Source organism: Stenotrophomonas sp. YJH_SMC_127, from assembly GCF_059372445.1.
Genome location: NZ_JCAFVO010000009.1, coordinates 1 through 112,007, shown reverse-complemented (window position 1 = coordinate 112,007; position 112,007 = coordinate 1). Strand labels below are relative to the sequence as shown.

Annotated in this window: 104 protein-coding genes and 1 tRNA gene (1 of these 105 running past the window's edge); 66 read left to right on the top strand and 39 right to left on the bottom strand. The window is 67.9% G+C overall.

The genetic code is table 11. From position 1 onward, the window contains the following. On the top strand, positions 1-1,276 hold the 3' portion of the coding sequence (locus AC5QAB_RS17795; protein ID WP_075075845.1) for a DUF885 domain-containing protein. It extends 497 nt beyond the left edge of the window; only the last 1,276 of its 1,773 coding nucleotides appear in the window; the start codon falls outside the window, past its left edge; it ends in the stop codon at positions 1,274-1,276. A 95-nt stretch (positions 1,277-1,371) separates the two neighbouring features. Here the strand turns inward: AC5QAB_RS17795 and AC5QAB_RS17790 are convergent, their stop codons facing one another. The 5 genes from AC5QAB_RS17790 to AC5QAB_RS17770 all read right to left on the bottom strand — a co-directional run bounded on the left by AC5QAB_RS17790 (position 1,372) and on the right by AC5QAB_RS17770 (position 8,067). After that, on the bottom strand, positions 1,372-4,581 hold the full coding sequence (locus tag AC5QAB_RS17790) for an efflux RND transporter permease subunit (protein WP_049442091.1): 3,210 nt from the start codon (positions 4,579-4,581) through the stop codon (positions 1,372-1,374). Positions 4,582-4,591: 10 nt separating this feature from the next. Then, complete coding sequence (locus AC5QAB_RS17785; protein WP_049407166.1) at positions 4,592-5,797, bottom strand: efflux RND transporter periplasmic adaptor subunit; 1,206 nt, start codon at positions 5,795-5,797, stop codon at positions 4,592-4,594. Continuing rightward, entirely contained in the window at positions 5,794-7,047 is a 1,254-nt protein-coding gene (locus tag AC5QAB_RS17780) for a TolC family protein (protein ID WP_049407169.1), read from the bottom strand. Before AC5QAB_RS17780 ends, AC5QAB_RS17785 begins: the two co-directional genes overlap by 4 nt. Before the next feature lie 56 nt (positions 7,048-7,103). Beyond that, a complete protein-coding gene (locus tag AC5QAB_RS17775; RefSeq protein ID WP_014648874.1) occupies positions 7,104-7,436 on the bottom strand; it encodes a hypothetical protein in 333 nt (110 codons plus the stop codon). 241 nt (positions 7,437-7,677) lie between these two features. Next, positions 7,678-8,067 (bottom strand): RidA family protein, encoded by a 390-nt coding sequence (locus tag AC5QAB_RS17770; protein WP_014648873.1) that lies wholly within the window; start codon positions 8,065-8,067, stop codon positions 7,678-7,680. 108 nt (positions 8,068-8,175) lie between these two features. On the opposite strand from AC5QAB_RS17770, the gene AC5QAB_RS17765 reads away from it, so the two are divergent. Both AC5QAB_RS17765 and dnaQ read left to right on the top strand, forming a co-directional pair. Then, positions 8,176-9,069 (top strand): LysR family transcriptional regulator, encoded by an 894-nt coding sequence (locus AC5QAB_RS17765; protein ID WP_100450805.1) that lies wholly within the window; start codon positions 8,176-8,178, stop codon positions 9,067-9,069. Positions 9,070-9,215: 146 nt separating this feature from the next. Continuing rightward, entirely contained in the window at positions 9,216-9,725 is a 510-nt protein-coding gene (gene dnaQ, locus AC5QAB_RS17760) for a DNA polymerase III subunit epsilon (protein ID WP_197561278.1), read from the top strand. 13 nt (positions 9,726-9,738) lie between these two features. Here dnaQ and AC5QAB_RS17755 read toward each other — a convergent pair whose 3' ends face one another. Further along, positions 9,739-10,953: a glycosyltransferase gene (locus AC5QAB_RS17755; protein ID WP_069117640.1), complete on the bottom strand. Its 1,215-nt coding sequence runs from the start codon at positions 10,951-10,953 to the stop codon at positions 9,739-9,741. A gap of 281 nt (positions 10,954-11,234) precedes the next feature. Here AC5QAB_RS17755 and rpmB point away from each other — a divergent pair, with 281 nt between their 5' ends. The 11 genes from rpmB to AC5QAB_RS17700 all read left to right on the top strand — a co-directional run bounded on the left by rpmB (position 11,235) and on the right by AC5QAB_RS17700 (position 21,336). Then, positions 11,235-11,471, top strand: a complete 237-nt coding sequence (gene rpmB / locus AC5QAB_RS17750) for a 50S ribosomal protein L28 (RefSeq protein ID WP_005411638.1) — start codon at positions 11,235-11,237, stop codon at positions 11,469-11,471. A 10-nt stretch (positions 11,472-11,481) separates the two neighbouring features. Further along, positions 11,482-11,649 carry a 50S ribosomal protein L33 gene (gene rpmG, locus AC5QAB_RS17745; protein ID WP_169411268.1) on the top strand — a complete coding sequence of 56 codons (168 nt, stop codon included), beginning with the start codon at positions 11,482-11,484 and terminating at the stop codon, positions 11,647-11,649. A 239-nt stretch (positions 11,650-11,888) separates the two neighbouring features. Then, positions 11,889-12,539: a type II toxin-antitoxin system toxin DNA ADP-ribosyl transferase DarT gene (darT, locus tag AC5QAB_RS17740; protein ID WP_495233529.1), complete on the top strand. Its 651-nt coding sequence runs from the start codon at positions 11,889-11,891 to the stop codon at positions 12,537-12,539. Further along, complete coding sequence (darG, locus tag AC5QAB_RS17735; protein ID WP_197561279.1) at positions 12,539-13,603, top strand: type II toxin-antitoxin system antitoxin DNA ADP-ribosyl glycohydrolase DarG; 1,065 nt, start codon at positions 12,539-12,541, stop codon at positions 13,601-13,603. Before darT ends, darG begins: the two co-directional genes overlap by 1 nt. A gap of 473 nt (positions 13,604-14,076) precedes the next feature. Next, positions 14,077-14,430: a hypothetical protein gene (locus AC5QAB_RS17730; protein ID WP_262216726.1), complete on the top strand. Its 354-nt coding sequence runs from the start codon at positions 14,077-14,079 to the stop codon at positions 14,428-14,430. Then, complete coding sequence (gene cls, locus AC5QAB_RS17725; protein ID WP_014648869.1) at positions 14,391-15,809, top strand: cardiolipin synthase; 1,419 nt, start codon at positions 14,391-14,393, stop codon at positions 15,807-15,809. The genes AC5QAB_RS17730 and cls overlap by 40 nt, the downstream gene beginning before the upstream one ends. A 45-nt stretch (positions 15,810-15,854) precedes the next feature. Then, positions 15,855-17,276 (top strand): FAD/NAD(P)-binding protein, encoded by a 1,422-nt coding sequence (locus AC5QAB_RS17720; RefSeq protein WP_197561280.1) that lies wholly within the window; start codon positions 15,855-15,857, stop codon positions 17,274-17,276. 9 nt (positions 17,277-17,285) lie between these two features. Further along, positions 17,286-19,478 (top strand): DNA helicase II, encoded by a 2,193-nt coding sequence (gene uvrD, locus AC5QAB_RS17715; protein ID WP_014648867.1) that lies wholly within the window; start codon positions 17,286-17,288, stop codon positions 19,476-19,478. 122 nt (positions 19,479-19,600) lie between these two features. Then, positions 19,601-19,927 (top strand): low molecular weight protein tyrosine phosphatase family protein, encoded by a 327-nt coding sequence (locus AC5QAB_RS17710; protein ID WP_197561281.1) that lies wholly within the window; start codon positions 19,601-19,603, stop codon positions 19,925-19,927. Positions 19,928-20,033: 106 nt separating this feature from the next. After that, the gene (locus tag AC5QAB_RS17705) at positions 20,034-20,588 is read left to right on the top strand and encodes a hypothetical protein (protein WP_197561282.1); all 555 of its coding nucleotides are present in this window, start codon (positions 20,034-20,036) and stop codon (positions 20,586-20,588) included. Positions 20,589-20,889: 301 nt separating this feature from the next. Next, positions 20,890-21,336, top strand: a complete 447-nt coding sequence (locus AC5QAB_RS17700) for a universal stress protein (protein WP_005411629.1) — start codon at positions 20,890-20,892, stop codon at positions 21,334-21,336. A gap of 170 nt (positions 21,337-21,506) precedes the next feature. Here AC5QAB_RS17700 and AC5QAB_RS17695 read toward each other — a convergent pair whose 3' ends face one another. After that, positions 21,507-21,791: a DUF2782 domain-containing protein gene (locus AC5QAB_RS17695; protein WP_014038952.1), complete on the bottom strand. Its 285-nt coding sequence runs from the start codon at positions 21,789-21,791 to the stop codon at positions 21,507-21,509. A gap of 97 nt (positions 21,792-21,888) precedes the next feature. On the opposite strand from AC5QAB_RS17695, the gene polA reads away from it, so the two are divergent. Further along, complete coding sequence (gene polA, locus AC5QAB_RS17690; protein ID WP_197556641.1) at positions 21,889-24,663, top strand: DNA polymerase I; 2,775 nt, start codon at positions 21,889-21,891, stop codon at positions 24,661-24,663. 366 nt (positions 24,664-25,029) lie between these two features. Next, a complete protein-coding gene (locus AC5QAB_RS17685) occupies positions 25,030-25,509 on the top strand; it encodes a DUF421 domain-containing protein (RefSeq protein ID WP_014648862.1) in 480 nt (159 codons plus the stop codon). 44 nt (positions 25,510-25,553) lie between these two features. Here AC5QAB_RS17685 and AC5QAB_RS17680 read toward each other — a convergent pair whose 3' ends face one another. From AC5QAB_RS17680 to AC5QAB_RS17650, 7 genes are all read right to left on the bottom strand, one after another. Continuing rightward, positions 25,554-27,074 carry a hypothetical protein gene (locus AC5QAB_RS17680; protein ID WP_197561283.1) on the bottom strand — a complete coding sequence of 507 codons (1,521 nt, stop codon included), beginning with the start codon at positions 27,072-27,074 and terminating at the stop codon, positions 25,554-25,556. A gap of 96 nt (positions 27,075-27,170) precedes the next feature. Next, complete coding sequence (gene hemF / locus AC5QAB_RS17675; protein WP_032960638.1) at positions 27,171-28,067, bottom strand: oxygen-dependent coproporphyrinogen oxidase; 897 nt, start codon at positions 28,065-28,067, stop codon at positions 27,171-27,173. A 53-nt stretch (positions 28,068-28,120) separates the two neighbouring features. Then, complete coding sequence (locus tag AC5QAB_RS17670) at positions 28,121-29,734, bottom strand: hypothetical protein (protein ID WP_197561284.1); 1,614 nt, start codon at positions 29,732-29,734, stop codon at positions 28,121-28,123. A 37-nt stretch (positions 29,735-29,771) separates the two neighbouring features. Then, a complete protein-coding gene (locus tag AC5QAB_RS17665; protein ID WP_197561285.1) occupies positions 29,772-30,884 on the bottom strand; it encodes a hypothetical protein in 1,113 nt (370 codons plus the stop codon). A 34-nt stretch (positions 30,885-30,918) separates the two neighbouring features. Continuing rightward, positions 30,919-31,479: a hypothetical protein gene (locus tag AC5QAB_RS17660; protein WP_197561286.1), complete on the bottom strand. Its 561-nt coding sequence runs from the start codon at positions 31,477-31,479 to the stop codon at positions 30,919-30,921. Between the two features lie 30 nt (positions 31,480-31,509). After that, positions 31,510-31,929 carry an NUDIX hydrolase gene (locus AC5QAB_RS17655; RefSeq protein WP_014648856.1) on the bottom strand — a complete coding sequence of 140 codons (420 nt, stop codon included), beginning with the start codon at positions 31,927-31,929 and terminating at the stop codon, positions 31,510-31,512. Then, entirely contained in the window at positions 31,926-34,295 is a 2,370-nt protein-coding gene (locus AC5QAB_RS17650; protein WP_495233528.1) for a S9 family peptidase, read from the bottom strand. The genes AC5QAB_RS17655 and AC5QAB_RS17650 overlap by 4 nt, the downstream gene beginning before the upstream one ends. A gap of 161 nt (positions 34,296-34,456) precedes the next feature. Between AC5QAB_RS17650 and AC5QAB_RS17645 the strand changes: the two genes are divergently transcribed. The 27 genes from AC5QAB_RS17645 (at position 34,457) to AC5QAB_RS17515 (ending at position 59,695) form a co-directional block, all read left to right on the top strand. Next, complete coding sequence (locus tag AC5QAB_RS17645) at positions 34,457-34,909, top strand: hypothetical protein (RefSeq protein ID WP_014648854.1); 453 nt, start codon at positions 34,457-34,459, stop codon at positions 34,907-34,909. 70 nt (positions 34,910-34,979) lie between these two features. Next, positions 34,980-35,309: a hypothetical protein gene (locus tag AC5QAB_RS17640; RefSeq protein WP_005414880.1), complete on the top strand. Its 330-nt coding sequence runs from the start codon at positions 34,980-34,982 to the stop codon at positions 35,307-35,309. A gap of 37 nt (positions 35,310-35,346) precedes the next feature. Beyond that, the gene (locus AC5QAB_RS17635; RefSeq protein ID WP_495233527.1) at positions 35,347-36,000 is read left to right on the top strand and encodes an RNA polymerase sigma factor; all 654 of its coding nucleotides are present in this window, start codon (positions 35,347-35,349) and stop codon (positions 35,998-36,000) included. Further along, positions 35,997-36,212, top strand: a complete 216-nt coding sequence (locus AC5QAB_RS17630; RefSeq protein WP_197561712.1) for a hypothetical protein — start codon at positions 35,997-35,999, stop codon at positions 36,210-36,212. Before AC5QAB_RS17635 ends, AC5QAB_RS17630 begins: the two co-directional genes overlap by 4 nt. 213 nt (positions 36,213-36,425) lie before the next feature. After that, positions 36,426-37,823 (top strand): cytochrome ubiquinol oxidase subunit I, encoded by a 1,398-nt coding sequence (locus AC5QAB_RS17625; RefSeq protein ID WP_049404030.1) that lies wholly within the window; start codon positions 36,426-36,428, stop codon positions 37,821-37,823. Between the two features lies 1 nt (position 37,824). Then, positions 37,825-38,838, top strand: a complete 1,014-nt coding sequence (cydB, locus tag AC5QAB_RS17620) for a cytochrome d ubiquinol oxidase subunit II (protein WP_032960627.1) — start codon at positions 37,825-37,827, stop codon at positions 38,836-38,838. Positions 38,839-39,055: 217 nt separating this feature from the next. After that, positions 39,056-39,799 (top strand): beta-ketoacyl synthase chain length factor, encoded by a 744-nt coding sequence (locus tag AC5QAB_RS17615; RefSeq protein ID WP_164167070.1) that lies wholly within the window; start codon positions 39,056-39,058, stop codon positions 39,797-39,799. Beyond that, a complete protein-coding gene (locus tag AC5QAB_RS17610; protein WP_495233526.1) occupies positions 39,792-40,589 on the top strand; it encodes a lysophospholipid acyltransferase family protein in 798 nt (265 codons plus the stop codon). Before AC5QAB_RS17615 ends, AC5QAB_RS17610 begins: the two co-directional genes overlap by 8 nt. Then, the gene (locus AC5QAB_RS17605) at positions 40,576-40,833 is read left to right on the top strand and encodes a phosphopantetheine-binding protein (RefSeq protein WP_005411610.1); all 258 of its coding nucleotides are present in this window, start codon (positions 40,576-40,578) and stop codon (positions 40,831-40,833) included. The genes AC5QAB_RS17610 and AC5QAB_RS17605 overlap by 14 nt, the downstream gene beginning before the upstream one ends. 17 nt (positions 40,834-40,850) lie before the next feature. Beyond that, complete coding sequence (locus AC5QAB_RS17600; protein ID WP_005411609.1) at positions 40,851-41,108, top strand: acyl carrier protein; 258 nt, start codon at positions 40,851-40,853, stop codon at positions 41,106-41,108. Positions 41,109-41,130: 22 nt separating this feature from the next. Next, positions 41,131-41,682 carry a COG4648 family protein gene (locus AC5QAB_RS17595; protein WP_046433259.1) on the top strand — a complete coding sequence of 184 codons (552 nt, stop codon included), beginning with the start codon at positions 41,131-41,133 and terminating at the stop codon, positions 41,680-41,682. Beyond that, positions 41,675-43,360, top strand: coding sequence for an ApeI family dehydratase (locus tag AC5QAB_RS17590; RefSeq protein ID WP_049404025.1), 1,686 nt, complete (start codon positions 41,675-41,677; stop codon positions 43,358-43,360). Before AC5QAB_RS17595 ends, AC5QAB_RS17590 begins: the two co-directional genes overlap by 8 nt. After that, positions 43,350-44,120: a glycosyltransferase gene (locus tag AC5QAB_RS17585; RefSeq protein ID WP_197561713.1), complete on the top strand. Its 771-nt coding sequence runs from the start codon at positions 43,350-43,352 to the stop codon at positions 44,118-44,120. Before AC5QAB_RS17590 ends, AC5QAB_RS17585 begins: the two co-directional genes overlap by 11 nt. A 1-nt stretch (position 44,121) precedes the next feature. Next, positions 44,122-45,063: a lysophospholipid acyltransferase family protein gene (locus tag AC5QAB_RS17580; RefSeq protein WP_014648845.1), complete on the top strand. Its 942-nt coding sequence runs from the start codon at positions 44,122-44,124 to the stop codon at positions 45,061-45,063. Next, the gene (locus AC5QAB_RS17575) at positions 45,053-46,603 is read left to right on the top strand and encodes an aromatic amino acid lyase (RefSeq protein WP_197561714.1); all 1,551 of its coding nucleotides are present in this window, start codon (positions 45,053-45,055) and stop codon (positions 46,601-46,603) included. Before AC5QAB_RS17580 ends, AC5QAB_RS17575 begins: the two co-directional genes overlap by 11 nt. Continuing rightward, a complete protein-coding gene (locus AC5QAB_RS17570) occupies positions 46,590-47,021 on the top strand; it encodes an acyl-CoA thioesterase (RefSeq protein WP_032960618.1) in 432 nt (143 codons plus the stop codon). The genes AC5QAB_RS17575 and AC5QAB_RS17570 overlap by 14 nt, the downstream gene beginning before the upstream one ends. After that, on the top strand, positions 47,018-47,647 hold the full coding sequence (locus AC5QAB_RS17565) for a LolA family protein (RefSeq protein WP_041863962.1): 630 nt from the start codon (positions 47,018-47,020) through the stop codon (positions 47,645-47,647). Before AC5QAB_RS17570 ends, AC5QAB_RS17565 begins: the two co-directional genes overlap by 4 nt. Then, on the top strand, positions 47,640-49,994 hold the full coding sequence (locus AC5QAB_RS17560) for an MMPL family transporter (protein WP_032960614.1): 2,355 nt from the start codon (positions 47,640-47,642) through the stop codon (positions 49,992-49,994). The genes AC5QAB_RS17565 and AC5QAB_RS17560 overlap by 8 nt, the downstream gene beginning before the upstream one ends. Positions 49,995-50,046: 52 nt before the next feature. After that, positions 50,047-51,297: an NAD(P)/FAD-dependent oxidoreductase gene (locus tag AC5QAB_RS17555; RefSeq protein WP_014648840.1), complete on the top strand. Its 1,251-nt coding sequence runs from the start codon at positions 50,047-50,049 to the stop codon at positions 51,295-51,297. Beyond that, positions 51,285-51,842 (top strand): DUF3261 domain-containing protein, encoded by a 558-nt coding sequence (locus tag AC5QAB_RS17550; protein ID WP_032960612.1) that lies wholly within the window; start codon positions 51,285-51,287, stop codon positions 51,840-51,842. Before AC5QAB_RS17555 ends, AC5QAB_RS17550 begins: the two co-directional genes overlap by 13 nt. Next, entirely contained in the window at positions 51,839-53,023 is a 1,185-nt protein-coding gene (locus AC5QAB_RS17545; protein WP_014648838.1) for a beta-ketoacyl-[acyl-carrier-protein] synthase family protein, read from the top strand. Before AC5QAB_RS17550 ends, AC5QAB_RS17545 begins: the two co-directional genes overlap by 4 nt. Next, on the top strand, positions 53,020-53,475 hold the full coding sequence (locus AC5QAB_RS17540; protein ID WP_032960608.1) for a hotdog family protein: 456 nt from the start codon (positions 53,020-53,022) through the stop codon (positions 53,473-53,475). The genes AC5QAB_RS17545 and AC5QAB_RS17540 overlap by 4 nt, the downstream gene beginning before the upstream one ends. After that, the gene (locus AC5QAB_RS17535) at positions 53,472-54,203 is read left to right on the top strand and encodes a 3-ketoacyl-ACP reductase FabG2 (RefSeq protein WP_032960607.1); all 732 of its coding nucleotides are present in this window, start codon (positions 53,472-53,474) and stop codon (positions 54,201-54,203) included. The genes AC5QAB_RS17540 and AC5QAB_RS17535 overlap by 4 nt, the downstream gene beginning before the upstream one ends. Further along, entirely contained in the window at positions 54,203-55,441 is a 1,239-nt protein-coding gene (locus tag AC5QAB_RS17530) for a beta-ketoacyl-ACP synthase (RefSeq protein WP_014648835.1), read from the top strand. The genes AC5QAB_RS17535 and AC5QAB_RS17530 overlap by 1 nt, the downstream gene beginning before the upstream one ends. A gap of 61 nt (positions 55,442-55,502) precedes the next feature. Next, positions 55,503-55,943, top strand: a complete 441-nt coding sequence (locus AC5QAB_RS17525; protein WP_032960605.1) for a hypothetical protein — start codon at positions 55,503-55,505, stop codon at positions 55,941-55,943. 160 nt (positions 55,944-56,103) lie between these two features. Then, a complete protein-coding gene (locus tag AC5QAB_RS17520; protein WP_032960603.1) occupies positions 56,104-56,364 on the top strand; it encodes a YcgL domain-containing protein in 261 nt (86 codons plus the stop codon). Next, positions 56,357-59,695: an ankyrin repeat domain-containing protein gene (locus AC5QAB_RS17515; RefSeq protein WP_032960601.1), complete on the top strand. Its 3,339-nt coding sequence runs from the start codon at positions 56,357-56,359 to the stop codon at positions 59,693-59,695. The genes AC5QAB_RS17520 and AC5QAB_RS17515 overlap by 8 nt, the downstream gene beginning before the upstream one ends. A gap of 177 nt (positions 59,696-59,872) precedes the next feature. Here AC5QAB_RS17515 and AC5QAB_RS17510 read toward each other — a convergent pair whose 3' ends face one another. Next, positions 59,873-61,660: a monovalent cation:proton antiporter-2 (CPA2) family protein gene (locus tag AC5QAB_RS17510; protein WP_495233525.1), complete on the bottom strand. Its 1,788-nt coding sequence runs from the start codon at positions 61,658-61,660 to the stop codon at positions 59,873-59,875. Positions 61,661-62,006: 346 nt separating this feature from the next. Between AC5QAB_RS17510 and mgtE the strand changes: the two genes are divergently transcribed. Both mgtE and AC5QAB_RS17500 read left to right on the top strand, forming a co-directional pair. After that, on the top strand, positions 62,007-63,377 hold the full coding sequence (gene mgtE / locus AC5QAB_RS17505) for a magnesium transporter (protein ID WP_495233524.1): 1,371 nt from the start codon (positions 62,007-62,009) through the stop codon (positions 63,375-63,377). Positions 63,378-63,527: 150 nt separating this feature from the next. After that, positions 63,528-66,254, top strand: a complete 2,727-nt coding sequence (locus AC5QAB_RS17500; RefSeq protein ID WP_495233523.1) for a bifunctional acetate--CoA ligase family protein/GNAT family N-acetyltransferase — start codon at positions 63,528-63,530, stop codon at positions 66,252-66,254. A gap of 82 nt (positions 66,255-66,336) precedes the next feature. On the opposite strand, the gene AC5QAB_RS17495 is transcribed toward AC5QAB_RS17500, so the two are convergent. Next, on the bottom strand, positions 66,337-66,717 hold the full coding sequence (locus AC5QAB_RS17495) for a YbjQ family protein (protein ID WP_049442059.1): 381 nt from the start codon (positions 66,715-66,717) through the stop codon (positions 66,337-66,339). 139 nt (positions 66,718-66,856) lie between these two features. Here AC5QAB_RS17495 and AC5QAB_RS17490 point away from each other — a divergent pair, with 139 nt between their 5' ends. Then, positions 66,857-67,564, top strand: coding sequence for an alpha/beta fold hydrolase (locus AC5QAB_RS17490; protein ID WP_046433177.1), 708 nt, complete (start codon positions 66,857-66,859; stop codon positions 67,562-67,564). Here the strand turns inward: AC5QAB_RS17490 and AC5QAB_RS17485 are convergent. Then, positions 67,521-68,300 (bottom strand): ElyC/SanA/YdcF family protein, encoded by a 780-nt coding sequence (locus tag AC5QAB_RS17485; RefSeq protein WP_197562023.1) that lies wholly within the window; start codon positions 68,298-68,300, stop codon positions 67,521-67,523. The two genes, AC5QAB_RS17490 and AC5QAB_RS17485, sit on opposite strands and share 44 nt — an antisense overlap. A 310-nt stretch (positions 68,301-68,610) precedes the next feature. Here AC5QAB_RS17485 and AC5QAB_RS17480 point away from each other — a divergent pair, with 310 nt between their 5' ends. Together AC5QAB_RS17480 and AC5QAB_RS17475 are read left to right on the top strand one after the other, a co-directional pair. Next, on the top strand, positions 68,611-69,015 hold the full coding sequence (locus tag AC5QAB_RS17480) for a hypothetical protein (protein WP_495233522.1): 405 nt from the start codon (positions 68,611-68,613) through the stop codon (positions 69,013-69,015). A 1-nt stretch (position 69,016) separates the two neighbouring features. Beyond that, positions 69,017-70,750 (top strand): ATP-binding response regulator, encoded by a 1,734-nt coding sequence (locus AC5QAB_RS17475; RefSeq protein WP_049406828.1) that lies wholly within the window; start codon positions 69,017-69,019, stop codon positions 70,748-70,750. Between the two features lie 109 nt (positions 70,751-70,859). Here the strand turns inward: AC5QAB_RS17475 and dkgB are convergent, their stop codons facing one another. Together dkgB and AC5QAB_RS17465 are read right to left on the bottom strand one after the other, a co-directional pair. Continuing rightward, on the bottom strand, positions 70,860-71,669 hold the full coding sequence (gene dkgB / locus AC5QAB_RS17470) for a 2,5-didehydrogluconate reductase DkgB (RefSeq protein ID WP_014648825.1): 810 nt from the start codon (positions 71,667-71,669) through the stop codon (positions 70,860-70,862). 245 nt (positions 71,670-71,914) lie between these two features. Further along, positions 71,915-74,035 (bottom strand): methyl-accepting chemotaxis protein, encoded by a 2,121-nt coding sequence (locus AC5QAB_RS17465; protein ID WP_495233521.1) that lies wholly within the window; start codon positions 74,033-74,035, stop codon positions 71,915-71,917. 183 nt (positions 74,036-74,218) lie between these two features. On the opposite strand from AC5QAB_RS17465, the gene AC5QAB_RS17460 reads away from it, so the two are divergent. Both AC5QAB_RS17460 and AC5QAB_RS17455 read left to right on the top strand, forming a co-directional pair. Next, a complete protein-coding gene (locus tag AC5QAB_RS17460; RefSeq protein WP_032961489.1) occupies positions 74,219-74,674 on the top strand; it encodes an Rrf2 family transcriptional regulator in 456 nt (151 codons plus the stop codon). Continuing rightward, a complete protein-coding gene (locus tag AC5QAB_RS17455) occupies positions 74,664-75,569 on the top strand; it encodes an NAD(P)/FAD-dependent oxidoreductase (protein ID WP_495233520.1) in 906 nt (301 codons plus the stop codon). The genes AC5QAB_RS17460 and AC5QAB_RS17455 overlap by 11 nt, the downstream gene beginning before the upstream one ends. Before the next feature lie 95 nt (positions 75,570-75,664). Here AC5QAB_RS17455 and AC5QAB_RS17450 read toward each other — a convergent pair whose 3' ends face one another. The 4 genes from AC5QAB_RS17450 to AC5QAB_RS17435 form a co-directional block, all read right to left on the bottom strand. Next, complete coding sequence (locus tag AC5QAB_RS17450; protein WP_495233519.1) at positions 75,665-76,885, bottom strand: RtcB family protein; 1,221 nt, start codon at positions 76,883-76,885, stop codon at positions 75,665-75,667. Between the two features lie 56 nt (positions 76,886-76,941). After that, positions 76,942-78,066, bottom strand: coding sequence for a slipin family protein (locus tag AC5QAB_RS17445; protein ID WP_046433154.1), 1,125 nt, complete (start codon positions 78,064-78,066; stop codon positions 76,942-76,944). 357 nt (positions 78,067-78,423) lie between these two features. After that, positions 78,424-78,496: transfer RNA gene (locus tag AC5QAB_RS17440), tRNA-Gln, on the bottom strand. Positions 78,497-79,145: 649 nt separating this feature from the next. Further along, a complete protein-coding gene (locus tag AC5QAB_RS17435; protein ID WP_329856815.1) occupies positions 79,146-80,102 on the bottom strand; it encodes an aldo/keto reductase in 957 nt (318 codons plus the stop codon). 169 nt (positions 80,103-80,271) lie between these two features. Between AC5QAB_RS17435 and AC5QAB_RS17430 the strand changes: the two genes are divergently transcribed. Beyond that, on the top strand, positions 80,272-81,129 hold the full coding sequence (locus AC5QAB_RS17430) for a class I SAM-dependent methyltransferase (protein WP_495233518.1): 858 nt from the start codon (positions 80,272-80,274) through the stop codon (positions 81,127-81,129). 171 nt (positions 81,130-81,300) lie between these two features. Then, on the top strand, positions 81,301-81,840 hold the full coding sequence (locus AC5QAB_RS17425; protein WP_014648817.1) for a pseudouridine synthase: 540 nt from the start codon (positions 81,301-81,303) through the stop codon (positions 81,838-81,840). A gap of 93 nt (positions 81,841-81,933) precedes the next feature. Here AC5QAB_RS17425 and AC5QAB_RS17420 read toward each other — a convergent pair whose 3' ends face one another. Together AC5QAB_RS17420 and hrpB are read right to left on the bottom strand one after the other, a co-directional pair. Then, positions 81,934-82,308 (bottom strand): hypothetical protein, encoded by a 375-nt coding sequence (locus tag AC5QAB_RS17420; protein WP_005411574.1) that lies wholly within the window; start codon positions 82,306-82,308, stop codon positions 81,934-81,936. Between the two features lie 199 nt (positions 82,309-82,507). Continuing rightward, positions 82,508-85,012 (bottom strand): ATP-dependent helicase HrpB, encoded by a 2,505-nt coding sequence (hrpB, locus tag AC5QAB_RS17415; protein ID WP_046433145.1) that lies wholly within the window; start codon positions 85,010-85,012, stop codon positions 82,508-82,510. Between the two features lie 67 nt (positions 85,013-85,079). Here hrpB and AC5QAB_RS17410 point away from each other — a divergent pair, with 67 nt between their 5' ends. Further along, on the top strand, positions 85,080-85,877 hold the full coding sequence (locus AC5QAB_RS17410; RefSeq protein WP_197561344.1) for a TatD family hydrolase: 798 nt from the start codon (positions 85,080-85,082) through the stop codon (positions 85,875-85,877). Positions 85,878-85,902: 25 nt separating this feature from the next. On the opposite strand, the gene AC5QAB_RS17405 is transcribed toward AC5QAB_RS17410, so the two are convergent. From AC5QAB_RS17405 to AC5QAB_RS17385, 5 genes are all read right to left on the bottom strand, one after another. Beyond that, positions 85,903-86,787, bottom strand: a complete 885-nt coding sequence (locus AC5QAB_RS17405) for a Rossmann-fold NAD(P)-binding domain-containing protein (protein ID WP_032961506.1) — start codon at positions 86,785-86,787, stop codon at positions 85,903-85,905. Beyond that, positions 86,784-87,722 carry a 2-dehydropantoate 2-reductase gene (gene panE, locus AC5QAB_RS17400; RefSeq protein ID WP_134966458.1) on the bottom strand — a complete coding sequence of 313 codons (939 nt, stop codon included), beginning with the start codon at positions 87,720-87,722 and terminating at the stop codon, positions 86,784-86,786. Before panE ends, AC5QAB_RS17405 begins: the two co-directional genes overlap by 4 nt. A gap of 187 nt (positions 87,723-87,909) precedes the next feature. Further along, positions 87,910-88,677: a hypothetical protein gene (locus AC5QAB_RS17395; protein ID WP_197561345.1), complete on the bottom strand. Its 768-nt coding sequence runs from the start codon at positions 88,675-88,677 to the stop codon at positions 87,910-87,912. A gap of 354 nt (positions 88,678-89,031) precedes the next feature. Beyond that, positions 89,032-89,823 carry an ABC transporter permease gene (locus AC5QAB_RS17390; protein WP_014038898.1) on the bottom strand — a complete coding sequence of 264 codons (792 nt, stop codon included), beginning with the start codon at positions 89,821-89,823 and terminating at the stop codon, positions 89,032-89,034. After that, a complete protein-coding gene (locus AC5QAB_RS17385) occupies positions 89,820-90,788 on the bottom strand; it encodes an ABC transporter ATP-binding protein (protein ID WP_005411567.1) in 969 nt (322 codons plus the stop codon). The genes AC5QAB_RS17390 and AC5QAB_RS17385 overlap by 4 nt, the downstream gene beginning before the upstream one ends. A gap of 84 nt (positions 90,789-90,872) precedes the next feature. Here AC5QAB_RS17385 and AC5QAB_RS17380 point away from each other — a divergent pair, with 84 nt between their 5' ends. Further along, positions 90,873-91,622: a ferredoxin--NADP reductase gene (locus AC5QAB_RS17380; protein WP_014648809.1), complete on the top strand. Its 750-nt coding sequence runs from the start codon at positions 90,873-90,875 to the stop codon at positions 91,620-91,622. A gap of 228 nt (positions 91,623-91,850) precedes the next feature. Here AC5QAB_RS17380 and AC5QAB_RS17375 read toward each other — a convergent pair whose 3' ends face one another. The 3 genes from AC5QAB_RS17375 to AC5QAB_RS17365 all read right to left on the bottom strand — a co-directional run bounded on the left by AC5QAB_RS17375 (position 91,851) and on the right by AC5QAB_RS17365 (position 95,090). Continuing rightward, positions 91,851-93,020 carry a lytic polysaccharide monooxygenase gene (locus AC5QAB_RS17375; protein ID WP_142235043.1) on the bottom strand — a complete coding sequence of 390 codons (1,170 nt, stop codon included), beginning with the start codon at positions 93,018-93,020 and terminating at the stop codon, positions 91,851-91,853. A 181-nt stretch (positions 93,021-93,201) separates the two neighbouring features. Next, positions 93,202-94,371, bottom strand: a complete 1,170-nt coding sequence (locus tag AC5QAB_RS17370) for a lytic polysaccharide monooxygenase (protein WP_495233517.1) — start codon at positions 94,369-94,371, stop codon at positions 93,202-93,204. Between the two features lie 191 nt (positions 94,372-94,562). Beyond that, complete coding sequence (locus tag AC5QAB_RS17365) at positions 94,563-95,090, bottom strand: DUF1203 domain-containing protein (protein ID WP_197557183.1); 528 nt, start codon at positions 95,088-95,090, stop codon at positions 94,563-94,565. 296 nt (positions 95,091-95,386) lie between these two features. Between AC5QAB_RS17365 and AC5QAB_RS17360 the strand changes: the two genes are divergently transcribed. Genes AC5QAB_RS17360 through AC5QAB_RS17350 form a run of 3 tightly spaced genes read left to right on the top strand, consistent with a single transcriptional unit; the run spans position 95,387 to position 98,834 of the window. Then, complete coding sequence (locus AC5QAB_RS17360; RefSeq protein ID WP_197561346.1) at positions 95,387-96,910, top strand: alpha/beta fold hydrolase; 1,524 nt, start codon at positions 95,387-95,389, stop codon at positions 96,908-96,910. Then, a complete protein-coding gene (locus AC5QAB_RS17355; RefSeq protein ID WP_046433110.1) occupies positions 96,907-97,653 on the top strand; it encodes an ABC transporter ATP-binding protein in 747 nt (248 codons plus the stop codon). The genes AC5QAB_RS17360 and AC5QAB_RS17355 overlap by 4 nt, the downstream gene beginning before the upstream one ends. Beyond that, entirely contained in the window at positions 97,650-98,834 is a 1,185-nt protein-coding gene (locus AC5QAB_RS17350; RefSeq protein WP_049404907.1) for an ABC transporter permease, read from the top strand. The genes AC5QAB_RS17355 and AC5QAB_RS17350 overlap by 4 nt, the downstream gene beginning before the upstream one ends. Positions 98,835-98,857: 23 nt before the next feature. Here AC5QAB_RS17350 and AC5QAB_RS17345 read toward each other — a convergent pair whose 3' ends face one another. Further along, entirely contained in the window at positions 98,858-99,568 is a 711-nt protein-coding gene (locus tag AC5QAB_RS17345) for a transposase (protein ID WP_197561347.1), read from the bottom strand. A 99-nt stretch (positions 99,569-99,667) separates the two neighbouring features. Then, positions 99,668-100,465 (bottom strand): AraC family transcriptional regulator, encoded by a 798-nt coding sequence (locus AC5QAB_RS17340; RefSeq protein WP_032959054.1) that lies wholly within the window; start codon positions 100,463-100,465, stop codon positions 99,668-99,670. A gap of 77 nt (positions 100,466-100,542) precedes the next feature. Here AC5QAB_RS17340 and AC5QAB_RS17335 point away from each other — a divergent pair, with 77 nt between their 5' ends. After that, the gene (locus AC5QAB_RS17335) at positions 100,543-100,797 is read left to right on the top strand and encodes a hypothetical protein (protein ID WP_032959056.1); all 255 of its coding nucleotides are present in this window, start codon (positions 100,543-100,545) and stop codon (positions 100,795-100,797) included. Positions 100,798-100,880: 83 nt separating this feature from the next. Here the strand turns inward: AC5QAB_RS17335 and AC5QAB_RS17330 are convergent, their stop codons facing one another. Both AC5QAB_RS17330 and AC5QAB_RS17325 read right to left on the bottom strand, forming a co-directional pair. Then, positions 100,881-101,894: an energy transducer TonB gene (locus tag AC5QAB_RS17330; protein ID WP_014648799.1), complete on the bottom strand. Its 1,014-nt coding sequence runs from the start codon at positions 101,892-101,894 to the stop codon at positions 100,881-100,883. A gap of 201 nt (positions 101,895-102,095) precedes the next feature. Then, positions 102,096-102,716: a TIGR00645 family protein gene (locus AC5QAB_RS17325; protein WP_041863948.1), complete on the bottom strand. Its 621-nt coding sequence runs from the start codon at positions 102,714-102,716 to the stop codon at positions 102,096-102,098. A gap of 112 nt (positions 102,717-102,828) precedes the next feature. On the opposite strand from AC5QAB_RS17325, the gene AC5QAB_RS17320 reads away from it, so the two are divergent. From AC5QAB_RS17320 to AC5QAB_RS17305, 4 genes are all read left to right on the top strand, one after another. Next, positions 102,829-103,518: a glutathione binding-like protein gene (locus AC5QAB_RS17320; RefSeq protein ID WP_046433096.1), complete on the top strand. Its 690-nt coding sequence runs from the start codon at positions 102,829-102,831 to the stop codon at positions 103,516-103,518. A gap of 163 nt (positions 103,519-103,681) precedes the next feature. After that, positions 103,682-105,907 (top strand): S9 family peptidase, encoded by a 2,226-nt coding sequence (locus AC5QAB_RS17315; protein WP_495233516.1) that lies wholly within the window; start codon positions 103,682-103,684, stop codon positions 105,905-105,907. 25 nt (positions 105,908-105,932) lie between these two features. Next, positions 105,933-106,448: a cytochrome c oxidase assembly factor Coa1 family protein gene (locus AC5QAB_RS17310; RefSeq protein WP_014648795.1), complete on the top strand. Its 516-nt coding sequence runs from the start codon at positions 105,933-105,935 to the stop codon at positions 106,446-106,448. Between the two features lie 67 nt (positions 106,449-106,515). Further along, positions 106,516-108,315 (top strand): DUF885 domain-containing protein, encoded by a 1,800-nt coding sequence (locus AC5QAB_RS17305; RefSeq protein WP_053495951.1) that lies wholly within the window; start codon positions 106,516-106,518, stop codon positions 108,313-108,315. 154 nt (positions 108,316-108,469) lie between these two features. Here the strand turns inward: AC5QAB_RS17305 and AC5QAB_RS17300 are convergent, their stop codons facing one another. Further along, positions 108,470-108,928 carry a hypothetical protein gene (locus tag AC5QAB_RS17300; RefSeq protein ID WP_495233515.1) on the bottom strand — a complete coding sequence of 153 codons (459 nt, stop codon included), beginning with the start codon at positions 108,926-108,928 and terminating at the stop codon, positions 108,470-108,472. A gap of 186 nt (positions 108,929-109,114) precedes the next feature. On the opposite strand from AC5QAB_RS17300, the gene AC5QAB_RS17295 reads away from it, so the two are divergent. From AC5QAB_RS17295 to AC5QAB_RS17280, 4 genes are all read left to right on the top strand, one after another. Then, positions 109,115-109,363, top strand: coding sequence for a hypothetical protein (locus AC5QAB_RS17295; protein WP_005420185.1), 249 nt, complete (start codon positions 109,115-109,117; stop codon positions 109,361-109,363). 123 nt (positions 109,364-109,486) lie between these two features. Next, positions 109,487-110,404 carry a bestrophin family protein gene (locus tag AC5QAB_RS17290; protein WP_014038878.1) on the top strand — a complete coding sequence of 306 codons (918 nt, stop codon included), beginning with the start codon at positions 109,487-109,489 and terminating at the stop codon, positions 110,402-110,404. A 19-nt stretch (positions 110,405-110,423) separates the two neighbouring features. Continuing rightward, positions 110,424-111,413: a porphobilinogen synthase gene (gene hemB, locus AC5QAB_RS17285; protein ID WP_014648793.1), complete on the top strand. Its 990-nt coding sequence runs from the start codon at positions 110,424-110,426 to the stop codon at positions 111,411-111,413. A 32-nt stretch (positions 111,414-111,445) separates the two neighbouring features. Beyond that, positions 111,446-111,715, top strand: a complete 270-nt coding sequence (locus AC5QAB_RS17280) for a gas vesicle protein GvpG (RefSeq protein WP_014648792.1) — start codon at positions 111,446-111,448, stop codon at positions 111,713-111,715. 63 nt (positions 111,716-111,778) lie between these two features. On the opposite strand, the gene AC5QAB_RS17275 is transcribed toward AC5QAB_RS17280, so the two are convergent. Next, positions 111,779-112,007 (bottom strand): hypothetical protein (locus AC5QAB_RS17275; RefSeq protein WP_495233514.1); only part of this gene is annotated, 229 nt, incomplete at its 5' end.

Below are 112,007 nucleotides of genomic sequence, written 5' to 3'. Positions count from 1 at the left end.
TGATGTACCGCGCTACTTCGGCCAGCAGACCGAGAACATGCGCGCCGGCCTGAAGCGTGGTTTCAGCGTGCCGCGCGCGGTGCTCGATGGCCGCGAAGTGTCCATCGCCACCGTCGCCGAGCTGAAGGACCCGACCGAGTCGCCGCTGTACGCGCCGTTCAAGAAGCTGCCCACCACCATCCCGGCCGCCGAGCAGGCCAGACTGCAGGCGCAGGCGCGCGCGGCGATCAGCGGCAAGGTGGTGCCGGCGTTCCAGCAGCTGCGCACCTTCTTCGTCAACGAGTACGTGCCACAGGCGCGCACCACCCTGGCCGCCGAAGCGATGCCCGATGGCAAGGCGTACTACCGGCAGCAGATCCACGAATACACCACGCTGGACCTGTCGCCGGACGAGATCCACCGCATCGGCCTGGGCGAGGTCGAGCGCATCCAGAAGGAAATGAACGACATCATCAAGCAGGTGAAGTTCAAAGGCAGCTTCGCCGAGTTCCTGACCTTCCTGCGTACCGATCCGCAGTTCTATGCAAAGACGCCGGAAGAGCTGCTGTCGCGTGCCGCGTGGATCTCCAAGCGGGCGGACGGCCAGCTGGGCAAGTACATGACGTTGCCGCGCGCGCGCTTCACCATCGTGCCGGTGCCGCCGGACATCGCACCGTTCTGGACGGCCGGCCGCGGTGGCATGGGCACCTACTGGCTCAACACCTACAACCTGCCGTCGCGCCCGCTGTACAACCTGCCGGCGCTGACCCTGCATGAATCCGATCCGGGCCACTCGCTGCAGGGCGCGATCGCCGCCGAGCAGAAGAACCTGCCGGAGTTCCGCCGCAACGCCTACATCTCCGCCTATGGCGAAGGCTGGGCGCTGTACTGCGAGAAACTGGGCGTGGAGATGGGCATCTACGAAACCCCATACGAGGATTTCGGCCGCCTGACCTACGAGATGTGGCGCGCGGCGCGCCTGGTGATCGACACCGGCGTGCACAGCAAGGGCTGGACCCGCGAGCAGGCGTTGGCCTACCTGCGTGACCACACCGCGCTGAGCGAGCATGAAGTGACCACCGAGGTGGACCGCTACATCTCCTGGCCTGGCCAGGCGCTGAGCTACAAGCTGGGCGAGATCGCCATCGTGCGCCTGCGTGCGCAGGCCGAGAAGGAGCTGGGCGACAAGTTCGACATCAAGGGCTTCCACGACACCCTGCTCAAGCAGGGCTCGGTGCCGCTGCCGGTGTTGGAACAGCAGATCCAGGCCTACATCGCCGAGCGCAAGAAGGCCTGACCGTGCGAGGGTAGTGCCGGCCGCTGGCCGGCAACCCGACCCGGTCACGGGGTCGGATCCCTTTCCTGTGGAAAGGGCTCCGACCCCCTCTCGCCTCACCCCACCGGCCGCGGCTTGGCCACCCGTGCTGCGAAGGTCGGCAGCACCAGCAGGGTCAGCACGGTGGCGGTGATCAGGCCACCGATCACCACCGTGGCCAGCGGCTTCTGCACCTCCGCACCGGAACCGCTGGCAATCGCCATCGGGATGAAGCCGACGATCGCCACCAGCGCCGTGGTCAGCACCGCGCGGATGCGGCTCGAGGCACCGTTGATCGCCGCCTGCAGCGGCAGGTCGCCGGCATCCAGGCGTTCGCGGATCGCCTGCATCAGCACCAGGCCGTTCAACGTGGCCACGCCGGAGACGGCGATGAAGCCAACTGCCGCCGATACCGAGAATGGCATGCCTCGCAGCAGCAGCGCGAGGATGCCACCGACCAGCGCCAACGGCACGCAGCTGAACACCAGAATGGCTTCCTTGCCGCTGCGCAGGGCCATGAACAGCAGGCTGCCGATCAGCAGGAACACCACCGGCACCACGGTTGCCAACCGCTTCTCCGCGCGCTGCAGGTTCTCGAACTGACCGCCCCAGGTCAGGTAGGCACCCGGCGGCAGCGCCACGTCGGCCACCGCAGCCTGCGCCTCGCCGACGAAGCCGCCCAGATCGCGACCGCGCACGTTGGCCTGCACCACCACGCGGCGGCTGCCGTTGTTGCGGCTGATCTGGTTCGGCCCTTCGCTCACGGTAATGCGCGCCACCGACGACAACGGAATCACCAGCCCCGATGGCGTGGCGATCGGCAGCGAGGCCAGCTGGTCCGGATCGTTGCGCGAGGCATCGTCCAGGCGCACCACCACGTTGAAGCGGCGGTCGCCTTCGAAGATCTTGCCGGCCGTGGTACCGCCGATGCCGGTGGACAGCGCATCACTCACATCTGCAGCGCTCAACCCGTACTGTGCCGCCGCCACGTGGTCGATCGCCACGTTGAGCGTGGGCAGGCCGGAGATCTGTTCTACCCGCACGTCGGCCGCGCCATCCACCGCACGCAGCTTCAACGCCACCTGGTCGGCCACCTTCTGCAGCTGGCTGAAGTCATCACCGAAGATCATTACGGCCAGGTCGGTACGCACGCCGGAAATCAGTTCGTTGAAGCGCAGCTCGATCGGCTGGCTGAACTCGAAGCTGTTGCCCAGCTGCTGCCCGGCCAGTTTCTCGAAGCGCGCCACCAGTGCGTCCTTGGCCAGCGTCGGATCGGGCCAGTCCTTGCGTGGCTTCAACACGATCACGCTGTCGGAAATGTTGGTCGGCATCGGGTCGATCGCCGCCTCGGCGGTACCGGTGCGCGAGAACACGGTTTCCACTTCCGGCTGCTTGGCAATCGCCTTTTCCAGCGCCAGCTGCATTGCCAGTGACTGCTCCAGCGAGGTCGATGGCACGCGCAGGGCCTGCATCGCCACGTTGCCTTCATCCAGGGTCGGCATGAACTCGCGGCCCAGCAGCGAGAACGCGCCGATGCCCACCACCACCATCATCACCGCACCGGCCAGCACCGTGCGCGGGTGCGCCACGGCCTTGCGCACCACCGGTTCGATGCGCGCACGCAGCACGCGGATCAGCCTGGTTTCGTGCTCGCCGTCGTCCGCGTGCGCATCGCCGTCCTTCACCTTGGGCTCGCGCACCAGCAGCGCGGCCATCGCCGGCACGAAGGTGAAGGAAAACAGGAAGGCACCGACCAGGGCCAGCATGAACGTGGCCGCCATCGGGTGGAACGTCTTGCCCTCCACGCCCTCCAGCGTGAGGATCGGCGCGAACACCAGCAGGATGATCAGCTGGCCGAAGGCCGCAGGGCGCGCCATCTTAATGGCCGAATCGGCGGCTACGCGCAGGCGTTCCATCGCGGTCAGCGCACGGCCCAGTTCGGCGCGGCGCTGGCCCAGCATCAGCAGTGTCGACTCGACCACGATCACCGCACCGTCCACCAGGATGCCGAAGTCCAGCGCACCCAGGCTCATCAGGTTGCCACTGATGCCGAAGCGGTTCATGCCGATCACTGCGAACAGGAACGACAGCGGAATCACCAGCGCGGTGATCGTTGCCGCACGCAGGTTGCCCAGCAGCAGGAACAGCACCACCACCACCAGCAGCGCGCCCTCGGTGAGGTTCCTGGCGACGGTCTTGATGGTGGAATTGACCAGCACGCTGCGGTCCAGCACCGGTGCCGCCACGATGTCGGCCGGCAGTGACTTGTTTACCTGTTCCAGGCGCGCGGCCGCTGCCTGGGCCACGGTGCGGCTGTTGCCACCGGCAATCATCAGCGCGGTGCCCAGCACGGCTTCATGGCCGTTGCGGCTGGCCGCACCCAGCCGCGGCGCGCGGCTCAGTTCCACCGTGGCCACATCGGCTACGCGTACCACCACGCCATTGCGGGTCGCCACCGGGGCCTGTGCCAGGTCGTCGGTGGTCAGCGCCAGGCCGTCGGCACGTACCACCAGGCCCTCGCCGGCACGCTGTACGAAGCCGGCACCGGCCTGCACGTTGGAACGCTGCAGGGCAGTGACCAGGTCGGCCAGGCCGAGGCCATGCGCGGCCAGTCTGGCGCTGTCCGGATGCACGCCGTATTCCTTGACGTAGCCGCCAACCGTATCGACGCCGGCCAGCCCCGGGCTGGAACGCATCTGCGGCGCGATGATCCAGTCCTGCACGGTGCGCAGGTAGGTCGCACGTTCTTCGGGCGTACGCAGCAGGTTGCCTTCCGGTGTGCGGTAGACCTCGCCGGCCTGCCAGCCCGCTTCATCGGGTTTGGCCAGTTTGGCCGGATCGAACGCGGTGAAGTCCACCGTCCACATCAGCACCTCGCCAAGGCCGGTGGTGACCGGCGACAGCATCGGTGATGCACCATCGGGCAGGTCTTCCGATGCCTCGCGCATGCGTTCGGCCACCTGCTGGCGGGCGAAGTAGATGTCGGTGGCATCGGTGAAGATCGCGGTGACCTGCGAGAAACCATTGCGCGACAGCGAACGCGTGGTGGTCAGGCCGGGGATGCCGGCCAGCGCGGTTTCCAGCGGATAGGTCACCTGCCGCTCGATCTGCTCCGGTGTCAGCGCCGGTGCCACCGTGTTGATCTGTACCTGACGGTTGGTGATGTCCGGCACCGCGTCGATCGGCAGCTTGCCCAGCTGGAACAGGCCCACCGCGGCGATCAACGCGGCCATGAACACCACCAGCCAGCGGTGGCGCACCGCTGTTTCAATGATCAGCTTGAACATGGTCGCCTCCTCAGTGGCCGTGCTCGGCTTCGCCCTTGGCCAGCTCGGCCTTGAGCAGGAAGGCATTGGCACCGACGATGCGCTCGCTGCCGGTCAGCCCAGCGAGGATCTCGATGCGGTCACCGGCACGGCGCCCGGCCAGGACCGGCTGCGCCTTGAAGCCACCTTCGACGGCGACAAACACCGCGCTGCTGCCATCAACGTTCTGCACTGCATCGGCCGGGACGCTGAGCGAACCGTCCCGGCCTTCGGTGACCACCACGGCCGAGACCGGCGAACCGGCCGGCGGCAGCGACGCATCCACCGGGGTGGCGCGGATCACCGCGACGCCGCCCTGCTGGCGCACATCGGCGGCCGAACCGGTGACGGTGGCGGTGAAGCTGCCACCCGGCACGCTCACTTCCAGCGTCATGCCGGGCGTGACCTGTGCGGCCAGCGCCGGCGGTGCGGTGAACACCAGCTCGTTCATTGTCGGGTCGGCGACATCGGCGACTGCACTGCCGGCGGCGACTACACCGCCCGGAGTGACCTGCACGTTGCCGACGATGCCGGCCACCGGGCTGGTGATGCGCACGCGGCCACTGGCATCGGGCGCACCGTTGGCAGCGGCCTGGGCCTGCGCGGCAGCGGCCTGGGCCTGTGCCGCCAGCGACCGTGCGCGCGAGGCTTCCATCTCCTGGCGGGCGACCACGCCCTGGTCGACCAGCGCCTTGTCGCGACCATAGGCCAGGCGCGCGGCCTCGGCTTCGGCCGAGGCGGCCAGCGCATTGGCGCGGAACACCGCCGCTTCGCCGCTGACCACGATCGCCAGTGCCTGGTTCTGCTTCACCGCGGTGCCCGGTGCGACCAGCACGCGTTCGACGCGGCCGGTCACGGTCGACGCCACCGAGGCGCGTGCACCGACCGACGGTTCGACCCGGCCGGACAGGCGCGTGGAGCTACCGCCACCACGACCGACCGCGACCACTTCGATACCGGACGCCTTGATCTGCTCAGGAGTCAGCTGCACGACACCCTCATCGCCATCGGCGGGCGCCTTTGCGGATTCGGCCTTGGCCTCCTTGCTGTCGGCGGCATGGCCGTGGCCATCGTCGGTGCCGGCCTTGGCCGCAGCCGGGTCTTCATTGGCAGGCGTCTGCGCGTTGCCAGCGCAGCCGGCCAGCAGCGCGGCCAGCAGCACGCCGCCGATCAGCGGGAAAGTACGGGAGAGCGTCATGGGACCTCCACAAAAGGTGCGCGCCCTTCAAGGCGGGCAAGATCGATTTCCGCGGCGACGCGCGACAGGCGCGCATCCACGGCGGTGCCGCGGGCGGCGATGAGGGCGCTGCGCGTGCTGCGCAGTTCCAGCTGCGAGATGCGCCCGGCGTCGAAGCCGATGCGGGCCAGGCGATACGCCTCTTCGGCGGCGACCACGCTTTCATCGGCGGCGCGGGTACGGCTGCCGGCGGCCTTTAAACCGGCCACCGCGGAGAGGCGTGCCGCCTCGCTGTCGCGGCGCTGCTGGTCCAGGCGTGCCTCGGCCGCGCGCTGGTCGGCATTGGCGGCGCGTATGCCCCCGCGGTTGCGGTCGAACAGCGGGATGCTGAGGCTGACCCCGAGGTTGTAGGCGCGCTCGCCCCCCTCGCGGAAGCGGGTCTGCGCGGCAGTGACGCTCAGGTCGGGCAGGGCGCGCTTGCGCTCCACGTCGACCAGCTTGCCCGCCGCATCCGCTTCGGCTTCGGCGATGCGCACCGCCAGCGCGGTATCGGTGGCACCGCGTGGCAACGGCGGCGCGCGGTCGAGCAGGCTGTCGCCGATCGACTGCACCGGCGCATCCAGCAGCGCGGCACCGGCCAGGCGGGCCAGCGCGGCATCGCGGAAGGCCTGCGCCTCATCCAGCGCGGCGCTGGCGTTGGCGACTTCGCTCTGCGCCTGCACGGCGCGCAGCTGCGGCTCGCGGCCCTGCTTGACCATCGCGTTGACCGCGTTGGCGTCAGCGCGGGTGAGGCTCAGTGCTTCTTCGGCCAGGGTGTAGCGGCGCAGTGCACTTTCCGCCTGTGCATAGACCACCGCCAGCTGGCTGGCCACGTCGCTGCGGCTTTGGGCACCACGCAGGTTGGCGGCCTGTGCCTCGGCACGGGCGGCACGGACACGCGCGCCACGCTGGCCCCAGACCTCCAGCGGCTGGGACAGGGTGAGCACGGTATCGGCCTTGCCCATGCCGCCATAGGAGCCGGTGCCCCAGGCGTTTTCGGCGGAGTAAGAGAGGGAAGGGTTGGGCAACGCACGGGCCTGGTCGGCGCGCGCGTCGGCGGCCTCGGCCAGCGCCGCACCGACGCGGGTGCCGGGCAGCTGGTCCAGGCGTTCAAGCAGGGTGTCGTAGGAAGGGGCGGCTTGCGCCATCACCGATGCCGCCGGGGCCAGGCCCAGCAACACGGCGACGACCCGCCCGGCCGCACGCAGCGGCCGACGTGTCAGGGTCGACATGAAGAATTTCCGGAGGTGAGGGGAACCGAAGCCCGCGAATGCGGGACGCGCTCAACTCACGCCCGGGGAGGACGCGTCAGTTCATCCTGGGCGACCGCATAGGTCGCCGCGTCGCCGGCATTCATCCAGCGCGCCGGAAGCGGCGCACCGAAGGCGGCGAAGGTACTGGCCGGCAGGCTCAGATTGGAGTGGTGGCAGTGGTTGTGGCCACAGGCACCGACGTGCTTGCCGTCGGCATCGCCATCGGCATCCGGTGCGGACTCCACATGCACCGTGCTGGCATGCGGTTCCACCGTGCAGGCCAGCGCGTCGGCCACCGGCACGACCACGAATGCCGCCATCAGCAGCATCAGCAGGGTCGAACGGAGGTGGCGGGTGATCCAGCGCATGGACGGCAGGCTAGCAAGCGGTTTTCGCCGGATACAATATCAATGGACGCTTCGGGAATTCGTCGGAATCTCCCGTTCAGCTGGGCCGGGCGCGGGGTCGGATCCCTTTCCTCCGGAAAGGGCTCTGACCCCATCACATCGTTCGGGTGCGCCGCGCACATGTGCTCTGGTAGGTGTCGACCTTGGTCGACACGCTTTTCGACCCCACCGCGTTGCCGGCCAGCGGCCGGCACTACCCGTGTCACGGCAGCTTCGCGATCACCTTGATCTCGAACTGGAACCCATACAGCCAGGTCACGCCGATACCGGTCAGGGTCGGGTGCGGCGCCTCGCCCCAATACTCCGGCACGATTGCCCAGGCCTTCTCAAAGTTCTTCTCTGGATCGACCAGGAACACGGTCACGTCGATCACGTCATCGAACGTGCAGCCGGCAGCAGCCAACACCGCATTGAGATTCTCGAAAGCGCGGCGCACCTGCGTTTCGAAGTCTGGCTCGGGCGAGCCGTCCTCACGGCTGCCGACCTGGCCGGATACGAACAGGAAGCCGTTGGAACGGATCGCAGGCGAGTAGCGGTTGCGCTCGTACAGGGCCTGGCGGCCGGCGGGGAAAACGACATCACGCTGTGACATGGGGAAGATCCCGTGGGAGAGAACGCCATCCTCCCCGTCAGCGCTGTCTGGATAAACCGCGATGATCGGCCTAGATTGATTGTCAATTCCAAACAATCATGGCCCGCCATGGACCGTTTCGAGGCGATGCGGGCCTTTGCCCGGGTGGTGGAAACCGGCAGCTTCACCCGCGCCGCGCAGACCCTGCAGATCAGCCGCACCACGGCCACCCAGCTGGTGCAGCAGCTGGAGGCGCACCTGCGGCTGCGCCTGCTTAACCGCACCACGCGCCGGGTCAGTGTGACCGCTGACGGCGCGGCCTACTACCCGCGCATCGCCCGCCTGCTGGCCGAGCTGGAAGAGGTGGAAGGCGGGCTGGGTGACGCGGCCAGCCAGCCGCGCGGACGCCTGCGCGTGGATGTGCCCGGGCCGTACGCGCGGCTGCGGCTGGTGCCGGCGTTGCCGGATTTCCAGGCGCGCTACCCGGAGATCCAGCTGGACATCGGCGTGAGTGACCGCGAGGTCGATGTCATCGCCGACAACGTCGACTGCGTGATCCGGGGTGGCACCCCGGCCGACCCGGCGCTGGTGGCGCGGCCGCTGGCGGCGCTGCCGATCGGCTTCCACGCCAGCCCCGGCTATGTGCAGCGTTTCGGGTTGCCGACCGATCCGCGCGCGCTGGAAGGACCCGACCACCACATGGTCGGCTTCCTCAGCCCGCGCAGCGGCCGCGCACGCGTGTTCGTTGCACAGCGCGGCGATGAACGCGTTGAGGTGCAGGGCCGCTATACGGTCGGCTTCGATGATGGAAACGCCTATCTGGCCGCTGCGTTGGCGGGGTTGGGCGTGGTGGCGCTGCCCAGCTACATGGCCGAGCCGCACGTGGCGCGCGGCGAGCTGTTGCCGGTGTTGCCGGACTGGCAGCTGCCGCCGATGCCGATGCATGTGATGTTCCCGCCGAACCGGCACATGAGCCAGCGGCTGCGGGTGTTCATCGATTGGGTGGTGGAGGCGTTGGGTTGATCGCGCGCGCGCATCTGTAGAGCCGAGCCCACGCTCGGCTGCTTCTGGCATCACCAAGCCCGCGCTACGCGCGCCAGCCGAGCGTGGGCCCGGCTCTACCGGCATGCGAAAATCACCACAGCACGTAACAGAACACATCGCCACGCATGAGTCGCATCGTCGCACTGGATACCGAAACCACCGGCATCTCCCACCGCCTGGGGCACCGGGTGATCGAAATCGGTGCCGTCGAACTGATCGATGGCCAGCTCACCGGCCGCCAGTTCCACACCTACCTGCAGCCGCAGCGCAGGGTCGACTGGAGTGCACAGCGCGTGCATGGCATCAGTGATGCGATGCTGGTGGGCAAGCCACTGTTTTCCAGCAAGGCAGCCGAACTGCTGGACTTCCTGCGCGGCAGCGAGATGGTCGCGCACAACGCCACCTTCGATGTGGGCTTCCTGGACAACGAGCTGCGTCTGTCCGGTATTCCCGGCACGCTGGCCCAGCATTGCCGCATCACCTGCAGCCTGAAGCTGGCGCGCGGGCGCTGGCCGGGCCAAGGCAACAAGCTGGATGATGTGCTGCAGCGCCTGCGCATTCCCAGCCAGCGCGGCCTGCACGGCGCGCTCAAGGATGCCCATCTGCTGGCGCAGGTGATTTCGCACCTGCGCTGAGGCCTGGCCGCTGTTACACCGGCCGTAACCAGCGCTCGATCATCGCCACGCCACAGGCCACCCCGTCCTCATGGCCCATCGCCACGCCCAGGGTCGCCGCGCGTGCGCGTGTTGCGTCGGTTTCAACGAAGGTGATGGCTGCCGCCAGCGTTGCTGCATCCAGTCGCTTCGGTGACAACGGTGCCGGTGCCACGCCCAACCGATACAGGCGATCGGCCCAGAAGAACTGATCCGCGGCGAACGGCATCACCAGCGAGGGAATGCCGGCGCGGCAGGCCGAATGCGTGGTGCCGCTGCCACCATGGTGGATGGCGAGTGCGCAATGCGGGAACAGTGCTTCGTGTGGCGTCGGGCCGAGCACGAACACATCTGCTGGCAGCGCACCCGTCGGCAATCCGGCCCACCCTGGAAACAGCAGCACCCGGCGCGGTGCCAGCGCCTGCAGCAGGGCCGGCAGCACGCGCTCGCGATCGAATCCGGTCATGCTGCCAAAGCCCAGATAGACCGGCGGCGGCCCGGCATCGAGGAAGGCCTGCAGATCGGCTGGCGGCGTCCAGGGCGCATCAGGAAGCCGCCATTGGCCACAGGCGATGTGGTCGGCCGGCCAGTCCGCCGGTGGCGGCAGCAGCTGCGGCGAGATGCCATAGAGCATCGGCAGGCCGGACCACAGCGCGCGACGCGGCGATTGCCCCAGTTGCTGGCGTGCCGCGTTGATCGGCCGACGGAACTGGCGCCAGATCAGGCCGTTGACCCACCCGTAGCTGGCCCGGTTCAACCAGCCCGGCGAGCGTCCGGGCGGCAGGAACGGAGAGCGGAAGGCTCGCGTCGGGGTCAGCGGAATCATGCCGGTGCCGATGACCGGCAGACCCCGACGTTCGCCCACGCTCATGCCGACAAGGGCCGCCAGTCCGCCGGTCAGAATCGCATCGCAGCCTTCGGCGGCGGCATCGGCCTGGCGCATCCAGCCGCTGACATGCTGCAGCGCCATCCGTGCCAGACCGGTACTGGCGGCGGCAACACCGTTGCCCCGCGAGACAAGGGCGACCACTTCGTCATGGATGTCACCCTCAAGGGCCGCGTGGGGCACATCTAGGGCCTGCGCGCTGCCCAGGGTGCCGCCATCGGCCAGCAGTGTCACCGCGTGGCCTGCGCTGATCAGCCCATGGCAGAGCATGGCCAGCGGACGCGTATCGCCTTCGGTTCCGTAGGTCAGGGCCAGCAGCCGCATGGAAAGCTCCGCAGTGATCCGGGCCAGTATGCCGGTTGGCGAAGTCCCCCCGGCCCCGCCGGTCCAGTCCCCGCCTGTGGGTAACTTGCGCAAGTGCTTGAACCCGTGCATAATGCGCGGCTCGCTGTGTCCGGTTTTCTACCGGGCGGCGCTCCCGGGAGCACGTCCCCGGCCGCCCAACGCCAGCGTAACCCTTTGATTCTCTTGACGTGTGGTGGGCAACCATCGAGGCCGCCGTCGCCCGGGCTACGGGCTGACAACTACTACTATCGAGGTGCGCAATGTCCCGCGTATGCCAGGTTTCCGGCAAGCGAGTGCAGACGGGTAACAACGTCTCGCACGCCAACAACAAGACCCGTCGTCGTTTCCTGCCGAATCTGCACGAGCGCCGTTTCTGGGTGGCCAGCGAGAACCGCTGGGTCAAGCTTCGTGTTTCCGCGCATGCACTGCGCACCATCGACAAGAACGGCATCGATTCCGTTCTGGCTGAGCTGCGTGCGCGCGGCGAAAAGGTCTGAGGAGTAAAGCATCATGGCAGGCAAGCGCGATAAGGTCCGTATGATTTCCTCGGCCGGTACCGGCCACTTCTACACGACCGACAAGAACAAGAAGAACACCCCGGGGAAGATGGAATTCCTGAAGTACGATCCGGTCGTGCGCAAGCACGTCCTGTACAAGGAAGGCAAGATCAAGTAATCCGCAAGGATTGCTGATCCCCGAAAAGACCCGCCATGCATGGCGGGTCTTTTTTTGTTGGAGTGGGGCTAGGCAGAATGGACTGCCCTCTTGGCTGGGGGCACAGTAGGTCGTAGGGTGGGGCATAGGAGGGCGAGCAGACGAGCGTAGCCCGTGGCATTAAGCCAAGCCTCCCATTGTTCCGGTGGGGAGGAGCTGGTCTTGCGCCTCTGCCAGCTCGTCGTGATTTGAGATGGTCAATGGCCGCGCTCTACTCAAAGCTGAACCCGAAAAAGGCCCTGGTGTGGAGGATCATTCACCGGGACAACGTGCCGTGGGTGCTCGAACACGGGCTGCATTGCGGGAATGACGACGTCAAGGCACCCAACTGGGTAAGCATTGGAAATTCGGAGTTGATCGATAAGCGCTCGACCCATCCGGTTCCGGCGGGGCCGGGCGGCTTTCTCAATGACTACGTGCCGTTCTACTTCACACCGTTTTCCCCCATGTTGCGCAACATCTCGAGCGGGAGAGGTGGTGTTCAGAGGCGCTCCAATGATGAAATCGTTATCCTGGTTTCCAGCCTCCACCACATTGCAGAGCTGGGACATTCCTTTCTGTTTACGGATAGCCATGCGTACTATCAATGGGCGAATTTCTACACAGACTTGGACGACCTCGGAAGAATTGATTGGCCGTTGCTCCAAGCTCGTGACTTCCGCCGGGATCCAGATGATCCGGCAAAATTCGAACGCTATCAGGCCGAGGCTCTCGTGCACCGTCACCTTCCCGTAACCGGTTTGCTCGGAATCATTTGCTACACCGAGGCGTTGAAGGAGAAGCTTGAGCTTCAGGTCAATGCTTGCAACGTCGATCTGCCTGTCTTTGCTCGCACACAGTGGTACTTCTGATGATCAAGTTCACACAAGGTAACCTGCTCGAGGCCAATGCCGAAGCATTGGTGAATACCGTGAATACGGTTGGCGTCATGGGCAAGGGAATTGCTCTTATGTTCAAAGAGCGATTTGCGGAGAACTACCGTCTCTACTCGGCAGCTTGTAAGGCCAACGAGGTGCGGGTTGGTCGGATGTTCGTCACCGAAGTTCGTGAGTTGGATGGGCCGCGTTGGATTGTCAATTTCCCAACGAAACAGCACTGGCGAGGTAATTCGCGAATCGAATGGATCGCCGAAGGACTTCGTGATCTTAGGCGATTTCTAATAGAGAGCGCGGTGACTTCCATTGCTATACCCCCACTTGGGGCTGGCAATGGTGGCCTTGATTGGTCGGTCGTCCGCGATCTGATAGAAGGCGAGCTGGGCGATCTCAATGCCGAAGTGATCGTGTTTGAACCAACTGCCAAGTATCAGAACGTCGCTAAGCGTAGTGGTGTAGAGAAGCTCACTCCAGCTCGCGCTCTAATTGCTGAACTTGTACGGCGCTACTGGGTCCTTGGCATGGAATGCAGCCTTTTGGAGATCCAGAAACTTGCATGGTTCCTCGAGCGAAACATCGAGAAAAAAGGGCTCTCTCCGCTCGACCTACGTTTCGCAGCGCACAAGTATGGTCCATATGCGGACCGGCTGCGCCACCTGCTGGATGGTCTTGACGGGAGCTATCTGCATTGCGACAAGCGCATCAGTGATGCGGATCCATTTGACGTGATTTGGTTTGATGACAGTCGAAAGCAATTCGTCCAAACATATATTCGAACTGAGGCGAAGGAGTACCTCCCAGCACTGGAGGCGACGGCCGATCTGATCGATGGGTTTGAATCTCCATTCGGCATGGAGCTGCTGGCCACTGTGGACTGGCTTCTCGTCAAGGATGGATCCGAACCGACAGTGGACTCTGTTCGTGAAGGGCTGAGACATTGGCGTGGGGGGCAGGAGGCTGCGCAGCGAAAGGATCGTCTGTTTGATGATCGATCAATTTCCATCGCGTTGAATCAGCTGTGCTTGGTCGATTGCCACTAGGGGAGGAAGTTCCAATTGCTCGTCGCCGAGAGGCTCATGTCTTTTCGGAGCGTTGACGTATCCGACTTCTATCGCCCTCACGACGCCGCGGTTCAATCCCAATCGAAGATGCGCAGAGTGTCGCTTGTGGCGAGTCCAGGCGAACCCCGGGCCGAATGCGATAAGTGATTGTGCCTACCGGTTCCGGCACTTCGCGCGTTCCAAATCGATTGGAACGACATGCCCTGCCGTGCCCATGATGGCAAGCCGCTGCAGTTGCAGCGGTCGGGCTTGCAATCCCGTCGAATCGGTAGTCAGTAAACTCGCCCGCCGTTGCCGGAAAAACTCCGCCGACGGCGGGCGACCCATCTGCCTCTACGGCGGACGGTGCGTGGGGGCCTCGCGCCCGCCGGTTTGGTGACTACCGTTCCCGGTATTGCAACCACGCATCGTCCGCCACCTTCACGGTGGCCAGATCCGTTGAAGGAGGTTGCATGAACACCCCATCACACCGGCAGGACCTGGAACTGGGCTGGCTGCGCCTGCAGCGCATGCTGCAAGGCATCGAGGGCATGGCGCTGCTGCTGTGCGACCACCATCTGGCACTGGCCAACGGCGCGCCGTCGCCGCTGCCGGAGGCGCAGCTGGAGCGGGCCGCACAGGCGATCGCCTGCATGGCGCTCAACGGCCGCCGCCATGCCGACGCGGTGCGGCGGCTGTGCGGTCGGACCGGAAGGCCGTCGAGCGCGGCTCGACTCCACAAGGGCCGGTGGGCAGAATGGCCCATCACCTCCCGACGGGCGACACGATGCTGTTCGAGTGGTTGCTGGGTTCGTACCTGCTGCTGATCGACTGGCTGATCCGGCTGGTTGCACTGTGCTGGATCCCCACCCGCACCACGCCGGGGGCGGCGCGTAGCTGGCTGCTGCTGGTCGGCTTCGTGCCGCTGCTGGGCCTGCCGCTGTACCTGCTGTTCGGCCACCCATGGCTGTCGCGCGAGCGCATCCGCCGCCAGGCCGAGGCCTCGCAGGTCATCCGCGAGGAACAGGCGCTGCAGCATCGCCTGCGCTGGACACCGCAGCCGGACACCGCCAGCGCCGAGATCGTGCCGCTGGTGCAGCGCCAGGGCGACTTCATGCCGGTGCACGGCAACGCCGTCGATCTGCTGACCGACTACGACGAATCACTGCACACGCTGATCGCCGACATCGACCAGGCCGAAGACCGCGTGCACCTGCTGTACTACCTGATGTTCGACGACGCGGTGGGCGAGGCGATCGTCGAGGCCCTGCAGCGTGCGGCTGCACGTGGCGTGCAGTGCCGCGTGCTGCTCGACGCGGTGGGCGCCAAGCGCGGCCTGCGTGCCTATCGCAAGCGCCTGCAGGCGCGCGACATCGAAGTGCGCGCGATGCTGCCCGGTGGCCTGCGCTGGCGCCGCAGCGGGCGCATGGACCTGCGCAACCATCGCAAGATCGCGGTGATCGACAACGAAGTGGCCTATGTCGGTTCGCAGAACCTGGCCGGCCCGCAGTTCGTGCCTGGCCACCCGAACCGCGAGCTGGTGGCGCGCGTGCGCGGCCCGGCGGTGGCGCATCTGGAAGCGGTGTTCGCCAGCGACTGGTACATGGAAACCGGCCAGCGCCTGGACGTGATCGCCGATGTGCCCGAGTGCAGCGACGACATCGCCACCCAGTTGCTGCCCAGCGGCCCCGCCTATCCCTACAGCAACGCACGCGATGCGGTGGCGGCGCTGATCCACCTGGCGCGGCGCCGGCTGGTGATGGTCACCCCGTATTTCGTGCCCGACGAAGCCACGCTCAGCGCCTTGCGCATTGCGGCCTTGTCCGGCGTGCAGGTGCAGCTGATCCTCTCGGCCAGCAACAACCAGCGGCTGACGTCGTGGGCGCAGGAGGCCTACTACGACGAGCTGCTGCGCTGTGGCGTGCGCATCGCGCTGTACGAGCCGCAGTTCCTGCATGCCAAGCACATGAGCGTGGACGAGGACATCGCCGTGCTCGGCTCGATCAACATGGACATCCGCTCGTTCGCGCTGAATGCCGAAATCGGCCTGGTCTGCTACGACCGCGCGCTGGTGCAGCAGCTGTGCGCGATCGAGGATGGCTACCTGCGCGAGTCGCGGCAGCTGGACCTGCAGCAGTGGCGCAGCCGTCCCACGTGGCGGCGCAGCCGCGAAGGCATCGCACGGCTGGCCGATGCGTTGATGTGAAACGGCGGCAACCGCCCGCTTCGGCAATCCGGCCCGTCATCGCCGATGGCCTACAATCGGCGCATGACTGATTCACCGCGTAATGGCGAACTGGACCTGGCAATCATCGGTGGTGGTGCGGCCGGGGTGCTGGTGGCGATCCAGGTGTTGCGCCAGGCCCAGGCGCCGTTGGCGCTGGCCATCTTCGAACCGGCTTCGCAGCTGGCGCAGGGCATCGCCTATGCCACGCCGTGGCCGGAGCACCTGCTGAACGTGCCGGCGGCGAAGATGAGTGCGTTTGCCGACCAGCCCGGCGATTTCCTCGACTACCTGATGGCCGCCAACGCCTACCCGGGCGAGGCGCGCGAGGTGCTGGGCGAGCGTTATGTGTGCCGCCACTACTTTGCAGCGTACCTGCAGCAGCGCCTGCAGGAGGCCGCCGCGGCCAGCCCGGCACAGCTGCAGGTGATCGTGCAGCCGGTACTGGGCCTGCAGCCGGATGACCACGGCTACCAGCTGGCACTCGGCGATGGCCAGACGCTGCACGCCGCACAGGCAGTGCTCGCCACCGGCAACAGCATGCGGCCGCTGCCGGTAGCCGGTGCCGAGGCACTGCCCGCCGATGACGTGATCGAGGCCTGGGACTACGACGGCGTACGCACCCTGGCCGGTGAGCAGGCCGTGGCCATCGTCGGCTCCGGCCTGAGCATGGCCGACACCGTGCTGGCGCTGGTTGCTGCCGGCCACACCGGCCCGCTGCACGTGATCTCGCGCCATGGGCTGCTGCCGTTGCCGCATGCGCATGGCGGCCTGCCCTCGTTCGACCCGGCTGCGCTGCTGCCGATGAGCCTGCGCCAGCGCCTGCGCGCGTTGCGCGGGTTCGCGCGCCAGGCGCAGGCCGATGGTCTGCCGTGGCAGGGGGTGATGGACCGCATTCGTCCGCACGGGCAGGCACTGTGGTGCAGCCTCGACGCGGCCGACCAGCGCCGCTTCCTGCGCCATGTGGTGCGCTACTGGGACGTGCATCGCCACCGCATCGCCGAAGAGGTCGACGCACAGCTGCAGGCGCTGATCGAAAGCGGCCAACTGCGTATTCACCGGTCCCGCCTGCAACGCGTCGGCCGCGAAGGCGAAGCGCTGCGGCTTTCTGGCCGCGCTCCGTCTGGCAATGAACAGCACTGGACGATCGGCGGCGTGATCAACGCCACCGGCGTGGAAACCCGCGCCAGCGCGCTGCGCAATCCCTTGCTGCAGCAGCTGCAGAGCGATGGCCTGGCCCGCCCCGGCCCGCACGGGCTGGGTCTGGACAGCACGGTGCCGGGCGACCGCCTGCGTGCCGCCGGTGGCCAGCCGCAGGCGCGGCTGGGCGTACTCGGCAGCCTGCGCATCGGCAGCCTGTGGGAAAGCCTGGCGGTGCCTGAACTGCGTCAGCAGGCGCAGGCACTGGCCACCCAGGTGGTCGCAGGAGCCGCGACGGCGATGCCGTAAAATGGGGGCATGGATGTCTCCCACCTGCTTGATGGCCTGAACCCGGCCCAGCGCGAAGCCGTCTCCGCTCCCCCCGGTCACCACCTGGTGCTGGCCGGTGCCGGTTCCGGCAAGACCCGCGTACTCACCCACCGCATCGCCTGGCTGCATGAAGTCGATGGCGTGCCGACCCACGGCATTTTCGCGGTGACCTTCACCAACAAGGCGGCTGGCGAAATGCGCCACCGCATCGATGCCCAGCTGCCCCATGGCAGCCGTGGCATGTGGATCGGTACCTTCCACGGCCTGGCCAACCGCCTGCTGCGCCTGCACTGGCAGGACGCGAAGCTGCCCGAAGGCTTCCAGGTGATGGATTCGGACGACCAGCTGCGGCTGGTCAAGCGCGTGGTGCAGGCGCTGGAGCTGGACGACGGCAAGTACCCGCCCAAGCAGATCGCGTGGTGGATCAACGCGCAGAAGGACGAGGGCCGCCGCCCGCAGCACATCCAGCCCGAACCGCACGACGCGTGGCTGGAAACCATGCGCCAGGCCTACATCGAGTACCAGGCGCGCTGCGACCGCGCCGGCCTGGTCGACTTCGCCGAGCTGCTGCTGCGCGCGCACGAACTGCTGCGCGACAACCCGGCGCTGCTGTCGCACTACCGCGCCCGCTTCCGCGAGATCCTGGTGGACGAGTTCCAGGACACCAACGCCATCCAGTACGCCTTCGTGCGCGTGCTGGCCGGTGATTCCGGCCACGTGTTCGTGGTCGGCGACGACGACCAGGCCATCTACGGCTGGCGCGGCGCCAAGGTCGAGAACGTGCAGGGCTTCCTGCGCGATTTCCCGGGCGCGCAGACCATCCGCCTGGAGCAGAACTACCGCTCCACCGCCAACATCCTCGGCGCTGCCAACGCGGTGATCGCGCACAACCCGGATCGCATCGGCAAGCAGCTGTGGACCGACAGCGGTGACGGCGAGCCGATCGACCTGTACGCCGCGTACAACGAGATGGACGAGGCGCGCTACATCGTCGAGCGCGCCCGCCAGTGGGTGCGCGACGGTGGCAGCTACACCGAAGTGGCCGTGCTCTACCGCAGCAACGCGCAGTCGCGCGCGCTGGAAGAAGCGCTGCTGAGCGAGCAGGTGCCGTACCGCGTGTATGGCGGCATGCGCTTCTTCGAGCGTGCCGAAATCAAGGACGCACTGGCCTACCTGCGCCTGCTGTCCAACCGCAACGATGACGCCGCGTTCGAGCGCGCGGTCAACACCCCCACCCGGGGCATCGGCGACCGCACGCTGGACGAAGTGCGCCGCGAGGCGCGCGCGCAGGGTATCTCGCTGTGGGAGGCAACGATGCTGGTCACCCAGGGCAACGCGCTGGCCGCACGTGCGCGCAATGCGCTGGCCGGCTTCCTGGGGCTGGTCAACGAGCTGCAGGCGCAGACCGTGCACATGACCCTGGCCGAGCGCGTGGACCACGTGCTGGCCCGCTCGCAGCTGCGCGAGCACTGGAGCAAGGAAAGCCGCAATGCGCTGGACTCGGAGTCGCGCACCGACAACCTCGACGAACTGGTCTCGGTGGCCTCGCGCTTCGTGCGCCGGGCCGACGACATCGAGGAAGTGGGCGAGGACATGGACGAGCTGGTCGCGTTCCTGGCCTATGCCGCGCTGGAGGCCGGTGAGGGCCAGGCGCAGGCAGGCGAAGAGGGCGTGCAGCTGATGACCCTGCACTCGGCCAAGGGCCTGGAATTCCCGCTGGTGTTCCTGGCCGGCCTGGAAGAAGGCCTGTTCCCCAGCGCACGCTCGCTGGAGGAAAGCGGGCGGCTGGAAGAAGAGCGCCGCCTGGCCTATGTCGGCATCACCCGCGCGCGCCAGAAGCTGGTGCTGAGCTATGCCGAATCGCGCCGCATCCATGGCCAGGACAACTACAGCCTGCCATCGCGTTTCCTGCGCGAGATCCCGCGCGAGCTGCTGCACGAAGTGCGCCCCAAGGTGCAGGTCTCGCGGCCGGCCTCGATGGGCGCCAGCCGGGTGATGGGCCATGCCTCGATCGAGGCGCCGCCGGTCAAGCTCGGCGCGCTGGTCACCCATCCCAAATTCGGCGAAGGCATGGTGACCGACTACGAAGGCAGCGGCGCGCACGCCCGCGTGCAGGTCGAGTTCGCCGACGCCGGCAGCAAGTGGCTGGTGATGGCGTATGCCAACCTGACGGTGATCTGATCACCGCCGCGGGGTCGGATCCCTCCCGCAGGGAGGGCTCTGACCCCATCGCGGAATGCACGTGGTTGGGGCCGGAGCCTTTTCCGTTGGAAAAGAGCTCTGCCCCCCATTAGGCTGCGCTCATGACCCGCAATGTGCTCTTCCTCTGCAGCCAGAACCGCCTGCGCAGCCCGACGGCCGAGCAGGTATTCGCCGATTGGCCGGGCATCGAGACCGCCTCGGCCGGGCTGCTGGCCGACGCCGAGGAAGTGCTCAGCCCCGAGCTGCTGCAGTGGGCCGATATCGTGTTCGTGATGGAGCGCGCCCACCGCAACCGGCTGTCCAGCCGCTACAAGGCCTGGTTGAACGGCAAGCGGGTGATCTGCCTGGATATTCCGGATGACTACGAGTACATGGACCCGGTGCTGGTGGAACTGCTGAAGCGCAAGGTCACGCCGTTCCTGCTTTGACAGGCTGTTGTAGAGCCGAGCCCATGCTCGGCTGCTTTTCCGGCCAGAAGCAGCCGAGCATGGGCTCGGCTCTACAATAGGTGGCACTTCTTCCAGGAACGCCCCCATGACCGAATCCACGCTGCACGTCACCGTGAAGTTGAACGCCCGGCTGCAGCCGGAGCACCGCCACGAACTGTTCGAGGATCCGCTCGACGCGCTGCTGCAGGCGGCCCAGGTGGGCGAGCTGACCGGCGGCGGCACCGCGATGTCCGACCTGGGTGAGGTCGAATACGGCGATATCGAAGTGGCACTGGTCGATGCCGCGGGCGTGCCGAAGCTGATCGACCTGCTGGAGCAGCTGGGTGCACCGAAGGGTTCGCAGATACAGGGCGCAGGCGAGGCCGATCGCAGCTTCGGCGTGACCGAAGGCCTGGGCATCTACCTGGATGGCCTGAACCTGCCGGACGAGGTCTACGAGCAGTGCGATTCCAACCACGTGTTCGAGCAGCTGTCCGGGAACATCGACGGCCTGGGCGAGATCTGCAGCTGGTGGCAGGGCCCGACCGAGACCGCGCTGTACATGTACGGCCAATCGTTCGAGGCGATGCGCGATGCGATTGACGAGTTCGTGGCCAGCTACCCGCTGTGCCAGAACGCGCGCATCGTGCAGATCGCCTGAGCGACGTTGTTGTAGAGCCGAAGGTAGCGGCAGGAGCCGCTGCCAACGTCGCTTGCGACGGCCCGAAGGGTGCCGGTCAGGACGACCGGCATAGCCCATGCTCGGCTGCTCTTCCCGCCAGAAGCAGCCGAGCACGGGCTCGGCTCTACAGAAGAGGGCGGGCCGAGCCTGTCCCCCGGACCACGTGACGGTGCGCACACGCCGCTGCGCGGCGCCGGATTGATCCTGCTCAAGGCGCCGCCTCCACATCCGGTGTGCAATGGTGTCGTTCCCATCTGGCAGACCGCCACGGAGCCCCACCATGTACAAGCGCATCCTGATTGCCACTGACGGGTCCGAACTGGCCGACAAGGGCCTGGCCAAGGGCTTGGAGCTGGCCAAGGACCTTAACGCCGAGGTCGATATCGTCACTGTTTCCGAGCCGTGGGCCGTCGGCATGTACGACGCCATGGGCTGGAGCGTGGGCTACATGAACAGCCCCGAATACAAGGCCGACCGCGAGGAAGGCGCGCAGAAGGTGCTGCAGCCGGCGCTGGCCAAGGCCGCCGAGCAGGGCATCACCGCCAACCCGGTGCACGTGCTGGACCGCTATGCGGCCGACGGCATCATCGAGACCGCCGGCGAGCGCAACAGCGACCTGATCGTGATGACCTCGCACGGCCGCCGTGGCGTGACCCGTGTACTGCTGGGCAGCCAGACCGCCGAGGTGCTGGCGCGCAGCACGCTGCCGGTGCTGGTCATCCGCTGATCCATACCCGCTGATTCAAGCGTTCCCGGGGAGGGGACCCGACGCCGGCCGCAGGATGCGCGCCGGCGTTGTTTTTTTGTGGGGGGATCGGGGCCGTGCCGGTGGCTTCGAGGGGGTCAGAGCCCTTTCCTGTGGAAAGGGATCCGACCCCGGTCACAACCCCGGTCACCTCACCAGCTGTACAGCTTCCAGTAGACCGGCGACACGCCGTCCTTGTCGTTGTCCATGCGGCCGTCGCCGTTCTTGTCGTACATGTAGAACGGGGCACCGCGCGACGGGGTCACCTTGACCATGCGCAGCTGGCCGGACACGCGGTATTCCTCGATGGTGTCACCGTTGTCCATGGTGCGCTTGGATACATCCGCGCCCTTGACGTCCACCGGGGGAGCGCCCGCGCCACCCATGCTGGCGCAGCCAGCGAGCAGGAGCAGGGAAGCCAGCATCAGGGTCTTCATCGGCGGGGCCTTTGCCTGGAAAGAGCCCTGATTATGCCCCATCGCGGTGTACGGGCCGTGTCGCCGCGGTGCAGGCACGGGCGCGTAGAATCGGCACATGAGCAGATTAGTCCTGATCGACGGGTCCAGTTACCTGTACCGCGCGTTCCACGCGCTGCCGCCCCTGTCCAATGCACAGGGTGAACCCACCGGCGCGCTGTTCGGCGTGGTCAACATGCTGCGTTCGACACTGAAGGAGCGCCCGGCCTACGTCGCGTTCGTGGTCGACGCGCCGGGCAAGACCTTCCGTGACGACCTGTACGACCAGTACAAGGCCAACCGCCCGCCGATGCCCGATGAGCTGCGCAGCCAGGTCGAGCCGATGTGCCGCATCGTCGAAGCGCTGGGCATCAGCATCCTGCGCATCCCCGGCGTGGAAGCCGACGATGTGATCGGCACGCTGGCCCTTCAGGGCCTGGCGCAGGACCTGAAGGTGACCATTTCCACCGGCGACAAGGACTTCGCCCAGCTGGTGCGCCCGGGCATCGAGCTGGTCAACACCATGACCGGCAGCCGCATGGATTCGGATGCGGCGGTGATGGAGAAGTTCGGCGTGCGCGCCGACCAGATCATCGACCTGCTGGCGCTGATGGGCGACGCGGTCGACAACGTGCCGGGCGTGGAGAAGTGCGGGCCGAAGACCGCCGCCAAGTGGCTGGCCGAGTACCAGCACCTGGACGGCGTGATGGCGGCCGCGCCGGCCATGAAGGGGAAGATCGGCGAGAACCTGCGTGCCGCACTGGAGCGGCTGCCGCTGAACCGCGAGCTGGTGACCATCCGTACCGACGTGCAGCTGGACGCCAGCCCGACCACGCTGGCCCTGCGCGAGCAGGATGTGCCGGAGCTGACCGAGCTGTATACGCGCTATGGCTTCACCCAGGCGCTGAAGGAGCTGGGCGCGCCGGTGCCGGCACCGGTGGCCGCCAGCGAGGCGACCCCGAGCCTGCGTGGCACCGCCGCTGGCTTCGCCCGTCGCAGCGGCGAGGCGCCCGCCGCCGGCACGCTGGATCCGGCACTGTCCGCGCCGGGTGAGTACGAGACCGTGCTGACCGCCGAGCAGCTGCAGGCCTGGGTCGAACGCCTGCAGCAGGCCGAACTGATCAGCTTCGATACCGAGACCGATGCGCTGGACGCGATGCGCGCGCGCCTGGTGGGCATCAGCCTGGCCGTCGAGCCGGGCAGGGCGGCGTACATTCCGGTCGGCCACGATTACCCGGGTGCGCCGGCCCAGCTGCCCATGCAGCAGGTGCTGGACGCACTGCGCCCGGCGCTGCAGGACCCGGCGAAGAAGAAGCTGGGCCAGCATGGCAAGTACGACCTGCATGTGCTGCGCCGCCACGGCGTGGCGGTGCAGGGCTACCACGACGACACCATGCTCGAGAGCTTCGTGCTCAATTCCACCGCCACCCGCCACGACATGGATTCGCTGGCGCTGCGTTACCTGGGCTACAGCACCATCAAGTTCGAGGACGTGGCCGGCAAGGGCGCCAAGCAGATCCCGTTCTCGCAGGTGGGCATCGACGAAGCCAGCCGCTACGCCGCCGAGGACGCCGACATCACCCTGCGCCTGCACCACGCATTGCAGCCGCAGCTGCTGGCCGAGCCGGCGCTGGACAGCGTGTACCGCAACATCGAGATGCCGCTGGTGCCGGTGCTGGCCAGCATTGAAGCCAATGGCGTGCGGATCGACACCGACGAACTGCGCCGGCAGAGCCAGGACCTGTCCTCGCGCATGCTGGCCGCGCAGCAGAAGGCCACCGAGCTGGCCGGCCGCAGCTTCAACCTGGATTCGCCCAAGCAGCTGCAGGCGGTGCTGTTCGACGAGCTGAAGCTGCCGGCGGTGGTGAAGACCCCGAAGGGCCAGCCCAGCACCAATGAAGAGGCGCTGGAGGCGATTGCCGACCAGCATGAGTTGCCGCGGGTGATCCTGGACTACCGCGGGTTGGCCAAGCTGCGCAGCACCTACACCGACAAGCTGCCGGAGATGGTCAACCCGGACACCGGCCGGGTGCATACCAGCTACCACCAGTCCGGTGCCGCCACCGGCCGCCTGTCCTCGTCGGACCCGAACCTGCAGAACATCCCGATCCGCACCGAGGACGGCCGCCGCATCCGCCGCGCGTTCATCGCCCCGGAAGGCTTCCAGCTGCTGGCGGCCGACTATTCGCAGATCGAACTGCGGATCATGGCCCACCTGTCCGAGGACCCGGGCCTGGTGCGTGCCTTCGAGCAGGGCGCCGACGTACACCGTGCCACCGCCGCCGAGGTGTTCGGGCGCACGCTGGAGGAGGTGACCCCGAACGAGCGTCGTGCCGCCAAGGCCATCAACTTCGGCCTGATGTACGGCATGAGCGCCTTCGGCCTGGCCCGCAACCTGGGCATCGACCGTGGCCAGGCGCAGGACTACGTGGCGCTGTACTTCAGCCGCTACCCGGGCGTGCGCGACTTCATGGAGCGGATGCGCCAGCAGGCCCGTGACCAGGGCTACGTGGAAACCCTGTTCGGCCGTCGCCTGTACCTGAACGACATCCACGCCCGCAACCAGGGCCTGCGTGCCGGTGCTGAACGCGCGGCGATCAACGCGCCGATGCAGGGCACTGCCGCCGACATCATCAAGCGCGCGATGGTGGATGTGGACCAGTGGCTGCGTGACAGCGGGGCGCCGGCACGGATGATCCTGCAGGTGCACGATGAACTGGTGTTCGAAACCGAAAGCAGTTTCGTCGAGGACCTGCGTTTGCAGGTGGTGGAGCGCATGTCGCAAGCGGCCAAACTGCGGGTGCCACTGGTGGTCGACACGGGCGTCGGCAACAACTGGGACGAAGCGCACTGACGGTGTTTCAGGCCGAAAACGACGTGAATTTGTTCATGAGTCGGGTGTTTCTGACTCGACCATGAATGTTGCCCCTATTGAAATTCATTAAATGGGGCCCCTTCACGAACCGTTAGTGTTCGAAGTGCTTCTATAACTCCCGACAGGCGCAACGCCTGTTGTGGATCTCTCCCATCCCCTGGAGCAGATCTCGGAACGGGGACTCCTCCCCAAGTGCCCGTTCCCCGGCCCCGTTGACCTCCCCCTGGTCAGCGGGGCTTTTTATTTGCGCCTACGGAACACATTGGGGTCAGATCCCTTTGCCCGCCGGGCAAAGGGATCTGACCCCAGGTGCTAGGCTGGGCCACCGTTCTGCAGGGGAAGACCATGCCCGATCTGTTCGCCCTGGCCATGCCGTGGTGGGAATTCATCCTGCGCGCGGTGGTGGTCTATGTGGTGGTGCTGGGCATGGTCCGGCTGGGCGGCAAGCGGGCTCTGGGGCAGATCACGCCCTTCGACGTGCTGCTGATCGTGCTGCTGGGCAACGCGGTGCAGAACGCGCTGCTGGGCACCGACACCTCGCTGGGCGGTGGCCTGCTGCTGGCGGCCACCCTGATCGTGCTGAACTACGGGGTGGGCTGGTTGACCACCCGGAATCGGCGCATGGAGCGGATGATCGAAGGAGAGCCCACCGTGATCGCGCGTGATGGCCGGCTGTTGGAGGGCGTTCTCCGCCGCGAACTGATCAGCCGGGCCGATTTCGATGCCGCGCTGCGCCAACAGGGCGGCCTGCGGATCGAGGACGTGCAGATCGCCCTGCTGGAGACGACCGGGCACATCACGATCATCGCGCGGAAGAGCACCTGACCTCGTAGCGCCGGGCCCATGCCCGGCTCAACAGGTGCCTGGCCTCAGGGAGCGGCTTCAGCCTTCAGCGCCGGCCAGTTGCGCGTCGCGTCCACATCGCAGGCGACGTGGGTGCCCTTGCCGTCCTTCGCGCAGATCGCAGCCATCGCCTGCGGAATCTTCGGATCCGCGGTATGTGCATACACCGCGGCCATTGCCAGGCAACCTTCGCGCACACCCGCGCTGCACAGCGTCTGGAAGTAGGACCGCGATGCGGCCCATTGTTCGTTTTTGAACAGTGCCTCGCCGGCAACCTTGCAGCCCAGCAGCTTGCCATCGGTGCAGCAGGCCTTGGCGCCGTCCTTGCGGTCCAGGGTCGGGCAGTCCAGCGGCAGGGGGATCTCCACGAAGGCCACCGGCGGTGCGCAGCTGGCATTGCCTGAGCCCGGCTTGCGCTCGTAGTAGGCGAAGCGGTTGCCGCCGTCGACGCTGGCCAGGTTTCCGTTCTTCAGCGGCTGCAGTACGAAGTCGCTGCCGACGTCGCGATGGATGAGGATGCGCCCGTCCTGCAGGCTCGCGCGCAGGCGCTGGTCGCGGCCCCCGGCTTCCACCAGGCCACCATCGAGGAAGCGCAGCTGCGAGAGCACGCCGTACTCCGCTTCATAGCTCCCACAGGGCAGCGCGGAAGCCGGCACCGGGGCCAGTGCAGCGGCCGGTACCGAGGCCAGTCGGGCAAGCGCCTCGGCGCGGCCGCAGGCCACGCCCTCCGCGCGCTGGGCGCACGACAGCTGCAGCGCCTCATGGGCCTGCAACAGGCGCCCACCACTCCACAGCGCCTCGGCAACGTCGGCGCAGAACGCCTCGCCGTGCTGCTGCCGGCACAGTGCGGCCAGTTCATCGAGCTGTGCGGTCGGCAAGACAGGGTCGTTCGAATGCTGCAGGCCGAGCACGGCCTTGCCCATCATCTCGGCGCCGACCACCTCGGCGATCGCCCTGCAGCCCTCGGCATTGAACGACGCCGAATCCTCCTTGCAGATCTCCGGCATTGGCGGCTCGGAACGTGAAGGCGCCGGCGCTGCGTCCTTGGCCTGCCGCTGGTAGGTCTCCAGCAGCTGCATGCAGGCCGCGCCCACGCCTTCGGCGCACCAGGCATGCAGCTTCAGCGGTTCGGCTTCCGGCAACGCCTCCAGGCACTCGGAGGTGTTCATTACGCAGCCGCCCTCGATGGGCTCCGGCATCGTCTTGCAGGCGGCGGTGTGCTCGCGGGTGAATTCGCGATAGGGGGTGCTGATCGTGCGATCGTTGTCCGAGAAGTACCAGTTTTCCAGGCGGCCGGTGGACAGGTTGCCGGTGCCGAGCACGTCCTCCTGGCGGGCGATGCGCAGCTGCTCGGTGGCTTGGTAGGGGCCGGACAGGAAACCATGGCCTTCACTTTCGATGGTCAGCGTGGTGTTGCCGTCGACGTCCTTGTAGGTGCCGCAGGCCATCGATTGCGCGGCGGCCGGCAGGCTGGCCGAGGCCAATGCAAGCAACAGCAGGGAGCGCCAGCCCGCGGCGCGGGGGCGGAAGGTAACAGCAGCAGGCATGGGGTCATCCTTGAAGGAGGCAGTGCAGGGCCTGTCCGGCGCGGGGCGCACCACAGGCGTAAGAAGGCGCCACGGATCAGGCGTGGCGCCGGACGATCAGAGCCAGTCGCGTGGCACCAGGTAGTCGGCCAGGCGCGCCTCGGCGCTGCCCGCTTCCGGGGTGAAGCCGTACTCCCAGCGCACCCGCGGCGGCAGGCTCATCAGGATGCTTTCGCTGCGGCCACCGCTCTGCAGCCCGAACAGGGTGCCGCGGTCGTAGACCAGGTTGAACTCCACGTAGCGGCCGCGGCGGTACAGCTGGAACTCGCGTTCGCGCTCGCCATATGCGGCGTCCTTGCGCTGCTGCACGATCGGCAGGTAGGCGTCGAGGAAGCCATCACCGACCGCACGCAGATAAGCGAAATCGCGCTCGAAATCGCCGTGCAGGTCATCGAAGAACAGGCCGCCGACGCCGCGCGTTTCATTGCGGTGGCGCAGGAAGAAGTATTCATCGCACCAGCGCTTGTGCGCGGCATAGCGCTCGTCGCCGAACGGCGTGCACAGGTTGCGTGCGACCCGGTGCCAATGCTGCACGTCCTCGTCGAACGGGTAGAACGGAGTCAGGTCGAAGCCGCCGCCGAACCAGCTGGCCACCACTTCGCCGTCGCGCTGCGCCTGGAAGAAGCGCACGTTGGCATGGGTGGTCGGCACGTAGGGATTGAGCGGGTGGAACACCAGCGACACGCCGGTGGCGCGCCAGGAGGCGCCGGCCAGTTCCGGGCGGTTGGCCGAGGCCGACGGCGGCAGGCGGCTGCCGGCCACATCGGAGAAGCCGATGCCGGCCTGCTCGAACACCGCGCCGTCGCGCAGCACGCGGGTACGCCCGCCACCGCCCTCGGCCCGCTGCCACAGGTCTTCCTGGAAGCGGGCCTGGCCATCGACGGCCTCGATCGCCGCACAGATGCGGTCCTGCAGGTCGGTGAGGTAGGTGCGCACGCGCTCGAATTCGTTCATGGCGCTACTTTACCGCAGGGCCCGCCCGAAGCTGCGGGCATGCCTTGGCCGGCTCATCGCTTGCGGTTGGAAGCGCGCGGCGCCGGAGTGTCCTCGGCCGTCGCTTCGTCCACCGCCTCCTGCAGGACACGGCCCAGCTCCAGGGCGCTCCAGTTTCCGGTGTCCAGCACGTCGCAGGCGACGTGGCGCCCGCTGCGGTCGGCGGCACACAGCCGCTCCAGCGTCGCATGGGCGTCGATGTCGCTGCTGCGGCCCTGCGCTGCGACCAGGTTTTCGCAGCCCTCGCGCACGCCGGCACGGCACACGGTGGTGTAGTGCTCTGCCGCCTGCCGCCACTGGCCGGACAGCGCAAGACGGTTGCCAAGAATGTTGCAGCCCTGCAGCTTACCCTGCGCGCAGCAGGCTTCGGCACCGCCGCTGGCCAGCGCCTGCGGGCAGTCCTGAGGCAGCGGCAGCACCGTGTAGTGTTTCGGCGGGCTGCAGGTGCTCGCGCCCTCGCCGGTCGGCACGAACACCTGGAAGCGTGTCCACGTGTCCAGGCCCAGCAGCTGGCCCCCGGGCAACGGCCGCAGCACGAAGTCGCCGCCCTTGTCGTGGCGGATGCGGATGTCGCCGTCTTCGACACGAGCACGCAGTTGGCTGTCCCAGCCGATGCCGACCCGTCCTGCATCGCCGAAGTCCAGCGTATCCATCAGGCCACCTGCGGCGCGGAAGGTGCCGCAGGGCAGCGCCGTAGCCGGCTGCGGCCGCAACGAGGCGCCCAGCGCCTGCAATGCAGGCAGGCGCTCGCAGGCGGCGCTTTCCTTACCGGGCGCGCACGCTGTGGTCAGTGCCTGCACCGCCTGCAAGGGGTCGCCGGATTCCCACGAGAGCTCGGCCACGCGGCTGCAGAAGCCGCCATGGCCGACCTGCTGGCACAACTGCAACAGCTGCTGGCGCTGCGCGGCCGGCACCACCACCGGCGTGGAGGGTGACAGCACGGAGCTCACGGCTTCGACCATCGCCGCACCCATCGCGGCCTTGACGATCTGATCCTGCAGCGCCGGATCCGCTTCCAGCGCCGCTGCACAGGCCGGTGTCTCGTTGCTGAAGCCGCCATTCCGGCACGGCACAGGCAGTTCGATGCCGGCCAGTGCGGTATCGAGGATGGCCTGTTGCTGCGCCTCATCCGGCGTGGCCGGCGCCCTGGCCTCGTCATGCCAGCGATCGGCCAGCTGCAGGCACATGCCGGGCACGCCTTCCCGGCACCCTGCTTCCAGCGCGGCCGGGGGCGCTTCACGGCGGTTGTCCAGGCACGCCGCCGCATCGGCCAGGCAGCTGCCTTCAGCCGGCCTGGCTGCGGCGGCGCACTGTGCGGGGGCCTGCAGGATGTAGACCGTGCCATCCACCTCGACCGTGCGGCCACGATCGCGCACCTGCAAGGCGCTGGGCAGGCCGTACTCCAGGTTCACCAGTTGCAGCTTTCCGTCGATCTGCTGGAACGCGACCGGAGACGGCGCACTGCCGAAGTGCTTCTGCTCGCCGCGGTTCGGTGAGCTGATGCGCAGCGTGCTGCTGCCTTCGTCGGCCTTGAACAGGCCGCATTGCGGTGACTGTGCGGCGGCCATCGGCGCGGCCAGCAGCAGCGCCCAGGCCAGCCAGCGGCGGCGCGGTGCGGGTGAATGCATGTCGTCTCCTTGACGATCGAACGGGAAACTCCAGGCGCTACGGCGAATCACGGCCCTCGCGCGGGGGCGTGCATTGTGCCGTGCCGGGCACCGGCTGGTAGCGCTGGTAACCGGTCTGCGTATCCATGCCAAGCAGGTCGCCGTTGCCCAGCTGGCGCAGGACAAGGGTTTCGCCGTCCTGCTGAAGGTGGATGGCGCCGTCATCCAGTCGGCCGCGCGTGCCATCGCCGAAGTCGAGCCTGTCGATCGCGCCGCCATCGGCCTGATAGCGGCCACAGGGCACTTGCTGGAGAGGCACGAGGCGTAGATCGGTGCCGAGTTCACGCAATGGCGCAATACGTTCGCAGGCACTGGCGCGCCCAGCATCGCAGACCACCTGCAGCGCCTGCACGGCCAGCGCGGGTTCCAGCGCGATCAACTGCTGCTCGGCAACCTCGGTACAGAAGCGACCACCACGGTGTTGCAGGCACAGCTGCTGCAGACGATCACGTGCAGCGCCCGGAAGCGGCGAATCCAGCGCGTCTTCGTCTACCTGTTGCAGACGTTCGCCCAATTGCTGCATGGCGGCAGCCAGCGCATCACTGGTTTGCGTCTCGCAGGCCTCCGGATCATGCCCAGGTGTGGGTTCGCGGCAGATGCCCGGGCGCTCGAAGCGGGCCGGGCCGGTGTCATTGGCTACTGCTGCGCTGTTCTCGCGCAGTTGTCGCAGCAGCGTCGAGCAGCCTGCGCCAACGCCTTCATTGCACGCGCGCAGGGCCTGGCCGGGTGAGGCCGTGGGCAGCTGCGCGATGCAGTGGCTGCCGGCGGCGCGACAGCTGCCGTCCATCACGCTGGGTTCGATGGCGCAGGCGCGGGAGTGGCTCAGCGTGTAGGTCACCACGTCGTCCTCGATGCGGTGCCCATCGGCGCTGATCCGGATCGGTTGCGCCACTCCATCGTCGAGCATGACCAACCGGGTCTGCGCCGCACTGCGATCGACCCATAGTGGCTCCCGTTCACGGATGTCGTTGTGGCGGTAGCCGCTGCTGGGGGTGGTGAACACGAGCGCCGTGCCGCCATCGGCGCTGCGGTATTCGCCACACTGCAACGCGTCGACGCTGGCAGGCAGCGCGGCGAACAGCAGTGCGGGAAGAAGCATCAGCAAGCGCATGCGACAGTCCTTGTCGAACGGGGATCGGTAGAGCTCAGCGGAAGCGCGAGCGCACATCCGGCCGCAGCAGGCGCCAGGCCAGCCAGCCCTGCAGGCCGAGAAGCACGAACGACATGCCGACCACGGTCAGCGTGATCAGCCAGCGTTTCAGCTGCAGCTCCTGCAGCAGGGCCGGGTCATCGGCCAGCAGCGGAATGAAGTCGCCCATGAACAGGTCCAGCCACCAGGCGGCCGCGAAGTTGGTCAGGCCACTCAGCAGCAGCAGTACCACGAAGCTCCACAGGCCCCAGCGCCGTTCGCGCAGCAGGCCCCAGCTGGATACGGTCGAGGCCAGGCACAACAGCGCGACGACCATCGATGCGGCTACCGGGTGCGCCAGCAGCCAGATCAGGCTGTGCAGCTGCTGGTGCTGCACTTCGCTTTCCACCAGGCGCCACAGCGCGAGGTTGTGCAACGGCCACAGCACCAGTCCCTGCAGCACGAAGTAGATTGTCAGCACCAGTGACAGCCAGAACGAGGCCTGTGCGACAGGACGCACCCAAGCGTGATAGGCCGGGGAAGGCAGCGAGGGGATCGACGGGATCGACATTGACATCCGATGTCCTTGCAGTCGGCGCCCGCCTGCTCAGCGGGCCGTCACCCGGGTGGCGACCGCCGGCAGGATATGGTGTTCGCTCAAGGGTGCCAAGGGCAGGCCATGCGGTGGTTGCAGCGGCACCCAGGCCAGTTCGGCAATTTCGGCGCACGCCTGTGGCGTACCGTCCACCTGCACCCACCAGGCCTGGGCCTGCACGCGGTGGCCGGGCTCGTTCACTGCCCAGTCCTCGAACGTGCCCAGTGCGATGGCGGCACCGGTGCACAGCTGCACGCCCAGTTCCTCGTGCAGTTCGCGGGCCAGCGCCTGCAGCGGTGCTTCGCCGGGTTCGGGCTTGCCACCGGGCTGGATGAAGCGGCGGGCACCGTGCTTGCGCACCAGCAGCGCCCGGCCGCGGTCATCCAGGATGACCGCGGCCACGATCCGGATCGTGGCCGCGGCGTTGCTCACTTCAGGTTCTGCTCGAACAGCTTGAGGATGCGCTTGTACTGGTCCAGCCAGGAATCGGCACGCACGTAGCCGTGGCGTTCCAGCGGGTACGGTGCGATCGACCAGTTGTCCTTGTGCAGTTCGATCAGGCGCTGGGTCAGGTTCACCGAGTCCTGGAAGAACACGTTGTCATCCATCATGCCGTGGGCGATCAGCAGGTTGTCCTGCAGGTTCTGCGCGTACTCGATCGGCGAGGACACGCGGTACGCCTCCGGATCGATGTCCGGGGTGTTGAGGATGTTGCTGGTGTAGCCGTGGTTGTAGTTGTGCCAGTCGACCACCGGGCGCAGCGCGGCGCCGGCCTTGAACGTGCCCGGCGAACGGAACAGCGCCATGAAGGTCATGAAGCCGCCGTAGGAGCCGCCGTAGATGCCGGCGTGGTCACGGTCGCCCTGCTGGGTGTCGACCAGCCAGTCCAGGCCGTCCTTGTAGTCTTCCAGTTCCGGGTGGCCCATGTTGCGGTAGATGGCCGTGCGCCAGTCGCGGCCGTAGCCCTCGCTGCCGCGGTAGTCCATGTCCAGCACGATGTAGCCCTTCTGCACCAGCAGGTTGTGGAACATCTGCTCGCGGAAGTAGGCCGGGTAGCGCTGGTGCACGTTCTGCAGGTAGCCGGCGCCGTGCACGAACATCACGATCGGGTACTTCTTCCCCGGTTCCTTGTTTTCCGGCTCGTAGTACTTGGCCCAGACCACGCCGGCACCGTGCCTGGACGGTACCGCGACCAGCTTCGGCTGGATCCACTGGCGTGCCTTGTAGTCGGCGGTGCGGGTGTCGGTCAGCACGCGTGCCTGGCCGCCGGTGCTGGGCAGCACCGCCAGCTGCGGCGGCAGGTAGGCACCGGAGTAACGCACCAGCAGCTGCTGGCCATCCGGCGACAGCGAGAAGTCTTCCACGCCGTTGAGGCTGGTCAGCTCGCGCACCTGGCGGTTGCCGGTGTCGACCGCGCAGACTTCGTAGTCATGCGGCGCCTGCTGGTTGCACAGGAAATAGAAGCCCTTGCCATCGGCCGACGGCACCGGTGCCGAGGTTTCCCACTTGCCGCTGGTCAGCGCCTGCGGCTTGGCGGTGCCGGCCTGGGTGTACAGGTGCGAGAAGCCCGATTCCTCGGACAGCAGCCACAGCGTGCGGCCATCGGCCATCCAGCCGAAATCGTTGAAGCCCCAGTTGATCCAGGCGTTGTCGGTCAGGCGGTGGCGGTTCTGCACGCGACCGTCGGCGGCGTTGACGCTGATGATCCAGCGGTCCTTGTTGTCGTTGGCACGCAGCATCACCGCGGCCTGCTGGCCGTCGGCGCTCCAGCGGATGCCGCCGCCCATGAAGTCGCTCATCACCTGCACGCTGCGCTCGCCCTTCAGCGCATCCTTGCCGGCCTTGCGGCGCAGCTCGGCCAGCGGGTCGGTGCTGATGCCCGGCAGGCTGGACAGCGAGACTTTCTCGGCCTTGCCGGTGCGCACGTCCACGTACCACAGGGTGTGTGGCTCGAAGCCGTTGCGGCCGACGCGGGTGCGGGTGTCCTCGGTTTCCTCGTAGCCCGATTCGGTCACGTACAGCGGCATCTTGCTGGTGCGGCCGTCGTCGAAGTCCTTCGGCTTGGTCACCACGATCAGGTGGGTCAGGTCCGGCGACAGCACGCTGTCACCGATCTCGACGTCGGCGCCCAGGTACACCGGGCCCGGTGCGCGGGTCGGGTCGGCCTGGCGCCAGCGCTGGTCCTGGTCCTTCAATGCCTCGCGCTGCTCGCGGTCGCGGCGCAGGGTTTCCAGCGTGCGCAGCTGCTGGTCGCGCAGCACGTCGGCCTTCGGCGGCGTACGCGGGTCCTTCTCGGCCTTCAGGTTGGCCACCTGCTGCACGCCGCTGGCGGCGGTCCAGTGGAACCAGTTCTGGCCGACGCGCCAGATCACGCCGTTGTCGGCGGCAAAGTTCACGTTGCCCGCGCGCTCGTTGCTGCGGGTGAGCTGGGTCAGCGCGCCGCTGCGCAGGTCGCGCACGAACACATCGCCATTGCGCACGAAGGCGCTGCGGCTGCGGCTGCGGTCGTAGACCGGCTCGGCCACGTCCAGGGTGCCGCGCTGGTCATCGGCCACCTGCGCGGCCACGCCACCGGCTACCGGCTGGCGGAAGGTATCGCGTACCGGGCTGCCGTTGCGCTTGAGCTGGTACTCCACCTGCTGGCTGTTCCACGACCACCAGGCCTTCTCGACCGGCGGACCGATCCAGTCCGGGTCGGCCATGGCCTGTTCGATGGTGATCGGCGTCGGCGCGGCATGCGCAGCCGGTGCGGCCAGCACGGCCGACAGCAGGAAGGACAGGGGCAGCACTCGGGACATGGGCGGACGGCACCAGTAGAGGAAACCGGGCAAGCGTAGCAGCCGCACGGGCCCGGGGCAGGGGCCACAGGTCATGGCAGCGGAATCGGCAAAATGGCCCCCTCCAGGTCGCTGCGACGGCGTGTGCGGCATGATGGCCATTCCGTTCGGATGGAACCGATATGTACTGCTACGACTACAGGATCTCGCTGCGCGTGCAGCACCCAACAGAGGCCGGCGCCGGGATTGCCGCCCGGTTGGATCTGGAACCGGCGTTTTCCCGAGACGTCGGAACCGGATACCGGGATCGCGACGGCAGCCTGATCAGCGGGCATGCGGAGACCCGCGTGGTGTTCGTACTGGAGAGGGGCAAGGACGGCTGGCTGATGGATGCCTGGCCGGCGTTGGTCGATCTCCTGCGGGCACGCGCCGATGTGATCGGGGAACTGCTGCAGGAGGGGGCTTCGATCGGCGTGCGTGTCGGCATCTTTGGAAAGACCGCATGGGCGGGCTTTGTGCTGGATCAGCAGTTGCTGCGACTGTTGGCGGACCTGCAGCTGGGTTTCCAGGTGGAGACCTATTTCCCGGACCCGGCGGACACGCCCGGCGCCAGCGACGAGGTGGCAGGCAGCTAGTGCAACCGGTTGCCGTGGTCGCGCATCCATTCTCCTGAACCCGCATCATCCATCGAACAGGAGCCCGACCATGCAGGAACTGATCCCGATCACCCTCTTCATCTGCATCGCCTACGCGATCCATGCCATTGCCGATGCGCGCGCGCGCAGCAAGCTGGTGGCCCCGCACGTGCCGGAGGAAGTGATCCGCTCGCTGGCCGTGCTGGAAGAAGAGCGGCGCCGCCAAGGGGCGTTGCGCTGGGGCATCAGCCTGGTCTGCCTGGCCCTGGCCATGGCCCTGCTGGAGGCCATCGGTGCGCGTGACCTGACCTTCGGTGCCGCTGCCGCGCTGGTCGGCAGTGCCGGCCTGGGCCAGCTGCTGGCCTGGCACTTCACCCGTCCTGCCGCACGCAAGGGCTGAGCCGGCGCATGCCACGGGCACAGGGGGCGCCCCGCGCATGAGCCTGCTCGGCGAAGCGCTGTCGGCACTGCGGGGCCGTCGCCGCGAGGATACGGCGGCGACGGCGGCTCCCGCCAAAGCGCTGGACGCGGACCAGGCCCTGGTGCGGGCCATCATCGATGGCTCGCAGTCGGCCTTCGCGCAACTGGTTGAAGCCCATCAGCGCACCTGCGCGCATGTGATCGGACGCATGGTGGGCGACCGCGACCAGGTGGCTGACCTGCTGCAGGAAACCTTCCTGGCCGTGTTCCGCCAGCTGCACCGGTTCCGCTTTGAATCTTCGTTGCGTACCTGGGTTTCGCGGGTGGCCTACACCACTGCACTACAGCACCTGCGCCGGCGGCGGCTGGAGGCGCAATGGATGGTGGCGGTGGAGGTGCCGGAGGAACTGGGGATCGGCGATGAAGGCCCCGGGCCCGCCGAGTTGAGCGAGGCGCTGCAGGCCGGGCGCCAGCTCGGCGCGGCACTGGAACGGCTGAGCGCGCCGCAGCGCCTGATCGTCGGCCTGCATTACCTGGAGGATTTTGATCTGGTCGAGATCGAGCAGGTGACCGGACTGGCACGCGGTACCATCAAGAGCCACCTGCACCGCGCGCGCCAGGTCCTGAAGCAGGAACTGACGCGGCATGCCACTGCCGGAGAGCTGCTGTGAACCCACCCACCGATCCTCGCGATGCGGAAGCGCGCGTGCTGGCACAGGCGTTGCGCGAGCAGGCGCAGCAGGAAGCAACGCCGGATGTGAGCGAGGCGCTGCAGAAGCGCATTGCCGCTGAGTCGCGCGACAGTGGCGTGGGCTATGTGCTGGTGCAGGTGCTGTTGTTTGGCGCGCTGCTGGCTGCAGCGGGCTGGTATTTCTGGCACTGAGGCACCCTCCGGGCGGTGGGCCGTTCCAGTCGCCGTTGGTAGGTGCCGACCTGGGTCGGCGGTTGGGCGTGTGTGCCAACCAAGGCTGGCAGCTACCAGAACGGTTGACCCCTGCGACAAAGTGAAGCAGCGCGTCACCCGGTCGCATCCCACCTTAACGAAATCCTCCTAAAGTGGTCCGGTATCCCACCGGTCGCAGGCAGGAGGCGTCCCTTGGACGCGTTGTTGTTGTCCCGGATCCAGTTCGGATTCGTCATCAGTTTCCACGTGCTGTTCCCGGCCTTCACCATCGGCACGGCCAGCTGGCTGGCCTTCATCGAATGGCGCTGGCTGCGCACGAAGTTGCCCGTGTGGCGCGAGCTGTATTTCTTCTGGCAGAAGATCTTCGCGGTGTCGTTCGGCATGGGCGTGGTCAGCGGCATCGTCATGGCCTTCCAGTTCGGCACCAACTGGCCGCGGCTGAGCGAGGTGGCCGGTACGGTCATCGGCCCGCTGCTGACCTACGAGGTGCTGACCGCGTTCTTCCTGGAAGCCAGCTTCCTCGGCGTGATGATGTTCGGCTGGGGCCGGGTCTCGCCGCGCCTGCATTTCCTGTCCACCTGCATGGTGGCGCTGGGCACGTTGTTCTCCACGTTCTGGATCCTGTCGTCCAACAGCTGGCTGCATACGCCTGCCGGCTACGAGATGGTCAACGGCATCGTGCATCCGGTGGACTGGTGGCAGGTGGTGTTCAACCCCTCGTTCCCGTACCGCCTGGCGCACATGGCGCTGGGCTCGTTCATCACCACCTGTTTCGTGATTGGTGGCGTCGGTGCGTGGTACCTGCGCAGGGGCACGCACGTGGAAGCGGGGCGGCGAATGCTGATCGCGGCGGTGGCGTTCGCCGCACTGACCGTGCCGGTGCAGATCTTCGTCGGCGACATGCATGGCCTGAACACGCTCAAGCACCAGCCGATGAAGATCGCGGCGATGGAAGCGCACTGGCATGAAACCGAGGAAGGCGAGGGCGTGCCGCTGGTGGTGTTCGCGCTGCCCAATGAAAAGGAAGAGCGCAACGATTTCGAAGTGGCCATCCCGAAGCTGGGCAGCGTGATCCTCACCCACAGCCTGGACGGCACCTTCGACCCGCTGACCTCGGTACCGGCCAGCGAGCGGCCGCCGGTGACGCCGGTGTTCTTCGCCTTCCGCATCATGGTCGGGCTGGGCACGCTGATGCTGCTGTTGGCCTGGGTGTCAGCGTTCCAGCTGTGGCGCAGGAAGCTGCTGGATTCACCGTGGCTGCTGCGCGGATGGAACTGGATGCTGCCGAGTGGCTTCATCGCGCTGCTGTCCGGTTGGTTCGTCACCGAGATGGGGCGCCAGCCGTGGGTGGTGTACGGCGTGCTGCGCACCGCTGATGCGGTTGGCCCGCAGAGCGCGTGGATGACGGCGTTGTCGCTGGGCGTGTACGTGGTTGGCTACGCCTTCGTGTTCGGCTGGGGCATCTGGTACCTGGTGAAGATCCTGCGCCACGGACCGCGTCCGCACGATGATGGGCCGTCGCTGGACCACGGCAGCCACACCCCGGCACGCCCGCTGTCGGCGGCCGACGAACCGCTGGAGGAGCGCTGACATGGACCTGATGACCTGGCTGCCGGTGGCGTGGTTCGCGGTGATCGGCTTCGGCGTGCTGATGTACGTGGTGCTGGACGGCTTCGTGCTCGGTATCGGCATCCTGGCCCCGTTCGCCGAGGACGAGGAGCAGCTGGACCTGATGATGAACACCGCCGCGCCGATCTGGGACGGCAACGAGACCTGGCTGGTACTGGGCGGCGCCGGGCTGCTGGCGGCGTTCCCGAAAGCCTATGCGGTGCTGTTGTCGGCGCTGTACCTGCCGGTGCTGCTGCTGGTGGTGGCGCTGGTGTTCCGCGGCGTGGCGTTCGAGTTCCGCTTCAAGGCACATCGTTCGCGCCGCCTGTGGAGCGTGGGGTTCGGCCTGGGTTCGCTGCTGGCCACCTTCGCCCAGGGCGTGATCCTGGGCACGCTGGTGCAGGGCATCCCGCTGGTGGACGGTGCCTACCAGGGCGGCGCGTTCGCCTGGTTCAGCCCGTTCGCGATGCTGACCGGTGCCGCGCTGGTGGCCGGCTATGCGCTGCTGGGCAGCACCTGGCTGATCCTGAAGACGGAAGGACGCGTGCAGGCGCTGGCGCGGCAGATGACCCGCCCGCTGGTGGTGGCGGTGATCGCGGCGATGGGCCTGGTGAGCAGCTGGCTGCCGTTCCTCGATTCGCGGTTGATGGACCGCTGGTTCAGCGACGGCAACTTCTGGTGGCTGTCGCCGGTCCCGCTGCTGACCCTGGCGGTGGCGGCCGCGCTGTGGCGCAGCGCGACCCATCCGCGCCGCGACCTGCCGCCGTTCCTGCTCAGCCTGGCCCTGTTCGTGCTCGGCTTCCTTGGCCTGGTGCTGGGCATGTGGCCCTACCTGCTGCCGCCGTCGATGACCCTGTGGCAGGCCGCCGCGCCGGCCTCCTCGCTGGGCTTCACCCTGGTCGGGCTGGTCATTCTGCTGCCGGTCATCCTCGGCTACACGGCGTGGTCATACCGGGTGTTCCGCGGCAAGGTGCACGCCGACACCGGTTACCACTGATCGTTTGAATGCGGGGCCGGCCGGTGCCGGCCCCCGCGTTCGGGAATGTGAAACCTGCACACCCCGCGCAGGACGTGCTAGCGTGCGCTCCTTTCCGGCGGCCAGGGGGGCAGCCGGCGACGTCCTGGACGGACGCACGGCTGCAGGAATGGGGGGCCGCCGCGCGTCGCCGTAATGGCTCGTGCCTATCGTTCTCCCGTTGAAGCACCATCGCTAAATGATCGAATTCTCCATCGTCGACTGGGCCGCCTGGGCGCCCGGCCTGAGCGAGCGTAGCCAGTGGCTGGGCTGGGCCGATGCGCCGTATCCGCCGCAGGGCGAAGACACGCCGGCGTTGGCCGAGATCCCGGCGATGCAGCGCCGCCGCATCGAGCGGCTGGGCCGGATGGCGATCCAGGCTGCCTGCTGGTGCGAGGACGGGCAGGGCGCTGACAGCCGGGTGCCGCTGGTGTTCGCCAGCCGCCACGGCGACGTGGCCCGTTCGATGGACCTGCTGGGGGCGCTGGCCAGCGATCAGCCCCTGTCCCCCACCGGGTTCGGCCTGTCGGTGCACAACGCGATCGCGGCACTGTACTCGATCGCCCGCGGCCACCGCGGCAACTACCTGGCGCTGGCCGCCGGCCAGGCCACGGTCGAGACCGCCTGCCTGGAGGCCGCCGGGCTGCTGGCCGATGGTGCCCGCGAAGTGCGGGTGGTGGTCTATGAGTCGCCGCTTCCTGAAATTTACGCGACGTTTGCCGACGAACCCGACCCGTTCTTTGCCTGGTGCTGGCGTTTGACCGCGCCGACAGCGGGCCAGCCGACGCTCTCGCTGCAATGGGAGGCGGCGCCGGAGGCCACCGCCACCGCCCCGGGCACGCTGCCGCACGCGCTGGACCTGCACCGCTTCCTGCTGTCTGGCGCGCCGGCGCTGGAGCATGTGGCCCACGGCCAGCGCTGGCGCTGGGGACGCCGTGGCTGAGGCGCTGCGCCGCCTCGATCATGCCTGGCGGGTGTTCGGCACCGGCCTGAGCTTCGCCGCATTTGGCGTGGGCGGCCTGCTGCTGGGCGTGCTGGTGATGCCGGTGCTGCTGCTGATGCGCGACCCGGTGGTCCGCCGCCGCCGGGCCCGCCGCGTGGTCCAGGTCGCCTTTGCCAGCCACCTGCGCCTGATGCGTGCGCTGGGGGTGATGACCTACCAGATCGAGGGCGGGGAACGCCTGCAGCGCGACGGTTTGCTGGTTCTGGCCAATCACCCGACCCTGATCGACGTGGTCTGCCTGATTTCGCTGCTGCCCAACGCCGATTGCGTGGTGAAGCGGGCCGTGGCCTGCAACCCGTTCATGCGCGGCCCGGTGCGGGCGGCCGGCTACATCGCCAACGATGACGGGGCCGGCCTGGTCGACGACTGCGTAGCGGCGGTGCATGCCGGCGGTACCCTGGTGATCTTCCCGGAGGGCACCCGCAGCGTGCCGGGCCAACCGCCGCGGCTGCAGCGCGGGGCCGCCAACATCGCCGTCCGCGGCCGGCTGGACATCACCCCGGTACGGATCACCTGCACCCCGCCCACGTTGACCAAGGGACAGAAGTGGTATCGTGTCCCCTCACGTCGCTTTCACGTTCGGCTGCAGATCGGCGAAGATATCCCGATCGCGCCCTTCCTGGCCGATGACGACTCGCCAAGGGGGGATGCCTTGGCAGCACGCCGCGTCACCGAGCACCTTTCTCGTTATTTCGACCTGTCTGGAGATCCGTCCCGTGCAAGCACTTGAGCACGAGATCAAGGAATTGATCATTTCCTCCCTTTCGCTGGAGGACATCACGCCGGAGGACATCGATCCGACCGCGCCGCTGTTCGTCGAGGGCCTCGGCCTGGATTCGATCGACGCGCTGGAACTGGGCCTGGCGCTGCAGAAGAAGTACGGTGTCAGCCTCTCGGCCGATTCGGAAGAAACCCGTCGCCATTTCTCCAGCGTGCGCGCGCTCGGCGAGTTCGTCGCCGCCCGCCAGTCGTAACGGCGCCAGGAATTGCCATGACCAAGAATGAACTGTTCGAACGCATCGTCAGCATCCTGACCGACAGCTTCGAGATCGAAACCGCCCGGATCACCCCCGAGGCCCGCCTGTACGACGACCTGGACATCGACAGCATCGATGCGGTCGACCTGATCGTGCAGCTCAAGCCGCTGCTCGGCCGCAATCTGCAGCCGGAAGCGTTCAAGGCCGTGCGCACCGTGCAGGACATCGTCGATGTCGTGCATGGACTGCTGCCGGACCAGGCAGCCGCCTGACCGCAGCGCCGGCGGCTTCGCCATGGCTCGCGCACGTACCGTCGTGGTGGCAGCGATTTCGCTTGCCTACCCGCTGCTGGTGTACCTGGCGATGGGCCGTTTCGAGCCGCGCTGGCTGTCGCTGCTGCTGTTCACCCTGGCCCTGCTGCGTGCACTGAGCACGCGACAGCCGCTGTGGTGGGCCGCCGCCGCTGGCACCGGCCTGCTGGCGGTGCTGGCCACCGTGCTCAACCAGGCCCTGCCGCTGAAGCTGTACCCGGCGCTGGTCAACGTGGTGATGCTGGCGGTGTTCGGCACCAGCCTGCGCTTCGGGCCGCCGCTGGTGGAGCGCCTGGCGCGGCTGCAGGAGCCGGACCTGCCGCCGTTCGCGGTGGCCTATACCCGCCGCGTCACCCAGGTGTGGTGCGGCTTCTTCGTTCTCAACGGCAGCCTGGCCCTGCTGACCGCGCTGTACGCGTCGGACCGGGTCTGGATGCTCTACAACGGATTGTTGGCGTACGTGATGATGGGCGTGTTGTTCGCAGGGGAGTGGCTGGTGCGGCGGCAGGTGAAGGCGGCGCACGCGCATGGCTGAGTGGATTGCCCTGGACCAGCTGCTGCTGGAGGCACGGCCGCAGCGCAGCGTCGGCCTGTGCGACGGCGAGGTGATCGACCATGCCGGCTTCCGCCAGCGCGTACTGGCCTGGCGCGCCGCCTTTGCGGCCGCCGAAGGCCGCGACTGGGCCCTGTACTTCGATGATGCCGTGGCCTTTGCCGCCGCGCTGTTCGGTGCCTGGCATGCCGGCAAGCGGGTGTTCCTGGCCGCCGACAACCTGCCAGCCACGCTGCAGGCGCTGCAGCCGCAGGTGAGCGGCTTCGCAGGCGACGTGTCCGCCGACTACCGCTCGCTGGTGGCGCTGGACGCCGCGCTGGACGATGAGCTGCAGGCGCTGGACGAGCGCGCCTGCGAGCTGTGCGTGTTCACCTCCGGCAGCACTGGCCAGCCCAGTGCGATCGGCAAGCGCCTGGACCAGCTGGCGCGCGAGGTGGAGGCGCTGCAGGCCGCGTTCGGTGCGCAGATGGAGGGTGTGCAGGTCCATGGCACGGTGTCCCACCAGCACATCTACGGGCTGCTGTTCCGCGTGCTGTGGCCGCTGGCCGCCGGCCGCCTGATTCATCCGCGCCGGTTCTTCCACGAAGACCTGGTGGGTGCGCTGGCCGGTACCGATACGGTGCTGGTGGCGACGCCGGCCCACCTCAAGCGCCTGCCCGGGCAGCTCGACTGGGCCAGCCTGCATGGCCGCCTGCGCGCGGTGTTCTCCTCCGGTGGTCCGCTGCCGGAAGACGCAGCGCGGCAGGTGCGGCAGTGGCTGGGCGTGGCCCCGACCGAGGTCTATGGCAGCAGCGAGACCGGCGGCATCGCCTGGCGCCGCTGGGACATCGACCTGCCGCCGTGGCAGCCGCTGCCGGGCGTGCAGTGGCGCATCGACGATGGCTGCCTGGCGGTGGCCTCGGCGCACCTGGACACCCCCGGTTGGTGGCGCACCCAGGACCGTGTCGAAGCCCTGGCCGACGGCCGCTTCCGCCTGCTGGGCCGGGCCGACCGCATCGTCAAGATCGAGGAACGCCGGGTGTCGCTGGATGCGCTGGAACGCGCGCTGCGCGAAGACGCCGAGGTGGATGACGCGCGCGTGCTGGTGCTGCCCGGGCAGCGCGAGCAGCTGGCCGCCGTGGTGGTGCCGGCCGATCCGGCGCTGCTGGAGGGCGGCGACGCCGCGCGCCGTGCGCTGGGCCAGCGCCTTGGCGCCCGCCTGGCGCATGCGCATGACGCAGTGACCCGGCCGCGTCGCTGGCGCCTGGTGCAGGCGCTGCCGATCAATGCGCAGGGCAAGGTGACCCAGGCCGCGCTGGCGGCGCTGTTCCAGCCGTTGATGCCGGTGCCGGCGTGGGATCACCGCGATGCCGCCAGCGCCACCCTGCGCATGACCCTGGACCCGGCGCTGCGGCCGTTCCAGGGCCACTTCCCGCAGGCGGCAATCCTGCCCGGCGTGGCGCAGCTGGACTGGGCGGTGCGCTTCGCCCGCCAGGCGTTTGTGATGCGGGGCGCGTTCGTGCGCATGGATGCGGTGAAATTCCAGCACGTGGCCCGCCCCGGTGACGAGTTGACCCTGCAGCTGGACTGGGATGCCGCACGCAACGTGCTGGCCTTCCGCTACACCTCCAGCCACGGTGTGCATGCCAGCGGCAGGGTGGTTTTCGCTGATGCGGACTGATCCGGCCGTTGCCGGTGCCGCATTCGCGCCACTGGTGGTGATCCCTGTCTACGACCACGAGCACGCCATCGCGGCGGTGGTCGATGGCGTGCAGGCTGCGGGACTGCCCTGCCTGCTGGTCGACGATGGTTCGCACGATGGGTGCGCGGCGGTGCTGCGCGCGCTGGCACAGCGCCAGGGCGTCGACCTGCTGCGCCTGGACGTCAACCAGGGCAAGGGCGGGGCGATGCTGGCCGGCTTTGCCGAGGCCGGCGCGCGTGGCTACAGCCACGTGCTGCAGATCGATGCCGACGGCCAGCACGATACCACTGACCTGCCACGCTTCATCGAAGCCGCGCGCGCCCATCCCGAGGCGGTGATCTGCGGCATTCCGGCTTACGACGCCAGTGTTCCCAAGGCGCGCCTGTATGGCCGCTACGCCACCCACATCTGGGTCTGGATCAACACGCTGTCGCTGCACCTGCGCGACACCATGTGTGGCCTCCGCGTGTATCCGCTGCCGCCGGTACTGCGCCTGATCGGTGAAGAGACCATCGGCCGGCGCATGGATTTCGATACCGAAGTGATGGTGCGGCTGTACTGGCGGCAATTGCCGGTCGAGCACCTGGCCACGCGTGTGACCTATCCATCCGATGGCGTGTCGCACTTCGATGTGTGGCGCGACAACGTGCGCATCAGCCGCATGCATACCCGCCTGTTCTTCGGCATGCTCTGGCGTGCGCCGCGGCTGCTGTGGCGCCGCCTGCGGGGGCAGCGCTGAGATGGCGGCCGCGCAGGGTGCCCCGCACTGGGCCGACATCGGCGAATCGACGTCGGTGGCCGGCGTGCTGTTCCTGTGCTGGGTGCACCGCTGGTTCGGGCGCTGGCCGTTCCGCCTGTGCGTGTGGCCGGTGGTGGCCTGCCATTGGCTGGGCAACCGTATAGGGCGCCAGGCTTCGATGCAGTACCTGCAGCGGCTGCAGGCGCACAGCGGCGTGCTCGGCCGCGCGCCGACACGGCGTGACAGCCTGCGCCACTTCTTCGCCTTCGCCGATACGATGCTGGACAAGATCCTCGGCCTGGGCGGGCGCTACCCGGCCGAGCGCATCCACCTGCATCGTGACCTGGTGCTGCAGAAGATCGCGCGCCGCGAGGGCGGGCTGATCCTCACCGCGCACATCGGCTGCCTGGAGCTGTGCCAGGTGCTGGCCGAACAGGTGCCGGGGTTCCGCATCACCGTGCTGGTGCACACCGCGCATGCGCAGCGCTTCAACCGCCTGCTGCAGCGGCTGGACCCGCTGGCGGCGGTGGAACTGGTGCAGGTGACCGAAATGGGGCCGGCCACCGCGGTGATGCTGGCCGAGCGCGTGGCGGCGGGGGGCTTCGTTGCCATCGTCGGCGACCGCACGCCGGTACAGGGTGGCCGCAGCGTCACTGCCGATTTCCTGGGCCACCGCGCGCCGTTCCCGATCGGCGCCTATGTGCTCGCCGCGGCGCTGGGCTGCCCGGTCTACACCATGGCCTGCCTGCACGAGGGCGACGGCTATCGGGTGGCATTCGAACAGTTCGCCGAACGCATCGTGCTGCCGCGTGGCTCGCGCGACGCCGCGCTGGCCGAACAGGCACAGCGCTTCGCGCGCTGGCTGGAACTCCAGGTCATCCAGTCCCCGTTGGACTGGTTCAATTTCTTCCCCTTCTGGGATCAGGCTCCGCATGACGACTGACGCCGTACCCGTGTGCCGCTTTGGCGATGCACCGTTGACCATCGAAGACGTGGTTGCCCTGGCCCAGCGCCAGTGCGAGGCCGCACTGAGCGACGCGCCGGCGTTCCGCGCGCACATCCAGCGCGGTGCCGACTTCCTCGACCGCCTGCTGCGCGAGGACGGCGTGATCTACGGCGTGACCACCGGCTACGGCGACTCGTGCACGGTGAACATCCCGCCGGCGCTGGTGGCGGAACTGCCGCACCACCTGTACACCTACCACGGCTGCGGCCTGGGCCGTTACCTGGACCCGGTCGAGACCCGCGCGGTGCTGGCCGCGCGCCTGGCGTCGCTGGTGCGCGGCATGTCCGGCGTCAGCGTGCCGCTGCTGGAAGGCCTGGCCACGCTGCTGCAGCACGACGTGCTGCCGATGATCCCGGCCGAAGGCTCGGTCGGTGCCAGCGGCGACCTGACCCCGCTGTCGTACGTGGCGGCGGTGCTGTGCGGCGAGCGCGAGGTGCTGCACGACGGCCGCGTGCAGCCGGCGGCCGAAGTGCTGGCGAAGATCGGCATGACCCCGCTGAAGCTGCGGCCGAAGGAAGGCCTGGCGATCATGAACGGCACCGCGGTGATGACCGGCCTGGCCTGCCTGGCCTGGCAGCGCGCCGATTACCTGGCGCGCATGGCCACGCGCCTGACCGCGTTCAACGTGCTGGCCAGCGACGGCAACGCGCACCACTTCGACGAAACCCTGTTCGCCGCCAAGCCGCACCCGGGCCAGGGCCGCATCGCTGCGCGCCTGCGCAGCGACCTGGACAGCGAACGCCCGCCGCGCAACGAACAGCGCCTGCAGGACCGCTATTCGCTGCGCTGCGCGCCGCACGTCATCGGCGTGCTGGAAGACAGCCTGCCGTTCCTGCGCCAGCTGATCGAAACCGAACTGAACAGTGCCAACGACAACCCGCTGATCGACGTCGACGGCGAGCGCATCCTGCATGGCGGCCACTTCTACGGCGGCCACATCGCACTGGCGATGGACACCCTGAAAAACACCGTGGCCAACGTTGCCGACCTGCTCGACCGGCAGCTGGCGCTGGTGGTGGATGCCCGCTACAACCACGGCCTGCCGGCCAACCTGTCGGCGGCCACCGGCCCGCGCGCGGCCATCAACCATGGCCTGAAGGCGCTGCAGATCAGCGTGTCGGCCTGGACTGCCGAAGCGCTGAAGCAGACCATGCCGGCCAGCGTGTTCTCGCGTTCCACCGAGTGCCACAACCAGGACAAGGTCAGCATGGGTACCATCGCCGCGCGCGACTGCCTGCGCGTGATCGAGCTGACTGAACAGGTGGTGGCCGCGATGCTGATCGCCGCCCGCCAGGGCCTGGCGCTGCGCGAACGGGTTGGCCTGAACGCGCAGCTGCATGGCAGTCTGGCCGACATGTACGCCGACCTGGGGCAGCGCATCGCCCTGGTTGAAGAAGACCGCGCGCTGGATCGCGAACTGCGGGAACTGCTGGTGGAGATCCGCGCGCAACGTTGGGAGCTGTATGCCGGTGAATGAGGCCATCGAACGGGTTGGCGAAATTGCGTTGACCCCTGCCTTCCATGACTGCGATCCGATGAACGTGGTCTGGCATGGCAACTATTTCAAGTACTTCGAGATCGCGCGCTGCGCGCTGCTCGGGCGCTACGACTACGACTACCCGCAGATGCTCGAATCGGGCTACCTGTGGCCGGTGGTCGATGCGCGGGTGAAGTACGTGCGGCCGCTGCTGTTCAACCAGGCGCTGCGCGTGGTCGCGCGCATCGTGGAATGGGAGAACCGGCTGAAGATCGAGTATGAAATCCTCGATGCGCAGAGCGGCCAGGTGCTGACCCGCGCGATGACCATCCAGGTCGCGGTGGACGCGGCCAGCAAGGAAATGCTGTACCAGTGCCCGCCGGTACTGTGGGAGCGCCTGGGAGTGCCTGCGCCGTGAACCCCCTTGTCCGTCTTTCGAGCGTGCTCCTGTGCGCGCTGATCTTCGTTGCCGCACCGCAGGTGCAGGCGGCCGACCCCGCCATCGATGCGATCACCCAGGCGGTGGCGCGGCCGGATGTGCTGCGTGGCCAGTTCAGCCAGGAAAAGCAGGTCAGCGGCTTCAGGAACCCGCTGCGCTCGCAGGGCCAGTTCGTGGTCGCGCGCCAGCACGGCGTGATCTGGGCGACGCTCAAGCCGTTCCCTTCCGAAGTGGTGGTCACCGCCGACCGCATCCTGAGCCGCCAGCGCGATGGCAGCACCCGTGTCGAGCTCGATGCACGGCAGCAGCCGGCGATGCGTTCGGTGAACGCGATCATGTTCGCGCTGATGAGTGGCGACGTGCAGGCGCTGTCCAGCCAGTTCAACGTGGCGGCCAGCCGTGAAGGGCAGGGCTGGCGGCTGCGGCTGACGCCGAAGTCGGCGATGCTGGCCAAGGCGTTCCAGTCGCTGACCCTGCAGGGTGACCGCTACGTGCGCCAGGTCGAGATCGTCGAGGCCAACAAGGACCGCACGCAGATCCAGTTCAGTGCATTGAGCGAGGCGCCGGCCACGCTCACCGCCGACGAGGCACGCCGCTTTGAGTGAGGCCGTCGCATCGAACGCACCGGAGCGGCTGCGGCGCTGGTGGCACTGGCTGGGCATCGCCTGGCTGTTGCTGCTGCTGGTACTGGGCGCGCAGCAGTGGCACCTGTGGAGCCAGCAATCGCGGATCGACACCGACATCCTCGCGCTGCTGCCGCAGGATGCGCATGACCGCCTGTTGAGCGACGTCACCCGGCGCATCGCCGACGGCAGCTCGCGGCAGGTGGTGGTGCTGCTGGGCAGCAGGGACGGCGCCGCCGCCAAGCGTGCGCAGGCGGCCTTTGCCGCGGCCATGGCCAAGGACACTGACCGAGCCCTGCTGGTGCCCAGTGGTTCGATCGAAGGCTGGTTCGATGAGGCGCGCGCGTTCTACGCGCCGTACCGCGACCGCCTGCTGACGCCGGCCCAGCGCGAGCAGCTGCAGGGCAGCGAACCGGGCGCGTTGGCCGAGCAGGCGTTGGCCGCGCTGTACGGCCCGATGGGCGCTCCGCGCCTGACCGACTGGCGGCAAGACCCGTTGTCGTTGTGGCCGCAATGGTGGCAGCAGCAGGCGCAGGGTTCGGGGTTGCGGCTGGGCGATGACGGCCTGCTCGAAGCCGAGGGCAGGCACTGGGCCGTGCTGCAGTTCGATACACCGGGTTCGGCGTTCCAGCTCGACGGTGAGCGTCATCTCGACGGCCTGCTGGAACGTGCCGGGCGGGCTGCCAGGGCGGCAGCGCCGGAGCTGGAAATCCTGCATGCCGGCGTGCCGCTGCACGCCGAGGCGGCCGCGGTGCAGGCCAACCAGGAGATCAACACGATCGGCTGGGGCTCGCTGGCCGCGGTGCTGCTGCTGGTGTGGCTGGCGTTCCGTTCGCTGCGGCCGATCCTGCTGGTCGCCGCGTCGTTGCTGATCGGTTGTGGCGTGGCGCTGGCGGTGACCGTGCTGGTGTTCGGCAAGGTGCACGTGCTCACCCTGGTGTTCGGTGCGTCGCTGGTGGGCGTGGCCGAGGATTACGGCATCCACTGGTTTGCCTCGCGCCAGGCCGAGCCGGCCGATCGCCGCTGGAAGCTGCTGCGGCACCTGTTGCCGGGCCTGTGGCTGGCCTTGCTGACCAGCGCGCTGGCCTACTTGGCCCTGGGCCTGGCCCCGTTCCCGGGCCTGCGCCAGATGGCGCTGTTCTCGGTGGTCGGTCTGGCCGCCGCCTTCCTCACGGTGATCTTCTGGTTCCCGTGGCTGGATGGCGGCGAGATCCGCCAGACCCGTTTCTCGCAGTGGCTGGGCAACACGCTGGAGCGCTTCCCGCGGTTGCATGGCCGCCGGCCGGTGACGGTGTTCGTGGTGATCACGCTGGCGCTGTCTGCCATCGGCATCGCCCGCCTGCACAGCAATGACGACCTGCGCAGCCTGCAGTCCTCACCGCCGGCACTGATGGCCCAGCAGATCCGCCTGAGCCAGCTGCTGGGCATGCCCAGCCCGGCGCAGTTCTATCTGGTGCAGGGCAGTGACGCTGCACAGCTGCTGCAGCGCGAAGAAGCACTGACCGAACGCCTGCGTGTACTGGCCAACGACAAGCGCATCGGCGGTTACCGCGCGATCAGTGACTGGCTGCCGTCGCCGGCACGCCAGCAGGCCGATGCGGCGCTGACCGCCAAGGTGGAACCGGGCGTGCTGCAGGCCGTGTCCGATGCGGTCGGAGAACCCTTGCCGCGCCCCGACTTCGCCACCACGCCGCTGACCGCGGAGGCGTTCCTGGCCTCGCCGGCGTCGCAGCCGTTCCGCCACCTGTGGGTGGGTGAGGTCGGTGGGCAGATGATCAGCGTGGTGATGGTCGATGACCTGTCGCGCGCCGATGCGCTGGCGACCCTGCGCGGGGCGGCCGAAGGCCTGCCCGGCGTGCGCTGGGTGGACCGCACCGCCGACTTCTCGCAGCTGCTGGGCCACTACCGCAAACTGATGGGGGGGCTGCTGCTGGTCGGCATCGTGCTGGTGTTCGGCGCGCTGTGGCTGCGCTACCGCCGCCAGGCCTGGCGCGTGTTCGCGCCGACCCTGATTGCCGGTGCGTTGACCCTGGGCCTGCTGGGCCTGTTCGGCCAGCCACTGCAGCTGTTCAACGTGCTGGCACTGATGCTGCTGCTGGGCATGGGCATCGACTACGGCATCTTCCTGATCGAGCACCGCGGCGATGCCAGTGCCTGGCTGGCGGTGTGCGTGGGCGCGGCCAGCACCTGGCTGTCGTTCGGCCTGCTGGGACTGTCGCAGACCCCGGCGCTGCGCGCGTTCGGCCTGACCCTGCTGTTCGGCATCGGACTGGTCTGGCTGATCTCGCCGCTGTTCCGGCCGCCGCCGCATGATCTGCCGCGGGCCTGAGCCTGCTTCCGACTTCCTTCTTTCCACTTGATCGAGCAACAAGGACGCACCGATGAATACTGCTGTGGATGCTGTCGAACGTACTGAAATCCTGATCATCGGTGCCGGCCCGGCCGGCTCCGTGGCTGCGGCGATGCTGCGCCAGCAGGGCCGCCAGGTGCTGATGCTGGAGCGCCAGCAGTTCCCGCGCTTCTCCATCGGCGAAAGCCTGCTGCCGCAGAGCATGGAGTACATCGAGGCCGCCGGCCTGCTGCAGGACGTGGTCGAAGCCGGCTTCCAGCACAAGAACGGCGCGGCCTTCGTGCACGGCGAAGCGCGTACCGCATTCGACTTCAGGAAGAAGTTCTCGCCGGGCTGGGGCACCACCTACCAGGTGCAGCGCGCCGACTTCGACAACGTGCTGGCGCGCGGTGCCGAGCGCATGGGGGCCACGCTGCGTTTCGGTGATGAAGTGCTGTCGGTCGAAGCCGGCGAGCAGCCGGCGGTGACGGTGCGCCGCCCGGACGGCAGCGAGTACCGCATCGAGGCCGATTTCATCCTCGACGCCTCGGGCTTCGCACGCCTGCTGCCGCGCCTGCTGCAGCTGGAATCGCCGTCCAACTTCCCGGTGCGCGGGGCGATCTTCTGCCACGTGCGCGACAACATTCCGGCCGAAGCGGACTTCGACCGCAACAAGATCCTGATCACCACCCATCCCGAGCACGTCGACGTCTGGTACTGGACAATCCCGTTCTCCAACGGCTGCTGCTCGCTGGGCGTGGTCGCCGAACCGTCGTTCTTCGAGCGCTACGAGGGCGACGACCTGCAGAAACTGCAGGCCATCGTCGGCGAGGACCCGAACCTGACCCGGCTGCTGGCCAATGCCGAATGGGCGGTGCTGCCGGTGCGCCGCATCACCGGCTACTCGGCCAATGTCAGTTCGTTGTGGGGGCCGGGCTATGCCCTGCTGGGCAATGCCGGCGAGTTCCTCGACCCGGTGTTCTCGTCCGGCGTGACCATCGCCTTCAAGTCCGCGCAGCTGGCCAGTGCATGCCTGGCGCGCCGCTATGCCGGCGAAGCCGTGGACTGGGAAGCGGAGTTCTCGGTCCCGCTGCGGGCGGGCGTGAAGACCTTCCGCCGCTTTGTCGAAAGCTGGTACGAAGGCGGTTTCCAGAAGATCATCTACCACCCGCAGCAGCAGCCCGAAGTGCGCGACATGATCAGCTCCATCCTGGCCGGTTACGCCTGGGACACCAACAACCCGTACGTGGCCGATGACAGTGGCCGCCGCATGCGCGTGCTGGAGCAGCTGTGCGGCGCCTGATCGCCCCTGCGACAGCACTGCTGCTGAGCCTGCTGCTGGTGGCCTGCGCCGGCCGCATGCCGAAGCCGTTGGTGGAACTGCCGCCGCTGCGCCTGTCGCCGGCCAGCCTGCCGGCGCCGCTGGCGTTGCAGCAGCAGTTGCATTTCCGGTTCGGCACGCATGAGCGCGACCTGGATGCACTGCTGGAAGCCGATGCGCAGCAGGTGCAGCTGGCGGTGCAGGCGATGGGCCAGACCGGCGTGCGCCTGCAGTGGGACGGCCGGCAGCTGACCCAGCAGCGCGCGCCGTGGCTGCCGCAGCAGGTGCGCGCCGAGCGCGTGCTGGATGACCTGCAGTTCGCGCTGTGGCCGACCGCAGCCATCGCGGCCGCGCTGCCAGCCGGCTGGCAGGTCCGTGACGATGGCCATCAGCGCAGCCTGTCGCGCGACGGCACGGTGTGGCTGCAGCTGCAGCGCCTGGACGATGGCAGCGTGCAGCTGGACAACCGCGCCGAAGGCTATGCGCTGCGCATCGAATCGATCGACATGGCCGGGCCGGATCGATGAGTGCACCGATCTACCTGAACGATCTGGGCGTGGTCTGCGCGCTCGGCGATGGCCGCGACGCGGTGGCTTCGGCGATGTTCGCCGGCGTGCCGGGCGGGCTCAGCGACAACGATACCCTGCTGCCGGGGCACACCCTGGCGCTGGGGCAGGTGCGTACACCGCTGCCGACGCTGGAAGAACTGCCGGCCGCCCTGCGCGGGCGCAACAACGCCTTGCTGGACGTGGCACTGGCGCAGATCGCACCGGCGGTGGCCGCCGCGATCGCCCGCCACGGCGCCGAACGCGTGGCGGTCGTGCTGGGCACCAGTACCTCGGGCATCGGTGAATCCGAGCAGGCCCTGCGCACCCATGCCGAACAGGGCCAATGGCCGCCCGGGTTCGATTACGCCCAGCAGGAAATGGGTACTGCCGCGCAGTTCGTGCGCCAGCGCAGCGGCGCTCAGGGGCCGGCGTGGACCCTGTCCACCGCCTGCTCGTCCAGTGCCAAGGCCCTGATGTCGGCTGCACGCATGCTGCGGGCCGGTATCGTCGACGCCGTGATCGCAGGTGGCGCGGACTCGCTGTGCCGCTTCACCGTGGCCGGCTTCAGCGCGCTGGAATCGGTGTCGGCCCTGCGCTGCAATCCATTCTCGCAGCACCGTGCCGGCATCAACATCGGCGAGGGTGCCGCGCTGTTCCTGCTCACCCGCGAACCCGGCCCGGTATGCCTGGCCGGCTGGGGCGAATCGGCCGACGCGCACCATATGTCCGCCCCCGATCCGCAGGGCCTGGGTGCCATCGATGCCCTGCAGCAGGCGCTGCAGCGCGCCGGCTGGGCGGCCGATGAAGTGGACTACGTGAACCTGCATGGCACCGCCACCGGCCACAACGATGCGATGGAAAGCCTGGCGGTGTCGCAGGTGCTGGGCAACCAGGTGCCGGCCAGTTCGACCAAGCCGCTGACCGGCCATACGCTGGGTGCTTCAGGCGCGATCGAAGCTGCACTGTGCTGGATCGTGCTGGCCGGGAACCCGCAGCAGCAGCTGCCACCGCACTGGTGGGACGGCGTGGCAGACCCCGCGCTGCCGGCACTGCCGCTGGTCGCACCGGCCACCCGCCTGGCACAGGCACCGCGGCGGGTGCTGAGCAATTCGTTCGCCTTCGGCGGCAGCAATGCCGTGCTGGCGCTGGAGCGTCGATGAACACGCTGTACGCGATCGAAGAGGTGGTGCCGCACCGCCAGGACATGTGCCTGCTGGAGCGCATCACGCACTGGGACCAGGACACCATCGAGGCCGAACTGGTGGTGCCCGACGCGGGCCTGTTCGTCGAGGAGGGCCAGGTGCCGGCGTGGGTCGGCATCGAATACATGGCGCAGGCCATCGCGGCCTGGGCCGGTTGCCGTGCGCGTGCGGCGGGCAAGCCGCCGCAGTTGGGCTTCCTGCTTGGCAGCCGCCGCTACAGCAGCCCGCGCAGCAGCTTTCCCAGCGGATCGCGGCTGCGCGTACAGGCGCGCTGCGAGCTGTTGGGTGACAATGGATTGGGGATGTTCGCCTGCCGCATCCTGGCAGGCGAGGACGAATGGGCGACAGCCAACGTGTCGGTGTTCGAACCGGCCGATGCGATGGCCTATCTGGAGAGTGGACAGGCATGACAGGGAATCGAAGCGTGCTGGTGACCGGCGCCAGCCGGGGCATCGGCCGGGCCATCGCGCTGCGCATCGCGCGTGACGGCTTCGACGTGGTGGTGCATTGCCGCAGCCGCCTGGATGAGGCACAGGCCGTGATGGCCGAGATCCACGCGTTGGGCCAGCAGGCCCGCGTACTGATGTTCGACGTGGCTGATCGCGAGGCCGCACGCGCTGTGCTGGAGGCCGATGTCGAAGCGCACGGCGCGTACTACGGCGTGGTCTGCAACGCCGGCATCGCCCGTGACGGTGCCTTCCCGGCACTGTCAGCGGAGGATTGGGACCAGGTCATCCACACCAACCTGGACGGTTTCTACAACGTACTGCATCCGCTGATCATGCCGATGGTGCGCCGGCGCAAGCCTGGCCGCATCATCACCCTGTCGTCGGTGTCCGGACTGGCCGGCAACCGCGGGCAGGTCAATTACAGCGCCGCCAAGGCCGGCATCATCGGTGCCACCAAGGCCCTGGCGCTGGAACTGGCCAGCCGCCAGATCACCGTCAACTGCGTGGCCCCGGGCCTGATCGAGACCGAAATGCTCAACGATGAAGTGGTTGAACACGCGCTCAAGCTGATTCCCGCCGGCCGCGTCGGTCGTCCCGACGAAGTGGCGGCCACGGTGGCGTTCCTGCTGTCCGAGCCGGCCGGCTACATCACCCGCCAGGTGATCTCGGTGAACGGAGGCATGATCTGATGGCCGCCGATCGTCGCGTGGTGGTCACCGGTGCCGCCGCCATCAGTCCGCTCGGCCACGACTGGCCGACCATCGAGGCACACCTGCGCAGCTGCCGCAATGCGGTGCGTGCGATGCCCGAGTGGGATGTCTATGCCGGGCTGAACACCAAGCTGGCCGCGCCGGCGCAGGATTTCGAGCTGCCGCCGAACTACAACCGCAAGACCACCCGCTCGATGGGCAAGGTCGCGATCATGTCGGTGCGCGCCACTGAGGTGGCACTGCGTGAAGCCGGCCTGCACGAGCATCCGGTGCTGCGCAGCGGCCGTACCGGCGTGGCCTACGGCTCGTCCTCGGGCAGCCACGAGGCCACCGGTGAATTCGGGCGCATGCTCAACGAGTTCACCACCGATGGCATCAGTGCCACCACCTACCTGAAGATGATGAGCCACACCGCGCCGGTCAACATCGGCGTGTTCTTCGGCCTGTCCGGGCGCGTGTACACCACGTCCAGTGCCTGCACCTCCGGCAGCCAGGGCGTGGGTGCGGCCTATGAAGCGATCCGCAGTGGCAAGCAGACGGTGATGGTGGCCGGCGGTGCCGAGCAGCTCGATGCCACCGCAGCGGCGGTGTTCGACACCCTGTTCGCCACCAGCGTTCGCAACGATGCGCCGCAGACCACCCCGCGCCCGTTCGATGCCGGCCGTGATGGCCTGGTGCTGGGCGAGGGCGCCTGCACGCTGATCCTGGAAGACCTGGAGCACGCGCAGGCGCGCGGCGCCACCATCCTTGCCGAGGTGGTCGGCTACGGCACCAACAGCGATGGCCAGCACGTCACCCAGCCCAGCGCCGACACCATGGCCCAGGCCATGCGCCTGGCGCTGGAGGATGCCGGCCTGGACGCGGCGCAGATCGACTACGTCAACGCCCACGGCACCGCCACCGACCACGGTGACATCGCCGAAACCCAGGCGACCGCGCAGGTGTTCGGCAACCGCGTGCCGATCAGCTCGCTGAAGAGCTATGTCGGCCACATGCTGGGTGCCTGTGGCGCGTTCGAGGCCTGGCTGAGCATCCAGATGATGCGCGCCGGCTGGTTCGCGCCGACCCTGAACCTGGCCGAGGTCGACCCGCGCTGTGGCCAGCTCGACTTCATCACCGGGCAGGGCCGCGAACTGCAGGCCGAGTACGTGATGAGCAACAACTTCGCCTTCGGCGGCATCAACACCTCACTGGTGTTCCGCCGCTGGAGCGAGTGATCCACCGCCCCACCGCACTGTTTCCGCCATCCACCCGCACCCCTGACAAGGAGAAGTTTCGATGCGCCGCACTCTCATGATCGCCACTGCCACCGCGCTGCTGGCCCTGACCTCCACCGCCTCTGCCCGCGATACCCGCGTCGAGCAGTCCCTGCAGGAGCTGGTCAGCTCGCAGGCTGCCAAGGACGCCGGCATCGACGGCAGCGTGCGCTTCTACCTGGCCGGCCAGCCGGTCAGCGTGCAGCAGCGCCTGGGTGAAGACGTGACCAACAAGAAGACCAACGCCGCCAACAAGAGCGATGCCGAGGCCTGCCGCTGGGTCGCGCTGTCGGCGCTGCGCGCGCTGCAGGACGGCGCCAGGTCGCGCGGCGCCAACGCCGTGGTCGACATCGTCAGCTACTACAAGAAGAACGAGTTCAAGAGCAGCACCAATTACGAGTGCTACGCCGGCACCATCCTCGCCGGTGTCGCGCTGAAGGGCACCTACGCCAAGGTCAAGTAAGCGCCCGTGTGGCGGCGGCGTTGGCTGAACGTCGCCGCCACATTGCTGAACCTCGCAGGGGAAACGCCGCCGATCGCGCCGCCATCGTCGGCTGACGGCTTTCCCCGGTGTCGGCTTTCCGACACAATCATGGCTCTTCCCGGGTTATCGTCCCGCGGACATGCACGCCTACGTCTATAAAAGCCAACTCAAGCCGGACACCTACGTCTACGTTCCCCGACGCGATGATTTCAGCGCGCTGCCCGCGCCGCTGCTCACCTCGCTGGGGACGCTCGCCTTCGTCCTGGAGGTGGCCCTGGATGTCCAGCGCCGCCTGGCCCAGGCCGATCCTGAAAAGGTCCGCAGCGAAATGAGCGAACGCGGGTTCTACCTGCAGGTACCGCCGTCGGTGGCCAGCCTGATGCCGCGACACTATGACTGACACCTCCCGTCCGCGTGCCCTGTCGATCGCCTTCGCCGTGGGTGCCATGCTGGCGTTGGGCGCCGCGGTGGGCGGTGTGCCGGGTGCCATCCTTGCCGCACTGGCGCAGCCGGCGTTCGCGCTGGGCGTGTCGTGGTGGCGTCGCAGCCGTGCGCTGCTGCCGTTGAAGGTGGTCGCACGCCAGGACCTGCCCGCACTGCTGGCGCTGTGGGCTGCCGCGCCATTGCTGCTGGCGCTGCTGCTGGCCTGGCCGCTGGCGGCCCTGCGTGACAGCGGCAGCCTGGCGGCGGTGCTGGGCCTGAGCGTGCTGGTCAGTGCCGGCCTGCTGGCGGCCTGGCGCACCTGGCCGCTATGGAACGATGTCGAACGCCTGGATGGCAGCCTGGCCCAGCACTGGCAGGCGCTGGCCGGCCGCGACCTGACCGCCTGGCGTGGTCTTGGCGTGGCCGCGCTGGTGATCGCCTTGGCCGCACTGGTGGTGCTGCCGGCCTGGCCGGGCCTGTTGCCGGACGGCGCACGCTGGCCCGCCGCACTGGCGGTCGTGCTGCTGTCGCCGGCGCTGCACCTGCTGCTGCAGCGGGTCGCGCCCGCGCCGCTGGTGTCGCTGCGCCCCAGCCCGTTCGCCGCTGCCAGCAGCGAACAGGAACCGATGTTCCCTGCTGCGGCCGAAACCGCGCCGCTGGAGGCGATGGCGCCGCAGGAACTGACACCGGCCCTGTATGAGGCCGCGCGCCAGGGCCGCGTCGACCGCGGCCTGCAGCTGCTGCAGGCCGGTGCTGATCCGTATGCGCTGCCGGACCCGAACTGGCGTGACCAGCGCAGCCTGGCGGTGCTGGCGGCGGTGCTGCCGGACCTGCGCCTGCTGCGCGAGCTGATTGCCCGCGGCGTAGATGTGAACGCGCCGCACCGGGGCATGACCCCGCTGCTGGCCGCCACCCGTGACAGCTGGCATGGCCGCCCCGAAGCGGTGATGACCCTGCTCGCCAACGGTGCCGATTCGCGTGCCACCGACAGCGATGGCAACACCCCGCTGCACCATGCCGCACGCAGTTCCGACCCGGGCGTGGCCGCGCTGCTGCGCGATGCCGCCGCCGAAGTCGATGCGCTGAACCGTGAGGGCTGGTCGCCGCTGGCGGTGGCCTGCCAGGTCGGCAACTGGCGCCTGGCCCGCTTCCTGCTCGAGCGCGGTGCACGCAGCGAACCGGCCGATGGCACCCCGGTGCTGCTGGCCGCCGCCGCCACCGAGGACGACGATCCGGCCGGCGTGCAGCTGCTGCTCAAGCACAAGGCACGCGCCGACGCGCGTGATCGCCAGCGCCGCAGCGCGCTGCACGAGGCAGCGCTGGCCGGCCACGTGGAGATCATCGGCGTGCTGCTGGGCGCCGGCGCCAACCTGGAAGCGCGCGATGCACTGGGCCGCACGCCGTGGCTGGAAGCCGCCCGTGCCGGCCGTGCCGCCGTGGTCGAGCACCTGCTGCCGCACAAGCCGGACCTGGTCGCGGTGGACGGCGAAGGCCGCAATGCGGTGCAGCTGGCAGTGATGGCCGAGGATGTCTCGCCGCTGCTGATCAAGCGCCTGGTGGAACTGGGCATCGCCGCCGACGCCACCGACCCGGTTGGCCGCCGCGCGGTGGACTATGCGGCCGAAGCGGGCCGCTGGGCGATCGTGGCCCTGCTGGACCCGTCCTATCCGCTGCCGGCAGCCGTCAGTGATGGCCTGGCCGAGCGCGGTGAAGCGGCCAGCGCCAGCGGCCTGTTGCCGGACCGTCCGCCGCTGACCCTGCTGCGCGAAGCGCTGGGCTTCGGCAACACCGATGGCATGGCCGCGCTGGCCAGACTGTGCCAGCCGGAAGAACTGGGCGGCCTGCTGCTCGATCCGGAGCTGGCCCTGGAGCCGCGCGCGGTCGATTGGCTGCTGGCCCACGGTGCCGATCCCTATGTGCGCGACGCCTGCGCCGATACGCCGATGTTCGCGCTGCTGTCGCGCGGCATCGACGCGGTGCCGGCGCTGCAGGTCATGCTGCAGCGCGGCCTGTCGCCGGCCGGGCGCGGTGGGCTGGCACGCTTCCTGGCCGCCTGCGCACAGCACGACCAGGCCGCCCGCGGCCTGGAACAGCTGGCGCTGGAACTGCTGGAGCGTGGCGCCGATCCGTTCGCCGCTTCGCCGGCCGGTGACCCACCGCTGTCGCTGGCGGTACGCCTGGGCTGGCTGCGCCTGCAGCAGGCCCTGCTCAAGGCCGGTGTCGATCGCGAGGCGCGCGACAGCCATGGCATGACCGCACTGCACCTGGCCACCGCACTGGCCCGCGAAGGCGCGCTGAAGCTGCTGGTGCAGCACGGTGCCTCGCCGGAAGCACGTGCCGCCGACGGTCAGACGCCACTGGGCGTGGCGCTGTCGATCGGTCGCCGTGACCTGGCCGACTGGCTGGACTGGCGGGTGTGGCCGCTGCCACGCCGTACCCTGCGCGAGGCCGATCTGCCGGCCGCTGCGATGGCAGGTGATGTGGACGCCGTGCGCCGCCTGATCGATCTGGGATTTGCCGTCGACGCGGTCGACGCACAGGGCTGCACCGCGCTGCTGCGTGCGGCCGGTGGTGGCCACCTGGCCGTGACCGACCTGCTGCTGGCGCGCGGTGCCGATCCGCAGCACGCCGCTGCAAGCGGTGCGACGCCGCTGTCGGCGGCGGTCAGCATGCGCCAGGTCGACATCGTTTCGGCCCTGCTCGATGCCGGCGCCAAGCTGGAACATCGCCTGCCGGGCGGGGTGACCGTGCTGATGCTGGCCTCGGCGCTGGGCCTGCCGGACATCGTCGCGCGCCTGCTCACTGCCGGTGCCGACGTGCATGCCGGTGACGCGCAGCAGCTGGGCCCGCTGCACTGTGCCGCGCTGTACGGTTTCAGTGCCCGCGACCGCTCGCGCCTGCTGGCCCTGCTCGACACCCTGCTGTTGGCGGGCGCCGAGCCGGACCAGGCCGCCGCCGGTTCGGTCACGCCGCTGCTGCTGCTGCTGGGCGCACGCGCCGAGCCGGGAACCGCCTGCGACGAGCAGGTGGTGATGGCGGCGGTGGAGCGCCTGCTGGATGAGGACGTCAGCCTGGACGTGCGCGATCCGCGCGGCTTCGGCCCGCTGCATCTGGCCGCCCTGCATGGACTGCCGCTGCTGGTGCAGCGCCTGTTGCGCGCCGGTGCCGATCCGGAAGTGCGCGACAGCCTCAACCGCAGCCCGCGCGAGATCGCGGTGATGCGCGGCTTCATCGACGTCGCTGGAGAGTTCGAACCGCGCGTGCCGGGCGTTTCGTCGATGGCGCGGTTCCTGCGCGACAACGGTTGACAGGCCGGGGTCGGATCCCTTTCCAACGGAAAGGGCTCTGACCCCAACACCGCGCTGCCGGAATCTGCAGTGGGTAGTGCCGGCCGCTGGCCGGCAACCTGCTGAGACCTCCGGGATACCGAGGCTGCCGGCCAGCGGCCGGCACTACCGGGTCCGCCATCGATCGGGTGGGCGCCGTCAGCGCTCCTTGTCGCCGTCGCTTTCCGCGTCGGCCTCGAACAGATGCATCAGGTCGTTGCGTGCGTCGCGCGAGGTCTGGATCACCGCTGCCTCGTCGTCGTACACCAGATACTGGTCGCGCAGCAGCTGCTCATCGTGCTCGCGGAAGCGCTGCACATGGCGTTCGGCCACGTCCGGCGCCACGCCCAGCGCGGTCAGCACGCGTCCGCTCATCTCGAGGCTGGTGCCGAACACTTCGCGGAACGGCTCGGCCGACATGTCCATCAGGCGCCACGCATGCTGGCGGTTGCGTGCACGCGCCAGCACCGTCGCGTCCGGGTACAGCCGGCGCACCATGCGTACCGCGCGCAGGTTGGTCTCCGGGTCATCCACGGTGATCACGAACACATCGATGTGCTCGCCCCCCGCCGCACGCAGCATCTCCGGCCGGGTCGGATCGCCGTAGTACAGCTGGTTGCCGAAGCGGCGCAGGTCGGCAACAGTGTCCGGGTTCGCCTCCAGCGCCACGAACGGCACCTTCTGCGCGGTCAGCAGGCGCGCGATCACCTGGCCGAAGCGGCCCATGCCGGCGATCAGCACCTTGGGCCGGTTGTCCGGCGCCACCTTGTCGGCCTCGGCCGCCGCGCGTGGTGCGGCTTTTTCCTGGCCGAGCAGCTTGAGCAGCGCGATCATCAGCAGCGGCGTGATCGCCATCGACAGGCCGACGATCGCCACCAGCCGGTCGTGGTTGGCGTTGCCCAGCAGGTGCGCGCGCTGTGCCTCGTTGAATACCACGAAGGCAAACTCGCCGCCCAGCCACAGCACGCTGCCCAGCAGCAGCGATTGCCGCGAGCTGAGCCGGGCGACACGTCCAACCGCGTAGAGCAGGCTGAACTTGACCACCAGCAGGATGCCGACACCCGCGGCGATCAGCCACGGCTCGGCGGCGATGCGGTCCAGGTCGATGCCCATGCCCACTGCGATGAAAAACAGGCCCAGCAGCAGCCCCTTGAACGGTTCGATCTGCGCTTCCAGCTCATGCCGGAACTCCGAATCGGACAGCAGCACGCCGGCCAGGAACGCGCCGAGGCTGGGGCTGAGGCCGGCTTCCTGCATGAACCAGGCGGTGCCCAGCACCACCAGCAGGGCGGTGGCAGTGAATACTTCCGGGCTGCGGGTGCGCGCAATGATGCTGAACACCTTGCGCAGCACCGGTCGTCCGCACAGGATCACCACCGCCAGCGCACCCAGCGCCACGGCCGCATCTTCCCAGCGCAGGGTCTCGTTCTTCACTCCGCCCAGCAGCGGGATGGCCGCCAGCAGCGGGATCGCGATCAGGTCCTGGAACAGCAGGATGGCGAACCCGAGCCGGCCATGGTCGCTGTTGATCGCCTTGTGCTCGGACAGCAGCTGCAGGCCGACCGCGGTGGATGACAGCGCCAGCGCCACGCCGACCACCAGCGCGCTCTTCCACTGGAAGTGATCGAGCAGCAGCAGGCCGCCCAGCACCAGCCCGGACAACGCCACCTGCGCCGCGCCGGCGCCGAACACCGAGCGCCGCATCACCTTCAGGCGTGCCGGTGACAGCTCCAGGCCGATCACGAACAGCAGCATCACCACACCGATCTCGGCGGCACCGAGGATGCGGTCGGCGTCCTGCACGAAGCCCAGCCCGTCCGGGCCCAGCACCACGCCGGCCGCCAGGTGGCCCAGTACCGCGCCGAAGCCGAACTTCTTGAACACCGGCACGGCGATGACCGCCGCCAGCAGCAGTACCAGGGCCAGTTCCAGACCACCGCTATGCATGGGAATACCTGGTCATCGGGGGAGCCCGCTGTGCGTCCGTTCGGATGGGGGAGGGCGTGGCGAGCGCCACCACGACATTATGCGCGCCGGCCTGTGTATGCACGAGAACAACCGGCCGGGCGGCCACCCAGCGCGGGGCGCCCAGGTTGACCTGCATGGCCCACGGGTCCAGACTGCCCGCCGCTGGCGGCGCGTCCGTTGGCATACGCATCCCGGAGTCCCCAACCCATGTCCAGCGACAGTAGAAGTCGACCTCGTTCGACGCCAGCGATGGCCACCGCCTGACACCGGGACGGTTTGCCTGCGTTGGCGTTGCGCGAGGTCGCATCCCCACAAGGCAAAACCGATGAACCAGAAGCAATTGCTGCGCCCGGTGGCCGATGCCGCCGCACTGGCCGCACCGCTGGCGAACTACAACACCGCCGACGCGGTGGAATTCCTCAACACGCTGGACCTGACCCGCGCCGCGGAAACGCTGGCTGCGCTGCCGTTGCCGCGTGCAGTGAAGATGCTCGAAGCGCCAGAGCTGCACCGCAGCGGTGAGCTGGTGGCCGCGCTGCCACCCGCGCGGGCTGCGGCGCTGCTGGGCCTGATGGCCGACGACCGCGCCACCGACATCGTCCACGAGCTGGATGAGGAAGAGCGCGCGCGGTTGATCCCGCTGCTGGGCACCGACGCCCGCCAGGTCATCCAGAAGCTGCTCAGCTACCCGCCGAACACCGCCGGCGCACTGATGACCACCGAGTACGTGGCGGTGCCCGCCAGCTGGACCGTGGCGCAGACCCTGCAGCACATCCGCCAGGTCGAGCGCACCCGCGAGACGGTGTACGCGATCTACGTGCTGGAGCCGGCCAGCCAGCAGCTGCAGCAGGTGGTGACCATGCGCCGGCTGATCACCGGCCTGCCCGAGGAATCGATCCTGGACGTGGCCCAGGTCAATCCGCCGGTAACCGTGGATGCGCTGATGGACCAGGAAGAGGTGGCACGGCTGATCCGCCGCCACGACCTGCTGGCGATTCCGGTGGTCGACGCGCAGCAGCAGATGCTCGGCATCGTCACCGTGGACGACGTGCTCGATGCGCTGATCGAGGAATCCACCGAGGACGCGCACAAGTTCGGCGGCATGGAAGCGCTGGACAAGCCGTACATGCAGATCGGCTTCTTCGAGATGCTGCGCAAGCGCGCCGGCTGGCTGAGCGTGCTGTTCCTGGGCGAGATGCTGACGGCCAGCGCGATGCAGCACTACGAGGACGAACTGGCGCGCGCAGTGGTGCTGACCCTGTTCATCCCATTGATCATGAGTTCGGGTGGCAATTCCGGCTCGCAGGCCACCTCGCTGCTGATCCGCAGCCTGGCGCTGCGCGAACTGCGCCTGCGCGACTGGTGGAAGGTGGCCCTGCGCGAAGTGCCGACCGGCATGGTGCTGGGCGCCATCCTCGGCTGCCTGGCCATCGTGCGCATCGTGATCTGGCAGCTGGGCGGCCTGCACGACTACGGCGAGCACTGGATCCTGCTGGCGATCACCATCGGCACCGCGCTGGTGGGCATCGTCACCTTCGGTTCGCTGTCCGGCTCGATGCTGCCCTTCATCCTGAAGCGGCTCGGCTTCGACCCGGCCAGCGCCTCGGCCCCGTTCGTGGCCACCCTGGTGGATGTGACCGGCCTGGTGATCTACTTCAGCATCGCCGCGATGATCCTGCACGGCACGCTGCTGTAACAAAACGTGCACGCCGGGGTCGGATCCCTTCGCGCAGCGAAGGGCTCTGACCCCGGATATCCGCAGCAGGGGATCAGAGCCCTTTCCTGCGAAAAGGGGTCCGACCCCGCCTCCGACCCCATCGCCACGGAATTTGGGTACCGTAGGCGCATGAGTACCTACCACCTGCAGTCCGTGTTCCGTCCGCAGTCGGTCGCGGTGATCGGCGGCAGCCCGCGCGAGCGTTCGGCCGGGCGCGCGGTGATGCGCAACCTGCGTGGCACCGGCTTCCCCGGCAAGGTGGCGTGGATCAATCCGCGGCATGCCGAGATCGATGGCATCCGCACGGTCAAGCGGCTGAAGGACCTGGACTGGGTGCCCGACCTGGTGGTGATCACCGCACCAGCGGCGATCGTGCCGCAGGTGGTGCGCACTGCCGCCGAACGTGGCGTGCAGGCGGCGATCATCCTCACCGCGCACCTGGGCGAAGGCCCCGGTTCGTTGTCTGCACAGGTAGAGGCGGTGGCGCGCAAGCATGGCCTGCGCATCCTCGGGCCGCATTGCCTGGGCGTGATCGCGCCGCACGCGCGGCTCAATGCCAGCATCGCCGCACATTTTCCGCAGGCGGGCGACCTCGCGCTGATCTCCGAATCCTCGGCCATTGCCGCCGCGCTGGTGGAATGGGGCGTGGCGCGCTCGGTCGGGTTCTCCGCCGTGGTCTCGCTGGGCGATACGATGGACGTCGACTTCGGCGACCTGCTCGACTACTTCGCCACCGACTACCGTACCCGCGCCATCCTGCTCTACGTCGAGCAGATCAAGGACGCGCGCAAGTTCATGTCGGCCGCGCGTGCCGCCGCCCGCGCCAAGCCGGTGGTGGTGGTGAAGTCCGGCCGCGCCGAGCGCGTGCAGCCGGGCAGCCGCGATACCCATGTGCAGGCCCTGGCCCGCGCCGATGATGTGTACGGTGCGGCCTTCAACCGCGCCGGGCTGCTGCGCGTCGGTGCGCTGGACGAGCTGTTCACCGCCGCCGAATCACTGGGGCGGCTGGGCACCTTCCCTGGCCGCCGCCTGGCCATTCTCAGCAATGGTGGCGGCGTCGGCCGCCTTGCCGTGGACCAGCTGATCGCGCTGCGTGGCACGCTGGCCACCCTGTCCGACAGCACGGTGCAGAAGCTCGATGCGGTATTGCCACAGGGCTGGTCGCGCAGCAATCCGGTCGACATCGTGGTCGACGCCGATGGTGACCGCTATGCCGCGGCCATCGAAGCGCTGCTGGCCGACAACGAGAATGACGCGGTGATGGTGGTCAACGTGCCGACCGCGTTCACCTCATCGGCGGACGCCGCGCAGGCACTCACCCGCACGCTCGGCCTGCGCCCACGCCACCACCGCGACAAGCCGGTGTTCGCGGTGTGGCTGGGCAACGACGACCAGGCCACCGCCACGCTCAACGCGGCGCGGGTGCCGACCTATCCGACCGAGGCCGAAGCCGTACGTGGCTTCCAGCATCTGGTGCGCTACCGCGAAGCGCAGAACGCGTTGATGGAAACGCCGCCCAGCCTGCCGCAGGACTTCAGCGTCGACACGGCCGCCGCGCGCGCACTGGTCGATGCCGCGCTGGCCAACGGCCAGCAGTGGCTGGACCCGCTGGCTACGCATGAACTGCTCAAGGCCTACGGCATTCCCTCCGCGCCGGTGATGCATGCGCGTGATGCGCACGAGGCGATGGACCTGGCGCAGCCGCTGCTGGAACGCGGTGCCACGGTCGCGCTGAAGATTCTCTCGCCGGATATTCCGCACAAGTCGGAAGTGGATGGTGTGCGCCTGAACCTGTCCACGCTGCCGGCGGTGCAGAGCGCGGCCAACACGATCCTGTCGCGCGCACGCCAGCTGCGGCCGGATGCGCGTGTCGATGGCCTGCTGGTGCAGCCGACCATCGTGCGTCCGAAGGCGCGCGAGTTGATTGTCGGCATCGCCGATGACGCGACGTTCGGCCCGGTGATCGTGGTCGGTCGCGGCGGCACTGCCGTCGAAGTGATCAACGACAAGGCACTGGCGCTGCCGCCGCTGGACCTGCGCCTGGCCCACGAGCTGATTGGCCAGACCCGCGCCTCGCGCATCCTCAAGGCCTACGGTGACGTGCCGGCGGCTGACGAGCGCGCACTGGCGCTGGCGCTGGTGAAGCTGGCACAACTGGCCGCCGACATTCCCGAAGTGCGTACGCTGGACATCAACCCGTTGCTGGTCGACGGCAAGGGCATCCTCGCCCTCGACGCCCGCGTGGCGGTGGCGCCGTCGCGCATCCTGCACAAGGGCCGCGGCCATCCACGTTTCTCGGTGTTCCCGTACCCGAAGGAGTGGGAGCGCACCATCGAACTGTCCGATGGCGGCCGTGCCTTCGTGCGCCCGGTGCGGCCGGAGGACGACGCGCTGTTCCGTGCGTTCTTCGCCCGCGTCAGCGACGAGGACCTGCGCCTGCGCTTCTTCCAGTCGGTGAAGCACTTCAGCCACGAGTTCATCGCGCGCCTGACCCAGCTCGACTACGCGCGCTCGATTGCGCTGGTGGCGATCGAACCGCGCAGCGGCGAGATGCTGGGCGCGGTGCGCCTGCATGCCGATGCGGATTACCACCGTGGCGAGTACGGCATCCTGATCCGCTCGGACCTGAAGGGCCACGGCATCGGCTGGCGGCTGATGGCGATCATGATCGAGTACGCCAAGTGGCTGGGCCTGGACGTGGTCGAAGGCCAGGTGCTGCGCGAGAACAGCACCATGCTGGCGATGTGCCAGAGCCTGGGCTTCAAGACGAAGCTGGACCCGGACGACCCGACGGTGATGATGGTGACCCTGCCGGTGCAGCAGGTCGAGGTGCCCGACGTCCCGCCGGTGGCCTGATTCCTGTAGAGCCGAGCCTACGCTCGGCTGCCTTGCATCACACGGGCACGCCTGAGCCGGGCATGGGCTCGGCTCTACAGCTTCAACGCATCGGCTCCACCACCACCGCCGTGCCATAGCACAGCACTTCGGTCAGCCCGGTCATCACATCGGTGGCGTCGTAGCGCATGCCGATGATCGCGTTGGCACCCAGCTGCCGCGCATGCTTGACCATGTCGCGGTAGGTTTCCTCGCGGGCCTGTTCGCACAGTTCGGTATAGATGGTGATGTTGCCACCGAAGATCGTCTGGATACCGCCGAGGAAGTTGCCGACGATCGAGCGCGAGCGCACGGTGATGCCGCGCACCACACCGAGGTTGCGCACGACGCGGTGCCCAGGCAGCTCGAAGGCGGTGGTGACCAGCGCATCATCGAAGCGGAGCGCGGGTGGGGTGGGGGTGCCGCTGTTGTAGGGGTCTGCCATGGTCGCGTCCGTATCGCTGCCTTCTGTAGAGTCGAGCCATGCTCGACGGGCTGTGCAGTAGTCGAGCATGGCGCGACTCTACAACGCAACCGCCTGTTGCGGCATGGTTCCGTCACCGTGCTGGCGCGACAATACCCCCATGACCGACCGTATTCCCCTGCTGCTGCTGCCCGGCCTGCTCAACGATGCCGAGCTGTGGCGCGCGCAGCTGGCCGACCTGGCCGACATCGCCGACTGCACAGTAGGCGACCAGACCCGTGGCGAGACCCTGCAGGCGGTGGCCGAGGACGTGCTCGCACAGGCACCGGAGCGCTTTGCGCTGGCTGGTTTCTCATTGGGCGGCTTCGTCGCCCAGCAGATCCTGCGCATTGCGCCGGAGCGCGTGCTGCAGCTGGCGCTGATCGATACCTCGATCCACGCCGATTCACCGGAACGTGCCGAGCAGCGCCGCAGCCAACGTGCCAGCGTGCGCCTGCCGGGGAAGTTCCACGGCTTCGGCGATGTGCTGATGCGCAGCTACATCGATGCGTCGCGGCTGGATGACTACGTGCTGGTGCAGCGCGTGCGCGACATGACCGCCCGCCTGGGCGCGGACGTGTTCCTGCGCCAGAGCGCGCTGGAACGCCGCGATGGCCATGATGTGCTGGCCGGCTACCGCGATCCGCTGCTGATCGTGTGCGGCGCGAACGATCGCATCACGCCGCTGGCGGTGAGCGAGGAAATGCACGCGATGGTGCCGCACTCGCAGCTGGTGGTGGTGCCTGACTGCGGGCACCTGGCACCGATGGAGAAGCCGGACGAGGTCAGTGCGGCGATGCGTGGGTGGTTGCTGCAGGCGCGACACTGACCGGCTCGATGGGGGCGTCGTTCCAGCCCATCCGGTTGTAGAGGTGGTAGCGCAGAATGCCGATACGCTCATGCAAACTCACTTCGACCAGCAATAGATTGAATGTGGAGGGCAGCCACCCCGGGGTGGCACGGAGGAGGTCGCTGGGCAGGCCCTCGGCCACGACGCCGAAGTGTCGGAAGTAGATCAGGCTCCGCGTGAGATGCAGGCCCGAGGTCACCAGCACCACCCGCGGGCTGTTGCGCCCGATGATCGCACTGCTGTTTCGGGCGTTCTGCCAGGTGTTCCTGCTGGCACGCTCGCGGACAATCCTCTCGGTGGGCACGCCCAGCGCAATCAGTTCGCGTGCGTAGACATCGGCCTCAGCGACATCGCCCTTGGCAGTGACGCCTCCGCTGGCAAGCACCGTACAGACCTCCCGCGTGCGATCGCATTCGTGGTAACGCTGTGCTGCCCTCATCAGGCGGCTGTAACCGGCCAGCCCGGGCCTGGAGCCCTGGGCATCGTGGTCGATGCCGGCACCCAGCACCACGATCACAGTGCGCGGATGAAGTGCACCGTGATCAGTGACAGAAGGGGTGCCCTGCGCGCGATCCAGCAACCATTGCGTGACCGGGGCGCTGGCACTGGCTGCCATGGCCAGCGGAAGCGTCGCCAGAAACGCAGCACTGTGCAGACGGCGTTTCCAGACCAGCACGCTGCATGAAAGCAGCAGGAGAAGTGTCAGTGTCAGCATGGTGGTCCATGAGGAAAGTTTGAAAGAATTCCGATGGCGTAGCGCATTCGTTGCCTACATGCTGGATGCCATGGATCTGAAGCGACTGTCACTCCCGGCCCGATGTGCTGCCATCGTAGGCGGAATCATGCTCGCGGTGGCTGCAGGGCATCTGCTGGGTGGCTGCTTTCCGCAGTTCTTCGTACAGATCCATCAGCGGATGCAATAGCTCGCGGGTCCTGCATGCTGACGCCTGAGGTCTCCAGTCAGGCGTAACAGGACGCTGGAATACATCCGTTCAGGTGTTGAATGCGACAGATGGAGGAAGGCGATGCAAAGCTTGAAGTCCCGGTTTGGGCTGAACGCAGGTCCACACGCCATGGACCGGCCTGAGCTTGGGGAACGCTCGATGCTAGGTCTCATTGCGGCAACGTCGCCCCACCAGCTGCCTTCATTCACCGCAGCGTTGGACGCGGCGATATCGCAGTGGATGAGCAAGGCGAAGGACGAATCCTTCGGTGGCTTGGAGCAGGAGCTGGCGCGTCTGCATGCCTTGAAGAGCGTGACCTCGGCGTTGGGCAGCGCCGAGGTAACGCTGGCCTGCGACGCATTGAGTGACTGTCTCCGCTCGGGTACAGAAGCGTACGCTGTGCGGCGGCGGGCATGCGCGTTGGCACTGTCCGCGCAGCGTCTTCTGCATCGTGCGACGACGCATTTCCGGATGGAAGGAGGCTGACGTGCACCAGCCCTGTGTGTGCTCGCAGGCTTCCGCACCGGCAGCATTGCTGCAGGCAGCCCGTGCGCTGGAGATGCACCGCCTGGCCTGGCTTCTGTCGTGCCTTCAGGAGCCACGCGCCAGCGGGTTCCGGGTCCTGCTGCAGGTACTGGTGGTGCTGTGGTGCTGGCAGTGGGTGGATGGCCCGCAGCCGGTTCTGGCCAATGAGGCGGCCCGCGTGCTGCCGGTGGCCGTTGCCCTGCTCGCGGTATCCGGGACATGGGCACTTGTTGCAAGGCTCTGCATGGAGCGCTGCCACCGCTGGTGCGATGGGGTAGGCCTTCTGCTCAGCCTGGCAATGGTTGCGATCCAGGTGGACGCGGCGTTCATCCTGCTGATGACGCTCAATGCAGCCCTGCCTTTCCTCGTGATCTCCGCGACCGCGGTGTATGGCCGCAGGGCAATTGCTCCCGCGATTGCATCGACTGCGCTGGCATTGCTGTGGGCCGCGCCTGAAGGCTACTGGGTCTCTCGGCCCGCCTACCTCGCCTACGCGCTGGCATTGACGATCCTGTTGCCGCTGGTAGCGGCGTTGCTGGTAGCCGCGATGCGTGACATAGCGCTGCGTGCCATTGCTTCGCGTGAGGCGCAGGGCCGATTCGTCAGTACGATGAGCCACGAGCTGCGGACGCCGCTGAACGCCATCATCAGTGGGATCCAGCTGCTGGAAGTGGGGACGGCAAGTACGGCCCAACGGCATGCACTGGCGACGGTCGCAACGCAGGCGCAGGCGCTCAGGCACCGCATCGATGATGTACTGGACGCAGCCAGCATCGATGGTGGCCGGCTGCAGTTGCGGCTTCATCCTTGTTCGCTGCGGTCGATCATTGAAAGCGTGCAGGCGACCTGCATGCCGGCTGCCGCCGACAAGGGCGTACTTCTGCAGCTGGATGGGAGTGAGCCCGATGTCTGGATGCTGGCAGACGGCGGCCGTATCGAACAGGTGGTGACCAATCTTGTCTGCAATGCCATCAAGTTCACCCCGATGGCGGGCGAGGTGTCGGTATCCATCGTTGCGGTCCGATCGGGTGACGACTGGCAGGTTCAGATCGAGGTCTGCGATTCCGGCACGGGGATCGAAGCCGCGGACCTGGAGATGATCTTCTCGCCGTTCGTACAGCTCAGCCAAGGTGAGGCACGCTGCGAGCAGGGTGTCGGGCTGGGGCTGTACATCGTGCGGCTGATTTCCGATGCCATGGGTGGGACGATCAGCGTGAGCCGCAATGAAGCAGGCGGTGCCTCATTCGCGTGGCGCTTCACGGTGGCCTCAACCACGGAGGTGGACCCTCTTCCTTCCCTTGAAGAACTTCTTCAGTCACACGCAGCGTCGGTGCGACCGCTGCACTGCCTGCTGTTCGAGGACGTGGAAACCAACCGTGACGTGGTAGAGCGCCTGCTGCAGAGCGCCGGTCATCGCCTCAGCTCCCGCCACGATGGTCACGACGCGCGCGCAGTAATCGCGGCAGTCGAGCCTGATGTGGTGCTGCTGGATCTGCACATGCCCGGCTGCAGCGGATGGGAGGTGCTGGAGTCGCTAGCCAGGGACCCCGGCGCGCCACCGGTTCTTGTAATGAGCGCGGATACGCGGGTACAGGTGATTGAAAGAGCCCGCGCGCTGGGAGCTGCCGGTTTTCTATGCAAGCCACTGGACATCCACGACGTGCTGGATATGTTGCGCGGTGTTGCCGAGCGCTGACCGTCCGGCAGGTGCCGACCTTGGTCGGCACGGTGTTTCATCGATCGATCAGACGTCTGCGCCGACCAAGGTCGGCGTCTACCAGAGCAGTCGCGCGCCGTCGTTGGAATCAATCCCAGGCCGGGGCGATGCCTTCCGGGTTGGCCAGGCGATGGCCGCGGTCGAGCTTGGCGATCTGTGCCATGTCTTCGTCGGTCAGGCGGATCGCTGCTGCTTCCAGGTTGCTCGCCAGGTTCTCGCGCTTGGTCGAGGACGGAATGACCGAGAAACCCTGCTGCAGCGCCCAGGCCAGCGCGACCTGCGCCGGCGTGGCCTGGTGGCGTCCGGCAATGGCCTGGATCACCGGGTCCTTGATCACCTCGCCGTAGGCCAGGCTCATGTAGGCGGTGATGTGGATGCCGTTGTCCTGCAGGAACTTCACCAGCAGGCGATTCTGCAGGTAGGGGTGGATTTCGATCTGGTTGGTGGCAATGGCACCGGCGCCGAGGATGCCGATCGCCTTGCGGGTCTGCGCGATGGTGAAGTTGGAGATGCCGATCTCGCGGGTCAGGCCCTGCGCCTTGGCTTCAGCCAGTGCGGCCAGGTACTCCTCCATCGGCACGTCGACCTTGTCGTTCGGCGATGGCCAGTGGATCAGCGCCAGGTCGACGTACTCGGTTCGCAGCTTTTCCAGGCTGGTGCGCAGGCTGGCCAGCAGCGCATCGCGCTTGAACGCGGTGATCCAGACCTTGGTGGTCAGGTAGATGTCGTCGCGCGGCACGCCGGAATCGGCGATGGCCTGGCCGACCTCGGCTTCGTTGCCGTAGATCTGCGCGGTATCGATGGCGCGGTAGCCGACCGCCAGCGCGTTGCGCACGGAGTCGATCACGGTCTGGTCTTTCAGGCGGAAGGTACCGAGACCGAAGGCGGGGACAGTCATGGGGGCTCCAGCAGAGGGGGAGGGAGGCGGGAATATCCACGAAAGGGTAGGCCAGCGGCCGTGTGCATGCCGGCAACGGTGCATTGCATCGACGTGTACGACGGCAGGTGGTGGTGGGTGCGGACCGTTGGTCCGCACTGTTCATGCCGCCACCCATGCAGCGTTGGACGCTGCCGGTCAGCGGCCGGCACTCCCCCTGTCTGCGCTCGACGGTAGTGCCGGCCGCTGGCCGGCAACCGGATCAATCAAGCCGCGCGTGCCAGCCCGCCCTTCGCCGCCGCCGTGGTCGACAGGTCGAACACATCCACCGCATCGATCAGGCGGTTGGCCTGCTGCTCCAGGCTGCGCGCGGCGGCGCTGGCTTCTTCCACCAGCGCGGCGTTCTGCTGGGTCGTGCCGTCCATCTGGATCACGGTCTGGCTGACCTGTTCGATGCCCGCGCTCTGCTCCTGCGAGGCCGCGGAGATCTCGGCCATGATGTCGGTCACGCGCTGCACCGATGCAACGATCTCGGCCATGGTGTCGCCTGCCTCGCGCACGCGCTGTGCGCCATGGCCAACCTGTTCCACCGAGGCTTCGATCAGTGACTTGATCTCCTTCGCGGCTGCCGCCGAGCGCTGCGCCAGCGTACGCACTTCGCTGGCGACCACCGCGAAGCCGCGGCCCTGTTCGCCGGCGCGTGCCGCTTCCACCGCAGCATTCAGCGCCAGGATGTTGGTCTGGAACGCGATGCCATCGATGACGCTGATGATCTCGGCGATCTGCCGCGACGAGGTCTCGATCGCGCCCATCGTCGCCACCACCTGGCCGACCACGCTGCCACCGTGCGAGGCGACCGTATGGGCGCCGATCGCCAGCTGGTTGGCCTGGCGCGCATGTTCGGCGTTCTGGCGCACGGTGGAGGTCAGCTCCTCCATCGATGCCGCCGTCTCCTCCAGGTTGGCCGCCTGCTGCTCGGTGCGGCGCGACAGGTCATTGTTGCCGGCGGCGATCTCCGCGGCGGCGGTGTGGATGTTGCCGGAGGCGTGCTTGATGTCGGTGACGATGGTCGCCAGCTGCGTGGCGGTGGTGTTGGCATCGCCCGCGATACGGGCGAACACCCCCTGGAAATCACCGTGCATGCGCGCACCGAGGCGGCCATCGGCGATCGCGCGCAGCATGCTGGAGACCTCGCCCAGGTTCAGCTCCGTCGTCTGCATCAGGCGGTTCAGGCCTTCGACCATTGCACGGAAATCATGCTCGAAGCGGGCACTGTCGCCGCGCTGGCTGAAGTCACCGGCGGCCGCCGCCTCGGCCAGGCGGCGGATCTCGCCATTGATCAGGCCGAGGTTGTGCTTGGCCATGTCCAGTGCTTCGGTGATCACGGCCTTCTCGCCGGGCAGGCGTTCCATGTCCTGGCTGAGGTCGCCGACCGCGTAGCGGCCCATGATCGAGATCGCGCGCATCTTCACCCGGATGTGCGCATCGACCAGTGCGTTGCAGTCGGCCACCATGGTGCCGAACGCGCCGGGGAAGGCAGCGGCGTCCATGCGATGGCTGATGGTGCCGGCTTCGTGCGCCTGCGCCATCGCGGCCTGTGCATCCAGCACGCTGCGCAGCGTGGATTGCACCGCCTGCATGGCCTGCGCGAGGCGACCGATCTCGTCGCGGCTGCGCACCTGTACTGCGTGCTGCAGGTCACCGGCGGCCACCGCGCGCGCCGCTGCTTCCACTGCCAGCACCGGCTGCACCACCGCACGCCGCAGCCACCAGGCCAGACCGATCAGCAGCAGCACGGCGGCCAGCACGGTCAGCACCGCGCACAGCAGCAGGGTCTGCCGGGCCTGCTGCGAACGGGACGCCACCGCCGCTTCAGCCACCTGCGTGGCGTGCGTGCTCAGCGCATCCAGTGCCATCGCCACCGGGCGATCCTTGCCGCGCACCAGGTTGTCGCCGGCCGCGGGATCGTAGCCGGCCGCGGCAAATGCCTGCAGCGCTGCGTGATAGTCCTGCTGCAGTCGCGCGTGCAGGCCAACGAACGCCTGCGCCAGCTCACGCGTGCGCGGGTCCGGGCTGGTGGCCAGACCCTTGGCCAGCTGCCCGACCAGGCGGCCTTCGCTGTCGAAGCCATCCAGGTGGCGTTGGCGCAGCGCATCGTCGTGCCCGCGCAGCAGCACGTTCTTCCATTCCTGCACCTGGCCACGGAACTCACGCTGCAGGCGTTCGGCATCGCGGCTGTGCGCGACTTCGGGCGGGACCTCGGTGGACAACTTCAACCAGGCGGAGGCCAGGCCTGCCAGCGCGCACAGCAGGACCACGGCCAAGCCAACAGAAACCGCGCCGAGCAGCTTGGACTGCAGGCGCGGAGCACGGACAGACGCATTCATCGGGAAGCACTCTCGGGAAGGGGCAATGCGGTATCGACCCGCTACGCTTCCGCTGAAGTGCGACGAACATCACATTAGCGTTTCGTTTATTGATGTGAAGGAAGTGTTTCATAGGACAAATGTGTCCATATGGAACAAATACGGACCCTGGACAGGGGATATAAATGTAACTACTGTAGTTACATGAAATCCGCGAACCCGCTCTCTGACGCCCTGCACGTGATGGCGCATCTGGTCGGCCAGGATGGCCCGCGCACCTCCGGGCAGCTGGCGTCCTGCCTGCCGACCCATCCGGTGGTGATCCGCCGTCTGCTGGCGCAACTGCACAAGGCCGGCCTGGTGCGCAGCACCCGCGGTCATGGCGGCGGCAGCCAGCTGGCCCGCGACGCTGCAACGATCACCCTGCATGACATCTATCTGGCCGTGGGCGCACCACCGCTGGTGCAGGTCGGCGCCCGCGACGCCGGCGGCGGCTGCCCGATCCAGCAGCTGGTCAACAGCGCGCTGCTGGAGGGGGCACGCGAGGCACAGCGGTTGCTGGAGGCGCGCCTGCAGGCGACCACGCTGGACCAGCTCGGCGCCGACTTCGCACGCCATCTCGCCCATCACCGTTCCCTGGAAGGTCACCATGAATCCTGATGTGCTCATCGTCGGCGGCAGCTACGCCGGCATTGCCGCCGGCCTGATCGTGGCCCGTGCCCGGCGGCCGGTCACCGTCATCGATGCCGGTTCACCACGCAACCGCTTCGCCAGCCATTCGCACGGGGTGCCAGGGCTGGATGGCATCAGTGGTGCCGAGCTGCTGAAGACCGCGCGTCAGCAGCTGCTGGACTACCCCACGGTGCGCTGGGTGCATGCCGAGGCCGTGCAGGCCAACACCAGCGCAGAGGGCGTGGAAGTACGTACCGCCGATGGCCAGGTGCTGGCCGCGCGCAAGCTGCTGCTGGCCAGCGGTATCGCCGACCAGCTGCCGGAACTGCCCGGGCTGGCCGAGCGCTGGGGCAGCACCGTGCTGCACTGCCCCTACTGCCATGGTTACGAAGTGGGTGGCGGCGCCATCGGCCTGCTTGGCGGCCATCCGATGTCCGCCGCCAAGGCGCCGCTGTTTGCCGACTGGGGCAATGTCACCTTCTTCGGCATGGGACGGGACATCACCGATGAGGAACGCGCCGCCATGCAGCAGCGCGGCGTGCAGATCGAGACCTCGCCGGTGCTGGGCGTGCAGGGCGACCAGCCGACCTGGCTCGAAGTGGAGCTCGCCGATGGCCGCCGCATCGCCCAGCGTGCGCTGTTCGTACCGGCCACCCAGGCGATGGCCACGCCATTGGTGCAGCAGCTTGGCTGCGCCTTGGTCGAGAGCCCGCTGGGGGTGCTGATCGAGGTCGACATGATGAAGCAGACCTCGGTGCCCAACGTGTACGCCGCAGGCGATGCGACGACGGTCGGCAACATCACCCTGGCCATGGCCGAAGGCGTGCGCGCGGGCATCGGCGTGCATCATGCGCTGGTGGCCGAAGACAGCGTGCCGCGCTGAATGTGCCGGGGTCAGATCCCTTTCGCAGAAAGCGATCTGACCCCCGACGCGACGTGCTGCTCTGGTAGAGGCCGGCCTTGGCCGGCACCGCTCCGTTACCCCTTCACGCACAGCACCTGGCGCAGGGTGTGCACCACCTCGACCAGGTCCAGCTGCGCTGCCATCACATCGTCGATCGACTTGTACGCGGCCGGTGACTCGTCCAGCACGCCGCTGTCCTTGCGGCATTCCACGTGCGCGGTGGCCTCGCGGTGCTGGGCCAGCGTGATCTGCTGGCGCGCCGTGCCACGGCTCATCACCCGGCCGGCACCGTGGCTGCAGCTGTGGAAGCTGTCGGCGTTGCCCTTGCCGCGCACGATGTAGCTGCGCGTGCCCATGCTGCCGGGAATGATGCCCAGCTCGCCTTCGCGCGCACTCACCGCCCCCTTCCGGGTCACCAGCAGTTCCTGGCCGTGGTGCGTCTCCTTCTGCACGTAGTTGTGGTGGCAGTTCACCGCCATCGCTGCCAGCTGGAACTTCGGCAAGCGGTGGCGCATCTCGGCCAGCACGCGCGACATCATCGCCTCGCGGTTCTGCCGGGCGTAGTCCTGCGCCCACGACACGGCTTCGACGTAGTCATCGAACAGCGGCTCGCCTTCCATGAAGAACGCCAGGTCCTTATCCGGCAGGTGGAAGCCGAGCACGCGCCGGGCCAGTTCCTCGCGCGCCTTCTCGATGAAGTAGGTGCCGATCAGGTTGCCGGTGCCGCGCGATCCGCTGTGCAGCATCACCCACACCGTGTCCGTCTCGTCCAGGCACAGTTCGATGAAGTGGTTGCCACCACCCAGCGTACCCAGCTGGCGGTCGAGCTTGTCGGTGCGGATTCTGCGGTGCCTGTCCTTGATCTTCTCCAGGCCGGCGGCCAGCCCGGACTGCACCAGCCGGGTGTGGATGCTGTCGGGCATGCGGTGATGCTCGCCGCCGCGCCCGTTGCCCACCGGAATGCTGCGCTCGATGCTGTTGCGCAGCTGCCGCAGGTCATCGGGCAGGTCATCGGCGCGCAGCGTGGTACGCACCGCCGCCATGCCGCAGCCGATGTCGACGCCGACCGCGGCCGGGATGATCGCCCCGCGGGTCGGGATCACCGAGCCGACGGTCGCGCCCTTGCCCAGGTGCACGTCCGGCATCACGGCCACCCACGGCCCGACGAACGGGATCGCAGCGATGTTGCGCAGCTGCTCATGCGCCTGCGCTTCCAGCGGCACACCGTTGACCCAGCCCTTGATCGGCGTGGTGCCTTCGGCATGCAGCCATTGATAGTTCTGTTGAGTGTCCATGTCTTCCTGAATGTCCTTGATGGGCCGGCGGCGCGTCCCTGCGCCGCCGCTACCCCCTACCTGATCGTCACCAGCTGCTTCAGCACGCCATCCAGGCCGCCGAACACGGTGAGCGTGTCGATCTTCTCGGTGACCTTCTCCAGTGCCTCCAGCTCCTTCAAGCGCATCAGCACCGGGTTGTCCTCGATCAGCTTTGCGGTGTTGAGCTGCGAACGCGTGGCGTTGGCCTCCTCGCGTCGACGGATCACGCTGGCCTGGGCCTGCTTCTCGGCCAGCACCACGCCATTGAGGATCTCCTTCATCTCGCCCGGCAGGATCACGTCCTTGATGCCCACACCGAGCAGCCGCACGCCGTGGCCCTCGATCGCGGCCTGCACATGGGCGGCGATCTCGCCGTCCAGCGCCGCCTTGTCGCCCAGCAGCTCGTCCAGGCTGCGCGCGGCAATCGCCTGGCGCAGGCCGAACTGCAGCTGCCGGTAGACGAACTCATCGGCATTGCTGAGCGTGCGGTGTGCACGCACCGGGTCGATCACCTGCACGGTCGCGGCCAGGTTCACCCGCAGGGTCACCTTGTCGCGGCTGAGCAGCTCCTGGCCGGACACGTCCAGCGAACGTGCACGCAGTTCCACGCGCTCCACCGACACGTTGCCGTTGAAGTTCCAGAACGCGTGCAGGCCGGCGTCCAGCGTCTGCCGCAGCGTGCCATCGATGAACAGCAGGCCGACCGACTCGCTTGGCACGGTGCTGATCACCGCCACACGCGGCAGCACGCCCAGCTGGCCCAGGCGTTGCTGCACGTCCGCCGGGATGCGCGGCTCGTCACCCAGCGCCATCACGCGTACCTGGGTGTCGACCGAACCCCGCCAGTACAGACGGCGGCTGCCCGGCGGCAGCACTTCATCGATGCGGCCGTTGCGCAGCAACAGGCCGACTTCGGTGGCGCTGACATTGGCCATCACGAAGTGCGTGTCCAGCGTCGCGCCCAGTGCCTCGATCAGGCTGTCCTGGTCGCTGCCGGTATAGGCCGCGCCCTTCGATGCGGTGTGGATGTCCACGTGCGGGCGGCCGCCGAACGGCGACAGGCGGTGCACGCCCGGCAGCAGGATCTGCTGGAAACGACGGTTGCGATACACCAGGCCGCGCTCGCCGTCGCCGATCACGACCTTGATGGTCCAGAACATGGGAGTCTCTCCTTGTATGGCTCTGGTGGTTCGACCCGTTGCGGATGAATCGCCATGACCCGGGTCGATCCGGTCGTGGCGAGGCTGCCTGCACATCACGTGCAGGCAGCGGAAGAGGGCGGCCATCGGCGGACGGTCCGCGCGCGGAGCCTTCGATGCGCCGGCAGTGCTGCCATCGTCGTTCCCGGCAGGCAGCACCGGTGCGGAACGTGGCTGGCAGTGGCGGCGGGCCGGGGCCCGGCGTGAGGTCCGTTGCCTTCCACGTTCCTGCCCGAAGGCGATGTCGGTGGACGGCGACGATGGCCGCTGGGGCTTGCGCCCCGGGTGTTGCTTCAAGTCATGACGTGACAGGTCATGTGGTTTGGAGTGGGAGTCGAACCCACGACAGACGGAATCAGGATCCGTTGCTCTACCCTACTGAGCTATCCAGTTGGGGACCGCGCGGAATCGAACCGCGTACCGGCGAACCGGCGCCTGCCTCCAGCAGGCGATCCAGGCGATGGCATGTCCGCGACCTCCGGCATACGCCACGGCAACGCCGCGCGCACCAGCCCGTGGTTGAAACGGGACCGTTGGAGAATCGAGGGTGCAGGCCACCGACATTATCGACGAGCGATAATGTTTTGATGCGATGCAGATAATGTCCGGGCGCAGCCGATCGCGCGAAGTAAATCCTTCGGCGGGGCGGGAGAAACCTGGGTCAGTGAGCGGCGGGTTGCCGCGCGGGGTGCAGTTCTGGCATCGCGGGTCCTTGTGCCGACGCAAACGAAAACGCCCCCGGGACTTGCGTTCCGAGGGCGTCGTCAGGCCTCGGAGATCGGGGTGGCCGATCTCCGCAGGGCGGGTATCAGGCCGTTGTCAGCTGGTCTTCCTTGCCGAACGCGCGCGCCGGCCCGTCCATGCGCAGGCATGGCAGCAGTTTGGCGATGGCGACGGAATGCGCGTTCAAGGGAAGTTTCCAGTGGTTGTTGAAACGAGGTGCGCACGATAAACCACGATTTAGTCGTGCGCAACCATTTTGTTCAATTATTTTCTGCGGTATGTGTGCAATGCCGGCCAGCGGCCGGCACTACCGGCCCTCACGCTTCCGCGCTGGCGGCATCCAGCTGCGCGACATCGTGCACGCTCAGCGACACGTTGGCCGCCGCCAGCAGATCGTGCAGCTGTTCGACGCTGGTGGCGCTGACGATCGGCGCGGTGATCGACGGCCGCGCGATCTGCCATGCCAGTGCGATCTGTGCGGCGCTGGCGTTGTGCTTGCTGGCCACGTCATCCAGCGCCTGCAGGATGCGCAGGCCGCGCGGGTTCAGATAGCGCTTCACCACCGTTTCGCCACGTGCCGGGCTCTTGGCCGCATCGGCCGGTGTGCGGTACTTGCCGCTGAGGAAGCCACTGGCCAGGGCGTAGTAGCCGATCACGCCGATCTGTTCGCGCTGCACCAGCGGTTCCAGCTCCTTCTCGTAGCCGGCACGGTCGTACAGGTTGTACTCCGGCTGCAGGGTTTCGTAACGCGGCAGCTTGTAGTCGGTGGACACCTTCAGCGCATCGGCCAGGCGCGTGGCGCTGTAGTTGGAGGCACCGATGGCGCGCACCTTGCCGGCTTCTATCAGGCGGCCGAACGCGGCCAGGGTCGCTTCCAGTGGCGTCGACTCATCATCCTCGTGGGCCTGGTACAGATCGATCACGTCGGTCTGCAGGCGGCGCAGCGAATCCTCGACCGCCGCATTGATGTTGTCCGGGGTCAGGCCGGGGCGTTCGGCCCATTTGGCCACCTTGGTCGCCAGCACCACCTTGTCGCGCTTTCCGCTGCGCGCGAACCATTTGCCGATCAGCGTTTCCGATTCGCCGCCGGTGTTGCCCGGCACCCAGGCCGAATACACATCGGCGGTGTCGACCAGGTTGAAGCCGGCGTCGACGAAGGCATCGAGCAGGGCGAAGCTGGCCTTCTCATCGGCGCTCCAGCCGAACACGTTGCCACCGAAGGCGAGCGGACGTGCATGCAGGCCGGAACGGCCCAGTTCGCGGGTTGCCGTCATGGGCACGGACTCCTTGGGGGAAGTGCTCCAGAATAAAACGCGTAGTGTGACCGTGCTGCGGCGGCGACCACAAAACAGTGTTCCGCGATACGCACGCGGCTAACGTTTTGTGAACACCTGGGGCGCCGCGGCTGCTAGTCTCGCCGCATCTTCCGCTGGAGTCGCTCCGATGATGCCTGCTTCGTCCCTGCGTGGTTGCCGCCTGCTGCTTGCTTCGGCCCTGCTTGCCGCTGTTCCCGCGTTTGCCGCACCGGCCACGGTCGCGCCGGCGAAGATCCAGGTGTCGCCGGTCATCGACGCGGCGGTGAAGGCGCCCACCCGCGATGCCAACAACGTCAAGCGCGACGGTTTCCGCCACCCGGCGCAGACGCTGTCGTTCTTCAAGGTGACGCCGGAAAAGACCGTCATCGAGATCACCCCTGGCAACGGGTGGTACTCGGAGATCCTGGCGCCGCTGCTGCACGACAAGGGCCACTACGTTGCTGCGGTGGTCGATCCGATGGCGGTGCCCGAAGGCCGCGGCCGTGACTACCAGCAGCGCAGCCGCGACAGCCTGGAAAAGAAGTACGCCGCTGCACCGGCACAGTTCGGCAAGACTGCCGTGGTCGCCTACGATCCGGCCAAGCCGGTGTTCGGCCCGGCCAGTTCAGCCGATGTGGTGCTGACCTTCCGCAACGTGCACAACTGGCGCAAGGCCGGCCAGGCGCAGGGTATGTTCCAGGGCTTCTTCAACGTGCTCAAGCCGGGCGGCGTGCTGGGCGTGGTCGAGCACCGCGCCAAGGCCGACGTGGCCGACGACGATGACACCGGCTATGTCGGCCAGCAGCAGGTGATCGCGATGGCCGAGGCCGCCGGCTTCAAGCTGGACGCGCGCAGTGAGGTCAACGCCAACCCGCGCGACACCAAGGACCACCCGAACGGCGTGTGGACGCTGCCGCCGACCAACCAGCACGACAAGGCCGATGATGCGAAGTACCAGGCGATCGGCGAAAGCGACCGCATGACCCTGCGCTTCATCAAGCCGTAAGAGGGGTGCCGGGCTGGCGCATGCTGACTCTGTAGAGCCGAGCCCATGCTCGGCTGCTGTTGCGTTCCGCCGTGCTGTGCGCGATGAGCCGAGCATGGGCTCGGCTCTACAGCCGAGTGGCGCGTGGCGCGGCATGGGACAATGCGCCACCCGCCGACTGCCGTGCCCGCAATGCTGATCGCCTTCAACAAGCCCTTCAACGTGCTCTGCCAGTTCACCGACCGCAGCGTACCGCCGCGACCGACGCTGGCCGGGTTCGGCCTGCCGCCGCGCGTGTATGCCGCCGGTCGCCTGGACCATGACAGCGAAGGCCTGCTGCTGCTGACGGATAACGGCACGCTGGCGCACACGTTGACCGACCCGAAGCACAAGGCCGACAAGACCTACTGGGTGCAGGTGGAAGGCACGCCCAGCGATGAGCAGCTGCAACGGTTGCGCGATGGGGTGGAGCTGAATGACGGGCCGACCTTGCCGGCGAAGATCGAGCGCCTCGATCCGGCGCCGTCGCTGTGGACACGCGATCCGCCGGTGCGCTTCCGCAAGACCGTGCCCGATGCCTGGCTGGCGATCACGATCCGCGAGGGCCGCAACCGCCAGGTGCGGCGGATGACCGCGGCAGTGAACCTGCCAACGCTGCGGCTGGTGCGGGTGGCGATGGGGCCCTACCGGCTGGACGACCTGCAGCCGGGGCAGTGGCGGCAGATCGGTTGAAACAGAAAGGGCCGGATACCTCGCGGCATCCGGCCCTCTCGTAGCTGGTAGGGTCAGAGCCCTTGCTGCGGAAGGGGTCTGACCCGGGCAGCTTCACGCGTCGCTGCCGATATCGCTGTGCTCGTCCACCACGGTGTCGTTGCGGCGGTCGCGTGCGTTGATGCGCTGCGCCTGCCCATTCACCACGTGGCCATTGGCAGCCTTCTTCTTCTGCTGCTTGCGGTACAGCGCATAGCCCAGCAGGCCGACGCCGACGGCAGCCGCGGCAATGGTCACGGCCGGGTTGCGGCGGGCGAACTTGGTGGCGACCTTGCCGCCGGTCTTCACTGCGCCGAGGGCGGCGCCGGTCTTGATCCAGTCCGCGTTGCGCAGGCTGCCACCGGCGCTCTTCAGGCCATCGCCGGCGGTGTGGGCCAGCTCCAGGGCGCGCTCCAGAGCGCGGTCGGTGATTACGGTCAGCTTGCTCATGCGGGGGTCCTTTGCCTCGGGTCGAAGTCCAGTGTCGCGTGTTGCCCGTAAACGGTATGTCAGTCGGGGACGCACGTGGTGTGACTTTACCGCAGCCATTCAGGATCAGGCAGGCTCCGCACCGGTAGTGCCGGCCGCTGGCCGGCAATGCTCTCCGCCTGGTGCCAGGGGGCTGTCGGCCAGCGGCCGGCACTACCAATCAGGTTCCGCGCGGCTTGGCCCGGTGCGTGGCCGTCGCCGTCCACGGATCATCCGGCCATGGGTGGCGCGGGTAACGGCCCTTCATCTCCTTTTTCACTTCGGCGTAGGTGCTTTCCCAGAAGTTGCGCAGATCCTGGGTGACCTGCAGCGGGCGGCCGCCGGGGGAAAGCAGGTGCAGGGTCAGCGGCACGCGGCCATCGGCGATGCGCGGCGTGTCGGCCAGGCCGAACAGTTCCTGCAGCTTCACCGCCAGCACCGGCGGCAGCGGATCGCCGCTCTCGCTGTCCAGCGCATAGGTGATCGGCCGCTCCAGTCCGGACGGCACGGTGATGCGGGTCGGCGCATGACGCTCGACCAACTGCCGTTGTGACCACTCCAGTGGCGATTTCAGCGCCTCGCCGAAGCTGGATTCATCCAGCGCATCCAGTCGCGTCCTGCCGGCGAACGCGGGCTGCAGCCATTGTGCGCGCGTGGCCAGCAGGGCATCGTCGCTGCAGTCGGGCAGGCCGAGCTCGGGCATCCAGCGCCGCAGCGATTCCACCCGTGCCTGCCACTGGCGCAGGCCCTCGGTCCACGGCAGCGCCTGCAGGCCGAGCTCGGCCACCGCATCGGTCAGCGCCTGCGCGGCGTGCTGCGGATCGACCCGGCCGGCCGAGCGGCTGTCCAGCACGATCCGGTCGAAACGGGTCTCGCGCAGCGCCACCAGGGCGCGTCGCTCGCTGTCCCAGCGCACCACGTCTTCGGTGACGAAGCGCTCCGGCCATGCCTTGCGCAGCTGGCCTTCATCCACCGGTGCGGCACGCAGCAGCAGCGCATCGCGCGCCTCGAAGCGCAGTTCGCTGGCCACCAGCCACGGCTCACCGCGCAGGTCACTCAGTTCGTGCAGGCGCGCGCTGCGGCCATTGGCCAGCAGGTAGCGCAGCGGATCGCCGGGATGCTGGAAACCGATCCGGTCGGGAAAGGCGTGTGCAAGCAGATCGCCCAGTTCGTGCGCCTCGATGCTGGCCGGCGGCGTAGCCTCGCAGCGCAGGCGGCGACGCCACTGCTTGGCGGCGGCATCAATGGCGGCCAGCCCGCTGCGGTTGGCATCGCCCGGCGCGCGGCCAGTGCGGAACGCGGCCAGTGCGCGCCAGCGGGCCGCCAGCGCGTCACCGCCCTGGCGCAGCGGGTCGCGCGCTTCCAGCAGGGCGGCCAGATCGGCGGCCAGCGCCTGCGCGCGGGCATCGGGCGCTGCCAGCAGCATCGCCGCCATCCGCGGGTGCGTACCCAGCGCCAGTACACGGCGCCCGAGTGCGGTGATCGCGCCCGAGTCCGACAGTGCACCCAGGCGTTGCAGCAGTTCGCGCGCCGCACCCATCGGGCCGGCCGGTGGCGGGTCGAGGAAGCGCAGGTCGCTGCTGCCCCACGCGGCCAGTTCCAGCGCCAGTCCGGCCAGTTCCACCTGGTCGATCTCCGCGCGGCGCTGCGGCTCCAGCCGCTGCGACTGCGGCCACAGCCGCCAGGCCACGCCCTCGGCCACGCGACCGGCACGGCCCGCGCGCTGGTCGGCCGACGCCTGCGCGATGGCCACCACGTCCAGCCGGGTGAAGCCGCTGTTGGGGTCGTAGCGCGGCTCGCGCGCCTGGCCGCTGTCGATCACCACGCGCACGCCGGGCAGGGTCACCGACGACTCGGCCACGTTGGTCGCCAGCACCACGCGACGGCGGCCATCGCTGGCGGCCTGCAACACGCGCGCCTGTTGTTCGACCGGCAGCTCGCCATGCAGCGCCAGCACCTCGACGTTGCCATCGAGTGACTCCTGCAGGCCGGCCTGGACGCGCGCGATCTCGCGCTGGCCGGGCAGGAACACCAGCAGGTCACCGGGGTGCTCGGCCAGTGCCTGCTGCACCGCGCGGCGCACCTGCAGTTCCAGGGCTTCATCGCGGCGCGCCGGGAAGTGGCTGATCGCCACCGGATAACTGCGGCCCTCGCTGCTCAGCCGCGGCGCATCGAGGAAGCGTGCCAGCCGCTCGCCGTCCAGCGTGGCCGACATCACCACCAGGCGCAGGTCGTCGCGCAGCTGCGCCTGCACGTCCAGCGCCAGCGCCAGGCCCAGATCCCCACTGAGATGGCGCTCGTGGAATTCATCGAACAGGATCGCGCCGACGGTTTCCAGCATCGGGTCGTCCTGCAGCATCCGGGTCAGGATGCCCTCGGTGACCACCTCGATGCGGGTGCGCGCGGATACCTTGTTCTCGAAGCGGATGCGGTAGCCGACCGTGCCGCCGACCTCCTCACCCAGCTGCCGTGCCATGAACAGCGCCGCGCTGCGCGCGGCGACCCGGCGTGGTTCCAGCAGGATGATCTTGCGGCCCTGCAGCCACGGCGCGTCGAGCAGCGCCAGCGGCACCTGGGTGGTCTTGCCGGCACCGGGCGGGGCCTCCAGCACCAGCCGTGGTTGCACGGCCAGCTGCTGCTGGATCTGCGGCAGCAGCGGGGAAATCGGGAAGAGCGGGGCGTTCATATGCAAAGGATAAGGGGCCACGGCAGGCGCAGGTACAATGCGCGGGCACTTTTCCCCCGCGATGACCATGCACCTGATCGATATCGGCGCCAACCTGACCCACGACTCCTTCGACCGCGACCGCGATGCCGTGCTGGACCGCGCGCGCCAGGCCGGCGTGGTGCAGATGGTCATCACCGGTGCCAGCCGCGAGCACTCGCCACTGGCCCTGCAGTTGGCCCAGCAGCACCCCGGCTTCCTGTACGCTACCGCCGGCGTGCACCCGCACCACGCGATGGAATACACCGAGGAATGCGATGCCGAAATGCGCGCGCTGCATGCCCACCCGGAAGTAGTGGCGGTGGGGGAGTGCGGGCTGGACTACTTCCGCGATTTCTCGCCGCGCCCGGCCCAGCACCGCGCGTTCGAGCGCCAGCTGCAGCTGGCCGCGGACAATGGCAAGCCCCTGTTCCTGCACCAGCGCGATGCGCATGCCGATTTCATGGCACAGATGAAGAACGTCGAAGGCCGCATCGGCCCGGCGGTGGTGCATTGCTTCACCGGTGAGCGTGACGAGCTGTTCGACTACCTGGACCAGGACTGGTACATCGGCATCACCGGCTGGCTGTGCGACGAGCGCCGTGGCGCGCACCTGCGCGAACTGGTGAAGAACATCCCGGCCAACCGCCTGATGATCGAGACCGACGCACCGTACCTGCTGCCGCGCACGCTGAAGCCGATGCCGAAGGACCGCCGCAACGAACCGATGTTTCTCTCGCACATCGTGGAAGAACTGGCGCGTGACCGTGGCGAGGACGTGGCAGTGACCGCCGCGAACGCAACGGCCGCGACGCGTACGTTCTTCCGCCTGCCCGGCGCAGGTTGATGGTAGTGCCGGCCAGCGGCCGGCACTACCGGAGCAGGTCGCGCAGGCCCTCACGGTAGCTGGGGAACCGCGGCGCCCACGCCAGTGCTTCACGCGTGCCACGGCTGTCGATGCGCTTGTTGCTCTGGTAGAAGCGTCGCAGGGTCGGGCTGAGTGCAGGGTCGTCCCATGCCACGGCAGGTGGCATCGCAAACCCGCCCAGCTGCGCGGCGAAGGCCAGTACCTCCTGCGGCGGTGCCGGCTCGTCATCGGCCGGCAGATACAGGCCATCCACGCACGGCCGCTGCATCGACGCGATAACGACCGTCACCAGGTCATCCACGTGCAGCCGGTTGAATAGCAGCCCGGGACGCACTACGTGGCGGGCACGTCCCTGCGCCAGCTGCAGCAGCGCATTGCGCCCCGGCCCGTACAGGCCGGGCAGGCGGAACACTGCCGATGCAATGCCGCGTTCTCCTGCAAGCGCTCGCCATTGCGCTTCGGCCCGCAGGCGCTGCACGCCGGCTGCTTCAGTGGCATCGGCTGCGCTGCGCTCGTCGACCCAGCCGCCGGCGCGGTCGGCATACACCGAGGTGGACGACAGATAGCCCACCCAGCGCAATGCCGGGCTGGCCCGCAGCGCGGGCAACAGCAGGCGCAGTGCAGGATCGCCATCGGCGTCGGGTGGCACGCTGCACAGTACGGCCTCGGCCTGCGCGATCTCATCGAGCAGGGCGGGCGATGGCGTGGCATCGGCACCCAGCGGATGGCGACGCAGACCATCGCGTGGTGCCGATGCGGGATCGCGTACCGTGCCGGCGACGTGTGCGCCCAATGCCTGCAGATGTCGGGCCAGCGCACAGCCACTCCAGCCCAGCCCGAGGATCAGCACCCGCGAGGGCGATGCACTGGCGGCGGAGATGATGCTCACGCGCCGCGCAGTGCCTGGTAGGCCTGCAGGCTGCTGTAGGCGACCTGCAGCAGCAGGGCTTCCTGGTCGGCCTTGCGCGCGCGGGCCAGCATGTCGCCGACGATCTGTTCGGCCTCCACCTGTTGGCCGGCTTCCAGGTCACGCAGCATCGATGCCTTCAGTGCCGAGCCGGCCTGGGTCAGGGTGCCGCGCGCGGTGTCCTGCGCGGCCTCGGGAACCGGTTCACCGGCGGCTTCGGCCACGGCCAGGCATTCGTCGTACAGGCCGCGCACGATCGCCTCGCCATCATCGGTGGCAACGATGGTGCCGATGTCGGCGCGCAGCAGGCAGGTCGCCGCCGCCAGCGCGGTAAGGAAGGTGTACTTGATCCATTGTTCCTGGCCGATGTGTTCGCTGGCCAGGTGATCAAGATGGGCCTGCGTGCAGACCGCAGCGAAGGCGCGCACGCGCGTCGAAGCCAGGCCGCCGTCGCGCTCGCCGAAGGTGAGCTTGGCCGGTTTGCCCAGGTGCAGCACCGCACCGTCGGGGGCCTTGGTGGCGCTGATGAAGCACAGGCCGCCAAGCACAGCGTCGCGGCCGAAGCGCGCGTCCAGTGCGTTGTAGTGATGCAGGCCGTTGAGGATCGGCAGCACGGTGGTGCCTGCGCCCACGGCCGGGGCAATGGCGTCGATCGAGCTGTCCAGGTCGTAGGCCTTGCAGCTGAGGATGACCAGGTCGAACGGCTTCTGCGCGGCCAATGCGGGCAGTGCATCAGCGGTGACATGCTGCACGGGGAAGCTGGCATCGCCGAGCGGGCTGCGGATGACCAGGCCGTCGCGATCCAGCTGGGCGGCGCGCGCGGGGCGCACGAGGAAGGTCACGTCCACACCGGCCTGGGCCAGGCGACCACCGAAGTAACCGCCGGTACCGCCGGCGCCGAGGATCAGGATGCGCATTGCACGTTCACCGTGTTCTGGGGAATCAGGATTTCGATTGTGCCGGAGATCGCGGCCAACGGCGGTGCCCCTCGTGGTGGTTCGCGGAAAGCACGGTTCAGCGGGGTTGGCCGGGTGCGGCCACCACGGAAAACAGATCAGGAGCGGAAGCGGGCCGCTCGCTGCGCGAGCGCGTGTAGAACCGCGCTCAGGGCAGCTGTTCGCTGAAGCCTTCGGTGTATCCCAATAGAAGCGTGGTGCGGGAGGACAGCGTTGCAGCCAGTTGTGACCAGGTGGCGTGCGTTCCGGCAGCGTAGACGCGCTGCAGGTCCGCGACCAGAGCGTCCGCTTCCGCAGGCGACGGCGCGCTGTCACGCTGGAAGCCCAGCCACGATGCGCCAAGCCCGAACAGGCGGTAGTCGTAATGCTCTTGCAGGTGCCGGATCAGGGCGTGGTTCTGGAAGATGTTCCAGTCCGCGCTGAAGTAGCCGTTGGGCAGGGCGGCGATCAACAGGTCGTCACGATCCACGGGCACCTGTTGCACGCAGACCACCTCGTCGACGATGAGATCCGGTGCGGCATTGGCCGCGACCAATGCCTCGATGTCTGCGTCATTGCACATCAGCGTGCCCGCCAGCGTGCTCCATTCCAGCCGATGCGTCGAATGCTCAAGCTGCGCGACCACATGCGCCAGCAACCGCCCGCGTGCCGCCAACGCATCGTCGGGGGTTGCCGGGTCTTCGTCCTCGTAGAGCGCGATACGCGCGTCGTCTGACGCGTGCATGCTGGTGTAGCGGCACTGGCCGGCATCATCGAGCGTGCACAGGTAGCGATACCGGGGATCAGCCGCGTGCCGCGAGGCCAGGTATTCCAGCACCTCATCCAGCGTGGGTGAATCGCCCAGCAACGCATGGCTGAAGGCATCGATGGGGCCGTCCGACACGGCTTTGTCCAGCGCAATGGAAGTGATCTTCATCGCCACAGCCTAGCTGCAATCCCGAACGAGAAAAGCGGAACATCGGCTTTGCCGTGAAAGCTCCATCCACGCATGGCGTCGATCCATCGTGTCGACCAAGGTCGACACCTACCAGCAGCAGCGCAGAACGACATCCCGGCAGATCGCCGGAATTTGTCGAAGGCGGGGTGGGTCCGATTGCGGGGGTGTCTGCGGCATGGATGCCGCGGCCAAGCCCCCAGGGATGGGTTTACGGCGTCCCCCGCAATCGGACCCACCCCGCCATCCCCGGATAGTCAGCTTTTGCCGTTGCCGTTGCCGTTGAAGTTGACGTTGATTCGGCGGGTGCAGGGCCGCAGGCCCTGCAGGCCACCCTTAGCTGCGCATGCCCACGCCACGGCGCAGCAGCCACAGCGCCAGCGCCGTCAGCGCCACCACGAAGCCGATCATCAACCCATAGGCCACCGGCAGCGGCACATCGCTGCTGCCCAGCAGGCCATAGCGGAACGCATTGACCATGTAGAAGATCGGGTTCGCGTGCGTGGCCGCTTCGGCCCAGCCCGGCAGCAGCTTCACCGAATAGAACACGCCACCCAGGTAGGTCAGCGGGGTCAGGATGAAGGTCGGCACGATCGCCACGTCGTCGAACTTCTTCGCATACACCGCATTGATGAAACCGGCCAGCGAGAAGATCGTCGCGCCCAGGATCACCGTGGTCAGCATCACCAGCGGGTGCGGAATGCGCACCGGGGTGAAGAACATCGCGATGATCAGCACGATCACGCCCACCATCAGGCCGCGCAGCACGGCGCCGGCCACGTAGCCCCACAGGATCACCCAGTTCGGCATCGGGCTGACCAGCAGCTCTTCCACGTGGCGGCCGAACTTGGCACCGAAGAACGAGGAACTGATGTTGCCGTAGCTGTTCTGGATCACGCTCATCATCACCAGGCCCGGCACGATGAACTGCATGTACGTGTAGCCGCCCATGTCACCCACGCGCGATCCGATCAGGTTGCCGAAGATCAGGAAGTACAGGGTCATGGTGATCGCCGGCGGCACCAGGGTCTGGCCCCAGATGCGCATGATGCGGGCGACTTCGCGGCGCACGATGGTCATCAGTGCGATGCGGTTGCGCTGGCCGTCGGTCAGCTCGGTGGTGCTCATGCAGGCTTCTCCAGGTTGCCGGTGAGGCGCACGAACAGCTCCTCCAGGCGGTTGCTCTTGGTACGCATCGAACGCACGCGGATACCGGCCTCGTTGAGCGTGGCGAACACGCGGTTGAGGTCCATTGCGCGCGGCATGTCGATGTCCAGCGTGTGCGGGTCCGGCGCGGTCAGGGTCGCGCCCTCGATCACCGGCAGCTGCGCCGGCAGGTCACCGTCGATGTCCAGCAGGAAGCCCTCCACGTCCAGCTTGGCCAGCAGGGTGCGCATCGGCCCCTGCTCGACGATCTGGCCATGGTTGATGATCGCCAGGTGGCGGCACAGGTACTCGGCTTCTTCCAGATAGTGCGTGGTGAGGATGATCGTGGTGCCGGCAGCGTTGATCTCCTTCAGCACGCGCCACATGTCGCGGCGGATCTCGATGTCCACGCCGGCGGTCGGCTCATCCAGGATCAGCAGGCGTGGGCGGGTCATCATTGCGCGGGCGATCATCAGCCGGCGCTTCATGCCGCCGGACAGCGTGCGGCTCATCACCTGCGCCTTTTCCCACAGGTGGGCCCGCTTCAGTTCCTCTTCGGCGCGCTGCTCCGCTTCCTCGCGCGGCACGCCGTAGAAGCCGGCGTAGTTCACCAGGATGTCGAAGGGCTTTTCGAACAGGTTGAAGTTGATTTCCTGCGGCACCAGCCCGATCAGGCGCATGGTGGCGCTGCGGTTGCGCACCAGGTCGCTGCCGAACACCTCCACCTGGCCCTCGCTGAGGTTGACCAGGGAGCTGATGATGCCGATCAGGGTCGACTTGCCGGCACCGTTGGGGCCCAGCAGGGCGAAGAAGTCGCCCGGGGCCACTTCCAGGGAAACCCCCTTCAGGGCCTGGGTGCCGTTGTCGTAGGTCTTGCGCAGGTCGCGCACGCGCAGGGCGGGCGCCGTATCGTTCTGGGATGCCAAGCTCGAAGCCTTCGCGCCCATGGGCTGGCGCTGGAGAGGGGCGGGGAGGGGCTATTATAGAAGACCCCGAGGGCTTGCCCCGGCTACACACTGTCCCGAAAAGTCGTGCCTGTTCAATTCCCCCTCAAGCTGGTCGGCCGCCGCATGCTGGCCCCGACCGTCGGCCACTACCAGTTCGTGCGTGACGATGGGCAGCCGCTGGATTTCCAGCCCGGCCAGTTCATCCAGGTCCATTTCAGCTACGCCGATGGCACCGAAACCAAGCGCAGCTACTCGCTGGCGACCATTCACGACCACGCACTGGGCCCGGGCGAGGCGGTGGATATCGCGGTCAGCTTCGTGCCCGGTGGCGCCGCCACCGCGCTGTTCGAGGCGCTGGAGCACGGCGGCCAGATCAGTGCGTCCGGCCCCTACGGCCGCTTCTGCCTGAATCCCGGTGACCACAATGCCCGCTACCTGCTGATCGCCACCGGTACCGGCGTTACCCCGTACCGCTCGATGCTGCCGCTGCTGGAAAAGGCCATGGCCGAACGTGGTGCGCAGATCGTGCTGCTGCAGGGCGCGCGCAGCCCGGGCGAGCTGCTGTACAGCGAGGACTTCTACAGCTTCGCCGAAAAACACCCGAACTTCCGCTATGTTCCGTGCCTGTCGCGCGAACTGCCCGCCGATCCGCATCCGGACGTGCAGCACGGTTACGTGCAGCAGGCGCTGGCCGGTTTCACGCCGGACCCGGCCACGGACATCGCCTACCTGTGCGGCAACCCGGACATGGTCGATGCCTGCGCCGAGCTGCTGAAGGCCGCCGGCCTGGGCAACCCGCAGATCCGCCGCGAGAAGTACGTCAGCAGCAAATAGGTCCGGCTGGTGCCGGCCGCTGGCCGGCAACCCCACGAACCCCGGTAGTGCCGGCCGCTGGCCGGCAACCGCACGAACCCCGGTAGTGCCGGCCGCTGGCCGGCAACCACACGAACCCCGGTAGTACCGGCCGCTGGCCGGCAACCGCACGAACCCCGGTAGTGCCGGCCGCTGGCCGGCAACCCTGGAAACCGGAGGCGACCCCACGCCGCCCCCGGTGCCCTGCCTTCAGTACTCGATCCAGGCATCACGCCAGGCAGAGCCGGTACCCGGGCGGTAGGCCTCTGCATTGATGTTGCACCAGGCGCCTTCCGGGAACGGGCGGCAGGCATACAGCTTGCCGTCGGTGCCCTTCACCACGGTCTGGCCCGGCGTGTAGCTGCCGATACCCGCGGGGTATACGAAGTCGTAGTCGTCAGCCGGCGGCGGATCGATCGGATCGACCGGATCCGGCACGCGGGTATCGAGCTGGAACAGGTGGCCTGGCTTCAGATAGACGCGGTTCCCGGTAGCCGAGGCGACGGGCGTGATCACGCCGTTCTTCATCACCCCCACGCGCGCCTGCTGCGCAGTGCCATTGACCTTGTGGGCCAGTGCGAGCGGCCACTGGTTCGCAGCGGTCTGGCCGGCGGCAAGGGTGATCTGCGGGCTTTCCAGATCGTTGCCCTGGGCGTTGAAGACCCGCAGGGTCAGGATGGTGCCCACGTCCAGCGCACCACGGGCAGTGACCGGACCCGCGTCCTGCCACTGCGGCGGCGGGGTCACACCACCGCCCCCCTCGAAGCGCACGTCTGCGCAGGTATAGAACGCCTCGCCCGAATCCGAGCGCTGCCAGGTGTTGTAGATGATGTGCTGGCCGCTGCGCTTGGGTAGCGGGCAGTCCAGCTTGTAGACGTCACCGGAGACCGGCACGTTGCCCAGCGTGCAGAATTCCTGCAGGTCGGCCCAGCGCAGCGGGCTGCCTGGTTGCCAGCCATCGCGGGTGACATAGAACTTCCACTCGCGGGTGGCATGCGGGGCCGGCGCCTTGAACTCGAACGTGTAGCGGCCACGGGCGTCGGCTCGGATCGGCGAGGTCTGCCAGTCACTGCGGTTCAGATCCAGGCCGCGGTACTTGCTGTTGCCGCCGCTGCACAACTCGCCATCGGGCACGACGGCCTGGTGGTTGCCATGGGCCTCGGCCTGGTTGATCCCGGCCCAGTCATAGAACGGTTGCGCACCACCGATGGCCTTGGCGGCAGCGCAGGCGGGGTTGGTCGGATTTTCGGGATTGCCCTGGTAACAGGCATAGACACGGCTGGCGGGTTTGGACAGGGTGCCGTGGGCGAACGCGCTGCCAGAGGTGGCAATGCCTGCGATCACAGACAGCGCGATGACGGTCCGGTGTGACAGATGCATGGAGATCTCCTGTGGGTGGTGAAACCCCGCGAAGTCTCGACATCCCGCCCGCCCGCATCCATCGGATTACGTTGAAAAAAGCATCGCGTGGTTGCATATGGGAACGGCTTCACACTCACGCGCTGGCGCGTCTCACGCTATGCAGGGAACGGCGCTCTGCCACCGTTCCCTGTACCCGGTCTCAGTATGCAATCCACGCATCGCGCCAGGCCGCACCCACACCCGGCCGGTACGCCTCGGCGTTGACGTTGCACCATGCACCTTCCGGGAACGGGCGGCAGGCGTACAGCTTGCCGTCGCTGCCCTTCACCACGGCCTGGCCCGGCACATAGCTGCCGATGCCCGCCGGGTACACGTGGTCGAAATCACCGCCCGGTGACGGTGTACCCGGGTCGGGAACCTGGGTATCGAGCTGGAAGCGGTTGCCGTCCTTCAGGTACACGCGGTTGTCGGTGGCCGAGGCGGTCGGCGTGATCACGCCATTGGCAAGCACGCCCACGCGCGCGTGCTGGGCACTGGCATTGACCTTGCGGGCGAGCACCAACGGCCACTGCGCGGGTGCGGTCTGGCCGCTGGCCAGGGTGGCCTCCACACGTTCGACGTCATTGCCGTTGGCGTTGAACACGCGCAGCGCCAGCGTCGTGCCAACCGGCAGCTCACTGCGTGCGGTGACCGGGCCGGCGTCCTGCCATTGCGGTGCCGGTGCGGTCCCTCCGCCGCCCTGGAAGCGCACGTCCATGCAGGTATAGAACGCCTCGGTCGAATCCGAGCGCTGCCAGGTGTTGTAGATCACATGCTGGCCGGTGCGCTGCGGCAACGTGCACTGAAGCTTGTAGGTGCCGTCGGCCGACAGCGGCGTATTGCCCAGCGTGCAGAACTCCTGCAGGTCGGCCCAGCGCAGCGGGCTTCCCGGCTGCCAGCCTTCGCGGGTGACGAAGAAGCGCCAGTCGCGCGTGGCGTGTGGTGCGGTCGCCTTGAACACGAAAGTGAACTTGCCATTGGCATCGGCCTGGATCGGCGTGGTCTGCCAGTCACTGCGGTTCACGTCCAGGCCGCGGAAGGTCGGGTTGTTGCCGCTGCACAGCTTCCCGTCGGGCACCACGGCCTGATGGTTGCCGTTGGCGTTGGCCTGGTTGATGCCGTTCCAGTCGTAGAACGCCTGTGAACCGCCGATGGCCTTGGCCGCGGCACAGGCCGGGTTGGTCGGGTTCTCGGGATTGCCCTGGAAGCAGGCATAGACGCGGCTGACCGGCGTGGTCATCGTGCCGTGGGCGAACGCGCTGCCGGCCAGGCACAGGCCCGCAGCGGCGAACGAGGTGGCCAGCAACAGCGGTGTGGATCGGAATGACATGGCGCATCCTTGTGGTCGTCGAAAGGGAACGGTGACCGCAGGAGCTGCGCTGCGCGGCGGACTTTCGGCGGCACCACGGCGAGTATCGAGTCGCACTGCAGGCGACGGAACCATCGCAGTGCCGATCCGTGACTGCGCATGTGAAGCCCTTCCCGCAGGCTTCACGCAGGGCTGAACGGATGCGCTGGACGTCACGTGACCGGCGTGGCATCGATCACGTCATGGAGATCACGCGACGCAGTCCCGGTAGCCACGCGATCTGCCTGGCACGAGAAACAGCCATGCGCCGCGTTGTGCAGCTGCACGAACGCCACCGACGGGTCGGCAAACAGAGCATCCAGGTGGTCGGCCACCTCGGTGCCCGCGCAGACCTGGGCACCGCACATCAGCGCGGCGTGGTCATAGGCACGCATCGAGATCATCCGGCGCTGCACATACGGGGGCACCTCGCCCGGCGGCAGGACGCAACGGGTCACGCCGCGCTGCACGAAGATCGGGCCGGCGGCGCGGTACGGCGAATGCAGCGGCAGGTGGACGTGGGACAGCAGGAGCAGCTCGCTGCCAGGCGCGGGATCGCTCAGGCTGATCCGGCAGGGATGTCCGCCGTTGGCGCCGGCCCAGCGACGCTGGATGCCGAGCACGGCGAGCGCGCTGTCGCTCATCTCGAACAGGTGCAGGAAAGGGCGGTGGTCGATGCCGCCGAGGTACCACGCGTGCATGGGCGTCTCCTTGGGTTTTCCGCGGATTGTGCGCATGCGCCGGTCGCCGTGCTCGCCGTTTTCAGACCCCGCATCGCCGTCGGGCCGGAACACTGGCCCTTGGGGTGCTGCTGGCCGCCGCCGATGCCGCCCTGCACGGGCCAAGGCCGAGCGCGGGACTGCCAGGTCTGCGCGCCGTCGGCGGCGGATTCGTCATTGCCCATCGCCGTCGGCGCGCTGCCCGTGTAAGTTGGGTCACATCTTCCGCGGCAGCCCGTCGTGGTCGACAGGAACGTCCTCCAGGGGAAACGAGCACGATGCAAAGACACCACCTCGCGCTGGCCGGGATGCTGGCCAGCCTGATGCTTGCCGGGTGCAGCCAACCGCCGGCCGCCGCCGGAAGCGCCAGCGATGCACCCAGCCGCCGCTTCGGCACGATCGACTTCCAGCCCTGCACGTTGTCCACCGAAGGCGCCAGCGCCAACGTGGAGGCGCAGTGCGCCACCCTGCAGGTGCCGGAGAACCGGGCCCAGCCCGATGGCCGCCGGATCGGCCTGCGCATCGCCTGGCTGGAATCGGGCAGCAGCGGCGCCAGCCAGCCCGACCCGGTGTTCTTCCTGGCCGGCGGCCCCGGCCAGGCGGCCAGCGAGGTGGCGGTCATCGTCGATACCGCACTGCGCCAGGTGCGCAAGCAGCGCGACGTGTTCCTGATCGACCAGCGCGGCACCGGCGGCTCCAACCCGCTCAGCTGTCTGGGCGCAGATGGCAAGCCGCTGCAGATGGACGAGGATGCCGCGCCTTCCGAGGCATCGCTGCGCGACTACGCCCAGCGCTGCGCCGCATCGCTGCAGGGGCGTGCCGATGCGCGCTTCTACACCACCACCGAGGCGATCGCCGATCTGGATGCGGTGCGTGCGGCGCTCGGTGTGGACCAGCTGAACCTGGTTGGCGGCTCCTACGGTACCCGCGTGGCCCAGCGCTATGCCGGGGCCTATCCGCAGCACACCCGCAGCATCGTCATCGATGGCGTGGTACCGAACGAGCTGGTGGTCGGTGGCGACTTCGCGACCACCTTCGAGGATGCGATCGCCCTGCAGTCGGCGCAGTGCCGCAAGGATGCCGCGTGCAGCAAGCGTTTCCCGACCGATACCCGCGCGCAGCTGCGCAGCGTGGTCGACACCCTGCGCCGTGCACCGGTCTCGGTCGAGTATCGCGACCCGGGTACCAACGCACCGCGGCAGGATGTCCTGACGCCGGACAGCGTGGTCGGCCTGGCCTTCGCCTTCTCCTACGTGCCGCAGTATTCCTCGCTGCTGCCACTGGTGCTGGATGAAGCCGCACACGGGCGCTATGCCCCGTTGGCATCGCTGGCGCGCGGCGCGAACCGCAGCATGGATTTCCAGATCAACCGCGGCATGCAGTGGTCGGTGATCTGCAGCGAGGATGCGCCGCGCTACCACGCGCCGGCCGAGGACCCCGAGCGGCTGTTCGGCAACGAAGTGGCCAGCGCCTTCTTCGCCGCCTGCCCGGTGTGGCCGCACCGTCCGGCGCCGGCAACCGATGCCGTGCCGCTGCGCAGCGACGTGCCGGCACTGCTGCTGTCCGGTGAGCTGGACCCGGTGACCCCCCCGCGCTACGCCGCACAGGTGCTCAAGGGCCTGCCCAATGGCCGTGCGCTGGTCGCCCGTGGCCAGGGCCATGGCACGTTGACCGCCGGCTGCATGCCGCGGCTGCTCGGCCAGTTCATCGACAAGACCGATGCCAAGGCGCTGGATGCCGGCTGCCTGGACACGCTGAGCTACGTGCCGGCGTTCACCTCGTTCAACGGATGGGAACCATGATCGTCGCCGACAACCTGCACAAGGCCTTCGATACCCGCACGGGCCGCATCCAGGCGGTCGCCAACGTCGGCTTCCGCGCCGGCGATGGGCAGATCACCGGCCTGCTCGGCCCCAACGGTGCCGGCAAGACCACCACCATGCGCATGCTCTACACGCTGATGACCCCTGACCAGGGCAGCATCAGCGTCGATGGCATCGATGCCGCCGGCAATCCGGTGGAGGTACGTCGCCACCTGGGCGTACTGCCCGATGCGCGCGGCGTCTACAAGCGTCTGACCGCGCGCGAGAACATCGCCTACTTCGGCGAGCTGCATGGCCTGTCGGCCGAGCGCATCCGCGAACGCATCGAGGTGCTGTCGCACGCGCTGGACATGGGCGACATCCTCGACCGGCAGACCGATGGCTTCTCGCAGGGCCAGCGCACCAAGACCGCGATTGCCCGCGCGCTGGTGCACGATCCGCGCAACGTCATCCTCGACGAACCGACCAACGGCCTGGACGTGATGACCACGCGCGCGCTGCGCCGCTTCCTGCTGGGCCTGCGCGAAGAGGGTCGCTGCGTGATCCTGTCCAGCCACATCATGCAGGAGGTGGGCGCGTTGTGTGACCACATCGTGATCATCGCCAAGGGCACGGTGATGGCCGCCGGCAGCGCCGATGATCTGCGTGCGCAGGCCGGTGAAGCCAACCTTGAGGACGCGTTCGTGAAACTGATCGGCAGCGAAGAGGGCCTGCACGCATGAGCATGATGTCGACCCTGATGACGGTGATGCGCAAGGAACTGCGCGACCTGTCGCGTGACCGCCGCACGCTGCTGCTGACCCTGCTGTTCGGGCCGCTGCTGTACCCGGTGCTGCTGCTGGGCATGGGCAAGCTGGCCGAGAGCCGGGTGCGCACCCAGATCGAGGAGCCGTTGCAGATCCCGACGATCGGCGCGGAGAACGCGCCGAACCTGGTGCGCTTCCTCGCCGCACAGGGCCTCAATGCCGCACCGGCGCCGAAGGACCTGGCCGAGGCCATCCGCAGCCAGGATATCGATGTGGCGCTGCGCATCAGCGGGGACTTCGGCAAGGACTGGGCCGAGGGCAAGCCGGCGCTGGTGGAGGTGATCAAGGACAGCACGCGTCGCGCGGCCGAGGTACCCAGTGCACGCCTGGAGGCGGCGCTGGCCACCTACAACGGCCAGGTCGGTGCCTTGCGCCTGATGGCACGCGGCATCGATGCACAGGTGGCACGCCCGCTGGACGTGGCGCGCCAGGACCTGGCCAGTGCCGAGGCCAAGCGCGGCATGATCCTGTCGATGCTGCTGCCGGTACTGCTGACGCTGACCTCGTTCATCGGGGGTGCCTACCTGGTGATGGACGCCACCGCCGGCGAGCGCGAGCGGCAGTCGCTGGAACCCCTGCTGGCCACGCCGGGCTCGCGCAGCGCGATCGTCAGCGGCAAGATCGCCGCCGCCTGCGTGGTCGGTTTCGTGTCGCTGCTGCTGACCCTGGTCGCGTTCAAGGTGAGCGCGCAGATCGCACCCGGCAACATCGGCCGCCAGTTCAACATGAACGTCGGCTCGATGCTGCAGATGTTGCTGGTGATGCTGCCGATGCTGCTGATCGGTACCTCGCTGCTGACCTTCCTGTCGGCCGCGGCCAAGAGCATGAAGGAAGCACAGAGCCACATGACCTGGCTGATGCTGCTGCCGATGCTGCCCGGCTACGCACTGGTGGCCTATCCGCTGAAGAGCGAGATGTGGCAGTACGCCGTGCCGTTCCTGTCGCAGAACCAGATGCTGCTGAAGGTGATCCGCCACGAGACCATCACCCCGACGGTCTGGGCGATCTACCTCGGTGCCAGCCTCGGCCTGGCCGCCGTGCTGTGGTTCGCCGCCGTGCGCCGCTACCACAACGAGCGCCTGGCCATCTCCGGCTGACCCCAAAAAGGGGACGGAGGGGATTAAGTCGTTTCTGCCCCTCCCGTCCCCTCCTTGCGCGGGCGGCCTTGTCTTCGCATCGCCACCGGGCGCCCGAGCGTCTTCTCTACCATCCGCAGGAACGCAGCATCCCCCAACGGACGCTGTTTGGCGCTATGACTGCGGATTGCGGGCAGATCGGCGGACGCATTCACATCGCGCAGGAATCGCGCATACACCGCCGTCCTGTTGCGAGCGGTCGCGGCCAACGCTCTGAATGCGGGATGCGGGGTCAGCATGGGGTCATCGCGTCGTTGAAGGTTGCCGTGCACGCTGGACCACGGATGATCTTCAGCACTGACCGCAATGCCGGCACGAACGGGATTGCGTTCGATGTAGCGGTATACGCTGAGCAGGTAAGCGTCGCTGTCGATCATCGAGGAATGGAAGCGGCCCTGCCACAGGGGACCGGTGCGGCCGTGCCGCTGGTTGAAAGCCTGCACATAGTTGTTGCCCTGCATGCGCATTGCATCGGCCAGCCCACGCTGCGTGGATGGCGTGGCCAGCAGGTGGATGTGGTTGCCCATCAGTACGTAGGCATGCAGTGCGACGCGGTGCTTGAGGAAAGCGCTGTGCAGCAGATGCAGGAACAGTTGCCGGTCGATGTCGTCGACAAAGATCGCACCCTTGTTCACACCGCGCTGGATCACGTGATAGGCCTGGCCGGCCAGCATCAGGCGCGCTTGTCGGGGCATGGGATTCCCAGGTCGAAGGGGGCCTCAGCCTGGCATCGGCACCGTGGCGTAGGGCATCAGGTAATGCCGCGCAGGCGTATCGGAGGAGTCAGAAGCGACTTAATCCCCTCCGTCCCCTTTTGCGTACCGCGCGGGCGTTACCCCCATCTCGCGCTTGAACACGTTGATGAAGGAACTGGGCGTGTCGTAGCCCATCGACAGGGCGACGCTGATCACCGGTTCGCCTGCCAGCAGGCGTGGCAGTGACAGCAGCACGCGCAGGCGCTGCCGCCACTGGCCCAGGGTCATGCCTGTGGCGGCCTGCCAACGGCGGGCGAGGCTGCGGCTGGACAGTCCGCTGGCGGCTGCCCACGCTTCGACGCTGCGCAGGTCGTCCGGCGAACGCGCCAGCGCCGCCGCGATCCGCCGCAACCGGCGATCCCGCGGCTGTGGCAGGGCAAATGGCAAGGGAGTGCTGGCACGGATCTCATCGGCGATGACGCCGGCCAGGCGTGCCTGCGCAGCGTCCAGTGCCTGATGGGGCCAGCGCAGTGCGCGCGTCACCGCCGCCTGCAACAGCGCATCGGGTTGGAAAATACGGGGCAGCGGGGGCAGATCCAGGCCGGTATCGGCGCGGACGTACAGGCTCCAGCCATCGAATGCGTCTGCCCCTATCAGGGCGTGGGGCAGCAAGGGCGGTATCCAGGCAACATGCCCCGCCGGCAGCAGCCAGTGCAGGTCGCCGGCCTCGATCCGCAGCAGGCCGTGGTGGGCACCCAGCAACTGGCCGCGCACGTGCTGGTGGCGCGCGGTGCGGCGCCGTCCCGGCACCCGCAGCTGGGAGGCCATGACGAGAGGACCGCCTTCAGCGTTCGCCAAAGCGGGGTCAATCAGCACAGGTGATGTCTGATCTGCCATATCCAATGGCAGTTATACGGCAGAACTGCCGATGACTGGGCGTCACACTGGGCTCCCGATCCCACAGGAGCATCACCATGCAGCCGCAGGACATTCTTCCCGACCATCAGAACGAGGTGCAGGTAAACGGCCTCACCGTGCGCAAGGGCAGCGTCGGCGCCTTCCTCGCCAGCGTCCGTGACTGGCAGGACCCCGCCAGCGATGACGCCACCCGCGTCACCGCCGAAGCAGATCTGCGTGGGCTGCTGCCGGGCCTGCATGCGCTGGGCCTGTTCCAGGTGCTGGCCGCGCGCGATCCGGCACTGCAACGCCTGATCGACAGCCTCTCCTGAAACGAACACGGCCCGGACATGCCGGGCCGTGTCCTCATTGCGGGGGCGGAAACGACTTAATCCCCTCCGTCCCCTTTTTGCGGTCAGGTGCCGCCCGGGGCGAATACCAGGGTACGGCGGGTGGTGACCGGTGCGCTGACCGGCTCGAAGCGCCAGCGCTTGACCGCGTTCATGGCTTCGCGATCGAAGACGCGCGACGGTGTTGCGCGCAATACGCGGGCGTTGGTCACTGAGCCGTCGGTGCCGACGGTGATTTCCACCAGCACTTCGCCGGAGGTGCCTGCACGCAGTGCCTCGGACGGATAGCGCGGCGCCGGGGTGCTGACCGGGCGCAGGTTCGGCGCCGCAGCGGCCGCTGGAGCCGCGGCCTGGCGTGCGGCACTGGCCTGCTGGGCGGCGGCCTGCTGCTGCTTCAGCTCGGCTTCGCGGCGCGCGGCGGCCTGGCGCTCGGCTTCCTGGCGCTCGTTGTCGCGGCGGGCGGCATCCTGCTGCGCAGCGATCTGCTTGGCCGCGTCGGCTTCCTTGGCACGCTGCTCGGCCAGGCGCTGCTGTTCGGTCTGCTGCTTGCTGCGGTCCTCGGCGTCCTTCTTGGCCTTCTCGGCTTCGGCCTCGGTGCGCTTGGCCGCGTTCTGCACGCCCTTGGCCAGGCCGTCCTTCAGGCGCGGCAGGGCCGGCGCGGATGCATCCACCTTCTCGATCAGCGCCACCAGCCGCTGCGCTTCGGTGTAGTCCTCGCGCCCCAGGTGCTGCTCGGCGGCGATCAGGGTGTACGGCAGCAGGTCGGTCAGCGCGCTCTTCACCGAGGCGTCGTCCGGGGTCTTGTCGCGCAGGGCGAGGTAGTACTCGATGGCGTTGTCGCCGGCCGGCGCGTACATGCGGTTCTCGCGCAGGGCCTGGCTGGCCGACTCACGCAGCTGCTCGGTGCCCATCGACTGCACCTTGGCGGCGACCACCGGTGCGGCCGGTGCAGCGGCGGTGGGGGCGGCGGCCGGAGCCGGTGCTGCGGATTCTTCCTTGCCCGAGCAGGCGGCCAGCGCCAGTGCCAAGGCAACCGGCAGCCACCGGCGCGCGGCGGTGATCGTTGAGACGTGCGACATCCTGCTCCCCTTTAGAAGACGACGTGACGTAAATCATTGATATGCATGGCCGGGACCCGTGGTCCAGGCGCGGCAGGGTGGCGTTTCCCGACGCCACCGCCGGCAACGGCGAGGATGCAATCTAGCATCCCGGCCACCGCCCCGCACAAGGGGTGGTGGCCGGGTGGGGCCGCGGCGATCATGTCGTGGCCGGCGGCGACCTCAGTGGTCGTGTGCCTTGTCGTGCGACTTGCTGTGGCCGTTGGACATCAGCTTGTCGGTCCAGGCGATGCCGATCGCCGACAGGATGAACACGCAGTGGATGATGGTCTGCCACAGCACGCCTTCCTGGGTCAGCATCGAGCAGCGGGCGACACCGATGTTGGCGGCGGCCACGCTCATCTGCTCCGGCGTGCACAGCGGGATACCGCCCAGCGCACCGCTGGCGATGAAGGTCTTCAGCAGGTGGATCGAGGAGATGCCGATGATCGCCATCGCCAGCTTCACCTTCAGCACGCTGGCATTGACGTGGCTCAGCCATTCCGGCTGGTCCGGGTGGCCTTCCAGGCGCAGGCGCGAGACGAAGGTCTCGTAGCCGCCGACGATCACCATGACCAGCAGGTTGGAGATCATCACCACGTCGATCAGGCCCAGCACGATCAGCATGATCTGCTGCTCGCCCATCGAGGCGGAATGCGAGATCAGGTGCCACAGTTCCTTGCCGAACAGGAACACGTAGACGCACTGCGCCACGATCAGGCCCAGGTACAGCGGCAGCTGCAGCCAGCGCGAGGCGAAGATCAGCGTGGACAACGGGGAGAGCGGCGGGCGGTTTGCACTCATGCGGGGGATGCTGCGTTTCGGGGGAGAGGCGAGGTTACCGGCCCGCCATGACGGTGCCAACCCAACTCACGCACTAGACTTCAGGTTCCTTTCCGCACCCCGAGCCGACGCCATGATCGACCTGTATTACTGGCCCACCCCGAACGGCCACAAAGTGACCCTGCTGTTGGAGGAAGCCGGCCTGGAGTACCGCATCCACCCGGTCAACATCGGCTCGGGTGACCAGTTCAAGCCAGAGTTCCTGGCCATCTCGCCCAACAACAAGATGCCGGCCATCGTCGACCACGCCCCGGCCGATGGCGGTGCCCCGCAGAGCGTGTTCGAGTCCGGTGCGATCCTGCTGTACCTGGCCGAGAAGACCGGCCGCTTCCTGCCCAGCGACCCGCGCGGCCGCGTGGCCACCCTGGAATGGCTGTTCTGGCAGATGGCCGGCCTGGGCCCGATGAGTGGCCAGATGGGCCACTTCAACGTGTACGCACCAGAAAAGATTCCCTACGCGATCGAGCGCTACGACAACGAGGTGCGCCGCCTGCACGGGGTGATGGACAAGCGCCTGGCCCAGCACGCCTTCCTGGCCGGCGACGAGTACACCATCGCCGACATGGCCAGCTACCCGTGGATCGGCGCCTACGACAAGCTGCCGGTGGACTTCGCCGCGTTCCCGAACCTCAAGCGCTGGCACGAGGCCATCGCCGCGCGCCCGGCCACCCAGCGCGCCTATGCGCTGCGCCAGCAGGTGAACCCGAACGCCGGCAAGCCGCTCAGCGACGAAGAGCGCAAGCACCTGTTCGGCCAGCGCTGACCCGCCGCGGGGTCGGATCCCTTTGCAACGCAAAGGGCCCTGACCCCAGCACCGCAGCATGGGCAGAAGGTCATGCTGCCTTCCTGCACGGGCTTGGTTAGGATGGGGGAACGACCGCCCCGCGCCCGCCGCAGGGCGGACCTGCCGTTTGCCGGGATCCTCCATGCGCCACCTGTTCGCTTCGCTTGCCCTCATGCTCGCCACCAGTACCGCCGCCCACGCCGAGAAGCTGACCCTGGAGGCCATCACCGGCCCGCTGCCGCTGTCCGGCCCGACCCTGATGAAGCCCAAGGTGGCGCCGGACGGTTCGCAGGTCAGTTTCCTGCGCGGCAAGGACAGCGATCGCAATCAGCTGGACCTGTGGACCTACGACATCGGCAGCGGCCAGACCCGCCTGCTGGTTGATTCCAAGGTGGTGCTGCCCGGCACCGAGACCCTCAGCGATGAGGAAAAGGCGCGCCGCGAGCGCCAGCGCATCGCCGCGATGACCGGCATCGTCGATTACCAGTGGTCGCCGGACGCACAGCGCCTGCTGTTCCCGTTGGGCGGCGAGCTGTACCTGTACGACCTCAAGCAGCAGGGGGCGGCGGCCGTGCGCCAGCTGACCCACGGTGAGGGCTTCGCCACCGACGCCAAGCTGTCGCCCAAGGGCGGCTTCGTCAGCTTCATCCGCGGCCGCAACCTGTGGGTGATCGACCTGGCCAGTGGAAAGCAGCTGCAGCTGACCCGCGACGGCAGCACCACCATCGGCAACGGCGTGGCCGAGTTCGTCGCCGATGAAGAGATGGACCGCCACACCGGTTACTGGTGGGCACCGGACGATTCGGCCATCGCGTTCGCGCGCATCGACGAGGCACCGGTGCCGGTGCAGAAGCGCTACGAGGTCTACGCCGACCGCACCGATGTGATCGAACAGCGTTACCCGGCCGCCGGTGACGCCAACGTGCGCGTGCAGCTGGGCGTGATCGCACCGGCCGCCGAGGCGCAGCCGCGCTGGGTCGACCTGGGCAAGGAACAGGACATCTACCTGGCCCGCGTCGATTGGCGCGATGCGCAGCACCTGAGCTTCCAGCGCCAGTCACGCGACCAGAAGCAGCTGGACCTGGTGGAAGTGGCACTCGACTCCAACCGCCAGCGCGTACTCGCCCACGAGACCAGCCCGACCTGGGTACCGCTGCACAACAGCCTGCGCTTCCTTGAAGACGGCAGCGTGCTGTGGTCGTCCGAGCGCACCGGCTTCCAGCACCTGTACCGCATCGACAGCAACGGCAAGGCCACCGCGCTGACCCACGGCAACTGGCCGGTGGACGAGCTGCTGGCGGTGGATGAGACGGCCGGCAAGGCCTACTTCCGCGCCGGCATCGAAAGCCCGCGCGAAAGCCAGATCTACGCGGTATCGCTGCAGGGCGGCGAGCCGCAGCGCCTGTCGAAGGCGCCGGGCATGCACAGCGCCAGCTTCGCCCGCAACGCCAGCGTCTATGTGGACAGTTGGTCCAACAGCACCACGCCGCCGCAGATCGAGCTGTTCCGCGCCAACGGCGAGAAGATCGCCACACTGGTGGAAAACAACCTGGCCGATCCCAAGCACCCGTATGCGCGCTACCGCGACGCGCAGCGCCCGGTCGAGTTCGGCACGCTCACCGCCGCCGACGGCAAGACGCCACTGCACTACAGCCTGATCAAGCCGGCCGGCTTCGATCCGTCCAGGCGCTACCCGGTGGCGGTGTATGTCTATGGCGGCCCGGCCAGCCAGACCGTCACCGACAGCTGGCCCGGCCGTGGCGACCATCTGTTCAACCAGTACCTGGCCCAGCAGGGCTACGTAGTGTTCTCGCTGGACAACCGCGGCACCCCGCGCCGCGGCCGCGACTTCGGTGGTGCGCTGTACGGGAAGCAGGGCACGGTGGAAGTGACCGACCAGCTGCGCGGCGTGACCTGGCTGAAGCAGCAGCCGTGGGTGGACCCGGCGCGCATCGGCGTGCAGGGCTGGTCCAACGGCGGTTACATGACCCTGATGCTGCTGGCCAAGGCGTCGAACCAGTACGCCTGCGGCGTGGCCGGCGCCCCGGTCACCGACTGGGGCCTGTACGACAGCCATTACACCGAGCGCTACATGGACCTGCCGGCGCGCAACGACGCCGGTTACCGTGAAGCGCGCGTGCTGAGCCACATCGATGGGCTGCGCTCGCCGTTGCTGCTGATCCACGGCATGGCGGACGACAACGTGCTGTTCACCAATTCGACCAGCTTGATGAGCGCGCTGCAGAAGCGCGGCCAGCCGTTCGAGCTGATGACCTACCCGGGTGCCAAGCATGGCCTGTCCGGCGCCGATGCCCTGCATCGCTACCGTGTGGCCGAAGCCTTCCTGGGGCGCTGCCTGAAGCCTTGAAATACAGACGGGAAGGAGCCCGCCGATGACACTGCCGCCGCCGATTCCCACCCACGGCCCGAAGCCCGCCGGCTGGTGGTCCCGCCACTGGCGCTGGGCGATGCCCGTGGCCGTGCTGCTGGTGCTGGCCGGGGCCGGTGGCACGGTGGCCTGGAGCGTGCTGCGCTGGAGTGAGGCGGCACGCGAGAGCCCACCGATGCGCGAGGCGATGCGTCGCGCCGGCTGCAGCATCGAACTGGTGGAAGCCTTCGGCGAGCCGCTGCGTACCGAATCGATGCCGCTGGGCAGCATGCAGACCGCGCTCAACGGCCAGCGCGATGTCGGCCTGACCGTGGCCCTGGAAGGCCCCCGCGCACACGGCCGGTTGTTCGTGAAGGGCACCCGCAGTGACGACGTGTGGGACTACCCGGTGATGTACGTGCTGGGCGAGAACAAGCAGACCTTCGACCTGACTGCGCTGGATGACGATGAGGCCGCGCAGGAATGCGAACTGCAGGCCTGCCGCGAACGCGGCGAATGCCCGCTGACCGCAGCGTTGTGACCTCCGGCCGATTGTCGCCACCGCGCTGAGCGCGTAGGGTGCGGGCAACCCTGTCCTGGAGTGCACCATGAAGCCGATCGCGTTGGCCGTTGCCCTGGCCCTGACCGCCGCCCCGCTGCTGTCCGCACCGCCGGCGCTGGCGGCACCCGCCGCCAAGGCCGCCACACCGGCCAGCCCGGCCTGGGTCGCCCGCAGCAACGCACTGGCGCAGATCCTGCTCGATGCGCAGGGCCCGTTCCAGCCGGAAGAAACCGGCTTCTTCGGCGTGCCCGGCTACGACGACAAGGTGGCCGACCTCGGCGCGGACAACGGCAAGCGCTACCGCGCCGCGATGGCCAAGGCCCGCGACGAACTGAAGGCGAAGCTGGCCACCGAGCAGGATCCCAACGTCCGCCAGGACCTGGAGATCATGATCCACGCCGCCAACCAGAACATCGAAGGCAGTGAGCTCAACGAGAAGTACCTGTTGCCGTGGAGTGACGCGCCGCAGACGGTGTTCAGCGGCCTCAACCTGCTGCTGTCCGACCAGGTGCCGGCCGAGCGCCGGGCCAAGGCGATCGACCGCCTCAAGGCTTACGCCGGCCTGCAGCCGGGCGGCACCGCGTTCACCACGCTGGCCCGCCAGCGCTACGAAGAGCGCTTGAAGGACAGCAGCCTGCTGCAGCCGACGAAGATCGAAGTGCAGCAGTCGCTGGACAACGTCGAGACCTACATCAGCGGCATCGAGTCGCTGCTGAAGAAGTACCAGATCGCCGGCGCCGATGAAGCGATGAAGGCCCTGGCCGGGCAGATGAAGGACTACGCCAGCTGGACGCGCTCGACCGTGCTGCCGAAGGCGCGCACCGACGCACGGCTGCCGGCGCCGCTGTACGCCTACCAGCTCAAGCAGGTCGGCATCGACATCGACCCGAAGCTGCTGATGCAGCGTGCGCAGCTGGAGTTCATGGAAACCCGCTCGGCGATGCAGCAGCTGGCGCCGCTGGTGGTGAAGGACAAGGGCCTGAAGGTGGCCGACCCGAGCGACCCGGTGGCGGTGATCCGCGCGCTGAAGGCCGACAAGATCGCCGACGACCATCTGGAAGGCCACTACCGCAAGGTGATCGATGCGATCGATCCGCTGATCCGCGAGCATGCCATCGTCGACGTGCCCAAGCGCGCCATGCAGATGCGCCTGGGTTCGGCCGCCGAGAGCGCGGCCAGCCCGGCCCCGCATTTCCTGCCGGCGCCGCTGGTCAACAACACCGGGCAGCAGGGCACCTTCGTGCTGCCGCTGGGCAACCCGGCCGCGGGCCCGGGCGCACAGTACGACGACTTCAACTTCGGTGCGGCGGCGTGGACGCTGAGTGCGCATGAAGGCCGCCCCGGCCACGAGCTGCAGTTCACCGCGATGGTCGAGCGCGGCGTGTCGCTGGCACGCACCATGTTCGCGTTCAATTCGGTGAACGTGGAAGGCTGGGCGCTGTATGCCGAGGCCGAGATGGTGCCGTACGAGCCGCTGGACGGGCAGATGATCGCCCTGCAGTTCCGCCTGCTGCGCGCCGCACGCGCGATGCTCGACCCGATGCTCAACCTCGGCCTGACCGACCGCGCCAACGGCGAGCGCGTGCTGATGGAGCAGGTCGGCCTGTCCAAGGCGATGGCCACCCAGGAACTGGACCGCTACATGGTGCGCATGCCGGGCCAGGCCGGCAGCTACTTCTACGGCTACACCCGTATCCTGGAACTGCGCATGCAGACTGAGCTGGCACTGGGTGCGAAGTTCGACCGCCTGGCGTTCAACAACTTCCTGCTCGACCAGGGCCTGCTGCCGCCGGACCAGCTGGCCGACGCGGTGAACAAGGTGTTCGTGCCGAAGTACAAGCGCTGAACACCTTCCGGTAGTGCCGGCCGCTGGCCGGCATTCCCCGGGCATCAAGAGGATTTCTGAGGTTGCCGGCCAGCGGCCGGCACTCCCCTGGCGTCGGGAGGATTCCTGAGGTTGCCGGCCAGCGGCCGGCACTACCTGCGGTGACGCTGCCGCGTCACCGCTGCGGGGTGATCACCTGCGTCGGCAGTCGTGCCGGGGATTCCGGGTTCGGCACCCAGATCGCCACGCCGGCGGCGCGCTTCTGCGTGGTCGGAATACCGATGCCGACGCCACCGCCGACATGCGAGCCGAACGTGCCGGCACCCACCGACATGCCCACCGGTGAGCCGCTGCTGCCCACGCCCATCAGCACCACGCCATTGGCGCCCAGCGCTGCGGCCTCGCGCTTCAGGCGCGCCACCGCTGCATCGGTCTGGCCCTGCGTGCCGAAGCCCACGGCAGACGCCGATTCCAGCTGGGCGATTTCCTGGGAGCCGGCCGGCGGCGTCGAATAGATCTGCACCAGTGCCGGATCGATCGGCGCGCGGGCGCGCCCCAGCATGACCTTGGAGGTGCTGGCACAGCCAGCGGCGACCAGCAGGATGGCCGCCAACGCGGCCCAACGGATGTTCATGGCACGACCCCTGTAGGACTGGTTGCGATCATCGGCGGGCCACTCTGAATCGGCGCCAACACCCGGCCCAGGGCAGGCACGGCGGCACGCTAGCACGGCGCCGGTGACAGCCCCGCCAACGGCAGTAGGCGGCGACGGCGGGAACGACTATGGTGCACAGACAGGAACCAACTGCGGGAGAGTGGAATGGGCGTGATCAGTCTGTTGTGGGGCGTACTGGCGCTGTTGTGGATGATCCTGGCGCTGATTCCGCTGCTGGGCTGGGGCAACTGGTTCCTGATCCCGTTCGCCGCCGTGGGCGCGGTGATCGCCGCGCTGGGCATCCTGTTCACCCACCCGACCAAGCGCGGCCGGGCCTGGGCCGGGCTGGTGCTGAACGGCATCGTGGTGGTGGTCGGCATCCTGCGCCTGGGCCTGGGGGGCGGCGTGATCTGAGCCGCATCGCCGGGTGCGACCGGGCGTCGCAGGTACACGGCCGCGGGCCGGGCAGGGGCGTACAATGAACGGCTGCGCGAGCCCCCCGCGTGCCTGTGAATCCGCGCCCGGCGCGGCTGCCCCATGATCATCCGACCCCGTCCCCACGGCTGGCAACTGCTGTACATCCTGCGCGGCTCGATCGTAAAAGCGATCGCGCCGAAGGTGCTGGCCATCCTGATCCTGTCCATCGCGGTGGCCGCGGTGGTGGAACTGGCGCCGCCGACCGGCATCGAGCGCGTTTCCGTCACGCCGTTCACCCTGCTCGGCCTGGTCCTGTCGATCTTCCTCAGTTTCCGCAACAGCGCCTGCTACGACCGCTGGTGGGAAGGCCGCAAGCTGTGGGGCCAGCTGGTCTACGAATCGCGTTCGCTGGCCCGCCAGGTGAACCTGCTGCTGGCCGATGACGCCGGCCGCCGCCGCCGCATCGCCTACCTCACTACGGCTTTTGCCCATGCGCTGGCCGCGCGCCTGCGCGGGCGCATCGTGGCCCTGGCGGCGTTGCCGTGGCTGGACAAGCCGCAGCGCGAGCAGCTGGGCCAGCGCGAGAACGTGCCCGACGCATTGCTGTCGATGATCGCTGCCGAGCTGGCCCAGGCCCTGCGCGCCGGCGAACTCGACCCGATCCTCTACACCCAGCTGGAAGAGCGCCTGCACGCGATGTCGTCGATCCAGGCCGGCTGCGAGCGCATCCTCACCACGCCGCTGCCGTTCGCCTACACCCTGCTGCTGCATCGCTGCGCATGGATGTTCTGCGTGCTGCTGCCGTTCGGCCTGGCCAGCTCGCTGGGCTGGGGCACGCCGGTGCTGTCGGCGGTGCTGGCCTACGCCTTCTTCGGCCTGGACCAGCTGGGCGAAGAAATGGAAGACCCGTTCGGCCTGGAGCCGAACGACCTGCCGCTGGACGCGCTGGTGCGCACGATCGAGATCGACCAGCTCGACGCGCTCGGCGAACGCCCGTTGCCCGAACCCCTGCTGCCGCAGGGCTACCTGTTGCAATAGCCACTCCTCGGAGCCTGCCATGTCCCACCCGCTTTACCGCCCGCGCCGCATGCGCCACGACGAGTTCTCGCGCCGCCTGATGCGCGAGAACACGCTGACCACCGACGACCTGATCTACCCGGTGTTCGTGCACGAACGGGCGGGCCGCACCGCAGTGCCGTCGATGCCGGGCGTGGAGCGGCTGTCGATCGAAGAGCTGCTGAAGGTGGCCGAAGAAGCGCTGGAACTGGGCATCCCAGTGATCGACCTGTTCCCGGTGATCGACCCGTCGCTGAAGTCGCTGGACGCGTCGGCGGCGTGGGCCGAGGACGGCCTGGCGCAGCGTGCGATCCGCGCGCTGAAGTCGCGCTTCCCGGAACTGGGAGTGATGACCGACGTGGCGCTGGACCCGTACACCACCCACGGCCAGGACGGCATCATCGACGACAAGGGTTACGTGCTCAACGACATCACTGTCGAAGCGCTGGTCAAGCAGTCGCTGTCGCACGCCGAGGCCGGTGTGGACATCGTCTCGCCGTCGGACATGATGGACGGCCGCATCGGCGCGATCCGCCGTGCGCTGGATGCCGACAACCACATCAACGTGCGCATCATGGCCTACTCGGCCAAGTACGCCTCGGCGTTCTACGGCCCGTTCCGTGATGCGGTGGGCAGCGCGGCCAGCCTCGGCAAGGCCGACAAGAAGACCTACCAGATGGACCCGGCCAACGGCGACGAGGCCCTGCGCGAGATCGCGCTGGACCTGGAAGAGGGCGCCGACATGGTGATGGTCAAGCCGGGCATGCCGTACCTGGACCTGGTGCGCCGGGTGAAGGAGACATTCGGTGTGCCGACCTTCGCCTATCAGGTGAGTGGCGAGTACGCGATGATGAAGGCCGCCTTCGCCAACGGCTGGCTGGACGAACGCGCCTGCGTGCTGGAGTCGCTGCTGGGTTTCAAGCGGGCCGGCGCCGATGGTGTGCTGACCTATTTCGCGCCGCAGGTGGCGCGCTGGCTGCGCGAGCGCTGACAATAGCGCCACGATAGACGGAGGACTGCGCGATGGGACCCGAACTGGGATGGGTGCAATGGCTGATCTGGGGCACCGGTACGCTGGTGTTCGGCGCCATCATCGTCGCTGTCTTCATCGCCGCCTGGCGGGCCGGCAAGCGCCCGCCGGAACAGCTCTCCGCTGCCCGCCACGTGGCCCGTGAGCAGGCGCTGCCGGAGACCGTGCAGGCCGAGCTGGCCGCGTTGAACCAGCGCAAGGACAACGGCCAGCTGAGCGAGATGGAGTACGAGCAGTTGCGCGCCAAGGTGTTGTCGCGCTGACGGGGCGTTTCAATCCACGCATGGCGTGGATCTACTGGTAGTCGCCAACCTTGGTTGGCGCTTTCACGTATGCCAACCAAGGTTGGCATCTATCAAACGGCCATCCACGCATGGCGTGGATCTTATCTCTTGCCGATCTGGCACCTTGGGTGCCGAGAGCCCGGCGTGGGCGACCGTGTGGATCCAGGTCTTGCGACCGAGAAGTAGCTTGGGTCCCCACGCCGGATTCTCCCTGAACCGCCCGAACAGTTGGTTGAGTTGGCGCTCGAACTGATAAGACTGGGCAAGCGGG

What these genes read in the sequence shown, in the direction of transcription:
- AC5QAB_RS17685 (WP_014648862.1), top strand. Translation starts at nt 25,030, where the DNA reads ATGCCCGATCTGTTCGCCCTGGCCATGCCGTGGTGGGAATTCATCCTG.
- AC5QAB_RS17780 (WP_049407169.1), bottom strand. Translation starts at nt 7,047, where the DNA reads ATGTCGACCCTGACACGTCGGCCGCTGCGTGCGGCCGGGCGGGTCGTC.
- darG (WP_197561279.1), top strand. Translation starts at nt 12,539, where the DNA reads ATGATCAAGTTCACACAAGGTAACCTGCTCGAGGCCAATGCCGAAGCA.
- AC5QAB_RS17325 (WP_041863948.1), bottom strand. Translation starts at nt 102,716, where the DNA reads ATGAGTGCAAACCGCCCGCCGCTCTCCCCGTTGTCCACGCTGATCTTC.
- AC5QAB_RS17485 (WP_197562023.1), bottom strand. Translation starts at nt 68,300, where the DNA reads ATGCTGACACTGACACTTCTCCTGCTGCTTTCATGCAGCGTGCTGGTC.
- AC5QAB_RS17320 (WP_046433096.1), top strand. Translation starts at nt 102,829, where the DNA reads ATGATCGACCTGTATTACTGGCCCACCCCGAACGGCCACAAAGTGACC.
- AC5QAB_RS17670 (WP_197561284.1), bottom strand. Translation starts at nt 29,734, where the DNA reads ATGCATTCACCCGCACCGCGCCGCCGCTGGCTGGCCTGGGCGCTGCTG.
- AC5QAB_RS17450 (WP_495233519.1), bottom strand. Translation starts at nt 76,885, where the DNA reads ATGGACACTCAACAGAACTATCAATGGCTGCATGCCGAAGGCACCACG.
- AC5QAB_RS17310 (WP_014648795.1), top strand. Translation starts at nt 105,933, where the DNA reads ATGACACTGCCGCCGCCGATTCCCACCCACGGCCCGAAGCCCGCCGGC.
- AC5QAB_RS17510 (WP_495233525.1), bottom strand. Translation starts at nt 61,660, where the DNA reads ATGCATAGCGGTGGTCTGGAACTGGCCCTGGTACTGCTGCTGGCGGCG.
- AC5QAB_RS17595 (WP_046433259.1), top strand. Translation starts at nt 41,131, where the DNA reads ATGGCTCGCGCACGTACCGTCGTGGTGGCAGCGATTTCGCTTGCCTAC.
- AC5QAB_RS17585 (WP_197561713.1), top strand. Translation starts at nt 43,350, where the DNA reads ATGCGGACTGATCCGGCCGTTGCCGGTGCCGCATTCGCGCCACTGGTG.
- AC5QAB_RS17335 (WP_032959056.1), top strand. Translation starts at nt 100,543, where the DNA reads ATGCAGCCGCAGGACATTCTTCCCGACCATCAGAACGAGGTGCAGGTA.
- uvrD (WP_014648867.1), top strand. Translation starts at nt 17,286, where the DNA reads ATGGATGTCTCCCACCTGCTTGATGGCCTGAACCCGGCCCAGCGCGAA.
- hemB (WP_014648793.1), top strand. Translation starts at nt 110,424, where the DNA reads ATGTCCCACCCGCTTTACCGCCCGCGCCGCATGCGCCACGACGAGTTC.
- AC5QAB_RS17775 (WP_014648874.1), bottom strand. Translation starts at nt 7,436, where the DNA reads ATGCGCTGGATCACCCGCCACCTCCGTTCGACCCTGCTGATGCTGCTG.
- darT (WP_495233529.1), top strand. Translation starts at nt 11,889, where the DNA reads ATGGCCGCGCTCTACTCAAAGCTGAACCCGAAAAAGGCCCTGGTGTGG.
- AC5QAB_RS17520 (WP_032960603.1), top strand. Translation starts at nt 56,104, where the DNA reads ATGCACGCCTACGTCTATAAAAGCCAACTCAAGCCGGACACCTACGTC.
- AC5QAB_RS17665 (WP_197561285.1), bottom strand. Translation starts at nt 30,884, where the DNA reads ATGCGCTTGCTGATGCTTCTTCCCGCACTGCTGTTCGCCGCGCTGCCT.
- AC5QAB_RS17350 (WP_049404907.1), top strand. Translation starts at nt 97,650, where the DNA reads ATGAGCATGATGTCGACCCTGATGACGGTGATGCGCAAGGAACTGCGC.
- AC5QAB_RS17315 (WP_495233516.1), top strand. Translation starts at nt 103,682, where the DNA reads ATGCGCCACCTGTTCGCTTCGCTTGCCCTCATGCTCGCCACCAGTACC.
- AC5QAB_RS17385 (WP_005411567.1), bottom strand. Translation starts at nt 90,788, where the DNA reads ATGGGCGCGAAGGCTTCGAGCTTGGCATCCCAGAACGATACGGCGCCC.
- AC5QAB_RS17435 (WP_329856815.1), bottom strand. Translation starts at nt 80,102, where the DNA reads ATGACGGCAACCCGCGAACTGGGCCGTTCCGGCCTGCATGCACGTCCG.
- AC5QAB_RS17375 (WP_142235043.1), bottom strand. Translation starts at nt 93,020, where the DNA reads ATGCATCTGTCACACCGGACCGTCATCGCGCTGTCTGTGATCGCAGGC.
- AC5QAB_RS17575 (WP_197561714.1), top strand. Translation starts at nt 45,053, where the DNA reads ATGACGACTGACGCCGTACCCGTGTGCCGCTTTGGCGATGCACCGTTG.
- AC5QAB_RS17660 (WP_197561286.1), bottom strand. Translation starts at nt 31,479, where the DNA reads ATGTCAATGTCGATCCCGTCGATCCCCTCGCTGCCTTCCCCGGCCTAT.
- AC5QAB_RS17465 (WP_495233521.1), bottom strand. Translation starts at nt 74,035, where the DNA reads ATGAATGCGTCTGTCCGTGCTCCGCGCCTGCAGTCCAAGCTGCTCGGC.
- AC5QAB_RS17645 (WP_014648854.1), top strand. Translation starts at nt 34,457, where the DNA reads ATGTACTGCTACGACTACAGGATCTCGCTGCGCGTGCAGCACCCAACA.
- AC5QAB_RS17705 (WP_197561282.1), top strand. Translation starts at nt 20,034, where the DNA reads ATGACCGAATCCACGCTGCACGTCACCGTGAAGTTGAACGCCCGGCTG.
- AC5QAB_RS17720 (WP_197561280.1), top strand. Translation starts at nt 15,855, where the DNA reads ATGGCCTACAATCGGCGCATGACTGATTCACCGCGTAATGGCGAACTG.
- AC5QAB_RS17635 (WP_495233527.1), top strand. Translation starts at nt 35,347, where the DNA reads ATGAGCCTGCTCGGCGAAGCGCTGTCGGCACTGCGGGGCCGTCGCCGC.
- AC5QAB_RS17290 (WP_014038878.1), top strand. Translation starts at nt 109,487, where the DNA reads ATGATCATCCGACCCCGTCCCCACGGCTGGCAACTGCTGTACATCCTG.
- AC5QAB_RS17615 (WP_164167070.1), top strand. Translation starts at nt 39,056, where the DNA reads ATGATCGAATTCTCCATCGTCGACTGGGCCGCCTGGGCGCCCGGCCTG.
- AC5QAB_RS17355 (WP_046433110.1), top strand. Translation starts at nt 96,907, where the DNA reads ATGATCGTCGCCGACAACCTGCACAAGGCCTTCGATACCCGCACGGGC.
- AC5QAB_RS17535 (WP_032960607.1), top strand. Translation starts at nt 53,472, where the DNA reads ATGACAGGGAATCGAAGCGTGCTGGTGACCGGCGCCAGCCGGGGCATC.
- AC5QAB_RS17490 (WP_046433177.1), top strand. Translation starts at nt 66,857, where the DNA reads ATGACCGACCGTATTCCCCTGCTGCTGCTGCCCGGCCTGCTCAACGAT.
- AC5QAB_RS17480 (WP_495233522.1), top strand. Translation starts at nt 68,611, where the DNA reads ATGCAAAGCTTGAAGTCCCGGTTTGGGCTGAACGCAGGTCCACACGCC.
- mgtE (WP_495233524.1), top strand. Translation starts at nt 62,007, where the DNA reads ATGAACCAGAAGCAATTGCTGCGCCCGGTGGCCGATGCCGCCGCACTG.
- AC5QAB_RS17570 (WP_032960618.1), top strand. Translation starts at nt 46,590, where the DNA reads ATGCCGGTGAATGAGGCCATCGAACGGGTTGGCGAAATTGCGTTGACC.
- AC5QAB_RS17765 (WP_100450805.1), top strand. Translation starts at nt 8,176, where the DNA reads ATGGACCGTTTCGAGGCGATGCGGGCCTTTGCCCGGGTGGTGGAAACC.
- AC5QAB_RS17295 (WP_005420185.1), top strand. Translation starts at nt 109,115, where the DNA reads ATGGGCGTGATCAGTCTGTTGTGGGGCGTACTGGCGCTGTTGTGGATG.
- AC5QAB_RS17370 (WP_495233517.1), bottom strand. Translation starts at nt 94,371, where the DNA reads ATGTCATTCCGATCCACACCGCTGTTGCTGGCCACCTCGTTCGCCGCT.
- AC5QAB_RS17280 (WP_014648792.1), top strand. Translation starts at nt 111,446, where the DNA reads ATGGGACCCGAACTGGGATGGGTGCAATGGCTGATCTGGGGCACCGGT.
- AC5QAB_RS17540 (WP_032960608.1), top strand. Translation starts at nt 53,020, where the DNA reads ATGAACACGCTGTACGCGATCGAAGAGGTGGTGCCGCACCGCCAGGAC.
- rpmB (WP_005411638.1), top strand. Translation starts at nt 11,235, where the DNA reads ATGTCCCGCGTATGCCAGGTTTCCGGCAAGCGAGTGCAGACGGGTAAC.
- AC5QAB_RS17590 (WP_049404025.1), top strand. Translation starts at nt 41,675, where the DNA reads ATGGCTGAGTGGATTGCCCTGGACCAGCTGCTGCTGGAGGCACGGCCG.
- AC5QAB_RS17730 (WP_262216726.1), top strand. Translation starts at nt 14,077, where the DNA reads ATGAACACCCCATCACACCGGCAGGACCTGGAACTGGGCTGGCTGCGC.
- cls (WP_014648869.1), top strand. Translation starts at nt 14,391, where the DNA reads ATGCTGTTCGAGTGGTTGCTGGGTTCGTACCTGCTGCTGATCGACTGG.
- hemF (WP_032960638.1), bottom strand. Translation starts at nt 28,067, where the DNA reads ATGAACGAATTCGAGCGCGTGCGCACCTACCTCACCGACCTGCAGGAC.
- AC5QAB_RS17300 (WP_495233515.1), bottom strand. Translation starts at nt 108,928, where the DNA reads ATGAACATCCGTTGGGCCGCGTTGGCGGCCATCCTGCTGGTCGCCGCT.
- AC5QAB_RS17425 (WP_014648817.1), top strand. Translation starts at nt 81,301, where the DNA reads ATGCTGATCGCCTTCAACAAGCCCTTCAACGTGCTCTGCCAGTTCACC.
- AC5QAB_RS17500 (WP_495233523.1), top strand. Translation starts at nt 63,528, where the DNA reads ATGAGTACCTACCACCTGCAGTCCGTGTTCCGTCCGCAGTCGGTCGCG.
- AC5QAB_RS17305 (WP_053495951.1), top strand. Translation starts at nt 106,516, where the DNA reads ATGAAGCCGATCGCGTTGGCCGTTGCCCTGGCCCTGACCGCCGCCCCG.
- AC5QAB_RS17430 (WP_495233518.1), top strand. Translation starts at nt 80,272, where the DNA reads ATGATGCCTGCTTCGTCCCTGCGTGGTTGCCGCCTGCTGCTTGCTTCG.
- AC5QAB_RS17390 (WP_014038898.1), bottom strand. Translation starts at nt 89,823, where the DNA reads ATGAGCACCACCGAGCTGACCGACGGCCAGCGCAACCGCATCGCACTG.
- AC5QAB_RS17340 (WP_032959054.1), bottom strand. Translation starts at nt 100,465, where the DNA reads ATGGCAGATCAGACATCACCTGTGCTGATTGACCCCGCTTTGGCGAAC.
- AC5QAB_RS17650 (WP_495233528.1), bottom strand. Translation starts at nt 34,295, where the DNA reads ATGTCCCGAGTGCTGCCCCTGTCCTTCCTGCTGTCGGCCGTGCTGGCC.
- AC5QAB_RS17545 (WP_014648838.1), top strand. Translation starts at nt 51,839, where the DNA reads ATGAGTGCACCGATCTACCTGAACGATCTGGGCGTGGTCTGCGCGCTC.
- AC5QAB_RS17785 (WP_049407166.1), bottom strand. Translation starts at nt 5,797, where the DNA reads ATGACGCTCTCCCGTACTTTCCCGCTGATCGGCGGCGTGCTGCTGGCC.
- AC5QAB_RS17345 (WP_197561347.1), bottom strand. Translation starts at nt 99,568, where the DNA reads ATGCCCCGACAAGCGCGCCTGATGCTGGCCGGCCAGGCCTATCACGTG.
- AC5QAB_RS17420 (WP_005411574.1), bottom strand. Translation starts at nt 82,308, where the DNA reads ATGAGCAAGCTGACCGTAATCACCGACCGCGCTCTGGAGCGCGCCCTG.
- AC5QAB_RS17525 (WP_032960605.1), top strand. Translation starts at nt 55,503, where the DNA reads ATGCGCCGCACTCTCATGATCGCCACTGCCACCGCGCTGCTGGCCCTG.
- AC5QAB_RS17770 (WP_014648873.1), bottom strand. Translation starts at nt 8,067, where the DNA reads ATGTCACAGCGTGATGTCGTTTTCCCCGCCGGCCGCCAGGCCCTGTAC.
- AC5QAB_RS17640 (WP_005414880.1), top strand. Translation starts at nt 34,980, where the DNA reads ATGCAGGAACTGATCCCGATCACCCTCTTCATCTGCATCGCCTACGCG.
- AC5QAB_RS17555 (WP_014648840.1), top strand. Translation starts at nt 50,047, where the DNA reads ATGAATACTGCTGTGGATGCTGTCGAACGTACTGAAATCCTGATCATC.
- AC5QAB_RS17600 (WP_005411609.1), top strand. Translation starts at nt 40,851, where the DNA reads ATGACCAAGAATGAACTGTTCGAACGCATCGTCAGCATCCTGACCGAC.
- AC5QAB_RS17455 (WP_495233520.1), top strand. Translation starts at nt 74,664, where the DNA reads ATGAATCCTGATGTGCTCATCGTCGGCGGCAGCTACGCCGGCATTGCC.
- AC5QAB_RS17365 (WP_197557183.1), bottom strand. Translation starts at nt 95,090, where the DNA reads ATGCACGCGTGGTACCTCGGCGGCATCGACCACCGCCCTTTCCTGCAC.
- AC5QAB_RS17330 (WP_014648799.1), bottom strand. Translation starts at nt 101,894, where the DNA reads ATGTCGCACGTCTCAACGATCACCGCCGCGCGCCGGTGGCTGCCGGTT.
- dkgB (WP_014648825.1), bottom strand. Translation starts at nt 71,669, where the DNA reads ATGACTGTCCCCGCCTTCGGTCTCGGTACCTTCCGCCTGAAAGACCAG.
- AC5QAB_RS17710 (WP_197561281.1), top strand. Translation starts at nt 19,601, where the DNA reads ATGACCCGCAATGTGCTCTTCCTCTGCAGCCAGAACCGCCTGCGCAGC.
- AC5QAB_RS17695 (WP_014038952.1), bottom strand. Translation starts at nt 21,791, where the DNA reads ATGAAGACCCTGATGCTGGCTTCCCTGCTCCTGCTCGCTGGCTGCGCC.
- AC5QAB_RS17680 (WP_197561283.1), bottom strand. Translation starts at nt 27,074, where the DNA reads ATGCCTGCTGCTGTTACCTTCCGCCCCCGCGCCGCGGGCTGGCGCTCC.
- AC5QAB_RS17360 (WP_197561346.1), top strand. Translation starts at nt 95,387, where the DNA reads ATGCAAAGACACCACCTCGCGCTGGCCGGGATGCTGGCCAGCCTGATG.
- hrpB (WP_046433145.1), bottom strand. Translation starts at nt 85,012, where the DNA reads ATGAACGCCCCGCTCTTCCCGATTTCCCCGCTGCTGCCGCAGATCCAG.
- AC5QAB_RS17410 (WP_197561344.1), top strand. Translation starts at nt 85,080, where the DNA reads ATGCACCTGATCGATATCGGCGCCAACCTGACCCACGACTCCTTCGAC.
- AC5QAB_RS17580 (WP_014648845.1), top strand. Translation starts at nt 44,122, where the DNA reads ATGGCGGCCGCGCAGGGTGCCCCGCACTGGGCCGACATCGGCGAATCG.
- AC5QAB_RS17515 (WP_032960601.1), top strand. Translation starts at nt 56,357, where the DNA reads ATGACTGACACCTCCCGTCCGCGTGCCCTGTCGATCGCCTTCGCCGTG.
- AC5QAB_RS17460 (WP_032961489.1), top strand. Translation starts at nt 74,219, where the DNA reads ATGAAATCCGCGAACCCGCTCTCTGACGCCCTGCACGTGATGGCGCAT.
- AC5QAB_RS17530 (WP_014648835.1), top strand. Translation starts at nt 54,203, where the DNA reads ATGGCCGCCGATCGTCGCGTGGTGGTCACCGGTGCCGCCGCCATCAGT.
- AC5QAB_RS17395 (WP_197561345.1), bottom strand. Translation starts at nt 88,677, where the DNA reads ATGAAGATCACTTCCATTGCGCTGGACAAAGCCGTGTCGGACGGCCCC.
- polA (WP_197556641.1), top strand. Translation starts at nt 21,889, where the DNA reads ATGAGCAGATTAGTCCTGATCGACGGGTCCAGTTACCTGTACCGCGCG.
- AC5QAB_RS17495 (WP_049442059.1), bottom strand. Translation starts at nt 66,717, where the DNA reads ATGGCAGACCCCTACAACAGCGGCACCCCCACCCCACCCGCGCTCCGC.
- panE (WP_134966458.1), bottom strand. Translation starts at nt 87,722, where the DNA reads ATGCGCATCCTGATCCTCGGCGCCGGCGGTACCGGCGGTTACTTCGGT.
- cydB (WP_032960627.1), top strand. Translation starts at nt 37,825, where the DNA reads ATGGACCTGATGACCTGGCTGCCGGTGGCGTGGTTCGCGGTGATCGGC.
- AC5QAB_RS17700 (WP_005411629.1), top strand. Translation starts at nt 20,890, where the DNA reads ATGTACAAGCGCATCCTGATTGCCACTGACGGGTCCGAACTGGCCGAC.
- AC5QAB_RS17790 (WP_049442091.1), bottom strand. Translation starts at nt 4,581, where the DNA reads ATGTTCAAGCTGATCATTGAAACAGCGGTGCGCCACCGCTGGCTGGTG.
- dnaQ (WP_197561278.1), top strand. Translation starts at nt 9,216, where the DNA reads ATGAGTCGCATCGTCGCACTGGATACCGAAACCACCGGCATCTCCCAC.
- AC5QAB_RS17445 (WP_046433154.1), bottom strand. Translation starts at nt 78,066, where the DNA reads ATGTTCTGGACCATCAAGGTCGTGATCGGCGACGGCGAGCGCGGCCTG.
- AC5QAB_RS17755 (WP_069117640.1), bottom strand. Translation starts at nt 10,953, where the DNA reads ATGCGGCTGCTGGCCCTGACCTACGGAACCGAAGGCGATACGCGTCCG.